Origin of the sequence: Streptococcus cristatus, from assembly GCF_003943515.1 — a bacterium.
GTDB lineage: Bacteria > Bacillota > Bacilli > Lactobacillales > Streptococcaceae > Streptococcus > Streptococcus cristatus_D.
Window position 1 is genome coordinate 1 of sequence record NZ_RJPT01000009.1, and the last position, 82,641, is coordinate 82,641.

At 43.1% G+C, this 82,641-nt stretch carries 73 protein-coding genes and 2 pseudogenes; 9 read left to right on the top strand and 66 right to left on the bottom strand.

Annotated elements, in window-relative coordinates; genetic code table 11:
- Nucleotides 1-288 precede the first annotated feature (288 nt).
- The 11 genes and pseudogenes from nth to D8791_RS08035 all read right to left on the bottom strand — a co-directional run bounded on the left by nth (nucleotide 289) and on the right by D8791_RS08035 (nucleotide 12,351).
- Nucleotides 289-918 (bottom strand): endonuclease III, encoded by a 630-nt coding sequence (nth, locus tag D8791_RS07985; protein WP_125447217.1) that lies wholly within the window; start codon nucleotides 916-918, stop codon nucleotides 289-291.
- 77 nt (nucleotides 919-995) lie between these two features.
- On the bottom strand, nucleotides 996-1,478 hold the full coding sequence (gene greA / locus D8791_RS07990) for a transcription elongation factor GreA (RefSeq protein ID WP_005592281.1): 483 nt from the start codon (nucleotides 1,476-1,478) through the stop codon (nucleotides 996-998).
- 64 nt (nucleotides 1,479-1,542) lie between these two features.
- Nucleotides 1,543-3,345 (bottom strand): endolytic transglycosylase MltG, encoded by a 1,803-nt coding sequence (gene mltG, locus D8791_RS07995; protein ID WP_185760574.1) that lies wholly within the window; start codon nucleotides 3,343-3,345, stop codon nucleotides 1,543-1,545.
- Nucleotides 3,346-3,409: 64 nt separating this feature from the next.
- A complete protein-coding gene (locus D8791_RS08000) occupies nucleotides 3,410-3,907 on the bottom strand; it encodes a GNAT family N-acetyltransferase (protein ID WP_125447221.1) in 498 nt (165 codons plus the stop codon).
- Nucleotides 3,907-4,418, bottom strand: a pseudogene (locus D8791_RS08005) (GNAT family N-acetyltransferase). Before D8791_RS08005 ends, D8791_RS08000 begins: the two are co-directional and overlap by 1 nt.
- 11 nt (nucleotides 4,419-4,429) lie before the next feature.
- The gene (murC, locus tag D8791_RS08010; RefSeq protein ID WP_005591898.1) at nucleotides 4,430-5,764 is read right to left on the bottom strand and encodes a UDP-N-acetylmuramate--L-alanine ligase; all 1,335 of its coding nucleotides are present in this window, start codon (nucleotides 5,762-5,764) and stop codon (nucleotides 4,430-4,432) included.
- Nucleotides 5,765-5,796: 32 nt separating this feature from the next.
- Nucleotides 5,797-6,459 (bottom strand): divisome accessory protein ZapJ, encoded by a 663-nt coding sequence (zapJ, locus tag D8791_RS08015; RefSeq protein WP_125447223.1) that lies wholly within the window; start codon nucleotides 6,457-6,459, stop codon nucleotides 5,797-5,799.
- 41 nt (nucleotides 6,460-6,500) lie between these two features.
- Nucleotides 6,501-9,614: a pilus expression-regulating Snf2 family helicase gene (locus tag D8791_RS08020; protein ID WP_125447224.1), complete on the bottom strand. Its 3,114-nt coding sequence runs from the start codon at nucleotides 9,612-9,614 to the stop codon at nucleotides 6,501-6,503.
- A 149-nt stretch (nucleotides 9,615-9,763) separates the two neighbouring features.
- Nucleotides 9,764-10,306 carry a ribosome hibernation-promoting factor, HPF/YfiA family gene (gene hpf, locus D8791_RS08025; protein WP_125447226.1) on the bottom strand — a complete coding sequence of 181 codons (543 nt, stop codon included), beginning with the start codon at nucleotides 10,304-10,306 and terminating at the stop codon, nucleotides 9,764-9,766.
- 81 nt (nucleotides 10,307-10,387) lie between these two features.
- The gene (locus tag D8791_RS08030) at nucleotides 10,388-11,053 is read right to left on the bottom strand and encodes a ComFC family protein (protein ID WP_125447228.1); all 666 of its coding nucleotides are present in this window, start codon (nucleotides 11,051-11,053) and stop codon (nucleotides 10,388-10,390) included.
- Nucleotides 11,050-12,351 carry an ATP-dependent helicase ComFA gene (locus D8791_RS08035; RefSeq protein WP_125447230.1) on the bottom strand — a complete coding sequence of 434 codons (1,302 nt, stop codon included), beginning with the start codon at nucleotides 12,349-12,351 and terminating at the stop codon, nucleotides 11,050-11,052. The genes D8791_RS08030 and D8791_RS08035 overlap by 4 nt, the downstream gene beginning before the upstream one ends.
- 56 nt (nucleotides 12,352-12,407) lie before the next feature.
- On the opposite strand from D8791_RS08035, the gene D8791_RS08040 reads away from it, so the two are divergent.
- Together D8791_RS08040 and cysK are read left to right on the top strand one after the other, a co-directional pair.
- Nucleotides 12,408-13,043: a YigZ family protein gene (locus D8791_RS08040; RefSeq protein WP_125447232.1), complete on the top strand. Its 636-nt coding sequence runs from the start codon at nucleotides 12,408-12,410 to the stop codon at nucleotides 13,041-13,043.
- Between the two features lie 116 nt (nucleotides 13,044-13,159).
- A complete protein-coding gene (gene cysK / locus D8791_RS08045; protein ID WP_125447234.1) occupies nucleotides 13,160-14,089 on the top strand; it encodes a cysteine synthase A in 930 nt (309 codons plus the stop codon).
- A gap of 47 nt (nucleotides 14,090-14,136) precedes the next feature.
- Here the strand turns inward: cysK and D8791_RS08050 are convergent, their stop codons facing one another.
- The 16 genes from D8791_RS08050 to D8791_RS08125 form a co-directional block, all read right to left on the bottom strand.
- Entirely contained in the window at nucleotides 14,137-14,499 is a 363-nt protein-coding gene (locus D8791_RS08050; RefSeq protein ID WP_125447236.1) for a S1 RNA-binding domain-containing protein, read from the bottom strand.
- Nucleotides 14,499-15,899 (bottom strand): bifunctional Cof-type HAD-IIB family hydrolase/peptidylprolyl isomerase, encoded by a 1,401-nt coding sequence (locus tag D8791_RS08055; RefSeq protein WP_125447238.1) that lies wholly within the window; start codon nucleotides 15,897-15,899, stop codon nucleotides 14,499-14,501. The genes D8791_RS08050 and D8791_RS08055 overlap by 1 nt, the downstream gene beginning before the upstream one ends.
- A 37-nt stretch (nucleotides 15,900-15,936) precedes the next feature.
- Nucleotides 15,937-16,569: a response regulator transcription factor gene (locus tag D8791_RS08060; protein ID WP_125447240.1), complete on the bottom strand. Its 633-nt coding sequence runs from the start codon at nucleotides 16,567-16,569 to the stop codon at nucleotides 15,937-15,939.
- Nucleotides 16,547-17,566, bottom strand: a complete 1,020-nt coding sequence (locus tag D8791_RS08065) for an envelope stress sensor histidine kinase LiaS (RefSeq protein ID WP_125447242.1) — start codon at nucleotides 17,564-17,566, stop codon at nucleotides 16,547-16,549. Before D8791_RS08065 ends, D8791_RS08060 begins: the two co-directional genes overlap by 23 nt.
- Nucleotides 17,563-18,258 (bottom strand): cell wall-active antibiotics response protein LiaF, encoded by a 696-nt coding sequence (liaF, locus tag D8791_RS08070; RefSeq protein ID WP_045500900.1) that lies wholly within the window; start codon nucleotides 18,256-18,258, stop codon nucleotides 17,563-17,565. Before liaF ends, D8791_RS08065 begins: the two co-directional genes overlap by 4 nt.
- Nucleotides 18,259-18,479: 221 nt before the next feature.
- Nucleotides 18,480-19,295, bottom strand: a complete 816-nt coding sequence (locus D8791_RS08075; RefSeq protein WP_125447243.1) for an endonuclease/exonuclease/phosphatase family protein — start codon at nucleotides 19,293-19,295, stop codon at nucleotides 18,480-18,482.
- Nucleotides 19,296-19,312: 17 nt separating this feature from the next.
- The gene (locus D8791_RS08080; protein WP_125447245.1) at nucleotides 19,313-21,505 is read right to left on the bottom strand and encodes a PTS transporter subunit IIBC; all 2,193 of its coding nucleotides are present in this window, start codon (nucleotides 21,503-21,505) and stop codon (nucleotides 19,313-19,315) included.
- A gap of 257 nt (nucleotides 21,506-21,762) precedes the next feature.
- Nucleotides 21,763-22,689 (bottom strand): ATP-binding cassette domain-containing protein, encoded by a 927-nt coding sequence (locus D8791_RS08085; protein WP_125447247.1) that lies wholly within the window; start codon nucleotides 22,687-22,689, stop codon nucleotides 21,763-21,765.
- 10 nt (nucleotides 22,690-22,699) lie between these two features.
- The gene (locus tag D8791_RS08090; RefSeq protein WP_005591881.1) at nucleotides 22,700-23,767 is read right to left on the bottom strand and encodes an ABC transporter ATP-binding protein; all 1,068 of its coding nucleotides are present in this window, start codon (nucleotides 23,765-23,767) and stop codon (nucleotides 22,700-22,702) included.
- Nucleotides 23,768-23,775: 8 nt separating this feature from the next.
- Nucleotides 23,776-24,702 carry an oligopeptide ABC transporter permease OppC gene (gene oppC / locus D8791_RS08095; RefSeq protein ID WP_045500891.1) on the bottom strand — a complete coding sequence of 309 codons (927 nt, stop codon included), beginning with the start codon at nucleotides 24,700-24,702 and terminating at the stop codon, nucleotides 23,776-23,778.
- On the bottom strand, nucleotides 24,702-26,198 hold the full coding sequence (locus D8791_RS08100) for an ABC transporter permease (protein WP_125447248.1): 1,497 nt from the start codon (nucleotides 26,196-26,198) through the stop codon (nucleotides 24,702-24,704). The genes oppC and D8791_RS08100 overlap by 1 nt, the downstream gene beginning before the upstream one ends.
- Nucleotides 26,199-26,263: 65 nt before the next feature.
- On the bottom strand, nucleotides 26,264-28,240 hold the full coding sequence (locus D8791_RS08105) for a peptide ABC transporter substrate-binding protein (RefSeq protein ID WP_125447250.1): 1,977 nt from the start codon (nucleotides 28,238-28,240) through the stop codon (nucleotides 26,264-26,266).
- A gap of 140 nt (nucleotides 28,241-28,380) precedes the next feature.
- The gene (locus D8791_RS08110; RefSeq protein WP_125447252.1) at nucleotides 28,381-30,135 is read right to left on the bottom strand and encodes a glycerophosphodiester phosphodiesterase; all 1,755 of its coding nucleotides are present in this window, start codon (nucleotides 30,133-30,135) and stop codon (nucleotides 28,381-28,383) included.
- A gap of 293 nt (nucleotides 30,136-30,428) precedes the next feature.
- Nucleotides 30,429-30,923 (bottom strand): DUF536 domain-containing protein, encoded by a 495-nt coding sequence (locus D8791_RS08115; RefSeq protein ID WP_125447254.1) that lies wholly within the window; start codon nucleotides 30,921-30,923, stop codon nucleotides 30,429-30,431.
- A 114-nt stretch (nucleotides 30,924-31,037) separates the two neighbouring features.
- Complete coding sequence (locus D8791_RS08120; RefSeq protein ID WP_125447255.1) at nucleotides 31,038-31,766, bottom strand: pseudouridine synthase; 729 nt, start codon at nucleotides 31,764-31,766, stop codon at nucleotides 31,038-31,040.
- 9 nt (nucleotides 31,767-31,775) lie between these two features.
- Entirely contained in the window at nucleotides 31,776-32,927 is a 1,152-nt protein-coding gene (locus D8791_RS08125) for an MFS transporter (RefSeq protein ID WP_125447257.1), read from the bottom strand.
- Between the two features lie 194 nt (nucleotides 32,928-33,121).
- On the opposite strand from D8791_RS08125, the gene def reads away from it, so the two are divergent.
- Entirely contained in the window at nucleotides 33,122-33,754 is a 633-nt protein-coding gene (gene def, locus D8791_RS08130; RefSeq protein WP_041826812.1) for a peptide deformylase, read from the top strand.
- 66 nt (nucleotides 33,755-33,820) lie between these two features.
- Here the strand turns inward: def and D8791_RS08135 are convergent, their stop codons facing one another.
- The 21 genes from D8791_RS08135 to tmk all read right to left on the bottom strand — a co-directional run bounded on the left by D8791_RS08135 (nucleotide 33,821) and on the right by tmk (nucleotide 55,982).
- Nucleotides 33,821-34,051: a GlsB/YeaQ/YmgE family stress response membrane protein gene (locus tag D8791_RS08135; protein WP_125383345.1), complete on the bottom strand. Its 231-nt coding sequence runs from the start codon at nucleotides 34,049-34,051 to the stop codon at nucleotides 33,821-33,823.
- Between the two features lie 93 nt (nucleotides 34,052-34,144).
- Nucleotides 34,145-35,386, bottom strand: coding sequence for an aminopeptidase (locus tag D8791_RS08140; RefSeq protein WP_125447258.1), 1,242 nt, complete (start codon nucleotides 35,384-35,386; stop codon nucleotides 34,145-34,147).
- A gap of 21 nt (nucleotides 35,387-35,407) precedes the next feature.
- Nucleotides 35,408-35,560, bottom strand: coding sequence for a hypothetical protein (locus tag D8791_RS10315; RefSeq protein ID WP_185760575.1), 153 nt, complete (start codon nucleotides 35,558-35,560; stop codon nucleotides 35,408-35,410).
- A gap of 19 nt (nucleotides 35,561-35,579) precedes the next feature.
- Nucleotides 35,580-39,968, bottom strand: coding sequence for a PolC-type DNA polymerase III (locus tag D8791_RS08145; RefSeq protein ID WP_125447260.1), 4,389 nt, complete (start codon nucleotides 39,966-39,968; stop codon nucleotides 35,580-35,582).
- A gap of 117 nt (nucleotides 39,969-40,085) precedes the next feature.
- Nucleotides 40,086-40,466 (bottom strand): PH domain-containing protein, encoded by a 381-nt coding sequence (locus D8791_RS08150; protein WP_125447261.1) that lies wholly within the window; start codon nucleotides 40,464-40,466, stop codon nucleotides 40,086-40,088.
- A 242-nt stretch (nucleotides 40,467-40,708) separates the two neighbouring features.
- Entirely contained in the window at nucleotides 40,709-42,559 is a 1,851-nt protein-coding gene (locus tag D8791_RS08160) for a proline--tRNA ligase (protein WP_125447263.1), read from the bottom strand.
- A 45-nt stretch (nucleotides 42,560-42,604) separates the two neighbouring features.
- Nucleotides 42,605-43,861, bottom strand: a complete 1,257-nt coding sequence (gene rseP / locus D8791_RS08165) for an RIP metalloprotease RseP (RefSeq protein ID WP_125447265.1) — start codon at nucleotides 43,859-43,861, stop codon at nucleotides 42,605-42,607.
- A gap of 70 nt (nucleotides 43,862-43,931) precedes the next feature.
- Nucleotides 43,932-44,735 (bottom strand): phosphatidate cytidylyltransferase, encoded by an 804-nt coding sequence (locus D8791_RS08170; protein WP_125447266.1) that lies wholly within the window; start codon nucleotides 44,733-44,735, stop codon nucleotides 43,932-43,934.
- A gap of 15 nt (nucleotides 44,736-44,750) precedes the next feature.
- Nucleotides 44,751-45,500 (bottom strand): undecaprenyl pyrophosphate synthase, encoded by a 750-nt coding sequence (uppS, locus tag D8791_RS08175; protein WP_061909794.1) that lies wholly within the window; start codon nucleotides 45,498-45,500, stop codon nucleotides 44,751-44,753.
- A gap of 215 nt (nucleotides 45,501-45,715) precedes the next feature.
- Nucleotides 45,716-46,051, bottom strand: a complete 336-nt coding sequence (yajC, locus tag D8791_RS08180) for a preprotein translocase subunit YajC (protein WP_125447268.1) — start codon at nucleotides 46,049-46,051, stop codon at nucleotides 45,716-45,718.
- Nucleotides 46,052-46,318: 267 nt separating this feature from the next.
- Nucleotides 46,319-48,295 (bottom strand): transketolase, encoded by a 1,977-nt coding sequence (gene tkt, locus D8791_RS08190; protein WP_125447270.1) that lies wholly within the window; start codon nucleotides 48,293-48,295, stop codon nucleotides 46,319-46,321.
- Between the two features lie 198 nt (nucleotides 48,296-48,493).
- Complete coding sequence (locus tag D8791_RS08195) at nucleotides 48,494-48,736, bottom strand: hypothetical protein (RefSeq protein ID WP_005592291.1); 243 nt, start codon at nucleotides 48,734-48,736, stop codon at nucleotides 48,494-48,496.
- A gap of 164 nt (nucleotides 48,737-48,900) precedes the next feature.
- Nucleotides 48,901-49,836: a peptide-methionine (R)-S-oxide reductase MsrB gene (msrB, locus tag D8791_RS08200; protein ID WP_125447272.1), complete on the bottom strand. Its 936-nt coding sequence runs from the start codon at nucleotides 49,834-49,836 to the stop codon at nucleotides 48,901-48,903.
- Nucleotides 49,837-50,003: 167 nt separating this feature from the next.
- Nucleotides 50,004-50,357 carry an arsenate reductase family protein gene (locus tag D8791_RS08205; protein WP_125447274.1) on the bottom strand — a complete coding sequence of 118 codons (354 nt, stop codon included), beginning with the start codon at nucleotides 50,355-50,357 and terminating at the stop codon, nucleotides 50,004-50,006.
- A gap of 99 nt (nucleotides 50,358-50,456) precedes the next feature.
- Nucleotides 50,457-50,759, bottom strand: a complete 303-nt coding sequence (locus D8791_RS08210; protein WP_125447275.1) for a YciI family protein — start codon at nucleotides 50,757-50,759, stop codon at nucleotides 50,457-50,459.
- A gap of 71 nt (nucleotides 50,760-50,830) precedes the next feature.
- On the bottom strand, nucleotides 50,831-52,006 hold the full coding sequence (locus D8791_RS08215; protein ID WP_125447277.1) for a 3-phosphoglycerate dehydrogenase family protein: 1,176 nt from the start codon (nucleotides 52,004-52,006) through the stop codon (nucleotides 50,831-50,833).
- Between the two features lie 12 nt (nucleotides 52,007-52,018).
- The gene (serC, locus tag D8791_RS08220; protein WP_005591854.1) at nucleotides 52,019-53,110 is read right to left on the bottom strand and encodes a 3-phosphoserine/phosphohydroxythreonine transaminase; all 1,092 of its coding nucleotides are present in this window, start codon (nucleotides 53,108-53,110) and stop codon (nucleotides 52,019-52,021) included.
- 138 nt (nucleotides 53,111-53,248) lie between these two features.
- Nucleotides 53,249-54,115, bottom strand: a complete 867-nt coding sequence (rsmI, locus tag D8791_RS08225; RefSeq protein WP_125447278.1) for a 16S rRNA (cytidine(1402)-2'-O)-methyltransferase — start codon at nucleotides 54,113-54,115, stop codon at nucleotides 53,249-53,251.
- A 2-nt stretch (nucleotides 54,116-54,117) separates the two neighbouring features.
- Nucleotides 54,118-54,435, bottom strand: coding sequence for a DNA replication initiation control protein YabA (yabA, locus tag D8791_RS08230; RefSeq protein ID WP_005591852.1), 318 nt, complete (start codon nucleotides 54,433-54,435; stop codon nucleotides 54,118-54,120).
- A gap of 9 nt (nucleotides 54,436-54,444) precedes the next feature.
- Complete coding sequence (locus D8791_RS08235) at nucleotides 54,445-55,347, bottom strand: DNA polymerase III subunit delta' (RefSeq protein WP_125447280.1); 903 nt, start codon at nucleotides 55,345-55,347, stop codon at nucleotides 54,445-54,447.
- Entirely contained in the window at nucleotides 55,344-55,982 is a 639-nt protein-coding gene (tmk, locus tag D8791_RS08240; protein ID WP_125447281.1) for a dTMP kinase, read from the bottom strand. The genes D8791_RS08235 and tmk overlap by 4 nt, the downstream gene beginning before the upstream one ends.
- Before the next feature lie 180 nt (nucleotides 55,983-56,162).
- Between tmk and D8791_RS08245 the strand changes: the two genes are divergently transcribed.
- A complete protein-coding gene (locus D8791_RS08245) occupies nucleotides 56,163-57,050 on the top strand; it encodes a YitT family protein (RefSeq protein WP_125447283.1) in 888 nt (295 codons plus the stop codon).
- A gap of 52 nt (nucleotides 57,051-57,102) precedes the next feature.
- Here D8791_RS08245 and D8791_RS08250 read toward each other — a convergent pair whose 3' ends face one another.
- From D8791_RS08250 to glmU, 4 genes are all read right to left on the bottom strand, one after another.
- The gene (locus D8791_RS08250; protein ID WP_125447284.1) at nucleotides 57,103-57,795 is read right to left on the bottom strand and encodes a 5'-methylthioadenosine/adenosylhomocysteine nucleosidase; all 693 of its coding nucleotides are present in this window, start codon (nucleotides 57,793-57,795) and stop codon (nucleotides 57,103-57,105) included.
- 83 nt (nucleotides 57,796-57,878) lie between these two features.
- Entirely contained in the window at nucleotides 57,879-58,190 is a 312-nt protein-coding gene (macP, locus tag D8791_RS08255) for a cell wall synthase accessory phosphoprotein MacP (protein ID WP_125372077.1), read from the bottom strand.
- A gap of 12 nt (nucleotides 58,191-58,202) precedes the next feature.
- Nucleotides 58,203-58,754 carry an NUDIX hydrolase gene (locus D8791_RS08260; RefSeq protein WP_125447286.1) on the bottom strand — a complete coding sequence of 184 codons (552 nt, stop codon included), beginning with the start codon at nucleotides 58,752-58,754 and terminating at the stop codon, nucleotides 58,203-58,205.
- An 8-nt stretch (nucleotides 58,755-58,762) separates the two neighbouring features.
- Complete coding sequence (gene glmU, locus D8791_RS08265; RefSeq protein ID WP_125447287.1) at nucleotides 58,763-60,142, bottom strand: bifunctional UDP-N-acetylglucosamine diphosphorylase/glucosamine-1-phosphate N-acetyltransferase GlmU; 1,380 nt, start codon at nucleotides 60,140-60,142, stop codon at nucleotides 58,763-58,765.
- 528 nt (nucleotides 60,143-60,670) lie between these two features.
- Here glmU and D8791_RS08270 point away from each other — a divergent pair.
- Nucleotides 60,671-60,970, top strand: a complete 300-nt coding sequence (locus D8791_RS08270) for a bacteriocin immunity protein (protein WP_125447289.1) — start codon at nucleotides 60,671-60,673, stop codon at nucleotides 60,968-60,970.
- A 282-nt stretch (nucleotides 60,971-61,252) separates the two neighbouring features.
- Here D8791_RS08270 and D8791_RS08275 read toward each other — a convergent pair.
- The 10 genes and pseudogenes from D8791_RS08275 to rsmH all read right to left on the bottom strand — a co-directional run bounded on the left by D8791_RS08275 (nucleotide 61,253) and on the right by rsmH (nucleotide 73,957).
- Nucleotides 61,253-64,706: pseudogene (locus D8791_RS08275) on the bottom strand (GBS Bsp-like repeat-containing protein).
- A 210-nt stretch (nucleotides 64,707-64,916) separates the two neighbouring features.
- Nucleotides 64,917-65,828, bottom strand: a complete 912-nt coding sequence (gene trxB, locus D8791_RS08280) for a thioredoxin-disulfide reductase (RefSeq protein ID WP_125447307.1) — start codon at nucleotides 65,826-65,828, stop codon at nucleotides 64,917-64,919.
- Between the two features lie 68 nt (nucleotides 65,829-65,896).
- On the bottom strand, nucleotides 65,897-66,121 hold the full coding sequence (locus tag D8791_RS08285) for a DUF4059 family protein (RefSeq protein WP_045500825.1): 225 nt from the start codon (nucleotides 66,119-66,121) through the stop codon (nucleotides 65,897-65,899).
- Between the two features lie 94 nt (nucleotides 66,122-66,215).
- On the bottom strand, nucleotides 66,216-66,959 hold the full coding sequence (locus D8791_RS08290; RefSeq protein WP_125447291.1) for an amino acid ABC transporter ATP-binding protein: 744 nt from the start codon (nucleotides 66,957-66,959) through the stop codon (nucleotides 66,216-66,218).
- Complete coding sequence (locus tag D8791_RS08295; protein ID WP_015605310.1) at nucleotides 66,959-67,765, bottom strand: amino acid ABC transporter permease; 807 nt, start codon at nucleotides 67,763-67,765, stop codon at nucleotides 66,959-66,961. The genes D8791_RS08290 and D8791_RS08295 overlap by 1 nt, the downstream gene beginning before the upstream one ends.
- Nucleotides 67,766-67,973: 208 nt before the next feature.
- Nucleotides 67,974-69,317 carry a DEAD/DEAH box helicase gene (locus D8791_RS08300; protein ID WP_125447292.1) on the bottom strand — a complete coding sequence of 448 codons (1,344 nt, stop codon included), beginning with the start codon at nucleotides 69,315-69,317 and terminating at the stop codon, nucleotides 67,974-67,976.
- Nucleotides 69,318-69,417: 100 nt separating this feature from the next.
- Complete coding sequence (mraY, locus tag D8791_RS08305; protein ID WP_048764978.1) at nucleotides 69,418-70,401, bottom strand: phospho-N-acetylmuramoyl-pentapeptide-transferase; 984 nt, start codon at nucleotides 70,399-70,401, stop codon at nucleotides 69,418-69,420.
- 1 nt (nucleotide 70,402) lies between these two features.
- A complete protein-coding gene (gene pbp2x, locus D8791_RS08310) occupies nucleotides 70,403-72,688 on the bottom strand; it encodes a penicillin-binding protein PBP2X (protein ID WP_125447294.1) in 2,286 nt (761 codons plus the stop codon).
- Nucleotides 72,681-73,001, bottom strand: coding sequence for a cell division protein FtsL (gene ftsL / locus D8791_RS08315; RefSeq protein ID WP_061909753.1), 321 nt, complete (start codon nucleotides 72,999-73,001; stop codon nucleotides 72,681-72,683). The genes pbp2x and ftsL overlap by 8 nt, the downstream gene beginning before the upstream one ends.
- Nucleotides 73,002-73,006: 5 nt before the next feature.
- Nucleotides 73,007-73,957 (bottom strand): 16S rRNA (cytosine(1402)-N(4))-methyltransferase RsmH, encoded by a 951-nt coding sequence (gene rsmH, locus D8791_RS08320; protein ID WP_125447296.1) that lies wholly within the window; start codon nucleotides 73,955-73,957, stop codon nucleotides 73,007-73,009.
- A gap of 247 nt (nucleotides 73,958-74,204) precedes the next feature.
- Here rsmH and D8791_RS08325 point away from each other — a divergent pair, with 247 nt between their 5' ends.
- Nucleotides 74,205-75,428: an MFS transporter gene (locus tag D8791_RS08325; protein ID WP_125447298.1), complete on the top strand. Its 1,224-nt coding sequence runs from the start codon at nucleotides 74,205-74,207 to the stop codon at nucleotides 75,426-75,428.
- 53 nt (nucleotides 75,429-75,481) lie between these two features.
- Here the strand turns inward: D8791_RS08325 and htpX are convergent, their stop codons facing one another.
- Both htpX and D8791_RS08335 read right to left on the bottom strand, forming a co-directional pair.
- Nucleotides 75,482-76,378 carry a zinc metalloprotease HtpX gene (gene htpX / locus D8791_RS08330; RefSeq protein ID WP_125447300.1) on the bottom strand — a complete coding sequence of 299 codons (897 nt, stop codon included), beginning with the start codon at nucleotides 76,376-76,378 and terminating at the stop codon, nucleotides 75,482-75,484.
- A gap of 9 nt (nucleotides 76,379-76,387) precedes the next feature.
- Complete coding sequence (locus tag D8791_RS08335; RefSeq protein ID WP_045500951.1) at nucleotides 76,388-76,945, bottom strand: LemA family protein; 558 nt, start codon at nucleotides 76,943-76,945, stop codon at nucleotides 76,388-76,390.
- Between the two features lie 290 nt (nucleotides 76,946-77,235).
- On the opposite strand from D8791_RS08335, the gene rsmG reads away from it, so the two are divergent.
- The 3 genes from rsmG (at nucleotide 77,236) to D8791_RS08350 (ending at nucleotide 79,385) form a co-directional block, all read left to right on the top strand.
- Nucleotides 77,236-77,949 (top strand): 16S rRNA (guanine(527)-N(7))-methyltransferase RsmG, encoded by a 714-nt coding sequence (gene rsmG, locus D8791_RS08340; RefSeq protein WP_125447309.1) that lies wholly within the window; start codon nucleotides 77,236-77,238, stop codon nucleotides 77,947-77,949.
- A 210-nt stretch (nucleotides 77,950-78,159) separates the two neighbouring features.
- Nucleotides 78,160-78,987: an exodeoxyribonuclease III gene (locus tag D8791_RS08345; protein WP_125447301.1), complete on the top strand. Its 828-nt coding sequence runs from the start codon at nucleotides 78,160-78,162 to the stop codon at nucleotides 78,985-78,987.
- Nucleotides 78,988-78,998: 11 nt separating this feature from the next.
- Complete coding sequence (locus tag D8791_RS08350) at nucleotides 78,999-79,385, top strand: bleomycin resistance protein (RefSeq protein ID WP_125447303.1); 387 nt, start codon at nucleotides 78,999-79,001, stop codon at nucleotides 79,383-79,385.
- A gap of 349 nt (nucleotides 79,386-79,734) precedes the next feature.
- On the opposite strand, the gene D8791_RS08360 is transcribed toward D8791_RS08350, so the two are convergent.
- Nucleotides 79,735-80,829: a nucleotidyltransferase gene (locus tag D8791_RS08360; RefSeq protein ID WP_125447304.1), complete on the bottom strand. Its 1,095-nt coding sequence runs from the start codon at nucleotides 80,827-80,829 to the stop codon at nucleotides 79,735-79,737.
- Nucleotides 80,830-80,861: 32 nt separating this feature from the next.
- Nucleotides 80,862-82,641, bottom strand: a 1,780-nt coding sequence (locus D8791_RS08365) for an AAA domain-containing protein (protein WP_125447306.1), incomplete at its 5' end; no start/stop codon positions are given.

The window sequence follows — 82,641 nt, forward strand, 5'->3', positions numbered from 1 at the left end:
GCTCTCTCAAGCGACAACTATATCAGTATATCACCTATCCACTCCCTTGTCAACACTTTTTTTGAATTTTTTTATCTTTTTTTACAAATTTATTTCCTGCCATCTACAAAATCACTGATAAATCAATAACTAAAAGGGAAAGGTAACATCTCCCTCTTACCTCTCCCTTATTCTCTATAGCACCGTGCTGCTAAAGTCGCTTAAATATTTCTCTAACTCTCGCAACAGTCTTTTACGTCCCTTAAACCGTTCATCACCTAGTAAAAATTTGTATCTTAAGACTCTATCTTAAACATGATCAAAATTGTAAAGTTGAGGATAGTGATCACACTCTGGATTTTTAGGATGGCAAATAGCCCGACCAAAGTAGATCATAGCCTGATGTGCAGCTAGCCAGCGTTCAGGCGGGAGAACGTCCATAACACGTTTTTCAACTTCTAAAGGAGTTGCCGACTTTTTGACAATATCGTGGTGTTTACAAATGCGTTCAACATGTGTATCAACGGCAAAAGCTGGAATACCAAACCCTACACTCATGACCACGTTAGCTGTCTTACGCCCCACCCCAGCTAAACTTTCTAATTTTTCCCGAGTCTGAGGCACTTGACCATTGAAATCGTCCAAGAGTTGCTGGGCACATTTTTTCAGAAATTTGGCCTTATTTCGATAAAGTCCTAAACGCGAAATGTGCTTGGCAATATCTGCCTCGGACGCTGCTGCCATAGCTTCTGGAGTAGGATAAGCTAAAAATAGATTTGGTGTAGCTTTATTAACTGCAGCATCTGTCGTTTGAGCGGATAACATGACTGCCACGAGTAGCTCAAAGTGATTTCTAAAATCTAAACTCGGTTTGGCATCAGGAAATAGGGCAATGATCTCCTCGATGACATGGCGTGCTCGTTTTTTTGATAAAACCATCAGTATACAATCTCCTTTGTTTGTTCTATATTATAGCATAAATTGATAAAGAAAAAGCCGAGCGTGCTCGACCTTTCTTAGACTGTTTTTTCAACTTTTAAGATTTTGACATCATAACTGCCAACTGGTGTTTCTACTGTTGCAATATCACCGGTCTTCTTACCAATCAATGCTTGACCAATTGGACTTTCATTTGAAACTTTTCCAGCAAAAGCATCCGCACCAGCTGAACCAACGATAATGTATACTTCTTCTTCCGTCTCACCGACTTCTTGGATAGTAACAGTTTTACCGATAGCAACTTCATCTTTAGCAACTGAATCGCTATCAACAATCACAGCATAGCGAATTTTAGTCTCTAGACTTGATATTTGTCCTTCAACAAAAGCCTGCTCGTCCTTTGCTGCTTCATATTCACTATTTTCTGATAAATCTCCGTAAGAGCGAGCAATTTTAATGCGTTCTACTACCTCTGGACGCCGAACCAATTTCAATTCTTCTAATTCTTGTTCTAATTTTTCCTTTTCTACAAGGGTCATAGGATAAGTTTTTTCAGCCATTACTTTATTTTCTCTCTTCTTTCTATTTTTTGATAAAACAAAATTATGTGGAAAACCACATAATTTAGTTAGAACTTTCACCTGATTGGTTTAATTTGCTATTAACGTGTTCTTCCACATTCTTAGCGTGTTCTTCGTAGGTATTTGCAAAATATACAGCACCTGTCTCCACGTTTGCTACAAAATACAAGTACTCTGTCTTACTTGGATTAATAGTAGCTTCGATAGCAGACAGACTTGGACTATCTACTGGACCAGGCATCAAACCTTGCTTTTTGTACACATTATAAGGCGAGTCAAGATTTGTATCGATTTCAGCATCTTCTTTAAGAGTTGTCTTTTGACCAAGTTTTCCTTGAGCATAAAGAAGCGCAATATTGCTCTGAAGTGGCATAGCTTGGTTCAAACGATTATAAAAGACGCTCGCAATATCTTTGCGATCCTGATCAGTTGATCCCTCTTTTTCAACTAAAGAGGCGAGTGTTAAAACATCATTGACCGTCAGATTCTTAGACTCAATTGTTGAGTAATACTGCGACAGATTTGTATTCATAGCAGCTAACATTTGGTCAATTAGTTCTTCAACCGTGGTTTCTTTTCCATAATCATAAGTAGCCGGGAAAAGATAACCTTCAAGACGATATTTAACACCACTATCCTTGCTCGGCAAAGTTGCTAGAAGCTGCGGATATTTAGCTGCCATTTTTGCAATAAAGTCCTCATCTTGAGCTTTATTTAGAAAATCTTCCTTGCTGAATGGTGTTTTAGTATTCTTGTTCGCAGTTTTTGCAGCATTGACAGTAGTTGCCTCGGCGATTTGCTCCAAGGTGTATCCCTCAGGAATTGTTATCTTGCCAAGAACTGGAGGCTGTGGTGTATCTGTTCCACCTTCTTGTAATTGCTTAGCAATCGTGTCTAAATCCATACTCTTTTGAAGATTATAGTAACCAGATTGGAAATTACCATAACTTCTGATTTTTGAATAAAGATTAAAGACTTGAGCGTTCTTAATCAGGCCCTTCTTTTCTAAAATCTCTCCGATTTGTTTGGTGCTAGAACCAGCAGGAATTTCCACTGTCACATACTCTGTTGATTTGGCATCTACTGGCTTCAGCGCTGAAGAGACATAATTGTATCCTACAAAACCAGTAATACCAAGGCCCAATAGGAAAAGTACCAAAACTGTCATCACGATTCGATTGGCTAGGCCGTTTTTACGTTTTTTCTTTTTACTACTATTGGTACGATCTGCACGTGAACGTTTCTTTCCATGAGCAACATCTCTACGGCTTAGCGTTGGTTCTGCAGTAGAAAAGTCTTTTTTAGCATGTTTTTCATCTGTAGTGTTTGAATCAGCTAACACTGTTTCTTTTATCTCATCTGCAACAGGCGCTACCTTTTCTTGATAAGCTTCCGAATGAGCCACAGAAGTTTGAACCTCTCCAGATTCTATACTTTCCTTCTTAGCAACATCAGCTTGCCCTGGCCCATCAACATTTGATGGAACTTCCGAAATCGTAGAATTACGAACTATATTTTCTAGCACATCTGCCTGAGTATGAACAGTAGGATCGCTTTGTTCCACTGACTCTTCTACTTTGATCTTACTAGGTTCTTCCTCTACTGAAGTATCCTTCTCTAGAACCTCATGAGATTTTTCAACAGCAGAAACGAGAGATTCCAAGCTCTCCGCCAATTCCATTTCTTTACCTAAAAGAGGCTGCGCTTCTTCCTGAACTAAGTGATTTTGGGTATCATTGGCTGCTGCCAACTCATTCAAAATTTTCTCTTTAAAACTCAGCGTCTTTTCGTTATCCTGTGAATTTTCAGTCAAAAACTTGATCTCCTTCTTCATAATCCCTAACATTATATCTTAAAAGTCAGATAAATGCAATCATATCCGACTTTTAAAACTATATTATTTATGAAAGTTATATCTGGGGATTTTCCCAAACCATATCAAACCATACTTCATCTGCATAAGTTGAGGACGAAGGTCCTTCATTGACGAAGCCATGCTTCTCATAATAGGCTATCAAATAATCATGACAAGTGAGATTGATACCGTGGCGTTCATCTGCAATCGCAATTTCCTTCATAGTGTCCAACAAGGCTTTTCCTACACCTAAACCCTGTGCTTCTTTAGAAATAGATAGACTAGTCACAGAGATAAATCCGCCAGCCAGATAGCTATAATCTTCAACGTCCTCCGTAAAGGAAATATCTTTTAAATAGCGTTCTGGTCGAACAGGACCTTCTAAATAGCCCAAAATCTTGCCTCTTTTTTCTGCAACCAAAAAAGTTGAAGAAATCCTTTCAATGTGCTTTGCCAATATTTCACGACTAATAGCCTCTTCTGGACTGAAATTTTCCAATTCGATAGCATAAATGGCATCTAAATCAGCCATTTGAGCTTGACGGATAATCATCACTTCTCCTTAAAATTTGGATTTTCCCACACCATATCAGACCAGACGGCTCCACCATGAGTTGAGTCAGAAATCCCTTCGTGGACGAAACCATTCATCTCAAAATAAGGTATCAGCTCATCATGGCAGGTTAGGCTAATGCCCTGTCGATTTTGCTGAACAGCTGTCTCCTTGAGAGCTGCAAGCACAAGGTTCCGACACCCTGCCTCTGAAAATCCGGATGGACGGACAGACTTTGGACGACAATGAAGCCACCTTCTGAAGGATTAACACCCACCTTGCTAAAGAGATCATCTGTCAAATATCGCGTCTGAACAGCTGGTCCAACAATATAGCCCGCCAGCTGACCATGCAGCTCTGTCAGCAAAAAAGTATCCGAGATGCGTTCAATCCGCTCTTTGAGAACTTCTGCACCGACTGCTTCTGCTGCTGGAAAATTCAGCTGCTCGATTGCAAGAATTTCCTCCCAGTCGTTCAATTCAGCCCGTCTGATTCGAATCGGTGCTTCCATCCAGGTGCCTCCTACTGAACGTTGCTAGTCAGATTGGACAAGAGACGTTCAAAGGAATACTCATAGGTCTGGATATCTCCAGCTCCCATAAAGACATAAACTGCATTATCGTGGTCAAGAAGCGGAGAAACATTATCCACGTCAATAACCTTGGCCCGCTTCACAATCTTTTCAGCCAGATCTTCGACCTTAACATCGCCCTTATCCACCTCACGCGCAGATCCGTAAATCTGAGCTAGATAGACTGAGTCAGCCTGATTGAGGGCTTCCGCAAATTCGTCCAAGAGAGCAATGGTCCGAGTGAAGGTGTGCGGCTGGAAGATGGCCACAATTTCCTTGCTTGGATACTTCTGACGAGCTGCATCCAGAGTCGCAATAATTTCCGTTGGATGATGGGCAAAGTCATCAATAATGACTGTATCATTAACAATCTTTTCTGTAAAGCGGCGCTTAACCCCACTAAAGGTCTTGAGATGTTCCCTTACTAGATTCAAGTCAATACCTGCAATATAGAGGAGACCGATGACCGCTGTCGCATTCATAATGTTGTGACGGCCAAAGCTTGGAATCTGGAACTCACCCAGCTCTTGCCCACGGAAGGAAACTTTAAAGCCTGAACCACTTGTAGAGCGCAAGAGATCGTGAGCGACAAAGTCGTTGCCTTCTTCCTTGAAACCATAGTAGTAAATCGGTGCATTTGAAGTAATGCGACGTAATTGCTCGTCTTCTCCATAAACGAAGAGCCCTTTTGTAATCTGCTTGGCGTAATCATTGAAAGCATTAAAGACATCTTCTAAGCTTGTGAAATAATCTGGATGATCGAAGTCAATATTGGTGATAATCGAATATTCCGGATGATAAGGCATAAAATGACGTTCGTACTCGTCTGATTCAAAGACAAAATACTTGGCATTAGCAGAACCGCGACCTGTACCGTCCCCAATTAGATAGCTAGTATCTGTGATATTAGACAGAACATGAGAAAGAATACCCGTTGTCGAAGTTTTCCCGTGAGCACCAGCCACACCTAAGCTGACAAAGTCACGCATAAAGCTACCCAAAAATTCATGGTAGCGCTTGTAGCTAATACCATTGGCATCTGCATAGGCAATTTCCACATTGTTATCTGGACGGAAGGCATTACCGGCAATAATTTCAAAATCTGACTGGAGATTTTTTTCATCGAAAGGCAAAATGGGAATCCCAGCCTGCTCCAGACCACGCTGAGTGAAATAATATTTATCAACATCGCTTCCTTGAACCTTATGGCCCATCTGATGCAACATCAAAGCCAAAGCGCTCATACCTGAGCCCTTAATTCCGATAAAATGATAGGTTTTCGTCATGATTACTCCTTAAATCTTAAACAACTGAAGCCTTATTGCCCTTGGGCATCTGAACTCAACTTGGTGATGTCCAATTCCTGTGCTTTTTTATGCTTATTGTGTTTTTCTCGCTTCTTGCCCTTGTTATAGACTTGGCTGGTTTTGAGAAAATCGTAGTTATTCTTTTTCTTTTTTTCTGGATTCGTTGGTACTTCTATGAGAGGTTGAGACTGAACATCTGCTAATATGTAGCTATCTTGCTTTAGCTTATCACTGAACTTCGTTAACTCACCCGGATTTTCCTTTTGGAAAGGGGCTGTTGGTTTAACTGGATTTCCCTCAAAAGGAGGTGCCACCTTCCGACTACGAACCTTATTTGGGAGCTTGCTCGTCAAATAAGCAGCCGAACGTTTTTTCCTCAGATCAGCCCGAGCTTCCTCTCGTGCTTGCTCAGCATAGCGAATAGCTGGATCTTTCTTATCAATCGGCTTTTTAAAGTCCGTAACTGGAGCTTGCTTCTTTCTAGCTTTACTTACAGTTTGACTAAGAGCAGGATTTTCTGGCTTCGCAATCGGCATCCATTCTAAATAATTACGGTCCTGATAGTCCCCTTTAATGTTGCTAATCAGATCCAACTCATCGTACAAATTCATGTGTGGCATTTCTGTCAACATGATTTCATCATCAGCAATTATAGGAAATTTAGTATTTGTCATAGCATGTCCTTTCAACTCTTCATTATTATAAACTATTCAAACTATTTTTCAAGCGATTCAGATGAAATTCCAAGAATTTCTCGAATTTCTTCCATCGAAAGACTGGAGCGAGACTCTGCACCATCCAGAATCGTTGAAACCAGATTTCGTTTAGTGTCCTGTAATTCCTGAATTTTTTCTTCTATAGTCCCCCGTGTAATCATACGATAAACTTTTACATTCCGTTCCTGCCCGATACGATGAGCCCGACCAATAGCTTGGGCTTCTACTGCGGGATTCCACCAAAGATCCACTAAAATAACAGTATTTGCACCAGTTAGATTAAGCCCCACACCACCAGCTTTAAGAGAAATCAGAAAGGCTGACCTTTCTCCTTGATTAAAGGCTTTGGTCATCTCCTGACGTTCTTTTGCTGGAGTTGAGCCTGTGATTTTGAAGGACTCCATTCCCATCTGGTTCAGTTCTTGCTCAATAATATCTAGCATACCACGGAATTGTGAAAATATCAGAACACGATGATCACCGTCTTGGATCTGCTCCAACAGCTCACGCAAACTTTCCAGCTTGCCACTTTCTCCATCGTAATCCTCCATGAATAACTTGGGAGTATCACAGATTTGACGGAGTCGCATAAGACCAGACAAAATTTCGATTTTACTACGATTGATTTCCTCCTCTGTTGCATGGAGAATTCGCTCCTGCATTTGCTTGAGCAGAGCTAGATAAATCGTTTTCTGGCTGTCTGCGAGTTCATTACGGTAAGAAACCTCAATCAAATCAGGAAGTTCTTGCAAGACTTCTTCTTTCTTACGCCTCATAACAAAGGGTTTGATATAGCGGGCAACCGTTTCTGCCGGCATCTTCAAAAAAGCTTTCTTGCTCGGTAACAAGCCCGGAAGGACGATCTGAAAAATTGACCAAAGTTCACCGAGATGATTTTCAATCGGCGTGCCAGACAAGGCATAAGTCCGCTCCACCTCAAATGCTCTCAGATATTGAGCAATCTTGCTCTGGTCATTCTTCATGACCTGCGCTTCGTCCAATATCAAATAGTCAAAGTGAAGTCCCTTATACTCTTCAACATCTTGTCTGAAGGAAGCATAGCTGGTAATGGTAATCTGATGGTCTTCTGCAATCACAACATCTCGAACATTTTTCAGTCCATAGACAACGGCCACATCTAGGTCTGGAGCAAATTTGGCAAACTCATCGCTCCAGTTGTAAATCAGGCTCGACGGTGCTAAAATCAAGACTTTCTTAGACTTGGTCAAATGAGCAGTCAAGAAAGAAATGGTCTGAAGGGTCTTTCCCAAGCCCATGTCATCAGCTAGAATACCGCCGAATCCATATTTATTCAGCATGGATAGCCATTTTACACCCGTCTCTTGATAATCTCGAAGCTCTGCCTGAACCTTCAACTTAGGCAGAGGAAAATCCTCAGGGTGGGTTAAATCATAAGCCAGCTGGCGAAAATCCTGCGACAAATCAACCCTTTCCTGATCTTTAAACAATTCAGAGAGTTGATAGACAGCCAAACTATGTGTTTGGATGACCCCATTCTTAGAATGTTTGCTTCTCAATTGTTGCAAGGTCTGACTGATTCGCTTACTATTCTCATCAAAAATCACAACCTGACCCGTCTTGCTAATAAAGTAATCCTTTTGACTCATCAGCGAATCTAGAACATCATCTACCTCAGACTGATCGATACCAGTAAAGTCAAATCCGATATCCAAGAGCCCACCATTCATACTGATGGAAACTTTCGGAGGTGCTGTTTGGGATAGACTCTGCAGCTCATCTGACAAGTAAACATTACCTAGTGCTCTAAAGCGCGGAATCAGAACGGAGAAGAAGCGGTAAATTTCTTCTGGTCGTAAAGGGGGACGCTGGCTAGTAAATTCATCTGCAAAACCCGCCTCCAGCATTACTTTAAAAACTTGCTGCTCCCGCTCAAAATTGCTGGCAAAAGGTAGGTTTCTCAGCTCTTCACGACTGCTTACAGTCTGACTGCCATAATCAAAGACAATATCCAGCAATACTTGGTTGTCAGCCCCTAAATAAAAATTGAAATCAACGGTAAAATCATGAATGAGCAGGCGCTCAGGCGTTGTCACACGGCCAACCTTTTTGAACTCCAGCAGACTCACTGCTAGTTTGGACTGCTCAGATACATCAAACTGCAGGCGCTTAACGCGCTCCTGCTCAATTGGCAATTCCTGTAAAGCCTTAATTAATTTCGTTTGCTCATTCGTCAGCTGATAGAAGGTCTGATTATGAAAAAGAAATTGACCTCCATAGAGCAGCTTATAATTCTTTTCTGATATCAGCAGTTCAAAATAGTTTTCCCGCTCTTGCACCTCAAACTGATAAATCTCCGCCTCTTCATGCAAGTCTTGGAAAAATACCTCAGCATAATCATAGAAGCTATATTCTAAACGAAACGAAGCGAGATTCATCAAGCGAGTCACACCTTCCTCAAAAAGACTGGCTGGAAAATAAAGATGCCGTCCAGCATTGGGAAAGACCAACGAAGAGTCCTGCCCCTTATAATCCGTCACCAAGCCTCGTAAAAATTCTAGTATGTCTTGACTAGCTTCATCAAAATTCTCCATTCGAATAGGCTCATAGTAGTTCTTACCGATTTGATAATGCCCACCCTTATTCAAGGTTCTCAAAAAGGACAAAATATCACGCACTACATAAGAGCGCTCATCCGGCAGCCGACTAATCCGCAGGCTCCATAAAAATTGTCCTGTGTAAGTATCTTCCTGTCCAGTCGCTGATAGCTCATAGCGCATTTGTTGACTGGATTTATTTAGCAAAATCTTATCCAAAAAAAGGCTACCAAAAGAAACCAGTTTCTGGGCTTCCTGACTGGAAGACTCCTTTTCTGTCATCTTCGCCAGCAGATCTTTACCCGCCGAATCATTTTTCAAAAAATATTCCAAGGCAGCCAGATGGGCACAGTACTTCTTCTTTTGGAAAAAGTCACAGGAGCAGAAAACTGCATCATCATCTAGACTATAACGTAGATTGTACTGATCCACGCGCGTGTATAAAAAGGAATCTTTGACTTCAAGAATTTCGACTTTTTTGCTGTCACAGAGGGCAATTCCTTCCGTTCGAATTTTACCAGGAATTAATTTAGCCATACCTACCACCTAACATTTATCCCTTTATTATACCATAGGACAGCTATAAAAATAAAATAGAATTTCTTTATTTGTAAACATTCTTTAAAGTAGAATGAGCGAAAGCTTTCCCTATAACAAAAAGCCGTCCATTGGACGGCTTTTGTACATTATTTTACTTCTAACAAACCGATATCTCCATCTTCACGACGATAGATAACATTCGTTGTATTATCTTCAACATCTGTGTAGATGAAGAAGTCATGTCCCAATAAATCCATTTGCAAAATCGCTTCATCTAGATCCATTGGTTTCAAATCAATATGCTTAGAACGTACTACTTTTGAAGATGCTGCATCAGCTTCTTCTACTAAGGCATCAGTAAACAACTGGCTAGTTGCAACCTTGTTCCGGTTTTTCTTTTCAATCTTTGTCTTATTCTTACGAATCTGACGTTCAATCTTATCGATAACTAGGTCGATAGACCCGTACATATCTTGCGAAACATCTTCTGCCCGAAGGGTAATTGAGCCAAGAGGAATGGTTACTTCGACTTTCGCCGTCTTCTCCCGGTACACTTTCAAATTTACCCGTGCATCAAGTTCTTGCTCTGCTTGGAAATACTTCTCAATCTTCTCAAGTTTAGAAACTACGTAGTCACGGAGAGCATCAGTTACTTCTAGGTTTTCACCACGGATACTATATTTAAGCATATAAGTACCTTCTTTCTAAACATAAATGTTTTATTTACAATATCATTATAACGCTTTCATTCTTTTTTTGCAAATATTTTCTTATCTTGCGAGTGAAAATGTCAAAACTTCTTTCACACCTGCTTCCAGCAATAATTCTCGAGCCAATTGCAAGGTTTTTCCTGTCGTATACACATCGTCTATCAGTAAAATTTCATCTGGCAGACAGACATCTTTTACCAATGTGAAACATTGCTGGCTGTTTAAACGTTCCTCGCGATTTTTACTGGATTGGGCAATCGTATCCTGCTTTTCAAGCAAGTGTTTATAAGGCAAGCCTGATGCTTGCAAGAAGCCTTCTACCTGATTAAAACCCCGACTTTGGTATTTTTCAGGACTGACCGGAATAGGAACTAAAGTATATTTTTTGAAGTTTCTGAGACTTTTTTTGATAACTTCCGCAAACACAAATCTTAGAAGATAATCTCCTTGAAACTTGTATTTGCTAAAGTAAGCCTTCATCAAGTCATTATAAAGAAAACCGGCCTGATGCTGCACCAAATAGCCTTGCGATTCCCATATTTGACAATCCGAGCAGACTTTCGCTTCCCGATCCTTCCAGCAACGTGGGCAATGGATAGAGGAAATGGCTTCCAATCCTGCTCGACAATGTTTACAAATTGTATTCTGCTCTTTTTGTAATAAAATCAAGGAAGAAAAAGTCCTATTTTCTTCGACTACTTGGCTACATAACAGGCAATTTCTCATAGGCCAGCCTCCTTGTTCATCAGTTTGATTTCACGAATCGCTTTTTCGATTGAAAGTGTAGTGCCGTCGTGAAAAAAGAATAAATCTCCCGTCGGTCGCTCCATGCTACGTCCCACTCGACCAGAAATTTGTACCAAGGCGCTACGGCTAAAGAGACGATGGTTGGCCTCTAGAACAAAGACATCTACACAGGGAAAGGTCACACCACGCTCTAAGATGGTTGTCGTGACTAGGATAGTAATTTCTCGCTTGCGAAACTCTTCAACGATTTCTAAACGATTTTCAGTTGTCGAAGCGACAAAACCGACTCTTTCCGCTGGAAAGATCTCCTCTAAAACTTGTGCAAATTCTTGACCTCTTTTGATTTCCGAGGCAAAGATTAGCAAAGGAAAGTCTGTTTTTCTCTGTCTCTCGATATATTTTTTCAGTTTAGGCGGCAACTTCTTTTTCGCTAAATATTTTTGAAAATCTGCCAGCCAAACTTTTTGGGGCACAATCAAAGGATTGCCATGGAAGCGGCGAGGAAGACTAAGGCGTTTTAGTTCTCCTTTTTGGACTTTTTTATCTAGCTCATCCGTCGAAGTGGCAGTTAAGAAGATAGTGGTTCCCTCCTCCTTGACCGACTGCTCCACAGCATGGTAGAGCACAGGATTGTCCACATAAGGAAAAGCATCTACTTCATCCACAATCAGCAAATCAAAAGCTCGATAAAATTTAAGAAGCTGATGGGTAGTGGCAATGACCAAGGGACTGCGAAAATATGGCTCGGATTTCCCATGCAAAAGTGAAATAGGGCAGGCAAAATCCAGCTTGAGCCGGCGATAAAGCTCCAAACAGACATCAATCCGAGGGCTGGCTAGGCAAACGGCACCTCCACGATCAATCACTTCTGCAATCACCTGATAAATCATTTCCGTTTTGCCCGCCCCAGTCACTGCATGGACTAGGCTATTCTGCTTTTGAGCAACTGACTCTAACAGTCCCTGAGAAACTTTCTCTTGAAAGGCTGTCAATTGCCCCTGCCACTTGAGTACCTGATTTTCTGGAAAATCTTCCTGTGGAAAATAGTAGAGTTCTTGATCACTCCGAACTCGCCCCAGAATCAAGCACTCCCTGCAATAATAGGCATTGACAGGTAGCTGGTAGTTCTCCTTGTCCACTTGAGAACCACAGCGGCCGCAAAATAACTTTCTCCTTTCCTCTCGCATACTTGGCAGCTGCTGAGCCTGCATGCACAGTTCGGGACTTAGCTGTTCTTTTGTAAATATTCTACCTAGGCAATCATTTCTTTCTAACATACTTTTTTATTCGTAAAACTTTTGGAAAAATCTATTTTTTTGTGTACAATAAAACTATGGAATATAGAACAATTAGACAAGACGGCCAAGCCCAAGAAGAAATTAAAAAATCCCGCTTCATTTGCCATGCCAAGCGTGTTTACTCAGAAGAGGAAGCTCGGGATTTTATTGCTGCCATCAAAAAAGAGCACTATAAAGCCACTCATAATTGCTCTGCTTTTATTGTCGGAGAAAAAAGTGAAATCAAACGAACCAGTGACGACGGGGAGCCCAGCGGCACAGCGGGCGTTCCCATGCTCGGTGTCATGGAAAATCACCAGGTGACCAATGTCTGCTTTGTGGTCACACGCTATTTTGGCGGGATCAAACTAGGAGCTGGTGGACTCATTCGGGCTTATGCAGGCAGCGTTGCCTTGGCAATCAAAGAAATTGGTCTCATCGAAATCAAGGAACAGGTCGGTTTGCGCCTCAAAATGTCTTACAGCCAGTACCAAAACTTCGATAACTTTTTGAAAGCTGAAGATCTGATCGAATTTGATACAGAGTTCACAGATCTAGTTGCCACAACCATCTATATCGACAAGCAGGAAAAAGAACCACTAGAGCAGAAATTAATCGAGTTTTTCAATGGAAAAATCCAAATTGATGATCGAGGTTTGCGCGAGGTTGAAATTCCTTTAACAGTTGAATAATCTTAACAGCTAGGCCTAGTGATAAAGAATTTTTATCGTAGTCATAGCTTTTTTATATTTTACAAAGTGCCACTTTCAGCTTATACTAGTCTCATTAAAGTATTGAGGTAGGAAAAATGGCAAACATTTATCAAAATATCACAGAATTAGTTGGAAGAACGCCAATTGTTAAACTAAATAATATCGTTCCTGAAGGAGCAGCTGAGGTTTATGTCAAGTTAGAAGCCTTCAACCCTGGCTCTTCTGTCAAAGATCGGATTGCTCTCAGTATGATTGAGGCGGCTGAACGCGATGGCCTTATCAAGCCTGGCGATACTATCGTTGAAGCAACTAGCGGAAATACTGGCATTGGTCTTTCATGGGTTGGAGCAGCCAAAGGCTACAAGGTTGTCATTGTGATGCCAGAAACCATGAGTGTGGAGCGCCGCAAGATTATCCAAGCCTATGGAGCAGAGCTAGTTTTGACTCCAGGTAGCGAGGGGATGAAGGGCGCTATCGCCAAAGCAGAAGAAATCGCTAAAGAGCGAAATGGCTGGTTGCCACTGCAGTTTAACAATCCGGCTAATCCAGAAGTTCACGAACGAACAACAGGAGCAGAAATTGTCGCTGCTTTCGGTGAAACTGGACTGGATGCTTTTGTCGGTGGTGTCGGAACTGGTGGGACTATCTCTGGTGTCTCTCATGCTCTTAAAAAAGCGAATCCAAATGTCCAAATCTATGCGGTTGAAGCAGACGAATCTGCTATCCTTTCTGGTGAGAAACCGGGTCCTCACAAAATCCAAGGACTTTCAGCTGGATTCATTCCAGAGACCTTGGATACAGCAGCCTATGATGGCATTGTCCGCGTGACTTCTGATCAAGCGCTAGAGTTAGGACGCCATATTGGTGGTCAGGAAGGTTTCCTAGTCGGAATTTCATCTGCTGCGGCTATTTTTGCAGCCATCGAAGTCGCTAAAAAACTAGGAGCTGGCAAGAAAGTCCTTGCCCTAGCACCTGATAATGGTGAACGTTACCTATCTACCGCTCTCTATGAATTTGACGCTTAATCGTGAAAAGAGTTAACAAAATTCCTACCCGTTTGGGTAGGAATTTTTTACTCTTTTTGTTCTTTCAGAAAAGCTTTGGCTTCCCTTATCCAGATTGGCAATTGCTTACCTAAGGGCGCAAATCCAATTTTATAACGATCATTTGAAAAGCGATGTCGTCTCGGTAAACAATGTTTTTCCTCCTCCAAGGTTCGCATCGATAAGCTGGCCTTACCAGAAAACTCATCGTAATCCACCACTTGCACGAGGACCTGATCCCCGATTTTTAAAATATCGTGAATATTGTCAATATAGCCCGTCCGGATCTCAGAAATATGAATGAGACCGATCAGACCGCTTTCTAGTTCGACAAAGGCACCGTAGGGCTGAATTCCTGTAATTTTACCCTTTAACTTATCTCCGATTTTCATTAGTCTATAACCTCAATCGTCTCAATGACAACATCCTCAAGTGGTTTATCCATTGAAGCTGTCTCAACCGCTGCAATTTTATCCAAAACTTCATAAGATGGCTCATCCACCAGTTGACCAAACACAGTATGTCGACGGTCCAAATGCGGTGTCCCGCCCTTGCTAGCATAAACTTCAGCGATTGGCTTCGGCCATCCTCCCCGAGTCAATTCCTTGGTTGAATAAGGAAGACTGCTATTTTGGACAATAAAGAACTGACTGCCATTGGTATTTGGTCCAGCATTCGCCATTGATAGGGCACCACGAATATTGTAAAGTTCCGGTGAAAACTCATCTTCAAAGCGTTCACCGTAGATGGACTCTCCACCCATGCCAGTACCTGTCGGATCGCCCCCCTGAATCATAAAATCTTTGATAACTCGGTGGAAGATTACTCCATCATAGTAGCCATCCTTTGATAAGGCGATAAAGTTGGCAACTGTTTTGGGCGCTTGGTCTGGGAAGAGTTGAATTTTCAGTTCACCATGATTTGTCTTGATCTTTGCAACTGGGCCTTGAACCTCATCAAGATGGAGCTGTGGGAAGGTCAATTCTTTCTCCACCATGCCCAATTGCTCCAAGGCATCAAAGATGCCGTCTTCTTCGACCGTTTTTGTGACAAAATCAGCCTTTTTCTGCAATTCCTCATGGGAAACTCCCATAGCAATACTGAGCCCTGCATAGTCAAATAATTCTAAATCATTGAGTCCATCACCAAAAACTAAAACATTTTCTGGCTTGAAACCGAGGTGCTCCACGACCTTGGCAACACCAGCTGCCTTTGAACCTTCTTTCGGTACGATATCCGATGAATGCTCATGCCAACGTACCATACGGAGAGACTTGCCCAAATCTTCTGGCAACTGCAAACTGTCACCTACATCCTCAAAAGTCCACATTTGATAGATTTCATGATCTTGGTAAAAATCAGGATTGACAGCTAGATCTGGATAAATGATATCAATTGCTGACGAAATCATAGGATTGCGAACAGACAAAGCCGCTTCGTGACTGCCTACCAAACCGTACTCAATTCCCACTTCCTTAGTCCAAGAAATATAGGATTCCACGCATTCTTGCGGAATGACAGTTTTAGCAATGACTTCGCCTTTTCGATTTTCAACATAAGCTCCATTCAAGGTAACAAAAAAATCAGGATCCAAGTCACGAATTTCTGGAACAACTCCAAAAATGCCACGACCAGAAGCAATTCCTGTCAGAATCCCCTTTTCTCTCAGCTGCTTAAATACAACTTTGATCGATTCTGGGATGAAGCCCGTTTCCTTAACCCGCAAGGTATCATCGATATCAAAGAAAACAATCTTAATCTTTTTCGCCTTATATTTTAATTTTGCCTTCATATCTTCCTCTTTCAATTTAATCTTCTCTATTATATCATTAAAAGTCATCTTGCGGAACAAGGTGATGCTGAAAAGCATAGACAACTGCCTGGGTCCGATCGCTTACTTCTAGCTTAGACAAAATATTGGACACATGCGTCTTGACCGTTTTCAAGGAGATAAAGAGCTCGTCAGCAATCCTCTGGTTTTCATAACCCTTAGCTAGAAGCCCCAAAATATCCCGCTCCCGCGCTGTCAAATCCTCGTAAAGCTCTATATGATTTCGATGGTATTCGACCTTCTTGCTGACTTCTGTTTCAATGGCAAATTCACCCTCTGCAACCTTTCTGACGGCATGGAGAATTTCATCCGCACTAGAAGTCTTCAACATATAGCCACGAGCACCCGCATCCAACACTGGATAGATTTTTTCATTGTCCAGATAGGACGTCAAAATCAAAATCTTTGCCTCTGGCCATTCTTTCAAGATAGCCAAAGTAGCATCAATGCCACTCATCTCTGGCATAACAATATCCATCATAATCACATCTGGACGGCTTTCCAGAGCCTTTTCGACACCTTCTCTACCATTGGTAGCCTCTGTCACTTCTTCAATATCGTCCTGTAATTCAAAAAAGCTTTTCAAGCCCAATCTGACCATTTGATGGTCATCCACTAGTAATATTCTCATCCTTTTCCCCTTCTAACAATGGAACACTGATTTCGATAGAAACTCCTTTTTTGGGAGCCGTCAGAATCTTCAAGGTGCCAGCCATATCATGCACTCGATCTTCAATATTTTTCAAACCATAACTCATGTCAGCCAAGCTAGCTGGATCAAAACCGATTCCGTCATCAGAAACCTTGAGTTTGAGCCTATTTGGCGTCTGATAGAGATAGATGTCCAGACGACTGGCCTGAGCATGGTGCAAGGTATTATTGATGATTTCTTGGATAATCCTAAAAATATGCTCCTCTATCTGCTTGGGTAGACCGATGACCTCATGCTTAAACTGGACAGTCAAGTCCGACTTATCTGTCAATTCTTTGATTAAGACATTCATGCCCTCTACCAAGGTCCGATTTTCCAATTCTGTCGGCCGTAAATGTAAGAGCAAGATCCGCAAGTCTTTTTGTGCCGTATCTAGAATGTCTGCAATTCCCTTTAACTGCTGCTGGAGATTGTCTTTATCCAGACGCTCCACGTTTCCAGCGACACCTGAGAGAATCATATTAGCAGCAAATAGCTCCTGACTGACCGTATCATGCAAATCGCGAGCAATCCGCCTGCGTTCTTTTTCAATAATCTTCTCTTCAGCCTGTAAAGCCTGATTCTCAGATTTCTGCAAATTTTCGGTTAGACTATCCACCTTTTCTTTCAAGTGGACGAAAGAATCATCTAATTCTGCCTGCCCGGTTTCTTGTATGCCCCTGCCTTCTAAAATAGCTTTTAAATTCTTTTGAACTTGAGAAAGGGACAGATGCTGAAGGAAGCGCGCAGCAGCGGCCAAGAAAATAGTTAGCGCTAAGCCCAGAACCAGAACAAAAAAGGCAAAGGACTGGAGCAGTTCCAGATTATTCAGCAGCTTTTGCCATTCTAAATTAAAAAGATTAAAAATGTAATGAAAGATAATCCCTAAAACGAAGAAGGTATAGAGAAAAATGACCAAATAACTTGTTTTTTTCACTTTCTAACAACCTCCACATTTCCTAAAAAGCTGACCAAGACAATTTTTACTGTTTTGCTGGCTCGCTTATAGTCAGGCGTTGTCAACGAAATCGTTTCATTGCGCAGCTTGCGTGGCGGATGATTTAAAAAATTCAAGTCTCCGTATAGGGTATTGATCTGAAGCTGAATTTCCACATCCAAAGGAATGACGATCTTGGTATCCCCAAAGCCCTTGCGAATCACAATCACATTATCATGATTAACCACAATGACATCCTCTAAATGAATGGTATCCTTTCCCATCATTCTTAAAAGGTTGATATCATGAAACTGGCAGTCATCCTTTGAGAAATGCTGTAAATCTCCCAACCAACGATTTTTTTCAGCCCGAACTTCGGTCGCATCTTCAAAGAAAAGATGAGTCTCTTGATTTTCCTTGTACAGATAAGGATAGGCTACGATCATGCCGTAAATCAAGGCAAAGAGCACAGCGGCTATAACGTAAGGATTGAGCATGACAATGAAAAAGAAGACAATCATAGTCGCGACTAACAGCGAATTGCCTCTCTGCTTGCCGAAATAATAATATAAAAACAAGAGAAAGAGTAGCATGATGAGAACAACACGCGAAAAATCGGCAGCCAGCATGGTAACCAGCGCCATTGATAATAGAATCGCTTCAACAAAGATGAATAATTGAACTTTCCACATAGCTATTCCCTTCCTTACATCTCTATTGTAACAAAATTAAGCAAAAAAACCTCCGTCTGAGGCATGAAATGGAAAGATTATCCTATCTTTAGCAGCAGAACTTCTAGGCTCTAGACTTCTTTGCACTTTTCCTCTAAAAAGCAAAAAATCGCTTCAAATGCTGTTTAAGCAAAACAAACATTTAAAGCGATTTTTAGTTTATTTCTATTGTTCAGACAAGCTTAGAAATGGACTTGTGCTTCCAAGCCAAAATGGTCACTAACGATTGGACCACGTTGCCCATCAAAAACAACAGCAGATCTTTCAATATTGAAATCTTTACTTGTAAAGATATAATCAATTTTTAGAGCATCTTTGTTTCCTGCCCATCCAGCAATATCGCCTTCAACTGTCGCTGTACCAATTGTTTGGTCAGCCACCTTATGGCTGTCCTGAAGAACAAGCGGACTTTGAAGAATGTGCTGATAGCCTTCATAATCAACAGGATTGTTAAAATCACCCATGAGAACTAGCGGAGTCTCAACTTGCAAAAGCTCAGATTCAAACTTGGCCCATTCTTCTTGGAAGCCTTTATCCCACCAAGATAAGTGACAAGAAGCAACCGTGATGAGTTGACCATCAAGCTCTGTTTCTGCCAGTAAGACTTTACGCGTATGGTAGTCACTTGGATCATTGACATCAGACACCAAGAGTTCTCTTACCTTCAGGGGATTTCTGGACAGAATTGCAACCCCTTCATTATAAATATCAAACCCAATATGGTTATAAGCCCAAGACCAGTAATAGTCCAGACCTGCCTCAGCTAGCTTTTCAACCAGACGTAGGGCATAGTGGTCCTGGTGAATCGGAATGGCGCCATCTACCTCATAATAGAAGGGAGCCTGAACAACCTGTTCAGACTCCACTAATTGATTGACTTCCTGCAGGCAAATGACATCATATTTTTCTTGAAGAATACGCTCAGCTAGCTGATTTAGCTTGCTTTCTTGCTCTTCTTCCATCCAACTATGAGTATTTAAAGTCAGGAATTTTGCCATGATTTCTCTTTTCTATCTTACAATTCTACTTTAGCCACAACTGTCTTAGCAGCGACTTTACCGAATTTCTCAACTGCTACTGATTTGATTGCTGGAGCATTTGTGAAGACAACGATAGTGGTTGTTTCACGACCCGCTTCTTTAATAGCCGCCAAATCTGCTGTCACCAATAGATCACCTGCAGCAACTGTTTGTCCTTCTGCTACATGTACTTCAAAAGGTTTGCCTTCAAGGCTAACAGTATCCAAACCGATATGAACAAGCACTTCAAGACCAGCTTCAGTCAAGAGACCAAGAGCATGTTTTGTAGGGAAGACGCTTGTCACTTTACCAGCTACTGGAGAATAGATCTTGCCATTTGCTGGTTCAACTGCAAATCCGTCACCCATCATTTTTTGTGAGAAGACTGGATCTTTAACATCTTCCAACTTAACAACTTCACCATCAGCAACTGTTTCAATTGCTTCTGTCACACCCTTGTAGCTAACTGCTGCAGCTGCAGACTCAGCTTTTTGACTTGGTAAAGTTTCAGGAATCACTTCTCCTGAATCCAACAAGTCTTGAATATCAGATTTAAGAACGTCAGCTTTTGGTCCGTAGATTGCCTGAACGCCTTGACCTTTCATAACCAAGCCCATAGCGCCTTCGGCTTTCCATTCTTCTTCAGAACCAACTTTTGTTGCGTCCTTAACAGTCACACGGAGACGTGTCATACATGCATCAACATCAACGATATTAGCACGACCACCTAGAAGATTGATAACATTAACGGCTTGAGAAGCTGCAGCAACTTTACCATTACCAGATTCTGATGAAGAAGCCTCATCTGAACCTTCTGCTGTTTCATAGTTACCGTTACGTCCTGGAGTTGCATAGTTGAATTTCTTGATCATGAAGTTAGAAATGAAGTACATGATCACTGCAAAGAGAACTGTAACCCAGATAAAGTTAATGACATCCATACCCAAACCAGCATTGATTGCCATTGGAGTACGAGTCAAGAATTCGATTGATCCGAATGAGTGTACACGAAGGTTGACGATATCAGCCATTGCAAATGCAGCACCTTGTACAAAAGCATAGATGATATACAGCGGTGTTGCAACAAACATGAACATGTACTCGATTGGTTCAGTAACCCCTGTCAAGAAGGTTGCCAAAGCAGTCGCAATCATCATACCTTTGTATTTGTGTTTCTTGTCAGCATCTACATTGCGGTAAATAGCTGCAGCAACACCCATAAGGATACCAAATGAACCGATCATTTGTCCAACTTTGAAGCGGGCTGGATGGAATGTGTCAAGCAAATATTGGTACTTAGTAGGATCAGCTGTCTTAGTACCAACTAAGTCAGTTGCCCAAGCCAACCAAAGTGGATCTTGTCCAAATACTTGAGTTCCTTTAGCAGCACCAGTCAATACTTCATAAGTTCCCCCAAGTTGAGTATAGTTCATTGGGATAGTCAACATGTGGTGCAATCCAAATGGAAGCAAGAGACGTTCTAAAGTACCATAGATGAATGGTGCGAGGATTGGTGCAGTATCTTGTGAATTTGCAATCCAAACACCGAAGTTGTTGATACCTGATTGAACAACTGGCCATACGAATGACAAAACAATTGCTACGATCGCTGAACGCAAGATAACAACGAATGGTACAAAACGCTTACCATTAAAGAATGACAAAGCATCTGGCAATTTACGGAAGTTGTAGTATTTGTTGTAAGCTGTTGCTCCGACAAAACCTGCGATGATTCCGACGAAAACCCCCATATTCAAAGCAGGAGACTCAAGAACACTGATAAAGTAATCAGAAACCTTGATGCTTCCTCCTAAGAAAGTGCTAACTACTGCTTTAGAATCTTTCAGCATATCGCTTGATACACCAAACATAACCCCAGTGATACGGTTAATCAAAATGAAGGATAAACCTGCCGCAAAGGCACCACCAGCACGTTCTTTCGCCCAGCTACCTCCAATAGCAAGAGCAAAGAGGATATGCAGGTTACCGATAACCCCCCAACCAATTTGTTCTAAAACGCCACCAGTAGTCACTAGAAAACCTAGCTCAGGATTGATCATCGGAATTGACTTACCAATACTGATCATCAAACCTGCTGCGGGCATAACCGCAACAACCACCATCAAAGCTTTACCGAATTTTTGCCAAAATTCAAAGCTAAAAATGTTTTTGAATGAATCTTTCATCATCCAGACCTCCTTATATTTTCACAAACCACCCCTTAATGAAATCGTTTGCATTGAATAATACTATTATACCACTATTTTTAATTTTGTAAAGGCTTTTATAAAAATTATTTTGGGACTTTTTCCTATATTTAGTGGAATAATATATAGAATAAGGTGAAATTTTAGTATGCAAGCGATTGCGTATATTTCCATAAATTTGCTGAAATGACAATAAAAAAGCCGAGAAACATTCAATTCCATGTTTCTACAGCTTCTTTTTATTTATATTCTTTTTTATAGCGGTCAGCTTCTGCCTGATTAGCCCAGACATAGTGACCAGGACGGATCTCAACCATGCTAGGTTGATCCACTGAGTAGTCATGCTGCTCTGGATCGTAAACCTTTAAGACCTTTTTGCGTTCCAGAATTGGGTCTGGAATAGGCACAGCAGACAAAAGAGACTGCGTATAAGGGTGGATAGGGTTGTTAAACAACTCTTCCGTCTCTGCCACCTCGACGATAACCCCTTTATAAATAACAGCGATTCGATCTGAAATAAAGCGAACTACAGATAGGTCGTGGGCGATAAAGAGATAGGTCAAGCCAAGTTCTTTTTGGAATTTTTTCAAAAGGTTCAAGACTTGCGCACGGACAGAAACGTCCAAGGCAGAGATTGGCTCATCCGCAATGACGAAATCTGGCTCCATGACTAAGGCACGAGCAATCCCAATCCGCTGACGTTGACCACCAGAAAATTCGTGAGGATAGCGTGTCAAATGCTCAGCTAAAAGACCAACTTCACGAATGATATTCTTAACTTTTTCTTGACGGTCTTCTTCATTTTCAAAAAGATGGTAGTTATAAAGACCTTCTGAAATGATATAGTCAACCGTAGCACGCTCATTCAAGCTAGCAGCTGGATCTTGGAAAATCATTTGAATCTTACGGATCAATTCAGCTTCCTCAGCTTTAGATTGCTTCCCGTTGATTTTTTTACCTTCGTATAAGATGTCCCCTGCACTGGTATCGTTCAAGCCGATGATAGCACGGCCGATGGTTGTCTTCCCAGAACCAGATTCACCTACTAAGGAAAAAGTTTCTCCTTTATTGATAAAGAAATTCGCATTTTTTACAGCTACAAATTTCTTACTTCCTTCGCCGAAGGAAATTTCTAAATCTTTAATTTCAACTAATTTTTCAGTCATTTCCTTCCTCCTAAGCTTCTAAGTGATTGAAGCCCATTTTTGAACGAATTTTATCATGAAGGTTTTCGATAATGGCTGGCTTCTCGACCCTTGGTGCATCTTCGTGCAAGAGCCAGGTCTTAGCCCAGTGCGTATCGGAAACCTGAAAGGCAGGAGCTTTTTCTTCGAAATCGATAGCCATTGCATAGTCCGAACGAAGTGCAAAAGCATCCCCTTTAATGCTAGTGTATAGTGATGGTGGTGTACCTGGAATCGAGTAAAGTTCACCATTTGCTTCAGCTAACTGCGGCAAGCTAGACAGCAAGCTCCATGTATATGGATGCTTTGGATCGTAGAAGATTTCCTCAACCGTTCCATATTCAACGATTTCACCAGCATACATAACTGCCACTTTATCAGCAATACTTGCTACAACACCAAGGTCATGGGTGATAAAGACAGTCGTGAAATGGTATTCTGCCTGCAATGACTTGAGCAAGTCAATAATTTGGGCTTGAATCGTCACATCGAGGGCTGTTGTTGGCTCATCACAGATCAGAATATCTGGACGACAAGCCAAGGCGATCGCGATAACAATCCGTTGGCGCATCCCACCAGAATATTGGAATGGATACTCTTCAAAACGTTTTTCAGCGTCTGGAATTCCAACTTTAGTCATGTAGTCGATTGCCATTTCTTTGGCTTCTTTGCTTGTTTTTCCTTGGTGTTTTATGATAACTTCGGTAATTTGACTTCCGATTGTATTAATCGGATCTAGACTAGTCATCGGATCTTGGAAAATAGTCGCAATTTTAGCACCACGGATGGGTTCCCAGTCTTTGTTGCTCTTTAGGGCCGTCAAATCAGTTCCTCGGTAATCAATCGTGCCTTGCGCTACACGGCCATTTTCTTCCAACATTCCAGTAAATGTTTTTGTCAAAACAGATTTACCAGAGCCAGATTCTCCAACTAGAGCCAGAACTTCACCTTCAACTAGGTCAAGGGAAACGCCTCGAATGGCGGTCAATACTCTGTCACGAACGTCAAATTCCACGACAATATCGCGAGCAGTCAATATTACATTTTTATTTTTTGTCATATTTACTCCTATCTATGTGTCCGTGGATCACTTGCATCGGCTAAGTTTTGACCAACTACGAAGAAGGAAAGGGATACCAAGATCAAGGTTGTCAATGGAATCCAGAAAAGGTAAGCGTTGGTTGTTACGTTTTGTGAATAGTCGGAAATCAAGCGTCCCAAACTTGGTACTGTTACAGGAAGACCAAGTCCAAAGAAGGAAAGGAAAGCCTCGTACGAGATAAAGTTTGGAAGCATTTGAGAAGTTGTCGTCACGATAACAGATACCAACTGGGGCATGATATTCTTAGTCACAATCTTATATGTCGGTGTTCCCAAGGTACGCGATGCCAAGTTATACTCCAAATCACGATAACGCATAATTTGAATACGGATCGTATACGCAATCCCCACCCAGCCAGTGATGGTCATGGCGAAGATCAAGTTCCAGAAACCAGCACCGATAGAGTAAGTCAAGACAATGACAATCAAGAGTGCTGGAATATTTGAAATAACATTGTAGACTTCCATCATGACACGGTCAACCGCTTTGGAAATTCCCCAGATAGCACCAATGATAATTCCGATAATCAGGTTAATGAGTGTTGCGATAATCGAAATCAGAATAGAATTCCGAGCACCAAACCAAACACCGTCAAACAAAGATTTACCATTACTGTCTGTACCAAACCAGTGTTCAGCATTTGGTTTGATATAACGCATACTAAAGTCATTTACCTTGCTGACATCATTGAAATCGAAATTCGAGAACATTGGATAAATGAAACTCATCAAAACGATGGCAACCAGAATTCCTAACATGATCGTCGTTGATTTCTTTTTCAAGAATTGACGCATAACGGAGCGCCAGTATGAATAAGCTGGAGCATCAATCGTTTCAGAGGCAAAATCGTCACGTTTGACAAATTGGAATTTACTTTTATCAATTGTAGCCATTATTTACCTCCTTTAGATGTTAATTTAATACGTGGGTCAAGCATTGTCATCAAGATATCACCAACTAAGAGGGCAAAAATTGAAAGACAGGTGAAAATGAATACAAGACCAACCACCATTGAGTTATTTGATGCCTTAACAGAATCAATCAGCATTTTACCCATACCAGGAAAAGCGAAGACAGTTTCTGTCAGGGTCGCACCTGCAATAACACCAACGATAGAAGCTGGAATACTAGACACCAACGGTACCATCGCATTCTTGAAAATGTGCTTGTTCGAAATTTCTTTCTCAGAAAGACCTTTGGCACGAGCAAAGCGAACAAAGTCTTGGGATTGTAAGTCAATCATATAACGACGGATCCAGACAGCTGTCACAGGTGCGCTCAAAAGTCCAAGAATCAGAGATGGCAAAACATAGGAACGCCAGTCGCCTGCTCCCAAAATTGGGAAGGAATCTGGAAGTCCAACAGCTGAACCAGCCAAACGAACAATATAAACAAGAGCGATGGTTGGCAATGACATCATAAAGGTCAAGGCACCTGTTGAAATACTATCAAACCATGTATTTTTCAAACGAGCCATATAAGAACCAAGCGGAACAGCAATCAAATAAGAAAGCGCCACACCAATCAGACCAATAATAGATGAGCTGACAATCATCGATGGGTTTTGATAGTTATTCTTGGTTGCAGTGTAAGCATCTCCCTTGCCATATTTAGCAATATCCTGCGAGTCTGCCTTACTTGGAGTCTTGTAGGTACGAGAGTAAATATCTACAGCAGAAGTTTTCTTACCTGTTGGGAATTGAACTTCTGATGATTTTGTTTGACCTTGTCCTTGGGAAATAACTTGCAATACAGGCGTATTCGCATAAGTAGGATAAGAATTTCCTAGGTTCAAACTAACAAAGTTTTGGTGAACAAATGGGAATTGGCCATTAAAATATAGAAGATATTTATGACGAGTACCAGAACCTACGACTGACCAACCAATGGCCGGGTCATTTTCGATACGGATATAGCGCTTAAGATTTGGATTTTCCTCATCTTGAATCGCATTTGGATGATCAATCTGAATCAGATTAGCATAGAACTCAAGTACACGCTCGTAAACTGGAACTTCACGAACAGCATAGAATTCTTTGCTTTCTTTGAATTGATACAATTTCCAACCTTTGCCAAGTTTTTCAACATAGGCTTCGTAGATCTTTTTATTCTCATCGGTTGCCTCAGTAGTTACAGATTTATTTTCCTTCTTGGCTTTTTCCTGTAACTCTTTTGTATCATAATAGTCAATATAACCCATCCGTTCATAGACTGTATTTTCATAGTTTGTCTTTTTATCTTCGGTTGTGGCTATCTTATTGTAGTTCGGGTCTTGTTTGAAAATCAATCTTCTCGGAACCATTGTATAAATAATGGTATAGGTCAAGGTCGTTACCAAGAAAATCGACACAATTGAGCGTAAAATACGCATAAAAATGTATTTCTTCATTTATCGTTTCCTTTAAATTTCAAAAGAACTTTCTCTCGTTATTAGAGAAAGTTCTAGTGAACGATTTATTCTACATGACTTTCGAGATCTTTTTGTGCTTTCGCATTTGACTCTTCTTTTTCTTTCAGCCATTTCTTACGAGCTGCTTCGTAGTCTTTCTTCGTTACTACTTCATCTTTCACTTTAATACGTTTGAAGTAAGTAGAAGATGTCTTATTACCTGTTTGGGCATAAGCGCCTGAGAACGGCTCGATACGTGAGATAAATGGTGCTGCTCCTTGGTTTGCCATCAATGGAACAATAATAGAGTTATCTGTCAACCAAGCTTGAGCCGCTGCATATTTTTCGTAACGAGTAGCAACATCTGAAGTTTCTTTACCAGCTTCATCTACCAAGCGGTCATATTCATCTAAACCAACTTGCTTAGCTGCAGCATTATCTGCTCCTTCAAAGCCAAGGTAGGTTTTTGTTGTTTCAGCTGCTGAAGTCTTCAGAATGTCTGTGTATGTTGATGGATCTTGATAGTCAGGACCCCAGCTAACGAGGACTGAAATATCCCAATCTTCAGCGGCAGCATTTGGTGCGTAGTAAGTAATATTGAAGAGGTCATCTTCTGACATTTGTTGGATATCTACCACTACATTTTCAGCTCCCAAAGCCTTTTCAACAGATTGCTTAAGGGATTGAGCACGGTTGATCAATGGTTTCGATGTTTGAGAAACTGGAAGATCTAGATGGATTGGGAATTCAACTCCCTCTGCTTGCAAGGCAGCTTTTGCTTTTGCAAACTCTGCTTTTGCCTTCTCAGCATTATAGAGTCCGTCTTGACCATCCTCAAGTTTAACACCTTTCCATTCGTCACCCAATGCAGCCACTTTTTCTTCGACTAGATCACCAAAAGATTTATCGCCAGCTTGAACAAAAGTTGGTGGTACAAAAGTATTGCGAACAGCGTAAGGTGCACCTTCTTCACCATTGATCTGTGCTGAATAAGACTTACGGTCGATAGCAAAGTTCAAGGCTTGACGGAAGTCTTTGTTAAGAATCGCTTTCTTAGTAGCAGACTTCTGAGCATCTGTTGTTTTACTTGTGTGATTGTAACCTTGGCGGTCAAGGTTGATACTCATCACATTTACAGTAGCAGCTGGTGCAGTAAAGTAGATGTTGTCCTTAAAGTCTTTTTCTACTCCAGCATAGTTTGAGCTTGTAGGGTAGAGACGAGCTACTGTGTAAGCACCGTCTTTAAAGTTACGAGCAAGGGCATCTTGGTCTTGTCCATCAAAGTAAGACAACTTAATTGTGTCAATATGGACATTTTCTTTATCCCAGTAGTTTTCATTCTTTTGATACTCAACAGCAGACTTAGCAGTGATAGACTTCATCAAGAATGGTCCATTGTAAAGGATAGAAGATGGGTCAGTAGATTGACCGAATTTGTCCCCCTGTTTCTTAAGGAAATCTGCGTTAACTGGCCAAAGAACTTGTGAAGTTGTTTTTGAATTCCACTGTGGTTCAGGTTGGTTCAGAGTATATTGGAGAGTGTGGTCGTCAACTGCCTTAACTCCGACAGTAGAGAAGTCAGTTGTCTTACCAGTCACATAGTCATCCAAGCCTTTGACAGATTGTTGAACAAGGTATAGGGCTTCAGATTTCTTGTCGGCAGCATGCTTGAGACCAGTCACAAAGTCCTGAGCTGTCACATCTCCGTATTCTTCACCTTCTGAAGTATACCATTTAGCGTCTTTACGGATTTTATAGGTATAAGTCAAACCATCTTTAGAAACAGTCCAAGACTCTGCAATAGACGGTACAAAATTACCATATTGGTCATTTTCCAACAAACCGTCCACACCGTTTGTCACAAGGTCAACTGTTGAAGCTTTACCAGATGTCACATAGTCCAATGTTTCTGGATCAGCAACATAGACATAGTTATAAGCTTTAGATGCGCTGTTTCCTTTTGATGAACCAGAACAAGCAGCTAAAACACCTACTGAAAGAAGGCTAACCCCAGCTAAAGCTAATACTTTGCTTTTTTTCATACGAATTCTCCAATTTTGTTTTTTAGGTTTACTTAGGATTATAGCACAAGAAAGTAAAAAAGTAAACTAAATTTTCTGAATATTATGGTAGCCATGCAATAACTCTACTCTATTACTCGTGTTCATTTTCCACTGCTATTCTAAGAAAAACTTAGCAAGTCTATAGACTTATTTAATAGAAGGGTAGTATAGTCCGGATCATCCTTGAGTTCTTTAATGGAATTTTGAACCAACTCCAAATCATCTGTAATCATCCCATCCACTCCTAAGCGAAAAGATTTGACGATACTATCCTCATCATTAATGGTCCAGTCATAGAGACGTTTATCGGATTGCCAAAGTTTATTGACAAAATGTTCATCCAAGGTTGAATATTCCATGGTGTAGCCAGAAGCCTTAGTTCGTGGAAAGATTGTATTATAAGGCAGGATAAAGAAGCTGGGGATAGAAGAGTCATATTTGACTACCTGATCGATGACTTGGTAGTCCAAAGACTGAATCTGGTGTTGATAAACCTTGATTTTGGCACCATACTTGCTCAAGAATCGCTCCATCATGTCCTTGGAATCTTTCTTGCTGGTCTTGATTTCTATCAAGAGGCGCTGGCCGAGTTGATTGGCTCGAGTAAAGTAATCGTCAAAACTAGAAATCTTAGCCCGATAGCCATTTTCTGAAATCTCTAGCGAAGTCAACTCAGCCAAGGTTAAGTCTTGAGGTTGGGTATCAAGGTCTGCCAACTGCTTCAGATTTGCATCATGCATCATGACAAATTGCCCATCCTTGGTTTCCTGCACATCCATTTCTACCAAGTCAGGTTTGAGCAAGGCTGTTTTTTCCAGCGCTTCTACGGTATTTTGGATTCCATTTTCCCTAGAAACCCCTCTATGGGAAATCGTAATCGGAACGTTCTCCAAAGGGAAATTTAGATAGACATAACCTTCTAATGAAAAGCTTAAGCCGGCAATAGTCAGAACAAACCAACGCATTAGAGATAGGCCTCTTTTCGTTGGATAGTCATTTAAGGTACGATCTGTCAGGAAGGAGACAAATTTGAGGAGGAAATAGGACAACATAGCATAGTAGGCAAACTTAATCAGGACAAAAGCTACAATACCGCTAAAGAGGACAACCTCATTTGGTTGAGTGTTCGCGTATCGCTGCCCTAGTATAGCTGGAGCTGAGAGAAAAGTATAAATCAGAAAGCTTTTGATAATAATCCAAAAAAGATGCCTAGTGTAAAAGAAAAGGCGGTTCTTGGTCTTGGCCAGACTATAGCGAATTGCCTGAGGAACTGTTGCGTGCTCAAAAAAGAGCTGTGGTAGGGCAAACATTAGTCGCACTGCCACTAGAAGCATGCCGACCACAAGAAGTCCCATTAAAACGGCGAACAAAATATTATTTGCCAAATAGGTGACAATAAAATCCGGAACCAAAATTTTATTGAGATAGTAAATTTTCAAAATTTGGCGCAAGAAGGGAAAAAGAAAGCCCATATAAAGTACGATAAAGAGCATTTTCCCTGGGCCAGCCTTCTTGACAATGGCAAAACTATCCCTAAATGTTTTTCCAAGAAAAGCGAATACTGGTCGATTTTCTCTATCCAAAAGGTTGCGAATCCCCATGAAAATCATGCCGCTCTGGAAATAGGCGACAAAAAGATTGACCACAACGAGGACTAGAAAACCCAGACCGACCAGCCAATTAGAGCTGAGGACTGCCCAGACATTATTGTAGGACAAAAAAAGATAGCCTGTCTGTTTGAGTAGGTATTCTGCTGCGTAGGAATTAAAGGGAATCCAAGCATACTCCATCATCATAAAGACCATGAAAAAGAGAACTAGGATCTTGTCTAAATTATGATAAAAGCGCTTAAAGCTAAGTTTTTCTGGTTTCATCTTATTCTTCTTTCAGAAATTTGGGCGAAACAGGGGCAGTCAAGTTACAGTGGCTACAGTGAGTCCGCTCCTATTATTGCCATCTTGGCTCCACCCCTTCTTTGACAAATAGAGAGTGGGACAGAAATCGGTCATTCGTTAGAATTCGATTTCGTCGTCCCACCTCCGCACAGTTGAGTAGGGCTGTAAAAGCTGATGAAATCAGCCTAGTAGATCCCACTCAACCACTGCGTCTTGCTCGACAATCCAAAGACAATTGAGAGGCTAGGAATTTTGTCCCAGCCTCTTCTTTCTTATTTACCAAATAAACGGGCGAAAAAGCCTTTGTTTTCCTGCTTTTGTACCTTCTCCTTGGCTTCATCCAGCTCCAAAAGAAGGGTTTCCCGCTCGCTCATAGCCTTGGCTGTCAACTGCTGCTGCTGGTCCAGCTGCTTATCTTTTTCGGCAATCTGCACATCTTTGATACGGAGTTGCTCGTCTTTTTTAGCTAGCTGGTTATCTTTAGCTTTTAGTTGCTCATAAAGGCGCAAAATCTCAGCATTTTTTTCATCCACTAAGATTTCCATCAACTCGCGCTGTTTGACTTCTTCGCTGACTGGCTCATCTTCAAAAATGGTCTTTTTATAAATTTCTTCTAGCTTAATCAGGCCACTGCGGGTCACGACTGTGACCCCTTTTTCATTTTTTTCTGTATCTTCTGGCGGCAGAGCCTTGACACGGTTATTGATTGCCTGACGGCTGACTCCTAAAATCTCGGCCAGCTCGCTGACTGTCTTTTCAATTGCCATAATTTCCTCTGAAACTTTTTCTAGATATAGTTACCTAAATCTTATCATATCAAGGCTTAACTGTCAAATAAAGCAAAAAAGTGAAGCAATACATTGCTCCACTTTCCTAGCTTTCTATAGTTCAACTTGAAAAATTTCCAAACTCTGCATTTCTTCTTCTGTCAAGCGTCGCCATTGCCCCAGCTCCAGACTTGGATCAAGCTGCAATGGTCCCATAGACAAGCGCTGAAGGTCGGTGACTTCCTTCCCACACGCTAGAACCATCCGCTTCACCTGATGAAACTTGCCTTCTGAGAGCGTGATATGAACCAAACTGGTCTGTGCTCCTTCATCTCTTTCGATAATTTCGAGCTGGGCAGGCTGACAAGTGAAATCTTTGAGTTCGATTCCTTGAGCAAAACGCTCAACATCTGCCTGATCCATCAGACCAGCAACCTGGGCCTGATAAACCTTAGCCACATGGCGCTTGAGAGATAGCATAGCGTGCGATAGCTGACCATTATTGGTTAAAAGCAGAAGACCATGCGTATCCACATCTAACCGCCCCACAGGAAAGACTTCTTTTTGACGGGCAGTATGGTCCAACAAATCTAAAACCGTTTTATGGCAGTCATCTTCAGTGGCAGAAATGACACCCTTTGGTTTGTTTAAGAGATAGTAGACAAATTTTTCATAAACCAAGGTCTGACCATCCACCACAATCTGATCCAACCGTTCATCAATCTGTGCCTTGGCTGACGTGACTGCTGTCCCGTTAACCCAGACGTGACCTTTTTTCAATAGTTGCTTGACTTGACTGCGCGAGCCAAGCCCACTTTCTACTAGAAATTTATCCAGACGCATACTCTTCTCCTAAGCAAACTTTTTCTTGAGAATGCCGAATGCCAGCACTGCTATTAAAACCATCAGGCTTCCCAAAACGCCAAAGATAAAGGAAGCTTGGCTTGAAAATTGACTAATCAATGACAAAAAGAAAGTTGTAGCGGTAGCTCCAGCACTACAACCTAAAATCACAATCGAAGTTGCTTGATTCAGGGATTTGCTAGGAATTCTCTCAGAAAGAATATGGAAAATCGATGTCAGACTGACACTATAAACAAAGCCATAAGCGATAGTAACGACACTCAAGAGCAAGAGATTGGGTGCCAAACCAATCATGATCGTAGTAAGACCAAAGACCACTCCTGCAACCGTCAATAAATTTTCCTTGAAATAATGAAGAAGAGGTGCAAAGGACAAGCCTGCAGCAATACCAATCAACTGCATGGTTGAAAGAATCAAACCTGCCGTCTGAACACTACCCATACCAGACTTTTCAACCAGTCCGGGCACGCGCACGTTGATGACAACATTCGTCAAGACAATCACCGCTGCTACCAGGGCTAGGCCGATTGTCAGAAACCACTGTGCAGCTGTCAAGCCCTTGCCTTCCTGATGAGCCTCATGATGCTTCTCCTCCTTGCCATAGGGAACAAAGAGCAGGTAGAGGGCTAGAACGATCAAACCCGAAGCATAGACCAAGAAAGAAATTTCCCAGCCAAAGCGAAGCAACTGGCTCACTCCAAGTGTCAGGAGGGCTGTCCCAACAACTTCAGCCGATCCACGCAGACCTAAGGTCTGAATGCGTTCCTTGCCCTCATAACGTTCGCTGATAATCGAGATAGCTTTGGCATTGAGCAAACCAACTCCCATACCAAAGATAAGCCTAGAGGCAAAAATCACCCAGTAGGCCTTATTCACGAGAGGAACAAAGCCGCAAAGAGCGAAGATCAAGAGCCCCGTCACAATCATCTTTCGTTCCGATAAATATTTCTCCACCAAGCCATTTAAGATTAGCATGAGCATAATCCCAGCCGATGGGAGAGAAACCAACAATTCAATCCAACTTTCTGGCAAGTCTTTATAATAAGCAAACATAGCCGATTGGGCACTGGAAATCGAAAAGGAGGTCGTCAACACCAAAGAAAGTGAGAGAATACTCACTTTTTCCATAAACTTTTTCATTCTATTTTCCTTTAAAAATCACACTCATTCTATCATACAGCTTTTTAGAAAAAGACGCAATCATCTTTTCTTAAAAATTCGGCCATTAAAAAGATTATTCTTTCGAAAAATTTCTCCTCTGACAAAAGGACAAGCCCTTTCTTTATTTCTGGCGGGATTTGTGTTATGATGAAGGGAGGAAAAAGGAGAGAATCATGTCTGTTATTGAAAAAAAATCGGTTATGGATAAATTAACCAAGGCAGCTCATTTGATTGATATGAGCGATATTATCCGCGAGGGAAATCCTACCTTGCGTGCGGTGGCTGAGGAAGTCAGCTTTCCCCTATCTGATCAGGAAATCATTTTAGGTGAGAAAATGATGCAGTTTTTGAAACATTCTCAAGATCCTGTCATGGCGGAAAAAATGGGTCTCCGTGGCGGAGTCGGTCTAGCAGCGCCTCAGCTGGACATTTCTAAGCGAATCATCGCTGTGCTGGTGCCAAATCTGGAGGACGAAGAAGGAAATCCTCCTAAAGAAGCCTACTCACTGGCTCAGGTCATGTACAATCCTAAAGTTGTGGCCCACTCTGTGCAAGATGCAGCTCTGGCTGACGGCGAGGGTTGCCTTTCCGTCGACCGAGAAGTGCCAGGCTATGTCGTGCGCCATGCACGGGTGACCGTGGATTACTTTGACAAGGATGGTCAAAAACACCGCATCAAACTCAAAGGCTACAATTCTATCGTGGTTCAACACGAGATTGACCATATCAACGGCATTATGTTTTACGATCGTATCAATGAAAAAGACCCATTTGCAGTGAAAGACGGCATGCTGGTACTGGAATAAACGGCCATATATTGCAATCAAAAATACCTAGACGTTTTCACGTCTAGGTATTTCTTTTACACTATTCTAGGTGCCTCGTTCCCAGAAAAGAGCCAAAAGGATCACAGCGCCCAAGACTGAGGGAAGAATAGCTGTGTCCGCTAGCATCGGTCCCCAGTGGCCAAAAAGCAATTGCCCAAGCCATGAACCAAACCAGCCCAAGAGGATTTTTCCGATACAGCCCATACGTTCCCCGCGGCTGGTAATAGCCCCAGCCATGAGACCAATAATAAAACCGACAAACATACTACCAATCATATAGGATCCTTCTTTCTATGTTTCTAAGAATACTTTTCGAGAAGCAGGTGGGAGCTGTCAGATTAAAAGTACCCGTCAAAACGACTTCAAATCTTAAATTGCCCAGTCTCCATTGCGGAAGATTGGCACACGGCTGCCATCTTCTCGGATACCGTCGATATCCATTTGATTAGAACCAATCATAAAGTCTACGTGAACATCTGAACGGTTGAGGCCCGCAACTTCAAGCTCTTCTTCGCTCATCTCTGCCCCACCAACGACGCTAGTCGCATAGGCTGCACCGATAGCCAAGTGGTTTGATGCATTTTCGTCGAAAAGGGTGTTGAAGAAGGTAATGCCTGACTGAGAAATTGGGCTTGGATCTGGTACCAAGGCACATTCACCCAAGGCACGCGCTCCAGCATTTTCAAAGACAAGGTCTTTCATGACCTGATCACCCTTTTCAGCAGTAATGTCAACGATTTGGCCATCTTTGAAGGTTACTTTAATCCCTTCGATGATATTTCCATTGTAGCTAAGAGGTTTTGTAGAAGTAACATAACCATCCGCGCGACGGAAATCAGGGGCAGTGAAGACTTCTTCTGTTGGCATATTTGGTAAGAATCCTTCTCCCTGTGCATTGATAGCACCAGCTGATTCCCAAACGTGATTCTTAGGCAAACCAAGTGTCAAATCTGTCCCTGGCGCTGTGTAATGAAGGGCTGAAAATTGCTCCTTATTAAGCATATCTGCCTTGCTCTTGAGGATGGCTGCATGTTCTTCCCAGGCCTTAACAGGATCTTCTTCGTAGACACGGCAAGTTTTGAAGATTTGGTCCCAAAGGAGGTCCACTGCTTCTTCATCGCTGGCTGCATTTGGAAAGACCTTTTTAGCCCACTCTGTACCAGCGGCTGCAGCGACTGTCCAGCTGACCTTGTTTGATTGAGTTGCAATCCGCATCGGCTTCATGGCCAATCCCATAGCTTTAGCAGAAGCTGATAATTTCTCAGCGTCCACGCCATTCAAAGCTCCCGGATCAGATGAACGGACACCCAAGCGGCTAGCCTTCTTTTCGAGGAGATAGTTCATCTCGGCAATCTTGTATTCTGGCACATTGTCCAAACGCTCCATCGGCGCGTGGAGGAATTTCTCCCGGTTAGTGACATCATCCGCCCACTGGACGATGACCTCGTGAGCCCCCAGAGCATAAGCTTCCTTGACAATCAAGTGAGCCAGCTCACGCTGCTCCACATCAATATTAAGCGCTACTGTGTGACCCGGCTGCACATTGATACCATTGGCAACCAATAGTTTTGCGTATTTTTCTAAGTTTTCTTTAAAGTTTGGTAGAACCATTTTCTTTCTCCTTTTTTCTTTTTATTTCTCTTTAAACAGGGACAGCAGGCTAACCGCTGCCACCGTACCGCAAATCAAGGCGGTCATTTTCAAAATCATATCTGGATCAAGATCCAGCTGGTAATCAAACACCTTTTGCGCTGGCTTATCCTGTGCGGAAATGGTAAGTTTCATAAAAACCTCTTTCTATATTTTAGAAAAACTCATCAAACAAACTCAATTGGTTATCCTCTGGCATATTGCCGAGAATGCCCATATCATCCATTTTTTCAACTAGGGTGCTAGAGAGGCCGCCACGTTTGCGGAGCTCTGTCTTAGAAAGGAATTCACCTTCTTCCCGCGCTCTAACTAATTGGCGGGCAACGTTATCACCCAGACCGTCCATGGTAGAGAAAGGCGGGATAAGGGTATCTCCTTCGATGAGAAACTCGGTCGCGTGGCTCTTGTAGAGATCTAGCTTGCCGAATTTGAAGCCCCGCTCCAGCATTTCATTGACGATTTCCAGAGTCGTATAAAGGTCAATTTCTACATTGGAGGCTTCGTTGTTCTTACGCTTCTCAGCGATTTCGTTCATCCGGCGTTTGACGACATCAAGTCCGCCACTCATGGTCTTGATATCAAAGGCCTTAGCCCGGATGGAGAAATAAGCACAGTAGTAATAAATCGGATGATGCACCTTGAAGTAGGCCACCCGCAGGGCCATCATAACATAGGCTGCCGCATGGGCCTTGGGGAACATGTACTTGATCTTTCCACAGGATTCGATGTACCATTCTGGCACATTGTTTTCCTTCATGGCTGCGATGTAGCCATTGCGCTCTTCTTCAGAAATTTTCAGCCAAAGGCCCTTCCGCACGCGCTCCATGATCGTAAAGGCCATCTTAGGATCCAAGCCCTTGTGCATGAGGTAAACCATGATGTCATCCCGACAACCGATAACGGTGGACAGGTCAGCAATTCCTTGCTTGATCAAGTCCTGAGCATTGCCCAGCCATACGTCCGTACCATGAGAGAGACCAGATAGCTGTAAGAGCTCGGCAAAGGTCGTCGGATGGGTCTCATCAACCATGCCCCGTACAAAGTTGGTTCCAAACTCTGGAATTCCCAGCATACCAGTCGGCGTACCGATTTGCTCCTGAGTCACTCCCAGAATATCTGTCCCAGAAAAGAGGGCCATAACGCCAGCGTCATCCATAGGAATGTCATTAGGATCAATGCCAGACAAGTCCTGAAGCTTCCGAATCATGGTCGGATCATCGTGTCCCAGAACGTCTAGCTTGAGGACATTTTCATCGATATCATGGAAGTTAAAGTGGGTGGTTTGCCACTCGGCCGTCACATCGTCAGCTGGATATTGGACTGGTGTAAAGTCATAGACATCCATATAGTTAGGGATAACAACGATTCCGCCCGGGTGTTGTCCAGTCGTCCGCTTGACTCCGGCAGCTCCCTGCGCCAGACGCTCAACTTCGGCATCCCGATAGAATTTCCCGTAGTCGCGCTCATAGCCCTTGACAAATCCATAGGCCGTCTTAGCCGCAACGGTACCAACAGTTCCAGCCCGAAAGGCATACTCTGCACCAAAGATATCTCGCACGTCCAAATGGGCGCTTGGCTGATCCTCTCCAGAGAAGTTCAAGTCAATATCGGGTACCTTATCCCCGTCAAATCCAAGGAAGGTCTCAAATGGAATATCCTGACCGTTCTTGCTCAGCTTGTGGCCGCACTCTGGGCAGTCCTTATCCGGCATATCGAAGCCAGAACCATAGGAGCCATCCGTGATGAACTCACTGTATTGACATTTGCCACAGACATAGTGAGGTGACAGGGGATTAACCTCGGTAATCCCAATCATGGTCGCAACAAAGCTGGATCCGACAGACCCCCGCGATCCTACCAGATAGCCCCGCTCATTGGAGCGTTGCACTAGCATCTGCGAAGCCAGATAAATCACGGCAAAGCCATTCCCCAAGATGGAGGTCAGCTCTTTTTCAATTCGCAAGTCCACGATATCTGGCAGCGGATTGCCATAAATCTCAAAGGCTTTTTGATAGGTCAGCTCAGCAACTGTCTCCTCAGCCTTGTCAATGAAAGGCGTATAGAGGTCGCCCTTGACCACCTCGACCGGCTCAAAGGTTTCCGCCAGCTGATTTGGATTGGTGATAACTAGCTTCTTAGCCAAATCCTCGCCTAGAAAGGCAAATTCGTCCAGCATCTCATTGGTAGTCCGGAAGTGAGCCTTAGGAAGCGGAGCCGGCTGGGCATTTTCACCGTGACCAATGGTCCGGTTAATCATGGCTCCCTGACCCAGACTCCGAACGATAATCTCTCGATAGATTTCTTCTTCCGGCTCGATATAGTGGACGTTCCCCGTCGCAAGGACAGGCTGACCCAAGCGTTCTCCGACCTCAATCAGATTGCGAATAATGGTCTGCAGTTCTTCCTGGTCCTTGATCTGCTCTTTGGCAATCAGAGGCTCATAGATAGCCGGCGGCATGACCTCGATAAAGTCATAATACTTGGCTACTTCGACAGCCGCGTCCACCCCCTGAGAGACAACGGCGTCATAGACTTCGCCTTCTGAGCATGCCGAGCCCAGAATCAGGCCTTCACGATGGGCATCAAGGACGGTCCGTGGAATCCGTGGAACTCCTTCAAAATACTTGGTATTGGACAGGCTGACTAACTTGAAAATATTTTTTAGTCCCGTCTGATTTTTCACATAAATGGTCGCATGCTTGACCCGAGCCTTCTTGTAGGAATTCTCATCGACCAGATCCGTATTCAAATCCTTGAGATTGGTCACACCATGCTTTTCAGCTACATCCTTGATAAAGATAAAGAGGAGGCGGCCTGTCGCTTCCGCGTCATAGTTGGCCATGTGGTGGTGCTCCAGAGCAATCTGGAAACGCTTGGTCAAAGGCCCCAGACCATGACGCTTGTATTCTGGATAGAGATTGCGGGCAAATTCCAGCGTGTCAATGACTGGCTGGGTAATTTTCGGCAGGCCATGCCGCTCATAATTGACATTCATAAAGCCCACGTCAAAGGTAGCATTATGGGCAACGAGGACACTGTCCTGGCAAAATTCCTGAAACTCTTTCAGCACTTGCTCAAGTGGCTTTGCATTGCGGACATGCTCATCAGTAATCCCAGTCAGATCCGTCGTAAAGGCCGACAGAGGATGGCCAGGATTGATAAACTCATCAAACTCAGCGATGATATTGCCCTTGTGCATCTTGCTGGCTGCGACCTGAATCAGGTCATTATAAACTGCTGAAAGCCCTGTCGTTTCCACGTCAAAGACAACATAGGTCGCATCGCTCAGCTCCATGTCCACTTCATTGTAGACGATGGGCACTCGGTCTTCGACAATATTGGCCTCCATACCGTAAATCAGCTGAATACCAGCTTTCTTGGCAGCCTTGTAGCCATGGGGAAAGCTCTGCACATTGCCATGGTCAGTAATGGCGACAGCCTTGTGGCCCCACTTGGCTGCTGTTGCCACGATTTCCTCGACCTCAGGTAAGGCATCCATAGTAGACATATTGGTATGGGCGTGAAACTCGACCCGCTTCTGCCCCTCAGGCATCAAGTCCTTGCGCTCATAATGGGTAACGGCCTGCACATCCTGCACATTCATGGTCAGGTCGCGGGTGAAGTTGTTCATCTCCACATTTCCGCGTACCCGCAGCCAGGCACCTTTCTTAATCATGTCAAACTTCTTGGCTTCTTCTTCGTTTTTCATCCATTTCTGCAAGGAGAAGCTGGAAGTATAGTCTGTCATCTTGAAATTGAGCAAGACCCGGCCGGTCCGAGTGACCTTCTGCTCCAAGTCAAAGACCATTCCCTCGAAAACCAGATGATTTTCCTCAGTCTGAACTTCGTTCATCGGGGTAATCTCTGCCTTGTCCAGATTTGGTTTAGCCGCAGCCTTGCGAGCTTGGAAATCATAAGTCGGTTTTTCTTCTGGCGGTGGCGCCATCTGTTGCAGGGATTCCATGGCTTTGAGCGCCTCTTCATTGGCCGCCTGGACAATCTTGTCATTCTCCGCTTGGAAATTCTCTGCTTGTTGCTGGGTCAGCTCATCGCTGTGCTGAACTTGACAGGTCAGCTGAGGAAAGCCATACTTAACCAGCTGGCGACTGAGGTTGGGCAGGTGATTCTTGCGAAAATGCTCCGTATCAATGGTCGAAGCCCCCTCAATCAGCAGCTTGTCCCCATCCAAATGGACCCGTAAATCCTGATACAGACTCTTAAAGCCATGGCTGGCACAAGGCCCCTCCTCAAAGGCCAGCTGGTAATAAGCCTGCAAGAGCTCATCCGACACTTGGGGAGCCTGACAGTGAATTTCAAAAACGGCTTGATTGCCCGTCTTAGAAAACTCTTGAGCTAAGCGCTTCTGCAACTCCCGAAAAATCTCAATAGGCAATATATCTGAAAAAGAAAAATGAAACTCCCAGACCCGACTGACCTTGTGGACCAGAACCTTCTCAATTTCTGCATTCAAAAAGGCCTCTGAATTTCTCATTTCCAGTGGCATATCCAGCTGATGCATTAAAATTTCAAACTTGTTTGACATGACATTTCCTCGTACAGTAGTGACCCTATTTTACCATAAATCAGCACTTTTTTCGACAGAAAAAGAGCCAGACAAGCTTGTCCGCTCTTTGTTCATATTACAAGAAAGCCTAGAGTTTTACCTTAACACTGCTTCTGCCAGCGCTTTTTGGATGGCAATGACACTTTTATCACTTCGGAAAGTTAGGGTTTCAGCCGGTTCCTCAGCACTCGAAACCCAGATTTTCAGCTCAGCATCTAAGTCAAAATGGCCGTCTGTTTCCACTGAGAAGCGAGAAATGGAGCGATAAGGATAAGACTTATAAGCTGTTTTCTTGCCAGTCACTCCCTGCTTGTCCACCAAAATCAACCGCTTATCTGTAAAGACAATCAAATCACGAATCAGACTGAAAGCCAACTCCACATTTTCTGCTGGCGTCAGAATATTCTCCAATTCTCTTTCTGTTTTTTCAATATCTTTCTGAGAAGCATTGCCCAATAAACCGCTGAATAATCCCATGTTTCGATCCTCCAATCCATTTTCCCTACTATAGCATTTTCAAGGCCAATAAGCAAAAGAAAGAGAGTGGGACAGAAATCGGTAATTCGTTAGAATTCGATTTCGTCGTCCCACCTCCGCACAGTTGAGTAGGGCTGTAAAAGCTGATGAAATCAGCCTAGTAGAGCCCACTCAACCACTGCGTCTTGCTCGACAATCCAAAGACAATTGAGAGGCTAGGACTTTTGTCCTAAACTCTTGTTTTATTTTGTCAAAATAGACAGAGTTTCTAGCAGATTATCAGCGTGGACTTCAATGGTATCGCCCGTAGCCTTAATCTTGACTTCAACGATGCCATATGCGGCTTTTTTACCAACTGTGACACGGATTGGGAGACCAATCAAATCACTGTCGCTGAACTTAACACCTGCACGCTCATTGCGATCGTCCACCAAGACTTCATAACCAGCGTTTAGCAAGTTAGCCTCGATTTGGTCAGTTAGAGCCAGAGCTTCCTCGTCCTTGACATTGACTGGAATCAGGTGCACGTCAAATGGTGCCAGCTCTTTCGGGAAGTTGATGCCCCAAGCATAGCGAAATTCACCCTTAGGAGTTTTATTGACAAAGAGACGAGCGTGTTGCTCCATAACAGCAGAGAGGAGACGGCTGACACCGATACCATAGCAGCCCATAATCATTGGTACTGCTCGGCCATTTTCGTCCAAGACATTGGCATTCATACTGTCAGAGTAGCGTGTTCCCAGCTTGAAGATGTGCCCAATCTCAATCCCACGAGCAAACTTGAGGATACCTTGACCGTCCGGAGACACTTCACCTTCACGAACTTCGCGGATATCCACATACTCTGGGCTAAAGTCACGGCCTGGATTAACACCAGTCAGGTGATAGCCATCTTCATTGGCTCCTGCTACAGCGTTAGAAAGGTCTTGGACTCTACGGTCCGCGATAATGGTCACATCTTCTGGCAGATTGACTGGGCCTAGTGAGCCAAAGCCTGCGCCCAAGATCTGACGAACATCCTCTTCACTAGCGACTTCAAAGAAATCAGCTCCCAGATGATTTTTCAGCTTAACTTCGTTGAGTTGGTCATTGCCGACAAGGAGCGCTACGACAGGCTTTTCATCAGCCATGTAAACCAAGGTCTTGATTGTTTTTTCTGTATCGACTTGTAGGAAAGCTGCCACCTCATCAATGGTCTTGCAGTCAGGAGTTTCCACACGCACCAACTCTGCTTCAGTCACTACTTTTTTGTTTGGTTTGTAAGCATTGGTCGCCATTTCTAGGTTGGCTGCATAGCTAGACTCACTAGAGTAAGCAATCGTATCTTCACCAGAGACCATCCACTTGAGCAATTCTGCCTTGATTTCTTCTTGCACTTCTGCAGGAATCTCATCAAATGAGGCAACTGACTTGTCCAAAACGACCCAACGGTCAAGGTCTGTACGAGCAGGCGTGATCGCCATAAATTCCTGACTATCCTTACCACCCATAGCGCCGCCGTCACCAATAATGGCTTTGAAATCTAGCTCGCTGCGAGTGAAGATTTTCTCATAAGCAGATTTGTACTCATCATAAGTTACATCCAAACTATCATAGTTGGCATGGAAACTATAACCGTCTTTCATGATAAACTCACGAGTACGAAGAAGGCCGTTACGTGGGCGTTTTTCGTCGCGGTACTTAGGTTGGATTTGATAGAGATTGAGTGGCAATTGCTTGTAAGATTTAACAGAATCACGGACAATAGAAGTAAAGGTCTCTTCATGTGTCGGACCTAGGATAAAGTCTGACTTTTCACGGTTTTTCAATTTATAGAGGTCTTCACCATAGGTCTCGTAACGACCTGACTCGCGCCAGAGGTCCGCACTGAGAAGGGCCGGAGCCAACATCTCCACCGCACCAATCTTATCAAACTCTTCCCGCATGATTTTTTTAGCTTTTTCAATAACACGGTTAGCCAGTGGCAGATAAGAGTAGACTCCCGCAGAAACTTGGCGAACATAGCCAGCCCGCAACATAAGGGCATGGCTGATAACCTGAGCATCGCTTGGCATTTCGCGCAGCGTTGGGATTAGCATTTTACTTTGTTTCATAAAAACAAAACTCCTTCATAGAATATTTTTCAATCTTTTAAAATGTTAGAAGAACAATTTCATAATATCATTCCAAGTCACAGCGATCATGAGGACAACCATGACAGCTACCCCTGCAAGGGTAACATAGCTTTCTGTTTCCCGTTTCAAGGGTTTACGACGGATAGCTTCAAGGATATTGAGAACAATTTTTCCACCGTCCAAGGCCGGAATCGGAATTAGATTAAAGATCCCGATATCAAGAGACAGCATGGCTAAGAGACTCAGAATAGCCGGCAGACCTTGCTGAGCAGCCTGACTGCTGGCATTATAAATAGCAACTGGGCCACCTAATTTATTTAAATTAAAGTTAAAAATCAAATCTTTCAAGGCTGTCAAAATCCGACCTGTAGTCGTCCAAGTAGCAGTAAAGCCTCCGACTACCTTGTCCCAAAAACCAGTCTTGATAGCAGGTGAAACGCCCAATAGATAGCGATCCCCCTCTTTTTTAGGCTCTATGTCCACTTTATGAGTCTGACCGCCACTCTTATAAGTGATGGTCAATTTTGGTGCATCTGCCTTATCTTTCGTCGCTTCTGACACTGCTTTAGTCAGATCACCCCAGTTTGCAATCTCATAATTATTGACTTTCAGAATCTGGTCATTACTTTTTACCCCTGCCTTGGCAACGGCGCCACCTTCCAACACCTGAAAATGATTGCTACTTTCATCTTGGACACCGCCTTGCAGAAAGGCCAAGAGCATGAAAACCAGAATGCTCAAAATGAAATTATTCATGGGGCCAGCAAAATTGGTGATGAGGCGTCCCCAGATAGTCGCATTTTGATACTGGACATCCAGCGGAGCAATCCGAACTTCCGTTCCGTCTTCCTCAACAATGGTCGCATCGTGGTCAACAGAATAAGTCTTGGTCTCATCTAAGACCAGCCCTGTAATCTCCAGCTTTTCTTCAAAATCAAAACTAGTCACATTCATAGGTAGAGCCGTCTGATCAATTTTCTTGCCAGACAGATTGATGCGGACGACTTTTCCATCTTCATTCAAGGTCAGACTAGCTGGCGTACCTGTTTTAATTTCTGTCGAATCCTCGCCCCAGCCAGCCATGCGGACATAACCACCGAGCGGCAAAATCCGAATCGTATAGGCTGTTCCATCCTTGCCAATATGAGCAAAGATTTTCGGGCCCATCCCAATGGCAAACTCACGAACTAAAATGCCTGATTTTTTGGCAAAGTAGAAATGTCCAAACTCATGAACCACCACGATGATCCCAAAAATAATAATAAATGTAATAATCTGCATAAGTCTAATCTTTCTCTTAAGATTGTTCATTAAGCCAAGAAGGCTTTCGGCTGCTTGGCCACCAAACCCCTTAAAACAGGCCAAAGAGGTGCATCAGTGGAAAGACAAAAAGCAAGCTATCAAAGCGATCCAAAACGCCGCCATGCCCAGGAATAAACTTCCCTGAGTCTTTGACACCAAAGTGACGCTTAATAGCGCTCTCTACCAAGTCACCGAATTGGCCAGCAATACTAAAGACAACAGTCAAGAGCAGCATGGTCACAAAGCTATACGGAGTGGCAACTTGCGGACGAACAGACATAAAAATCGCAGAAACCAGCACTGCTGAGATAATGCCTCCTAAACTGCCTTCAATGGTTTTATTTGGCGATACCTTTGGCAATAATTTTCTCCGTCCGTAGCGGGTACCAACCAGATAGGCCCCACTGTCTGTCGCCCAGACGATAAAGAGAGCCAGCAAAACCTTGTCCACATTCACCAAACGGGCATCGATCAAAGCATTAAAACCTAGACCGACATAAAAACTAGAAGCAATCGGATAAGCCGCATCTTCAAAGCTATAAGAGGAACCTAAAACAGTCGCCCCTAGCAAGACGAAAACAACCAAGCCATAAGCCATCACATTGCCGTCCACAGGCAAAAACTTCAAGTAATTCTCAAGTGGCAGGGTTAAGACAAAAGCTGCCAGCATAGCCAAGCCGCCTTCTAAGGTCGCTGTCGGAAGCCCCTTCATCTTAAGCAATTCATGCACTGCTAGCATAGCTAAAAGGCCAACACTGATCTGGAAGGGAAGCCCCCCCATCTTCACTAGAGGAATAAAAATAGCTAGAGCAATTCCTCCAAAAAGAAGACGTCTTTGTAAATCTAAACTCATCTTTTTCTCCCTCCTTTATACACCGCCGAAGCGTCGATTACGGCGATTATACTCTACAACCGCATCCTTCAAAGCCTTCTCATCGAAATCCGGCCAAAGAATATCTGTAAAATACAACTCGCTATATGCTGTCTGCCAGGGCAAGAAATTGCTAAGGCGCAGCTCGCCACTCGTACGAATGACCAAGTCAGGATCCCGTAAACTTGCAGGCAAACTGCTGGTATAAAGATAATCTCCAAGCATTTCCTCTGTAATATCCGCTGGCTGAACTTTCGCATCTAAAACATCTTGGGCAAGCTTCTGAACCGCTTGATTGATTTCAGCTCGTCCGCCGTAGTTCAGGGCGAAGTTCAAAATTAGCCCTGTATTCAAGCGAGTTAGATCTTCAGCCTTCTCCAAGGCCTCAAAGGTTGCTTTAGGAAGTCGCTTCGTGTCACCGATCATTTGAATTTTCACATTGTTTCTGTGCAATTCTGGTACATAGCGGTCATAAAATTCAACCGGCAAATTCATAATGAAGGACACTTCCTTCTCTGGTCGCGTCCAGTTTTCCGTTGAAAAGGCATAGACTGTCAAGACCTGCACGCCCATCTCCTTGGCTGCAATCGTCACTTCTTGCAAGGCTTCCATACCTGCCTTATGGCCAAAGACGCGCGGCTGCATACGTTTTTTAGCCCAACGACCATTGCCATCCATGATAATGCCTATATGCTTGGGAACAAGCAAGGCCTCGTCGAGCTTTTCTTTTTTCTTAAAACTAAACATATTTTTTATCCTATTTAAAGTTTTATCATTTCATTATATCATAAATCCTTTAAATGTGGGCAGGAGAGCTGATTTTTCGTCTATCAGAGCTGATGATAAATAGTTGGTAGTGTATGCAGATAGGTTTCACTAGTGTTGTGCAACTATAATATTGTAAAAGATGAGCTTACAAAATGTCCTTAAAATAAAAAACAGCCTCTCGGCTGTCCTGTATCCTATTCTTCAATTGCAGTATCTTCATCAGACACAGCGATATCGCCTTCCACTCCCGCAGCAGCTGGGGTACCTTCTGTCAATGGCAAAACAGTCTTAATGGCTGCTAATTCAAATGTCAAGAAAACACCGTCTACGTCCAAGACAACCGTCTTACGCTCTGAATCAACTTCGTCAACAGTTCCGTAAAGACCACCAATAGTAATGACTTCATAGCCTTTTTGCAGTTTATTAAGGCTCTCCATCCGTTTTTCAGCTTGCTTTTTCTGTGTCCGTACTTGGAAATACATCATTCCTACTAGTACAACAAAAAAGATAATCATCATTGTTGGATTCATTTCTCTTCTCCTTTGGAATTCATCTACTAATTACTATAGCAGATTTTGCACCGTTTGACAAGGCAGGAAAATGATTTCCAAAAGAGAGTGGGACAGAAATCGGTAATTCGTTAGAATTCGATTTCGTCGTCCCACCTCCGCACAGTTGAGTAGGGCTGTGAAAGCTGATGAAATCAGCGTAGTAGAGCCCACTCAACCACTGCGTCTTACTCGACAATCCAAAGACAATTGAGAGGCTAGGACTTTTGTCCCAGCCTCTATGTCATTTTATTTAAGATTTTTAACAACTTCTGCTACGTGATCAACTGTAAAGCCGTATTCTTCCAGCACCTTGCCTGCTGGAGCAGATGCACCGAACTGGTCGATTCCGATAACTGCACCGTCCAGACCAACATACTTGTACCAAGGCTGGCTAGCTGCCATCTCGATGGCTACGCGGCGACGAACTGCATTTGGCAGAATTTCTTCTTTGTAGGCTGCATCTTGAGCATCAAAAAGCTCTGTTGATGGCACGCTGACCACGCGGATTTTAGCGCCTTCTGCTGCAAGTGCTTTAGCAGCTGCAACTGCCAAATTAACCTCAGAACCAGAAGCCAGCAAGATGGTATCGAAATCTGCTCCTGTTTCGTAGACCACATAAGCACCTTTAGCTACCTTGTCAAAGTTTGTGCCTTCTTCAACTGTCAGATTCTGACGGGTCAAGACCAGAGCAGTCGGAGTAGATTGGCTCTTAAGGGCCAGATACCAAGCTGCCTGAGTTTCACGCGCATCTGCTGGGCGGAAAACAGTCAGGTTTGGAATAGCACGCAGACCAGCCAAATGCTCAATCGGCTCATGAGTTGGGCCGTCTTCACCTACTGCAATTGAGTCATGTGTGAAGACATAAGTCACTGGCAAGCCTTGCAAAGCAGACAAACGAACAGCTGCCTTAACATAGTCTGAGAATACGAAGAATGTACCACCATAAACGCGAAGTCCACCATGGAGCGCCATACCGTTGAGAATTGTTCCCATGGCAAACTCGCGCACACCAAATTGGATGTTGCGGTTGAGACGGTGGGCATCATCCTGCAGACCGCCTTCCTTGATGTAGGTCATATTGGAATGAGCCAAGTCAGCAGAACCGCCGAGGAAAGTCGGAAGCACCTTAGCTGCTGCATTGAGGGCATCCTGACTAGAATTACGGGTCGCTTGAGAGAAGCCATTTTCAAGTGCTGGGAAATCTTCTGGTTTGATTTCTACTGGATCCTGACCAGCAATGATAGCTGTTACTTCTTCTGCCAATTCTGGATGAGCTTGCTTGTAGTCCTCTACTAGCTGTTTCCAAGCATCGTATGCTGCGGCACCACGCTCTGCTACATTTGTACGGTAGTCAGCATAGACTTCCTCAGGAATCTCAAATGGCGCATAGTCCCAGCCCAAGGCTTTACGAGTAGCTTCCGCTTCTTCTGCTCCCAGAGGCGCACCGTGCACTGCATTCGTTCCTTGCTTGTTTGGAGAACCGTAACCGATAACTGTCTTAACTTCAATCAAAGATGGCTTGCCAGAAGCCTTCGCTTCATTGATAGCCGCATCAATCGCTGCAAGGTCTGTTCCATCTTCCACCAAAGCAGTGTGCCATCCGTAAGCTTCATAGCGGGCACGAACATCTTCTGTAAAGGAATCCTTAGTTTCCCCATCCAAGTTGATATCATTTGAATCGTAGAGGACAACCAGCTTGTCCAGCTTTTGCAGACCAGCGTAAGAAGCCGCCTCAGCTGAAACTCCCTCCATCAAATCGCCATCACCACAGATTACGTAAGTGTAATGGTCGAAAATCGGATAGCCTTCACGGTTGTACTTAGCAGCCAAGAAACGCTCTGCTTGAGCAAATCCAGTCGCTGTAGAAATCCCTTGTCCCAATGGTCCAGTCGTCGCATCAACTCCAGCCGTATGACCAAACTCTGGGTGACCTGGTGTCTTAGAGCCCCATTGGCGGAAGTTTTTGATTTCCTCCATGCTGACATCTTTAAAGCCAGACAGATGGAGCAAGGCATAAAGCAGCATAGAGCCGTGTCCTGCAGATAGAACGAAGCGATCGCGGTTAATCCAATTTGGCTCTTCTGGATTGATACGAAGCTGTTTGGTAAATAGGTCGTAAGCCATCGGCGCAGCGCCCATCACGACACCAGGGTGACCTGACTTAGACTTTTCAATCGCGTCAATTCCTAAAAAGCGAATGGCATTAACAGATAATTGTGACATTGAGTTCTCCTTATAAAAAATTTAGCGGGCTGCTACAAGCAGCAGACATTCCTACGCTCATTTTTCCTATTTCCATTATATGAAATTTTTGCCTTTCCTGCAATAATGGAAAGGTCATTCTTTCCTTCAGTAAAAGAATCCCACAAGCAAGCACTCATAGAATTCCAGTTATATATATTTCCCAGTAAAATCGGCTACTTATTGAATAGTAATACCGTATTTTTCATGATTTTCTTCATACCAATTAATCAGAGCAATAGCCGTTTGATAAGTAATATTCTTAATCTTGCTGCTACCTTTGACCAATGTCAAGATGCTCATTTTGCTGATGTTGGCATCTGTCGCCACACGATAGCTGGTCAAAACTCCATCGATTAGTAATTGAATAACAGCTTCTACCTTTTTATAATCAGACATTGTAGTAATATCCAATTTCTCCATTTTGCATTCCTTCCATAACATTTATCTTTTCCTAACCATTATACACTTTTCTATGGTATTTACATATATAAATGCTTGGAGCGTTAGAAAAGAGGAGATTGGCTGATTATTTCTGTCTAGTTTAGCTAGATTTTGAAAAGGTTGACAAGCGACAAAAGTGAGTATTAGTCCATATAGGATAGCAGGTAGCCGTAGCCTTCCTCTTCCATTTGCTCTTTCGGGATAAATCGCAGAGCTGCTGAATTGATGCAGTAGCGCAAGCCACCTAATTCTTGAGGACCGTCGGTAAAGACGTGACCCAAATGGGCATTTCCTGAACGACTCCGCACTTCGATTCGCTCCATGCCATGACTCAAATCTTGATAATACGTGATAACCTCGCGAGCGATAGGACGGGCAAAACTAGGCCAGCCACAACCCGATTCAAACTTGTCGGCCGCAAAAAAGAGGGGCTCGCCTGTCGTCACATCAACATAAATCCCTGCCTCAAAAGTCGCGTTGTAAGCATTATGGAAGGGGCGCTCCGTTGCACTCTGCTGAGTCACCTGATACTGCTCCTCACTTAACACTGCTTTAAGTTGCTGCTGGCTAGGCTTAGGATAATGGCCCGCATCTACCAAGGGCTGCTCAGCATCCTTGACATTGATATGGCAATAACCCGTCGGATTTTTCTTGAGATAATCCTGATGATAATCCTCGGCCAAGATATAATGGCGCAAGGGCTCTAGCTCTACAGCCAACTTTTGTCCTAATTGCTCCTCCTGTTCAGCAAAAACCTGCTCGATAGTGGCGCGATCTTCCTCACGGACATAGTAAACACCTGTTCGATACTGACGGCCAATATCATTAGCCTGTTTGTTGATGGATAAGGGGTCAATGACTCGGAAATAGTAGAGCAAAATTTCCCGCAGGCTGATTTTTTCTTCGTCATAAATCAAGTGCACCGTCTCCGCATGGTCGGTCTGGTGAATGAGCTGGTAGTTGGTGGACTCTACTTGTCCATTGGCATAGCCTACTGTCGTCTCCTCAACGCCTTCAATCCGAGAAAAATATTCCTCCAAGCCCCAGAAACAACCGCCCGCTAGATAAATTTCTGCCATAAACATCCCTCCAATCTTTTCCTCTATTTTCTCATAAAAAGAGAAACTTTTATAGGATTTTGATTGGGACTTTCTTAGAAATCATATCAAATACTGCGCCCCTATAGATTAACCAAATTCAATTGTTTCAGCAAAATATAAAAAGACAGGAAATTTCCCGTCTTTAATTAAAGGTTTAATTCCTTGTATTCGGTCCGATAGCCAACTTGCACAATCCGATCATCTTGGACTAGCAGTGGTCGCTTAATCAGCATGCCGTCGGTCGCCAAGAGTGCGGCTGCCTCCTCAGCAGAAAACTGAGGTACCTTATCCTTGAGCCCCAATTCTCGGTACTTGATACCACTGGTATTAAAGAAAGATTTAATCTCCAAATCAGAATGAGTCATCCATTGCAAAAGTTGCTCTTGGCTAGGCGTTTCCTTGACAATATCCACTGCTTCAAAGTCCAGTCCCAACTGAGTCAGCTCAGCTTTTGCCTTGCGACAAGTAGAGCATTTGGGGTATTCGATAAATTGTAACATACTTACCTCAATTCTTATTTATCTCTAGCCTTTGTGGTCTAAAATTCCAAAATAGCTTGAAATTTCTATGCTTACTGTTAAAGAAAGCAAATGCTTCCTCTACAAGACATCACCCTCATCCAATATTTTCTTGAAGTGCTGCGAATACTTTGTCGGATAAAACTCGGTGAAAGTATATGCTGCAATCTCTTGAATATAAAAAGGATCTTCTGAAATAATCTTTTGAACAGTTTCTTTACTATCTGTATTCACTAAAATAATCCCACCATTCCGAGGATTCTTCCGTCCTGATGCGATAAAATGGCCAGATGCATAATATTTATCTAAAAAAGAAATATGCTCTGGTAAATATTTTTCAACTTCTACTAGGTCTTTTTTATAAGTTAAATCAATAATAAACATAATAACTCCTATGATATTTTACTTATGATATTTAGCATATAAATCACTTTTATGTAAGCCGTATTTTTTTGTTATTTCTTAATTAAACGCACGCGCACAATATTATCGCTATTCTCAAATTTATCAACCAGCTCCTGAATCTTGCTTTCATCTGACTCATCCAGATCCAGCAAAGTATAGGCATAATCACCCTTGGAACGATTGATGATATTGTCGATATTGATATTCAAATCACTGACCGCTGTTGAAATCCGAGCTACAATATTCGGTACATTTTTGTTAATCAGGGTAATCCGATAAGGGGCTGAGAGAGCCTGACGGACATTAGGGAAATTCACTGAGTTGATAATCTCGCCCGTTTCCATGAAGCGGCGGATGGTTTTCCCAGCCATAATGGCACAGTTGAGCTCAGCTTCCTCTGTTGAGCCGCCCAGATGCGGAAAGACTGTAATCTGCGGATGACGGAGCAGCTCTTCTACACCAAAGTCTGTGATATAGCGTTTGATAACACCTGTTTCCAAAGCTTCAAAGAGGGCGACATTGTCCACCAGCTCGCCACGAGCAAAGTTGATAAGGGTTGTTCCCTTTTGCATAAGACCAAAAGCAGCCTGATCAAAAGTAGCACGTGTATCCTCAGTCAGAGGGACGTGGATAGTGATATAATCACTCTTCTCAAAGATTTCCTTAATGTCTGCTACCCGTTTGACATGGCTAGAGATATTCCAAGCTGTTTCAATGGATACATAAGGATCATAACCTAGGACATTCATTCCCAGACGATAGGCATCGTTAGCAATACGGCCACCGATAGCTCCTAACCCAATGACTCCCAAAGTCTTCTCTGCAATTTCTGTCCCAGCAAACTGCTTCTTACCGGCTTCCACTTGCTTGGGAACATCATCTCCAGAAAGGTCGTTAGCCCAGCTGTTAGCTGCGATATAGTCACGGGCAGACAGGAGAATGGAAGCCAAGACAGCTTCTTTCACCGCATTAGCATTAGCTCCTGGAGTGTTAAAGACCACAATTCCCTGCGCTGTTGCCTGGTCAACAGGAATATTATTGGTTCCTGCGCCTGCCCGCGCGATGGCTTTGAGCTTGCTTGGAAATTCCTGTCCATGCAGGTTTTGACTGCGCAGGATATAAGCATCTGGATTGTCCGACTTATCTCCGTCAATCTGAAAAGCATTGCCCAGCTCCTTAAGCCCGATTTGATTGATATTGTTAAAGGTTTTGACACTAAAGACCATAATTTCCCTCTCTTAAGAATTTTCTTCTTCAAATTTCTGCATAAAGGCAATCAAGTCCTTGACACCTTGAAGCGGAAAAGCATTGTAGAGACTAGCTCTCATGCCGCCTACGCTGCGGTGCCCCTTGATATTCTTGAATCCCGCTGCTGCAGCCTCTTTGTTAAATTTGGCATCCAGCTCTGGGCTAGGAGACACAAAGGGAATATTAGCTACTGAGCGCTGCTCCTTGTAACGGACTGGACTGCGATAAAAGTCCGACTGCTCAATGAAGTCGTACAAAAGGCCAGATTTTTCACGATTGCGCTTTTCCATTTCTGCTACGCCACCCAGCTCCTTGACCCACTCAAAGACCAGTTTGGCCATATAGATGGCGAAAGTTGGTGGTGTATTGTAGAGAGAGTCATTGTCCGCCTGAATGCGGTAGTCCAGCATACTAGACAGAACTGGCTCGTCATTGAGCAAATCCTCACGAATGATGACCACTGTCACGCCGGCTGGTCCGATATTCTTCTGAGCTCCAGCATAAATCAAACCAAAATCCTCTACCCGATACTGAGCAGCAAGGATATTAGAAGACATATCCGCCACAATGGGCACGCCATTGGTCGCTGGCAGGTCGTAGATGGCCGTTCCTTCGATAGTATTATTGGTTGTCAGATGCACATAGGCCGCCTGCGGATCAATCTCTTTTTCATCAAAAAAAGGAATTTCTGTGTAATTTAAATCCTCTGACGAAGCCAAAAGAATAGGCTCAAAAGGCACGGTCTTAGCCAGCTTGACTGCTTCTGTGTAGGCCTTCTTGCCCCAAGATCCGGCTACTAGGTAATAGGCCTTGCCGCCCTTGGCGAGATTGAGAGGAAGCATAGAAAACTGGGTAGATGCTCCGCCCTGCAGAAAGAGGACGCGGTAATTGTCTGGGATATCCATGAGCTCACGCAGCAAGCTCTCAGCTTCTTTGATAATATCGTCGAATTCTTTGGATCGGTGGGATAGCTCCATCACGCTCATGCCGCTTTGGGCATAGTCTAAAAACTCAGCCTGAGCTTTTTTCAAGACTTCCTTGGGCAATACTGCCGGTCCAGCAGAAAAATTGTAAATGGTCATATCCTACCTCCAAAAATGTATTTTGTCTATCATATCACAATGTTCAGAAAATTTCTATAATTCTTTCAAATATATTTTACTTTTGGCGAAATTCCCGAACAAAAGGAGGATTTTGAACAAAAAACTAGTCGAATAGGACTAGTTTCTGTCTCCTTCATGATAGAGGGCATAGAGCTGACTCTTATTGCGCCCGTATTTTTTGGATACTTCCTTGATAGCCTGATTTTTCTTGCTACCGGATTGGACCAAGCTATCAATTTCAGCCAAGAGATCCGCATCCGCTTTGTCTTCCTTCTCCAGACTTGCACCAGCCACAATCAGGAGGCACTCGCCCTTGAGGGAATTTTCCGCCAGATAGTCTATCAACTCAGAAATCCTTCCTCGTTGGTATTCTTCATAAATTTTGGTTAATTCCCGAACCAAAACCACTGAGCGGTCCCCATAGACTTCCAACATATTTTCCAGCGTGGCCTTGACCCTGTGGGGAGATTCGTAAAATATCTGTGTCTCTGGATAGGATTTTTTACTCTGGAAAAACTCCTTCTGCTGCCCAGACTTACGAGGCAAGAAACCATAAAAAATATGAGGCTGAGGCGCTAAACCACTGGCAATTAGAGCAGAAATCCCGGCGCTGGGGCCCGGAACCGTCACCACAGCAATGTCCTCATCAATAGCCGCCTTGACCAAATCATGACCTGGATCCGAAATGCTAGGCAAGCCAGCATCGGATACCTGAGCTAGATTTTGACCTGATTTGAGCAAGTCCAGCAAGATCGGTATCTTTTCTTGAGCATTGTGCTCATGAAAGCTGACCTGCCTCGCCTCAATCCCAAAGTGTTTGAGCAGAAGACCCGTATTTCTGGTATCTTCGGCCGCAATAACATCCACTTCCTTGAGGGTATTGACCATGCGAATGCTCATGTCATCCATATTTCCAATAGGAGTCGCCACCAAATACAGCTTGCCGTAGGGCGACTGTCCCTTAAAACTCTTTTGAATCTGCATCTCTACTCCCTGAATAACAACTCGTCGCAGAACATGCACTCCGCATCGTTTTCTCGGCGTTGACCATAGAAATCTGTACACACATGAAAACCATCGTAGTACAGTTTGCGGAGATTGTCCCGATTTTTATTGATTTTAACCGGTGCTGCTTGCTCTACCTCACCTAGTCGCTCTCTCAGCTTGTCATTTTCTAGCTGGAGGACGATATTTTCCTCTACGACACTCTTGAGATTTTTCTTGATGGCCTCTACCTCGGCAAGGGTCACTAAAAGCGTCTGAGAAAAATCATCCAAGGCATCAAATAGTTCTTTTTTATTCATTGTCTGCTCCTATCTTGCTTGGGCACTGTCTTTTAAAATCATGTATTCCAGAGCATTTTGAAAAGATACATTGGCTCGCCACATCTTCTTTGCTTCCAAGAGATCTTCCAGTTTCTTGCGACCTGCCTCGCTTCCAAGTTCCTTGGCCAGCAAGACTTCCAAGATTTTAAAGACCTGCTCCTGTTTATCCTTGTCCTCAGCCAGTTTAGCCAGCTTGGCCACTTGGAGATAAGCCTGATTCTCATTGGTCAGGGCGGCCTTGACAAAACGCTGACTCTCACTGACCAGCTCAAAAAAAGACTTGTTGGAAGCCAGCTGATCGGCTTCTTCCTGGGTCTGGCTATAAGCAGCCAGTAACTCAGCCTGACTTTTGATCAAGCCAGACTCTTCCAGCTGGTGCTGGAGAGTGGCCTGATTCTTCCGAAAGTGGAAAATCTGTGTTCGGCTCTTGATAGTAGGCAAAATCAGATGCTCATCGGCCGTCAAAAGAAAAATATAAATCTCACTTTGGGGCTCTTCGATGACTTTGAGGAGGGAATTAGCGGCATTGACGTGCATCTTATCTGCATCACAGATGATAAAGACCTGTCTGTTGCCCTCCATACCGCTCTGGGAAAAACTTCTCACTAACTCACGAATGCGCTCCGTTTTGATAATGCCATTCACTGGCCGCACAACCGTCACATCTGAGAAATCCTCACTCTCAATCAAGCGACAAGCCCGACAAGTACCGCAGGGCCAAACTCCCTGACGATTCTCACAAAAGAGACTCTGTGACAAGGTCAAAGCCATGGCAAAACTAGAAAAATTCCCCGAAAATAAATAAGTATGATTGAGCCGACCTGCTTCTAGAATTTTCTGAAAAGTTTCTGTAAGTTGAGGCTGGGCCTGACGTAATTCTTCTACTGTCATTTTTCTTTGATAAAACGCTCTTTGATAACTGCCAAACTGTCGGCCACGACTTGCTCCAGCGGCTGACTAGCATCTATCTTGACGACACGTTCTGGTTCCTTTTCTAAAATAGTCAGATAGCCTTGGCGCACGCGCTCGTGCAAGTCGAGACCTTCCAGGTCCAAACGATTCACTTCGCGCTCCTTATTTCGAGCAATGCGAGCCAGACCTTCCTTGACATCAATATCGAAATAGAGGGTCAAATCTGGTTTGAGCCCATCAGTCGCAAACTGGTTGAGCCATTCCACATCGTCAACTGCCAAGCCTCGTCCGTAGCCTTGATAGGCCACCGAGCTATCAATAAACCGATCTTGCAAGACCCATGTCCCTTGCTCCAAAGCAGGCAGAACCTTCTCCGCCAGATGCTGACGTCGGCTGGCAATATAAAGTAGCAACTCGGTCTTAGCATCCATGACTGTGTGCCCCTTATCCAAAATTACCTCGCGGATTTTCTCAGAAATAGCCACACCGCCAGGCTCTCTAGTCTTCAGCAACTCATAGCCCATCTCTTTCAGCTGAGGAAGCAAAGCCTCTAAAACACTGGTTTTCCCAGCACCTTCTGGGCCTTCTAGCGATATAAAAACACCTTTTTTCATCGTTTTCCTTTTACATTCATTCTGCCAATGGCTGCAGAAATTTCTATTTTAGTCTATGTTTTATTGTACCAAAAATTATCCCAAAAGCCCATAGAAGAATTTCTCGAAAAATATTTCATATTATTTTCAAAAATGAAAACTTTTGATAAAATAGAGTCAGAAAATTCTTAGGAGAGTCTGATGTTTAAATTTAAAAATATACTGGCCATCATTCTGGGGGCTGGAATTTTTTCTTTTGGGATTCATTATTTGGTGATTCCTTTTCACTTGTATGAAGGCGGAGCAACGGGGATAACCTTGATTGTCTACTACCTCTTCAAGATTCCTGTATCAACCACCAACTTGGTCATCAATATTCCACTCTTTATTCTCGCTTGGAAATTACTGGGAAATCGCACCCTTTACCTCAGCATTTTAGGCACCTTCTCGGTATCAGCTTGGCTAAAAGTATTCGAGATGCTGCCTGCTTCCAAACACTTGCAAGACTATTTCTTTTCTTCCTTGGATGGCGACGTCTTACTGGCCTGCCTTGGAACAGGAATTATCCTTGGAGTTGGCCTAGGCATCATTTTCAATGCCGGAGGGACGACTGGTGGTACCGATATTGTAGCTCGCATCTTCAATAAATATACCAGCATCTCCATGGGCCGCCTCATGCTGACAGTGGACTTCATCGTGATTTCTCTGGTTCTTTTAGTCTTTAAAGATCTACGCATGGTTTCTTATACACTCATGTTTGTCTTTATCACCTCTCGTGTTATTGACTTGATTGCTGAGGGTGGCTTCGCTGGCAAAGGCTTCCTGATTGTCACCAGCAAACCAATAGAACTAGCTGAAGCGATCAATGAAAAACTTGGAAGAGGGGTTACCTATCTGCAAGGACAGGGCTTCTATAGCAAGCAAGATTTGCAAATCGTTTATTGTGTTGTCTCTCGTAACGAAATGCAGCAAATGAAGAAACTCATCAATGACATCGATCCATTGGCCTTTACAACTATTACAGAAGCCCATGAAATTTTAGGAGAAGGTTTTACCTTAGACTCTAATAAACAGCCTATCGTCAAATAGAGTTATCCTACACAAAAAGACTTCAGAATGATTGTTCATTCTGAAGTCTTTTTTAGTCTAAGTTATTCAATAATTGAATGAGGGTTTCAGCTGAGCGCTTACCTGCTTCTAGGATAAATTCATCAAAAGTGATATTGGCATCATGGCTGGCTGTATCGCTCATTGCGCGAATGACCATAAAAGGCAATCCAAGAGAATGCGCGGCTTGAGCAATGGCTGCTCCCTCCATCTCTACTGCCAAAACATCAGGAAAATGTTGTTTAATTTGGTCAATCTTGTCCTGTCCAGCGATAAAGCTATCTCCCGTCGCAATCAAGCCAACTCGGCTCGTCTGCTGGGTCTTTTCCAGCACTGCTTTCATCTCCTCAACTAAGTAGCGACTGGCTTCATAGTAGAGGGGTTGCCGTGCCATTTGACCGTAGTCATAGCCAAAAGCTGTCACATCCACATCATGGTAGACCAAACGATCTGCCACCACTACATCTCCAATTTCTAGACCTGGAGCCACTGCTCCGGCGGAACCCGTATTGATGACCGCCGTCACCTCAAAGTCATTGGCTAACACAGCCACACTCATGGCCGACATGACTTTGCCGATTCCACTTTCTACCAGTACAACCTCATGATGCTTGATACGACCAGTATAGTAAATATGCCCTAGGCGCTGGTGTTTCTCAGCCATTTCCAGATGCTCCACCAGCAGCTTCAACTCCTCAGGCATAGCCGCGATAATTCCGATTTTCATGATTCATTCTTTCCTTTTTTACATTAAAAAGAGGGAGAGGAAGTAGAGTTTCATTTTCTCGTTTCCGTCACTCCCCTTCTTTATCATAGCCAAATAATGGCCGCAATTAATCCAATCAAAAGAAGCACAATCCAGAACAGGATTTTGTTTAACTTAGCCTGAAAAATACTTCGTTTTTGATTTTCGATTCGACGACTTTTGATAACTGTCGGTTCAACTTCAATCTGCAGAGTATCCTGATTGACAGCTTGCCGTGGAGCAGCATAACCGAAAGCTCCTTTTCTAGCAATAGAAATGACCTTAGTTTCTTCATCGTCCATCAGCAAGGGACCATCAATATGTTCTCCACGATTGGCCCGCTCAATGATTTCATCTGTTAATAAAGCTTTTCCCATTGATCTACGTTCCTATTTATTCAGATTTTTTTGTTCCCAGTACTGAAGAGCCATGATAGTCTTAACATCGCAGATGTCACCGTTTTTCAGCAACTGATGTGCCTCCTCCAGACTGACTTCAAAAAGTTCTAATGTTTCATCCTCGTCTTGGGGACGAGGGTTTTCGACCTTTGTCAAATGACTGGCGCTGTAGAGCTTGATTTTCTCATTGCAAAAACCGATGGCAGAGTAGAAATCATAGACCAACTCCAGCTGTCCAGTGTAGCCTGTCTCTTCTTCTAATTCTCGGAGGGCAGCCGCTTGGGGATCTGCATTCTCTCCTAGCTCCAACTTCCCAGCTGGAATCTCATATGAAGTCGCTTCGATCGCCTTGCGGTACTGCTTGACCAAAATCATCTTATTTTCCGGAGTGATGGCAATCACAGCCACCGCTCCGTTATGAAAAATCAAATCCCGTTGGGCTTGACCCTTACCCTCTGGCAGTTCCACCTGATCCTGAACCACTTTAAAAATCGGCCCCTGATAAATTTCCATCCGTTTGACGGTTTTTTCTTCAAATTCCATGGCTGAACCTACTTATTTTGAGGGTGATGAGGAAGACGCTTAGCATAATCTTCCTTGTTAATCTGACGGCCACGTCCCAGAGCAATAGCATCTGCTGGCACGTCCTTCGTGATGGTAGAACCCGCACCGACCAGTGAGTTGTCACCCAGCTCAACTGGAGCAATAATAGTCGAGTTTGAACCAACAAAGACATTGTCGCCAATGATTGTCTTGTACTTCTTCTGACCATCATAATTGACCGTAATCGTTCCCGCACCAAAGTTGACATTAGCACCGACTTCAGAGTTACCAATGTAGGTCAAATGACCAGCCTTGGTATTTTCGCCAATTGACGATCCTTTAACTTCTACAAAGTTGCCGACATGGACATCCTTAGCCAGACTAGAGCCTGGACGGATGTGAGCGTAAGGCCCGACCGTCACACCATCTGCCAAGCTAGACTCTTCAATCATCGAGTTTGTAATGACCGCTCGCTGACCAATTTCTGAGTCTACAATATAAGTCCCATTGGTCAGGATCGTCTCTGCCCCAATCTTGGTTCGACCTTTCAAGGTCACATTTGCTTCAACTTGAACCTCTGGCGCAATTTCTACATCCACATCGATATAAGTCGCATGAGGATTGACAAAGCTGACACCGTTGACCATATGCTGCTGGTTGATCCGGCGGCGCATAATGCTTTCAGCTGTCGCCAAAGCCACGCGGTCATTAACCCCCAGACTCTCATCAAAGTCTTTGAGCGTATAAGCGCCGACTTTTTCACCATTTTCGCGGAAAATACCAATCACATCTGTGATATAGTATTCTCCCTGCGCATTGTTGGTATTGATATTTTTGAGGGCCTCAAAGAGACGGGCATTGTCAAAGACATAAGTCCCCGTATTGATTTCCTTGATTTGTTGCTCAAAGTCAGAAGCATCCTTCTGCTCGACAATTTTGATGACTTCTCCATGCTGGTTGCGCACAATCCGGCCATAGCCAAATGGATTGTCAGCTTCTGCTGTCAAGATTGTTGCAACATTCTTGTGGTTGATATGAAAATCAATCAGATTTTTCAAGCTTTCTCCCGTAATCAGAGGAGTGTCGCCAGCAATAACTAATGTTTGACCAGTCAGATTTTCCAAAACAGGCTCAGCCATCATAACGGCGTGACCAGTTCCCAGCTGCTCGGTCTGACGGACAAACTCTGTCTGACCTGCCAAGACTTGCTCGACCAGCTCCGCCTTGTGCCCGATAACAGTAACAGTCTTCTCAGGCTCAATCGCACTGACACTACGGAAAACGTGCTCTAGCATGGAAATTCCTGCCACCTTGTGCAAGACCTTTGGTAAATCTGATTTCATGCGAGTACCCTTACCCGCAGCCAAAATAACGGCATAATTTGTCATAAATGAACTCTTTTCTCTAAGATATTACCCTTATTATACCACTAAAAGAGAATTTTTTAAAATGCAAATTGCAGAAGCAAGAGATCGCACTTAGAGAAAAGGTGCAAGTCATTGACCAAACCACTGTCCTCAATCCGCAATCCACTCCATCCAGACCAATTTTTTAACGTCTTTTTGCGGGTCTAAAAATGATTTTTCCTTCGTTTATACCAGCTTTTGATAGCAGCGAATGATCAGCAAATTGTTCTCCTTAAACACTATAGGTCTATTGCTCCTATTGTCAAAATTTTGATGGCGATTATACACTTAAAATTGATATGCAAAGAGATATTTGCTATAATGACCTAAGGATGAATGTTCGCTCCTACCTTATGAAGTGCAGAAAACTCTACAAATCTGCTAGGGCAATACCATTTTTATGTGAACCACTTTGGGATGATAGGGTCCAAGGATTGTGGGCTCCACTTTCTAGTTTTCTTGTTTTTACCCGACCAATTATATATTTAGAGTTGTGAGGAGATGTTAGTTATGATCTTTACTAAAAATCGCAAGAAGAGAGATGAATACTACCAACAGATTGATAGGATCTATAATAACGATAGTATCATCATTAGCTCAAAGTTACGGGAAGAGCTCTTAAGTAGTGCCAAAGGGCTACAGAAGGGGGACCAAATTAGTTATTTGGCATTTAAGTTGTATCCTTTTGTATGTGATGAGGTGCTCAAGAATAAGTCCGATGAATTGATCGCATTCAAAAAATACCTTGAAAAAACAAGATGGAAATATTATTGGGGAAGTGTGCTCGGAATGGCATTTGTTAGAGCATAAGTCACAACTGACGCTTTTGAAAGTATCAAGATGAGGACGCAAATCATCTTCCAATATGATAAGACGATAAAAACTCATAGAATCTCCTAGTGGAGCTGGTGGTCTAGCGACTTACAGTTCACACGAGTTGAGACTCTGTGAGTTTTTTCTTGCATGATATTTACAAGCTAGGCATAAAAAAGAGGCTGGGACTCTTTTGTCCCAACCTCCTGAATGTAGGTACTGCTAGCTCACTAAAGTAGGCTAAAACTCCATATAAATTGTTTTGTAACCAGCTATAATCTAAGCTCTCACAGAGATAAATGGTGAACCTTCTGTATTATCTTCAGGCGCTCCGCTCTTTGAACCAAAGATATAATCCACTGAGTACCAACCGTTATTATTAGCATTATAAGGATCATAGACCTGTGTTTGGCCATTTTGATAGCCTCTTAAGACTATCTCATGGGTAACAAAATGGCTGGCAAAGACACTGCTACCAACGGCTGCCATGACATGATGGCCTGCTGCCAAAGCTTCTTTAAGTGCTGCTGATGAATGTAAGACATCTGTTGTCAGTCCCCAGTTCTGTGCCCCTTGGACAATACCCTTACTTGACGTTCCAAATAGACCATTTTTGTTAAAGGAGTCTGTGTGATGATAAAGGAAGTCCGCTACGGTTGTTGGTAAAACAGTTTGACCTGTAATACCAGAAATAGTCATTGCTAATGTGGTAGGAACACAGCCAGTAGCTGCTAAATTATATTTTCCATAATATAAACCAGCCCATCTAGGATCACGTTGTGAATAATATGGCGTATCATAAACTCCTCTGCTGACTGTTGTAGTCGTTCCACCAACGCCTACCAAACTACCATCATTTTGAACATAATAGAGGTGAATATTATATTCTCCCGTAGAATATTTATGGCTAGAGGTGCGTACTAGGGCCTTATAACTACCATCCGCTTGCCTTTGAGCCCGATACCAAACAATGTCATCCTGACCATTGACACTTGACCAAGTTGGCAATTTGACTTCCTTGACTCCTTTTGGACTATAAACATTGGTCACTACAACTTCGAACGTGCCTAATCGAGGATTATTATTTTTAATGGTGATTTGACCCGTTGGCTTAATGTGCTCTGAAGCTACATTCGCTGTTGTCTTCGTGCCTCCGACCCCGACCATACGGCCATCATTCTGAACATAGTAGAGGTGGATATTGTATTCGCCTGTAGAATACTTGTGGTCACGTAGATTGACCTGTGCCTTGTAAGTACCATCGGCTTGCTTGACTGCTGTGTACCAAATAATGTCGTCCTGACCGTTAGCACTTGACCAGGTTGGCAATTTAACTTCCTTGACACCATAAGCATTCTCAACTTCAGAAACCACCACTTCAAAGGTGCCTGTCTGTTGATTGTTGTTCTGGATGGTCAACTTACCTTTTGGGGTGCCTAGAGATACGGTCGTCTTGGTTCCTCCAACTCCGACCAACTGGCCATTATTCCCTACATAATAGAGATGAACATTGTACTCACCTGTAGAATATTTATGGTCGCTCGCCTTAATATTCATCTTGTAGGTACCATCAGCCTGCTTGGCAGCTCGATACCAGATAATATCATCTTGACCATTAGTGCTAGACCAAGTTGGCAGAAGCACTTCACGAACTCCCTCTGGACTGCTCACTCCGCTCACGACAACATCAAAACTACCTGTTGTTGAATTATTATTGGCAATCGTGAGAGTTCCTTTTGGTTTAGCGACAGAAACAGTAGTTGTTGTGCCACTAACCCCAATCATCTGACCATTATCTTGAAGGTAGTAAAGGTGGATATGATACTCACCAGTGGACATCTTATGGTTGCGGGCTTGAATGCTAGCCCTGTATGTGCCATCGGACTGCTTGGTGGCTGTATACCAAACAATATCATCTTGGCCTTTATCACTAGACCAAATCGGCAGATGCACGCTCTTGACGCCAAAAGGACTGACAACATCAGACACAACAACATCGAAGCTGCCCGTATCCGGATTATTGTTCTCAATTTTCAAAGTCCCTTTAGGCTTGGCTGCTAAACTGAACTGGGTGCCTGCTACACCGACTAATTGACCGTCATCTTGGATATAGTAAAGATGAACAGTGTAGTCTCCCAAAGAATATTTGTGATCCCGAGCCTGGATACGAGCCCGATAGGTGCCATCGGACTGCTTGATTGCTGTGTGCCAGACTAGATCATCTTGACCTTTATCGTTAGACCAAGTCGGCAGTTTGACTTCCTTAACACCAAAAGGATTGGAAACGTTAGAGACAACGACATCAAAGCTACCAGTAGCTGGATCGTTGTTTTCAATTTTCAAGGTTCCTTTAGGTTGAGATAGGCTAACTGTTGTTCGAGTACCACCTACACCAACCAGCTGACCATCATCTTGAATATAGTAGAGATGGACATTGTATTCGCCTGTTGATTTCTTATGATTTACTGCTTTGACGGTTGCCCGATAAGTACCATCAGCCTGCTTGACTGCTGTGTACCAGATTAGGGTCATCTTGACCTTTGTCGGTGGACCAGGTTGGCAGTTTAACTTCCTTGACACCATAAGGATCGGAAACACCAGAAACGACAACATCGAAACTACCTGTATCTGGATTATTGTTTTCAATTTTTAGCGTTCCTTTAGGCTGAGCCTTAGAAACCACAGTACTTGTACCACCTACACCGACCAGCTGACCATTATCCTGAACATAATAGAGGTGGATATTGTACTCACCTAGAGAGTTCTTGTGGTGGGAAGCTTTGACTGTGACAGTGTAGTTGCCATTGGTCTGGCGCTGCGCCTCATACCAGACTAGATCGTCTTGACCATTGACACTAGACCAAACAGGAACAACAACTTTTTTCACACCATAAGGATTAGAAACCCCTGAGACAACAACATCGAAACTGCCTGTGTCTGGATTATTATTGACAATATCAATTTTTCCTTGCGGTTTACCAGTCGTAACAGTTGTTGTGGTACCACCTACACCGACTAGCTGATTGTCTTCCAGCAAATAATAGAGGTGGATATTGTACTCACCTGTGGAATACTTATGGTCACGAGCTGAAATACTGATTTTATAAGTACCATCAACTTGTCGTTTAGCATCGTACCAGATAATATCATCCTGACCATTCACGCTGGACCAAGTTGGTAGGGCGACTTTTTTGATAGGCTTAGGGGATGAAATATTGGTTACATGAACATCGAAAGTACCAGCATTTGGATCCACATTTGTAATATTGATAGTGCCTTGAGGCTTGTCATCAACTGCACGAGAAACTCTCACTTTTGGCTCAGATTCTGGCTTTGTTTCTGCCTCTTGTGGCTTATCAGAAGAAGCTGTCACAGATCTAAATGAAGCTCTCCCTGAAGAAATATTTTCAGAAGAAAGTGATGCTAAATTGTCTTTAGACTGTTCAAACGGCGAGTTTCCATCCTTTTCAGAGGAAGCTGAAGCGATTTTTTCATCTTTACCTAAAGAAGCTTCAGATGCACCACTATCTTTCTTCGTCTCAGAATCTACTTCTGAAGCCTTGTTAGCTAGATCCGCCTGTTTTGAAGTATCTCGATTGGTCACAGCAACTGAAGGCTCTGATTGCTGTCCATCATTTGCTGCTTGATTTATTTCGTCAGCAAAAACGCTATTAGCACTGGCTGCTAATAAAATAGCTGTACTAGCTAGATAAACTAATCCTTTTGTTTTCATACGCTTTCTCCATCCTTTTTAGAGTTGCACACCTTTATTGTAGCATAATAGGACAATTATTACAAATTGGTAACAAATTTGTATCATTTAATCCTAAACTGATTTAAAACCTATTCTTTCTATTATTTCATTCGTAAACAAAAATAAAAAAAGAGCTGGGACAGACCAAAAAATGATTCATTTTTTGATCTTATCCCAACCTCTTCCTCTTTAATGCTCTGTGATGTATTTATAAACTTCTTGGCCTGCCACTGCTCCGTCTCCAACTGCTGTGGTGATTTGGCGCAGGTCTTTCTGACGGACATCTCCAATGGCATAAATGCCGTCAATAGCCGTTTTCATGTGTTGGTCTGTGATAATCCAGCCAGCTTCATCACAAATCCCTAAGTCTTTGACAAAATCGCTAACAGGGTCTAGGCCGACATAAACAAAGACGCCGCCAAAGTCTGACTCGCTGATTTGCCCCGTTTTTACATTTTCAAAAACGACACTAGTTACCCTGCGATCGTCCCCTTTGATTTCTTTTACGACGGAATCCCAGATAAAGCTGATTTTTTCATTGGCAAAGGCCCGCTCCTGCAAGAGCTGCTGCGCCCGCAGTTGATCACGACGGTGAACAATGGTCACAGACTTTGCAAAGCGCGTGAGGAAAATCGCTTCTTCAACGGCAGAATCGCCGCCTCCAACCACTAAGAGATCCTCATCACGGAAAAAGGCACCGTCGCAGACCGCACAGTAGGAAACGCCACGACTATTGTATTCTTCCTCGCCAGGAACTCCTAGATGACGATGGTTGGCGCCAGAAGCCAAAATCACTGTCTTGGTCTCAAAGGCTCCATCCTCAGTAATGATTTTCTTATAGTTACCATGGTCTTCAATCTTTTCAACCTGACCAAATAGATGCTCTACACCTAGATTTTCTAAAGGTTCAAACATTTTATCAGCCAGCTCTGGTCCGCTGATACGAGCATAACCGGGATAATTTTCAATCTCCGCAGTATTATTCATCTGGCCGCCGTAAATTCCGCGTTCAAGCAAGGCCACTTTTAAGTTGCTTCTAGCTGCATAGAGGGCTGCTGTCATTCCCGCAGGACCAGCTCCAATAATCATTGTATCGTACATCATCTTTTTCCTTTCTCTTTGTTGTAACTACTGTTATTCTAACAGACTAGCGCATCTTTTACAAGTATTTAAGCTTTGAGAACAACCAGTAAACCAAAAATCGCAAAAGACAAGATTGGAATCGTCATAATTGTAATCAAAAGAAGATCGTAAATTTGGCTTTGGCCTACCGCAAGAGTTCGATCCTTGCGACCGAGCCGCTGCAATAAAAGCCACAAACCATCGGCAAGGCCTACCAGAATCGTCGTATAGATGAGACTTTGGATATAGAGAGAAAAAATCTTAATTAACATGTCAGCTCCTCAATAATCAGTTGCCTTAAAAAGGTTTTAGTCGAAAACAAACCCAGCTGGTCTAGCCAACTGAGCTTTCACTTTTTCTATTATATCAAATATAAGTCCGTTTGTAACTAGCAAAGAATTCTTTGGTTCTAGCCTCCTTGGAATGATTGATGATCTCCTCTGGACTGCCTGACTCAATAATATGCCCCTTATCCAAGAAAAGCACCCGATCTGCCACTTGGGAAACAAAAGATATATCGTGGCTGACCAGAATCATGGTTTGTCCTGCTTTGGCAGCGTCGGCAATGGATTTCTCTACCTCACCGACTAGCTCTGGGTCAAGGGCTGAGGTCGGCTCATCTAGCAAGAGAACATCTGGCTTCATGGCCAAGGCCCGTGCCAAAGCCACCCGCTGTTTTTGACCGCCTGATAAATGCTTGGGATAATGATTCTCACGGTCAGACAAGCCAACTTTTGCCAACTCTTCCTTGGCAATTTTAGTCGCTTCTTGGTCAGATAAGTTTTTAACTACCAGCAAACCTTCCTTGACATTTTCCAGAGCCGTCCGACGGGAAAATAAATTAAACTGTTGGAAAACCATAGCCAATTTTCGACGCAGCGTCAAAATCTCATCTGGTGAAATAGTTGAAAAATCCACCTTGAAGTTATCAATTTCAATCCTTCCGCTGTCTGGCTGCTCCAGATAGTTGAGGCTGCGCAGGAAGGTTGATTTACCAGCACCTGAGGAGCCTATTAGAGCAATGACTTCGCCTTTTTGAATTTCCAAACTCAGATTATCCAAGACCTTTTGGCCAGAAAATTCCTTACTTAACTGGGAAATTTTAATCATCAAATCCTACCTCCTTGCGCTTGCTCCATTTTTTCCAGATTGGCTGGCGCCTTGATATCCATAGCTTTTTCAATCGCACGTCCGATTTGCTCAATCACGATATTGACAATCCAGTAAATAATCGAAACGGAAATGAAGCGCTCAAAATAACGATAATCCGAACCACCGATAGCCTGAGCCTTGGCAAAGACTTCTACGACACCCGCACTAAAGGCCAGAGAAGTCCCCTTGGTCAAGCCGATGAGGGAGTTAATCAGAGTCGGTGTTGCCACAACCGCTGCATTAGGAATGATGACCCGCAGATAGACTTGGCGATTGGTCATTCCCAGACTACGAGCTGCTTCAATCTCACCCGGATCCACCGAAAGAATGGCTGCTCGGATCGTCTCGCTGGCATAGGCCGCTTCATTGAAGGCAAAGGCAATAATCGCAAAGACTGAGGCAGGGATGGCATTGATATTAAAGGCCGTCCCATATTTTTGATTGATAGCTTTCAACAGGAGCGGAATCCCAAAATAAGTCAACATGAGCTGAACTAAAAGGGGCGTCCCACGGAGGAAGCTCACAAAGACAGACTGAATAGGATATAGAATTCTCGTGCGGTTAATCTTGACCACTGCAAAAATCATGGCCAAGATGATGCCGAAAAATGCACCACCCAGCGTCAACAAAAGTGTGACAGGCAAGGTTTTCAGGATCGCTGGAATGGCATCAAAAACAGCCCGTAGACTAAATAGTTTGCCGTCTGGAAGAAGCTTCAAGAGCTCTTCATACCAGTTTGCAGCTAGGATATAAGTTGTAAACATTTCAATTACTTCTCTTTCTCGATAATGCATTATTCTATCATAATTTGACCCAGATGCAAACTATTTGGCATCAAAAATAGATAATCTTTAAACCTTTAATAGCTAAGTGGGAAATAACAATAAAATAGACCAGTAATCCTAGTCTATCATAGTTTCACTGGTCTTTAAAATATAATTTTTCTATATCGTCCATAAAAAGAATTTATGGCTAGAATGTCTGGCGCTTAGCCTTGCGTTCTGCTCGACCACGTGCACGATTTTCAGCTCGCTTGGTCTTGCGGCGCTTCTCATTAACCGCCCATTGGATTTTCTTCTTATAGCCTGGCTTGATTTTTTTCTTTTTCTTCTTGACCAGACCAATCATTTCTGTGTCCAGCTTTTCCTTGGTCTTCTCCCGATTAGCACGGCGATCTCGGTCGTAGGTATCTTGAAATTCCCCATTTTTGATCATCTTAGGAGTAAACTTGATGCCCAGCTTTTCCAACTCTCGAATATCGGAATCGTCACTCGGTTGATAGAGGGTAATGGCTGTGCCGGGAAGACCATTTCGTCCCGTCCGACCAACGCGATGGACAAAGAAAGACAAATCCTGTGGAATGGCATCATTGATGACATGGCTGACCCCCTCGATGTCAATCCCCCGAGCCGCCAAGTCCGTCGCTACGATGTATTCAAAATCCAGATTCTTGACCTGATTCATGATACGCTTGCGCTCCCGCGGCGGGATATCGCCATGAATTTTGGCTACTTTTAGGCCCTGCGCAGTCAGATAGGCCTGCAATTCATCCGCCCGAGTCTTGGTATTGACGAAAATCATCGCCAGATAAGGCTGGAGGATCTGACTAATCTCATAAATCTGGGCATTCTTATCCCGCCCCTTGGTTGACAGGAGCCAATTATCAATGGTATCGGCAATCACCGTCTTGGTCTTAATCTGCTCCATGACCGGATTAGATAGGTATTTTTTCAAGAAAGGTTGGAGCTTCTGCGGAATAGTAGCTGAGAAAACTAAAAACTGCAGGTCTTTAGGCAAGCGAGCCGCAATCCGGTCAACTGTCTCCAAAAAGCCCATATCAAGCGTCATATCAGCCTCGTCCACAACAAAGGTATGAGCCTTATGGATAGCCAAATCACCTGACTCAACCAAGTCATAAATCCGCCCTGGCGTTCCAATGACTATATGAGGTTGGCTGGACTCTAGCTTGCCAATCTGACGAGCCTTGTCAGTTCCGCCGACATAGTTGGCCACTCGAATCTCTTGCTCTGAAAAGCTAGCTAGCTGACGGGCTGCCTGATAGATCTGGGTTGCTAATTCTCGGCTGGGTGCTGTAATTACCGCTTGGACGCTGTCCACCTCTTCATCTAATTGCTGGAAGATAGGCAGCAAGAAGGTGTGGGTCTTGCCTGATCCTGTTTTAGACTCCCCAACTAAGTCTCGGCCAGATAACACCACCGGAATCAGCTTTTCTTGAACCTCCGTCGCCTCCACAAAGTTCAGGTCCTTGAGGGCTTCCTGAATATAATCTTTAAAGTTAAATTCTGTAAATTTCATTTTTTCCTCTGTTTACTCTTAATCTTATCTATTATACCAAAAAAATATCTTTTCTGCTCAGCTCAGGACGAGAAAAGGCGGGCTTACACCCACCTTCATATCACAAATATAGAATGGCCAAAGTCAGCAAGCTGGCTAAGAGGCCTACGCCCCAGAAGAAGAAATCAACCTTCCATTCGCTCCAAGGCTGACCATGCCCAGAAAAGCCACCCAGCTCAAAGTGGTGATGGACTGGCGTCATACGGAAAATCCGCTTGCCACCCGTCAGCTTGAAATAAGTCACCTGCATCATAACAGAAGTCGTTTCAAAAACATAGACGATTCCGATGAGAAGCAAGGTCCACTCTTGGTGCAAGGCAATGGAGAGGGCTGCAAGCATACCACCTAAGGCAAGACTTCCCACGTCCCCCATAAAGATTTTAGCTGGCTTATGGTTAAAGACAAAGAAGCCTAGCAAACCACCAATCATGCTGATAATGACAATCAGAAGGTCAAAGCGCTTCTGCTCCAGAGCAATGACTCCGTAAGCCACCAAGCTGATTGCAACGGAGATACTAGCCAAGCCATCAATTCCATCAGTCAGATTGACAGCGTTGGAGAAACCAACCAGCCAAAAGAGGACGAAGAAGATATAGAGGAAGCCCAGCTGCACTGGAATCGTAAAGACATTGAGAGAGTCACCTGCCCCGTGCTGATTGTAGAAGAAGTAAAAGATAACTCCCCCTACCAGCTGCAGAGCTAGTTTCTGCTTAGGATTCAGGCCTTCGTTGATCTTACGGAAAACCTTGAGGAAATCATCCAAAAAGCCAACGATTCCGTAGAGAACCAAGATAAAGAGAATCATAATCAAGCCGTTGGACAGTTGTTGGGAAAGCAAAGCTGTCACAAAACTAGCCAAAACAGAAGCAACTAGAAAGACGGTTCCCCCCATCGTCGGCGTTCCAGCCTTAGCCTGATGCTGCTTAACATCCTCGTGCATTTGCTGGCCTGAAATATGAGCCTTGTGATAAAAACGGATAAAGGCAGGAATCCCAACAAGCGTTAGGATAAAGGTCAGAATTCCTGCAATAATTGCTGTTAACATGCTAGTCTCCCAATGTAACGGTTATTTTTTTCAATTTTTTCAGGTCTGTATTGACCTTTTCCTTCTGCTTGACAACTTTTGAGCCTTTACCTTTAAAATTGACTTCCAGCCCTTGCCATTCAGCAAATTGCTCCACATTTTCCTTGGTCCAGCCATACATATCTGGCAAATCTTCAAAGTTATCACTTAAAATCAAAATCTGCTGATTGGCTTTTAGTTCTTGCCCTTCTTTTACAGAAATCTTCTTGATTTCACTGCCTGTTCCTAAAATGATGGGCTGCACTAGATTGCGGCGGAGTTCATCAGCCAAGCCTCCTGGGCTGATTTGATTTTTCAGCTTCAGTTGCTTGGTCAAACCATCGATAGATGGCATTTTGTAGGTTGTTTCTTTTTCAACCAATTCCAAGGCAGGGCTATCGCCAGTTAGATTCAAGCTATCTTTAAGTGCCACAGCTTCTTCCAAGACTGGATTGACAACTTCCTGCCAGAAAAGAGGGGAGAATTTAACTTCAGGCTGCTGAACAGTGACATACATAATGAAATCTGGACTTTCTGCCGGCGTCATGGCTACTACGGAGTAAATGTTATTATTCTCCCCTTCCAAATAGCCCTTAGCTGTCGCAATTTGGGCTGTTCCGGATTTCACGGCCACATCTTGCCCAGAAACCTTGATAACCGGTTCTCCGCCGATATTCAGTGTTCCATAATAAGGGACCGTTCCAACCTGAATCATATAGTCCCGAGTCGTTTTCGCTGCTTTTCCTGAAACTGGATGACCAACGATTTCTGGCTGGGATTTGCGGGCACTACCCGTTTTTGAGTCATAGATGGCAGAGATAAATTTCGGCTCTAACATGACACCATCATTTGACACAGCTGAAAAGGCACGTAACATCTGCACTTGGGTTACCCCAATCCCTTGTCCAAAGGAACTCATAGCAATGGTTACAGCATTGTCTGTAGGCAAGGCACCATATTCTTCATATCCCATCCCAAAACGAGTCGGTAAGCCAAATTTGAATTTTGATAGATAGTCTATCCACTTGGCATCTCCCATGTCTTGCTCAATACGTGTCATCCCAACATTACTAGAGTATATAAAACCTTGAGCATAGGTCAGGACTTGTCCTGTTGCTAACCCCATGTTTACATCCCAGTCGCGGATGGTAGCATCTGCAATCTTATATTCCGAGCTATCGTATGTTCCGGTTGGATTAAAGGATCCATTATCAATCGCTGAGGCTAGAGTCATAACTTTCATCGTTGATCCAGGCTCATACTGCGTCTGGTAAAGGAAGCTATTCCAAGTTTTCAAATGATCTACATTCAGGCCCTCTTTGGTATCCGCATTATAAGTCGGACGCTGAGTTGTTGCTAGAATCTCGCCTGTCTTGGCACTGACCAAAGTCGCACTGACAAATTTTCCTTTAGCTGTTTCTTGGAAGGCATCCATCCGCGTTTCCAAGTATGTCTGTAGCTGGGCAGAGAGGGTTGTATACACATCTTTTCCGTCTTCTGTCTTAACAGAAATTTCCTCTGAACCTGGGATGATGTTTCCTTTACTGTCTTTTTCATAGGTAACCAGACCATTCTGACCGCCCAAGATACGGTCTAGCGACTGCTCCATCCCTGAGGTTCCCACAAGAGTTTTATTACCTTCTTTATCCTCTTGCATCTGAGCCTGACCGATAAATTGCGAAGCAAAGATACCGTTACTATAGCTGCGGTTAGGGCTGGTTGTGAAATCAATTCCCTCTATCTTTTCCTTCTCCATCGCCTGCCGGATAGAGCTCATAGTACTATAGGTGATCCCATTTCCTTGAGAACCAAAAGAAACCTGTTTTAAATCCTTTTGCGCAAGTTGCTGCTTAACATAGTCCTTATCTATTCCTAGATGTTGATTAAGAATCTCAGCAACCTTTTCATACTGGGATTCCTCTACATAGAGGACCTTGCCAGCAGCGGATTTGTAATTTTTATCAATAACAGCATAAATGTTGTAGGTTGTTGCATCTTCAGCGATCGGGACACCGTTGCGGTCATAGATCGTTCCTCGCTTGGCAGCGACCACGACTGTCTTTTGGTGAACTTGCTTGGCACCTTTTGACAAATTAACACCAAATTTCTGATCCGTCCCGATAATGGTCGCAAAATTAATCAAGAAAATGAAAAAAAGAAAGACGGCTAAGGCACTCATGCTTTTTCCCACTCTTCTTCGATTGTATTCGGGTGTCTGTCTATTTTTTAAAGCATATCGCTGAATGTTTTTTAAAAATCTATTACTCATTGGTTGTACTCACTGTCTTACGATTTCCCTTTTGGAGTTTCATATCCTGAGAGCTGGCCAACTGGGACAGCCTTTCATAACGTGTCAATTCATTCACTTCTTGCTTAATATTATCCAATTCAGCCTGCTCTGACTCAATCTGAGCATTAACTTCAGTCAAATCATGATTGACCTGCAGCAGCTTGGTCTGCATAAACACAATACTGACTGCAAGGATAATCGCTGTTAAAACGATAGAGCCGTAGAAGGCTTTTTCAACTCGGGAAAATTTCCGAATCCGTTTTTGAATAGGGTGTTGCTTTCTTTCTGCCATGAAACTTACTCATGCACCTTCCTAGCCACGCGCAATTTCGCAGAATGGGCGCGATTATTGGCTTCTAATTCTTCTTTGCTTGGTAAAATGGGTTTGCGAGAAACTAACTCCAGCTTGGGCTGCAAATCATCTGGAATGAAAGGCAGTCCCTTGGGAACATCTACGGTTGAGGCTTCTTTAAACAGTTGCTTGGTCAGACGATCCTCCAGCGAATGAAAGGTAATCACTGAAATACGACCACCTACAGCCAACAAGTCAATGGCCTGCTGAATGGATTCATCGGCCGCTCCCAACTCGTCATTGACCTCAATCCGAATAGCCTGAAAAATCTGCTTAGCTGGATGACCTTTTTTCTTCAGTTCCTTAGCAGGTTTGGCTGATTTGATAATTTCGGCCAGCTCTGTCGTCGTTTCGATGGGTTTGATTTCTCTCGCTTGCTCGATCTTACGGGCAATCTGCTTGGAAAACTTATCTTCACCATATTTGAAAAAAATACGGACTAAATCGTTGTAAGGATATTGATTTACAACTTGGTAAGCTGTCAAGGCAGCTTCTTGATTCATCCGCATATCCAACGGAGCGTCCTGCTTATAAGAAAAACCGCGCTCCCGCTCATCTAGCTGCGGACTAGATACGCCCAAGTCGTAACAAATTCCATCAATCTTCTCGACCCCTACTTCATTCAAACGAGTCTTGAGATTGCGGAAATTATCCTTGATAAAGGTCACCATGCCCCGCTCAATATAGGGAGCCAGACGTTTTTTGGCATTATCAATCGCAGTCTGATCCTGGTCAAAAGCATACAAATGCCCCTTGTCTCCCAGCTTGCTCAAAAGATACTCGCTGTGACCAGCTCCACCCAAGGTCGCATCAACATAGATGCCATCTGGCTGAACATCAAGCTGGTCAATCGTTTCATGAAGAAGTACGGTAATGTGATGAAATTCTTTTGTCATATCCTATCTATTATATCACATTCATGTATAAAAAAAAATTTAAAAGAATATGTCAGTTTTTGATAGGCTACCTTATAGCTTTTGCAAGTCACTTTCAGATATCTACCACTTGGCCTACAAGCTTCTACCAGTCAGCGAAAAGGCCTTGCGGGCATGACAAATTCTGCTATAATCATAACTACCAATGCATTGCGAGTTGGAATTCCTTCACATTCCAAAATTAATTCGTCCCCAAAGGAGATTTATTATGAAACTTGCTTTACGAAATCGACTATTTGCCTCTATCAGTCTGTCACGGATCTTTAATATCCTAGGCTCTTCTATCTATAATATCGTTTTTATCGTATTTGCTTCTAGCATGCCCCAACCTAAGTTTGCTGTTGGTATTGCTAATTTTATCGTTCTTGTTCCTACCTTTTTCACAGTCTTTGTCGGGATGAAAGCTGATAAAACCCTTCAAAAGGCTCGCTGGCTTATTCATCTAGGTTACCTGCAGGCCTTCCTCTTCATCCTAGTCGCCCTCCTGACCAAGTCTGCCTCCTACCTAGCCTTTGCTACCGTCTGCTTTCTCAATATCTTTTCCGACATTATCAGCGACTATCGTAGTGGTCTGCAGATGCCTATCTTACAGAAAAATATAGAAGAAAAAGATTTGATGGAAGCTTACTCTTTCACTCAACTTCTCACTTTTCTAGGAAATTTTGCTGGGCAAGCTCTAGGAGTCTGGTTACTTAGTATCAGCCAGCAGAATTTCGCTGTGGTCGCCCTCATCAACGCCCTCTGCTTCCTACTCTCCTCAAGCACTCTCTATCTGGTTCGACAAAAGCTCACCCATGACGCTCCTGCTGTTGAAGAGCAAAAACTTCCTTTCAAGACTCAGATGAAAGACCTTTACCAGAATGTCCAAATGATTTTTGAACAAGAAAAAATTGGAAACTTCTTGCTAGTGCTGCTTCAAGTCCTCCTCTTAAACGCATTGGCCGGCTCTATCATGGGACTCTACAACCTCTATTTATTGGATCACCCATTTTGGGGACTAAACCTGAGCCAGTCTCTGCTCATTATCGAGTCCTGCACAGTGATTGGGATTATCTCCGCCAGTGCCTTCTCAAATGATTATTTTTCCAAGCTTTCTCTGATGCGACTCGTCGTTTGGTGCTCGCTAGCTCTGCTCCTCCTAGGACTCAGCAATTTACTCCAAGCTCCTGCTCTCTTGGGAATTTTCTTTCTTACCTTTCTCATGTATATCTCTGGAAAAATCAATCCCAAAATCAACAGCATGCTGCTGAGTAAACTTCCTCCAGAAGTATTAGCCCAAACCTCCAACTTTCTCACCATGCTCTTTACCTTTTCCATTCCACTGGGAAGCATGATTTTTACCAGCCTTGGTCTGTGGAATATGGGAAGCGCTTGGTTGGTCTTCTCTCTGCTTGGTGGTGTCTGCCTTCTACTCAGCCTCAAAAACAACTAGAGTAAAAATCGTCGCAATTTCATACAAAAAATAAGGAAGCCTAGGCTTCCTTATTACATATTTTTCAATCTTTCTACCCGATCAGAAATTGGTGGGTGAGTATAAAAGAGCTTTTGCAAGCCACCCTTCTTCTTAGGATCATTGATATAAAGGGCTGCACTAGCATCATCTACATGGTGCTCCATAGGCTGGCTATTGTCTAACTTCAGCAGAGCGCTGATCATACCCTTAGGATTACGGGTCAGCTCAACACTTGAAGCGTCTGCCAGATACTCACGTTGACGAGAAATGGCCAACTGCACCAATGTTGCAGCAAGCGGCGCCAAAAGAAGAGCCAGCAGAGAGACTATCATCAAAACAATTCCTAAGCCATTGTCATTGTCCCGATCGTTTCTTCGACGGCCACCACCGCCAAACCACATCATGCGCCCAGCCATGCTAGACAGCATCGTGACAGCACTTGTAAGTGCCACTGCAATCGTCGAAATGCGAATATCATAATTGCGAATATGACTGACTTCATGCCCCATTACACCTTCAAGCTCTTCACGATTCATGAGGGCAAGCAAGCCAGTTGTGGCAGCCACTGCCGCATTCTCAGGCTTTGAGCCAGTCGCAAAGGCATTGGGTGAAGCATCTTCTATGATGTAGACCCGAGGCATAGGAATCTGAGCCACCATAGCCATATCCTGCACAACGTGATAAAGTTCAGGCGCTTCCTGCTCGGAAACTTCCCTTGCACCGTTCATCGACATGACAATCTCTGTGGACTGAAAAATCATACTGACAGCATAAATACCACCGATGATAAAGGCGATGGCCATCCCACCAAAGGGAGAATCGAGCCAAAGATAGCCGACAGCTGCCCCAATCAAAGCTAAAAGAGCAAAGAAGGCGACGAGGAGAACCCAAGTGCGCCTTTTATTGCTGGCAATTTGGTCAAACAACATAGTGGCCACCTACCCCAAATCGCTAAAATCCACTTTAGGAACAGCCTTTTCTTCCTCTGGTGTCTTCAAAAAGTCTGCTGCTTTGAAGCCAAACATACCTGCAATAACATTGCTTGGGAAAGTTTCCATTTTGACATTGTAGTTGCTGGTTACTGAATTGTAAAGCTGACGAGAATAAGCAATCTTATTTTCTGTATTTGTCAACTCTTCCTGAAGTTTCAAATAGTTTGTATTTGCCTTAAGGTCTGGGTAATTTTCAGCAACTGCAAAGATACCAGAAATCGAACGAGTCAGGGCATCACTAGCCTCCATAGCTTGGGCAGGTGATGAGGCAGCAGCTACTTGGTTACGCAATCGAGTAACATTTTCCAAGGTTGATTTCTCATATTTTCCATAACCTTTGACCGTCTCCAAAAGGTTGGGAATCAGGTCATTTCTGCGCTTGAGCTGGACATCAATCTGACTCCAAGCTTCCTGAGTTTGCATACGGCTCTTAACAAGACCATTGTAAACAGAAATCACGAAAATAGCTACAACTGCCACAACTGCAATAATAATTAAAAACATGGACATAATAAAGATACTCCTTATGATTTGATTGCACCTATTATAACAAAAAAAGCTCAACCTGTCTTTCTTGACATGTCATCTAGTAAAATAGGTTTATCTTAAATAATATCCAAACGCTAAAATAGTCAGAAATCTAGAAAAAGCTTCTTCACTTTTCTAGAAAACAAATTCTGGAAATCAAGGCAAGTCAGTATCTAATCCTTGGAGACACAAGAAGCTGATAGGCAGCAGCACCTTGCCCCGTTTTATGATATAATAGGATGAATACTGAAAACAAGGATGAAACTATGACACCGCAAGAATTTTACCAGCTACTAAGCCAGCAGGGAATTGAGCTGACCGATCGCCAGAAAGACCAGTTTGAGCGTTATTTTGAACTCTTGGTCGAATGGAACGAAAAAATCAATCTGACAGCTATCACAGAGAAAAATGAAGTCTATCTCAAGCATTTCTATGATTCAATTGCCCCCGTTTTGCAAGGCCTGATTGATAATCAAGAGCTTAAGCTGCTGGACATCGGAGCTGGGGCCGGCTTTCCTAGCCTCCCTATGAAAATCATCTGTCCCCAGCTGGATGTGACTATCATTGACTCCCTTAACAAACGTATCAACTTCCTAAAACTACTTGCAGAAGAGCTGGAGTTGGACAAGGTTCACTTCTACCACGGCCGTGCAGAAGACTTTGCTCAGGACAAGGCCTTTCGAGCTCAATTTGACCTAGTGACTGCCCGTGCAGTCGCTCGGATGCAAGTCCTATCTGAACTGACTATCCCTTACCTAAAAGTGGGGGGCAAGCTGCTGGCACTCAAGGCTTCTAATGCTCCTGAAGAACTGGAAGAGTCAAAAAATGCCTTGAACCTGCTCTTTAGTAAGGTTCAAGACAACCTCAGTTATGCCCTACCAAACGGCGACCCCCGCTTTATCACAGTGGTGGAAAAGAAGAAAGAAACCCCCAACAAATACCCCCGCAAGGCCGGTATGCCAAATAAAAGACCATTATAAGAAGAAAACAGTCGTCAGTCTTGTCAATAACTTCCAAGACATCAATTTGGGCAATGCCATCTGTGATAATAGAGTATTTAGGATGTTATACACCAACTATTGTCGAAAAGCTTTCATGCTTTTCAAGCCTCTCACAATCACTTTGCTATAAATCAACTCTATCTTTTGGTATAATAAACTCAGGAAATTTCTACTAGAAAAGGACATTTTATGAAACTCATCTCTTGGAACATTGACTCTTTAAACGCTGCCTTGACCAGTGATTCTGCCCGCGCTCAGCTCTCTCAGGCTGTCCTTCGGACCTTGCAAGCAGAAAATGCGGATATCATCGCTATTCAGGAAACGAAGCTTTCCGCTAAAGGACCGACTAAAAAACATCTTGAGATTTTAGAAGACCTCTTCCCAGGCTATGAAAACACTTGGCGCTCCTCCCAAGAGCCAGCCCGCAAAGGCTATGCTGGAACCATGTTCCTTTACAAAAAAGAACTGACACCCATCGTGACCTTCCCAGAAATCGGTGCACCATCAACCATGGATGTTGAAGGCCGCATCATTACGCTGGAATTTGACGACTTCTTCGTTACTCAGGTCTACACACCCAATGCTGGAGATGGCCTCAAACGCTTGGAAGAACGTCAGGTCTGGGATGTCAAATACGCTGAATACTTGGCATCACTGGATGAACAAAAACCAGTCCTCGCAACTGGAGACTACAATGTAGCCCACAAGGAAATCGACCTTGCTAATCCTGCTAGCAATCGCCGTTCACCAGGCTTTACCGATGAAGAACGTGCCGGCTTCACCAACCTGCTGGCTAAAGGCTTTACCGATACCTTCCGCCACTTGCACGGCGATATCCCTAACCAATACACTTGGTGGGCGCAACGCAGCAAAACTTCTAAAATCAACAACACAGGCTGGAGAATCGACTACTGGCTGACCAGCAACCGCGTGGCTGACAAGGTAACCAAGTCTGATATGATCGACTCTGGTGCACGCCAAGACCACACACCGATTGTCATGGAAATTGAACTTTAAGGAGGAATCCGATGGACTATCAGCCTGTCATTCCCGAATTTGTGGTATCTGACCTCGAACAATCGCGTCACTTCTACTGCGACTTACTGGGCTTCTCTGTCGAATACGAGCGTCCCGAAGAGAAATTTCTCTTCCTCTCGCTTGAAGACTGTCAGCTCATGTTAGAAGAAGGCAGCGCAGAAGAATTAGCACAACTTACCTATCCTTTCGGGCGCGGTGTCAATATTTCCTTTGGCATTGAGGATGTTCCTCAGCTCCACCAAAAACTGCTGGAAGCTGACTATCCCATCCATCGTCAACTGACAAAAAGAGAATTTCGCGTAGGAAATAGCTTTATTTATCCTCATGAATTTGCGGTTTTGGATCCAGATGGATATTTTCTACGATTTAGTGAATAAGAAGAGTCTGGGACAAAAGTCCGACCTCAAATATAAAAAGCGAACAAAACTAGTTTTCTGGTAATCAGAATTCTGCTTTGTTCGCTTTTCGCATTTAATTATAGATTTGAAGGGCTTAATAATTAAGATTTTTAAAAATTGAAATATTTTTGTCCCAAACTCTCTCAATTGTCTTTGGATTGTCGAGCAAGACGCAGTGGTTGAGTGGACTCTACTACGCTGATTTCATCAGCTTTTACAGCCCTACTCAACTGTGCAGAGGTGGGACAACGAAATCGAATTCTAACGAATTACCGATTTCTGTCCCACTCTCTATTTACAAGTAAATTTCTCAAATCTATCTAGACTATCAGAGGGTATTTTGTAGTGGAAAGCGTCCAAAATTCTGCTCCGTCAGTGCAGGATTGCCCAGCTGATAAACTTTGTCAGCTTGCTGGGTCAAACTGTCCCACGGCTCCTTGCCAATACGGCTGACGAGTTCAACTTTTCCCTTAAGCTTGGACAAATGCTGACGCCCCTGCTCGGAAAAGCCTAAAATATGGATTCCAGACGGAAGTTCTTCTTGTCTAGCTCCGACCAGGATATAGGTCAGCAGACGTCGAACCCGAGCCTTGGTATAGCGCTTGGTCGCCACCTGCTCGACCAGCTCTTCTATGGTCTCACTGCTTTTCAGAGCCTCCTTAATCCGAACAGACAACTCCTGATTGACCTGATAAAAATCTGTCAAATCCGGACTTGTCACTATCTGGTAACGGAGATAAGGAAAGAGGTCCGACCAGGTCACCTTGGGAGCCATTTCAAGCAAGTGATAGGCTGGGGTGAATTTTTTCAGAAAGTCTGGCTGATTCAGATTCTGGCGAAGGGCTGTGGCTGAGGCAAATTCCTCATTAGCTGATAAGGAATGATAACCGGCNCCCTGACGTTGAATCGGACGCAGTTTTATAGCCTTTCCCGCCACAGCCTTGGCATAGGCCAAGCCCAAGATATGATTGGGAGTAGAGCCTGAAAAATTGAGCCCTGCAAATTCCTGCCACATAGCCTGTGTCTTCTGAGGATAGGATAGGGAGTCAGGCAAGCCCGCCAGATAAGCCTCCATCTGCTCAGCCTTTTGGCCATAGACCCTTGAAATACTCTCATAATCCAGCACTTCCTCGGTCCCAAAAGTCAGCTGTTCGATACCCAGTCTCTCTAAGATGTCTACTGCCCCCTTAGCGAAAAAGTCCGCCGCCTGAACGCTGACCAAGAAAGGCAGCTCAAGGACCAGATCCGCTCCAGCTTCCAAAGCCATCTGTGCCCGAGTCCACTTGTCCACGATAGCCGGCTCCCCTCGCTGAACAAAATTGCCGCTCATGGCGATGATTTTCAGACCAAAAGCCTGCTCCAGCAGATATTTGTGCCCATTATGAAAAGGATTGAACTCTGCGATAATACCGGTGATAGGCATTAATTCCTCCTCGAATATAGAATTATTACTATTTAAATATTGTTAATCATATCTTTTGACTGAATGATTTCGTCAGTTGATTTATAATCAGCCAAAGCAATCCTTATTTTTTCTTCCTCGCCGCTACCATTTGTTGCTAACCTTAGTAAAGGAAGTTGATAATTTTTGAAAATATTATTTTTCATCGAATCTCGCTTCATTTGGTCAGGATTATTATGATACTTAACTCCATCAACTTCAATCGCTAGAACTGGAACTTTTGTAACCTTATTAAATATCAGGAAATCTACACTGGTTCGACTCTGATTAACAAATGTTGCTTCATCAGATGACAGCAATGAAAAATCTTTTATCAAATGTTTTAATCGGTACTGTGTGATAAAGTCAAGCTCTGAATATGAAGTAAGAATTTCTTTTAGTAATTCAAACATCAAATTTTCTGAATCATATTTTGAATGTTTGCTCCGATTTTTAAAATAATTTAGTCTACGTTCTTCATATTGTTTATACAGATAATCAAATACTGATCTAACCATACTGTCTTTGATATCACAATTTTGATATGCAATATAGTCTATTAAATCTGTTATATTCATATTTGATTTTTGTTTATTACCAGAAGTAACTAAAATAAGTCGATTTTTAGCTCTTGAAACAGCCACATTCAATAGGTGGGGATCATCAGTAAAATGTGTTATTTGATTATCTACTGTAGAAAGGATTATTGTTTCACATTCTCTACCTTGAAATTTATGTACAGTTTCACTAATATATTCCTCCAGTTGATTTTGAGACAACTCAATCTGATTACGATATGGAGCAATAATTCCTGTAGTATTATTATCTAATAGATAATAATCAATCACCTCTTTTTTTATGATATCAATTTCTCTCTGATTTGAGTGCTGGCGTGCATGATTCCCCGCTACAGACTTATAAGCAATAAGTACATCTTTCTCGCCATGATCTTTAGTCATAATACATAATTTCCCATTATAGAATTTTTGATTACAAAACTGAATAATTTTAGGATGACAGCGATAATGCTCTTTCAATAAGGTAGCAGGCTCTTCAGGAAATAATTCTACCATTACTTCCAAAAGGCTCTTTTTAAAGCTATATATAGGTTTTATCTTCAAATCCTTTCGTAAACATTCTGACTTTTCTTTTGATTCCCTTGTAACAATATTTGGTAATTGCTTAAGATCTCCAACAATTACTACATTTTTAGCACATGATAAAGCTAATGCTCCTGTAGCAATATCGACTTGTGAGGCTTCATCAATAATTAAATAGTCGTACAACATAGAATCAGCTACACAGTTTCTGGCAGAAAATGTTGTACTTAAGATTATAGGATAATCTTTTAAAATTTTTTTAGAAAAATTTAGCCTATTCTTTGCAGAGTTATCTGTATTATTTACTTTCCGAGGCGCCCCAGGAATATATTTTTCTAACAAAGCACTTTTCAAAATAGATTTTGAATATTCTATCATATTGGCTATATATTCATCGCTCAAATTCGTTTTATAATCATTTTCGAGTTTTGATAACTTTTTATTAAGTTTTTCCAACTCAGTCTCATAGAATTTCTTCTGAATCGTTGCAGCTAAAAAATCTGGATTTTGCTTATAAAAACTAAAATTCCTTATTTTATATTTAAAAATACTTTTTATTTTAAATATAAAACCGATTTTTCTATTTTGTTCAAAAATTTTTTCACACTCTAACAATAAATCCAAAAGAACTTTTGGAGATAACTTTGATAAATCTACTTCAAAGAGATCCTTATCAGACATGTAATCTTGAAAA

What these genes read in the sequence shown, in the direction of transcription:
- yajC (WP_125447268.1), bottom strand. Translation starts at nt 46,051, where the DNA reads ATGAATCCAACAATGATGATTATCTTTTTTGTTGTACTAGTAGGAATG.
- htpX (WP_125447300.1), bottom strand. Translation starts at nt 76,378, where the DNA reads ATGTTGTTTGACCAAATTGCCAGCAATAAAAGGCGCACTTGGGTTCTC.
- D8791_RS08055 (WP_125447238.1), bottom strand. Translation starts at nt 15,899, where the DNA reads ATGAAGGCAAAATTAAAATATAAGGCGAAAAAGATTAAGATTGTTTTC.
- D8791_RS08235 (WP_125447280.1), bottom strand. Translation starts at nt 55,347, where the DNA reads ATGACAGTAGAAGAATTACGTCAGGCCCAGCCTCAACTTACAGAAACT.
- glmU (WP_125447287.1), bottom strand. Translation starts at nt 60,142, where the DNA reads ATGACAAATTATGCCGTTATTTTGGCTGCGGGTAAGGGTACTCGCATG.
- greA (WP_005592281.1), bottom strand. Translation starts at nt 1,478, where the DNA reads ATGGCTGAAAAAACTTATCCTATGACCCTTGTAGAAAAGGAAAAATTA.
- D8791_RS08195 (WP_005592291.1), bottom strand. Translation starts at nt 48,736, where the DNA reads ATGGAGAAATTGGATATTACTACAATGTCTGATTATAAAAAGGTAGAA.
- mltG (WP_185760574.1), bottom strand. Translation starts at nt 3,345, where the DNA reads ATGTTAGGGATTATGAAGAAGGAGATCAAGTTTTTGACTGAAAATTCA.
- D8791_RS08050 (WP_125447236.1), bottom strand. Translation starts at nt 14,499, where the DNA reads ATGAAAATCGGAGATAAGTTAAAGGGTAAAATTACAGGAATTCAGCCC.
- D8791_RS08295 (WP_015605310.1), bottom strand. Translation starts at nt 67,765, where the DNA reads ATGTTTACAACTTATATCCTAGCTGCAAACTGGTATGAAGAGCTCTTG.
- nth (WP_125447217.1), bottom strand. Translation starts at nt 918, where the DNA reads ATGGTTTTATCAAAAAAACGAGCACGCCATGTCATCGAGGAGATCATT.
- D8791_RS08270 (WP_125447289.1), top strand. Translation starts at nt 60,671, where the DNA reads ATGATCTTTACTAAAAATCGCAAGAAGAGAGATGAATACTACCAACAG.
- msrB (WP_125447272.1), bottom strand. Translation starts at nt 49,836, where the DNA reads ATGGCAGAAATTTATCTAGCGGGCGGTTGTTTCTGGGGCTTGGAGGAA.
- D8791_RS08020 (WP_125447224.1), bottom strand. Translation starts at nt 9,614, where the DNA reads ATGGCTAAATTAATTCCTGGTAAAATTCGAACGGAAGGAATTGCCCTC.
- D8791_RS08345 (WP_125447301.1), top strand. Translation starts at nt 78,160, where the DNA reads ATGAAACTCATCTCTTGGAACATTGACTCTTTAAACGCTGCCTTGACC.
- D8791_RS08125 (WP_125447257.1), bottom strand. Translation starts at nt 32,927, where the DNA reads ATGAAAAAGTTTATGGAAAAAGTGAGTATTCTCTCACTTTCTTTGGTG.
- D8791_RS08290 (WP_125447291.1), bottom strand. Translation starts at nt 66,959, where the DNA reads ATGATTAAAATTTCCCAGTTAAGTAAGGAATTTTCTGGCCAAAAGGTC.
- rsmG (WP_125447309.1), top strand. Translation starts at nt 77,236, where the DNA reads ATGACACCGCAAGAATTTTACCAGCTACTAAGCCAGCAGGGAATTGAG.
- uppS (WP_061909794.1), bottom strand. Translation starts at nt 45,500, where the DNA reads ATGTTTAGTTTTAAGAAAAAAGAAAAGCTCGACGAGGCCTTGCTTGTT.
- D8791_RS08035 (WP_125447230.1), bottom strand. Translation starts at nt 12,351, where the DNA reads ATGTTAGAAAGAAATGATTGCCTAGGTAGAATATTTACAAAAGAACAG.
- D8791_RS08300 (WP_125447292.1), bottom strand. Translation starts at nt 69,317, where the DNA reads ATGAAATTTACAGAATTTAACTTTAAAGATTATATTCAGGAAGCCCTC.
- D8791_RS08250 (WP_125447284.1), bottom strand. Translation starts at nt 57,795, where the DNA reads ATGAAAATCGGAATTATCGCGGCTATGCCTGAGGAGTTGAAGCTGCTG.
- rsmI (WP_125447278.1), bottom strand. Translation starts at nt 54,115, where the DNA reads ATGCAGATTCAAAAGAGTTTTAAGGGACAGTCGCCCTACGGCAAGCTG.
- D8791_RS08285 (WP_045500825.1), bottom strand. Translation starts at nt 66,121, where the DNA reads ATGTTAATTAAGATTTTTTCTCTCTATATCCAAAGTCTCATCTATACG.
- rseP (WP_125447265.1), bottom strand. Translation starts at nt 43,861, where the DNA reads ATGCAGATTATTACATTTATTATTATTTTTGGGATCATCGTGGTGGTT.
- serC (WP_005591854.1), bottom strand. Translation starts at nt 53,110, where the DNA reads ATGACCATTTACAATTTTTCTGCTGGACCGGCAGTATTGCCCAAGGAA.
- macP (WP_125372077.1), bottom strand. Translation starts at nt 58,190, where the DNA reads ATGGGAAAAGCTTTATTAACAGATGAAATCATTGAGCGGGCCAATCGT.
- D8791_RS08145 (WP_125447260.1), bottom strand. Translation starts at nt 39,968, where the DNA reads ATGTCAAACAAGTTTGAAATTTTAATGCATCAGCTGGATATGCCACTG.
- D8791_RS08160 (WP_125447263.1), bottom strand. Translation starts at nt 42,559, where the DNA reads ATGAAACAAAGTAAAATGCTAATCCCAACGCTGCGCGAAATGCCAAGC.
- pbp2x (WP_125447294.1), bottom strand. Translation starts at nt 72,688, where the DNA reads ATGAGTAATAGATTTTTAAAAAACATTCAGCGATATGCTTTAAAAAAT.
- D8791_RS08060 (WP_125447240.1), bottom strand. Translation starts at nt 16,569, where the DNA reads ATGAGAATATTACTAGTGGATGACCATCAAATGGTCAGATTGGGCTTG.
- D8791_RS08115 (WP_125447254.1), bottom strand. Translation starts at nt 30,923, where the DNA reads ATGGCAATTGAAAAGACAGTCAGCGAGCTGGCCGAGATTTTAGGAGTC.
- D8791_RS08170 (WP_125447266.1), bottom strand. Translation starts at nt 44,735, where the DNA reads ATGAGTTTAGATTTACAAAGACGTCTTCTTTTTGGAGGAATTGCTCTA.
- murC (WP_005591898.1), bottom strand. Translation starts at nt 5,764, where the DNA reads ATGACGAAAACCTATCATTTTATCGGAATTAAGGGCTCAGGTATGAGC.
- D8791_RS08350 (WP_125447303.1), top strand. Translation starts at nt 78,999, where the DNA reads ATGGACTATCAGCCTGTCATTCCCGAATTTGTGGTATCTGACCTCGAA.
- D8791_RS08135 (WP_125383345.1), bottom strand. Translation starts at nt 34,051, where the DNA reads ATGATTGGTAGTATGTTTGTCGGTTTTATTATTGGTCTCATGGCTGGG.
- oppC (WP_045500891.1), bottom strand. Translation starts at nt 24,702, where the DNA reads ATGGCTACAATTGATAAAAGTAAATTCCAATTTGTCAAACGTGACGAT.
- yabA (WP_005591852.1), bottom strand. Translation starts at nt 54,435, where the DNA reads ATGAATAAAAAAGAACTATTTGATGCCTTGGATGATTTTTCTCAGACG.
- D8791_RS08090 (WP_005591881.1), bottom strand. Translation starts at nt 23,767, where the DNA reads ATGACAAAAAATAAAAATGTAATATTGACTGCTCGCGATATTGTCGTG.
- D8791_RS08075 (WP_125447243.1), bottom strand. Translation starts at nt 19,295, where the DNA reads ATGGCAAAATTCCTGACTTTAAATACTCATAGTTGGATGGAAGAAGAG.
- trxB (WP_125447307.1), bottom strand. Translation starts at nt 65,828, where the DNA reads ATGTACGATACAATGATTATTGGAGCTGGTCCTGCGGGAATGACAGCA.
- mraY (WP_048764978.1), bottom strand. Translation starts at nt 70,401, where the DNA reads ATGTTAACAGCAATTATTGCAGGAATTCTGACCTTTATCCTAACGCTT.
- D8791_RS08100 (WP_125447248.1), bottom strand. Translation starts at nt 26,198, where the DNA reads ATGAAGAAATACATTTTTATGCGTATTTTACGCTCAATTGTGTCGATT.
- D8791_RS08085 (WP_125447247.1), bottom strand. Translation starts at nt 22,689, where the DNA reads ATGACTGAAAAATTAGTTGAAATTAAAGATTTAGAAATTTCCTTCGGC.
- D8791_RS08000 (WP_125447221.1), bottom strand. Translation starts at nt 3,907, where the DNA reads ATGATTATCCGTCAAGCTCAAATGGCTGATTTAGATGCCATTTATGCT.
- D8791_RS08215 (WP_125447277.1), bottom strand. Translation starts at nt 52,006, where the DNA reads ATGGTCTTTAGTGTCAAAACCTTTAACAATATCAATCAAATCGGGCTT.
- D8791_RS08080 (WP_125447245.1), bottom strand. Translation starts at nt 21,505, where the DNA reads ATGATGAAAGATTCATTCAAAAACATTTTTAGCTTTGAATTTTGGCAA.
- D8791_RS08120 (WP_125447255.1), bottom strand. Translation starts at nt 31,766, where the DNA reads ATGCGTCTGGATAAATTTCTAGTAGAAAGTGGGCTTGGCTCGCGCAGT.
- ftsL (WP_061909753.1), bottom strand. Translation starts at nt 73,001, where the DNA reads ATGGCAGAAAGAAAGCAACACCCTATTCAAAAACGGATTCGGAAATTT.
- hpf (WP_125447226.1), bottom strand. Translation starts at nt 10,306, where the DNA reads ATGCTTAAATATAGTATCCGTGGTGAAAACCTAGAAGTAACTGATGCT.
- D8791_RS08335 (WP_045500951.1), bottom strand. Translation starts at nt 76,945, where the DNA reads ATGTTTTTAATTATTATTGCAGTTGTGGCAGTTGTAGCTATTTTCGTG.
- D8791_RS08150 (WP_125447261.1), bottom strand. Translation starts at nt 40,466, where the DNA reads ATGGGATTATTCAGCGGTTTATTGGGCAATGCTTCTCAGAAAGATATT.
- D8791_RS08210 (WP_125447275.1), bottom strand. Translation starts at nt 50,759, where the DNA reads ATGTTTATTATTGATTTAACTTATAAAAAAGACCTAGTAGAAGTTGAA.
- liaF (WP_045500900.1), bottom strand. Translation starts at nt 18,258, where the DNA reads ATGTGGAAAGTTCAATTATTCATCTTTGTTGAAGCGATTCTATTATCA.
- D8791_RS08205 (WP_125447274.1), bottom strand. Translation starts at nt 50,357, where the DNA reads ATGTTACAATTTATCGAATACCCCAAATGCTCTACTTGTCGCAAGGCA.
- D8791_RS08245 (WP_125447283.1), top strand. Translation starts at nt 56,163, where the DNA reads ATGTTTAAATTTAAAAATATACTGGCCATCATTCTGGGGGCTGGAATT.
- D8791_RS08105 (WP_125447250.1), bottom strand. Translation starts at nt 28,240, where the DNA reads ATGAAAAAAAGCAAAGTATTAGCTTTAGCTGGGGTTAGCCTTCTTTCA.
- D8791_RS08030 (WP_125447228.1), bottom strand. Translation starts at nt 11,053, where the DNA reads ATGAGAAATTGCCTGTTATGTAGCCAAGTAGTCGAAGAAAATAGGACT.
- D8791_RS08110 (WP_125447252.1), bottom strand. Translation starts at nt 30,135, where the DNA reads ATGAAACCAGAAAAACTTAGCTTTAAGCGCTTTTATCATAATTTAGAC.
- D8791_RS08260 (WP_125447286.1), bottom strand. Translation starts at nt 58,754, where the DNA reads ATGGAATTTGAAGAAAAAACCGTCAAACGGATGGAAATTTATCAGGGG.
- def (WP_041826812.1), top strand. Translation starts at nt 33,122, where the DNA reads ATGTCTGTTATTGAAAAAAAATCGGTTATGGATAAATTAACCAAGGCA.
- tmk (WP_125447281.1), bottom strand. Translation starts at nt 55,982, where the DNA reads ATGAAAAAAGGTGTTTTTATATCGCTAGAAGGCCCAGAAGGTGCTGGG.
- D8791_RS08140 (WP_125447258.1), bottom strand. Translation starts at nt 35,386, where the DNA reads ATGGTTCTACCAAACTTTAAAGAAAACTTAGAAAAATACGCAAAACTA.
- cysK (WP_125447234.1), top strand. Translation starts at nt 13,160, where the DNA reads ATGGCAAACATTTATCAAAATATCACAGAATTAGTTGGAAGAACGCCA.
- rsmH (WP_125447296.1), bottom strand. Translation starts at nt 73,957, where the DNA reads ATGACAAAAGAATTTCATCACATTACCGTACTTCTTCATGAAACGATT.
- D8791_RS10315 (WP_185760575.1), bottom strand. Translation starts at nt 35,560, where the DNA reads ATGAAACTTACCATTTCCGCACAGGATAAGCCAGCGCAAAAGGTGTTT.
- D8791_RS08325 (WP_125447298.1), top strand. Translation starts at nt 74,205, where the DNA reads ATGAAACTTGCTTTACGAAATCGACTATTTGCCTCTATCAGTCTGTCA.
- zapJ (WP_125447223.1), bottom strand. Translation starts at nt 6,459, where the DNA reads ATGACAAATACTAAATTTCCTATAATTGCTGATGATGAAATCATGTTG.
- tkt (WP_125447270.1), bottom strand. Translation starts at nt 48,295, where the DNA reads ATGTCACAATTATCTGTTAATGCCATTCGCTTTTTAGGAATTGACGCG.
- D8791_RS08040 (WP_125447232.1), top strand. Translation starts at nt 12,408, where the DNA reads ATGGAATATAGAACAATTAGACAAGACGGCCAAGCCCAAGAAGAAATT.